Origin of the sequence: Leptothermofonsia sp. ETS-13 (assembly GCF_049200465.1) — a bacterium.
GTDB lineage: Bacteria > Cyanobacteriota > Cyanobacteriia > Leptolyngbyales > Leptolyngbyaceae > Leptothermofonsia.
Genome location: NZ_CP120836.1, coordinates 575,233 through 690,575, shown reverse-complemented (window position 1 = coordinate 690,575; position 115,343 = coordinate 575,233). Strand labels below are relative to the sequence as shown.

The 115,343-nt window shown below is 50.6% G+C and carries 99 protein-coding genes, 1 tRNA gene and 3 pseudogenes (2 of these 103 only partly in view); 49 read left to right on the top strand and 54 right to left on the bottom strand.

Translation table 11 applies throughout. The features are described from left to right. Nucleotides 1-2,280, top strand: the 3' portion of a protein-coding gene (locus P4D80_RS03200; RefSeq protein ID WP_421657407.1) for a PAS domain S-box protein. It extends 1,737 nt beyond the left edge of the window; the window shows 2,280 of its 4,017 coding nt (coding positions 1,738-4,017); the start codon falls outside the window, past its left edge; its stop codon occupies nucleotides 2,278-2,280. Between the two features lie 81 nt (nucleotides 2,281-2,361). Here the strand turns inward: P4D80_RS03200 and P4D80_RS03195 are convergent, their stop codons facing one another. After that, nucleotides 2,362-3,171, bottom strand: coding sequence for a prohibitin family protein (locus tag P4D80_RS03195; RefSeq protein ID WP_421657406.1), 810 nt, complete (start codon nucleotides 3,169-3,171; stop codon nucleotides 2,362-2,364). A 71-nt stretch (nucleotides 3,172-3,242) separates the two neighbouring features. Next, a complete protein-coding gene (locus tag P4D80_RS03190; protein WP_421657405.1) occupies nucleotides 3,243-3,728 on the bottom strand; it encodes a hypothetical protein in 486 nt (161 codons plus the stop codon). A 315-nt stretch (nucleotides 3,729-4,043) separates the two neighbouring features. Between P4D80_RS03190 and P4D80_RS03185 the strand changes: the two genes are divergently transcribed. Both P4D80_RS03185 and accD read left to right on the top strand, forming a co-directional pair. Next, nucleotides 4,044-4,277, top strand: a complete 234-nt coding sequence (locus P4D80_RS03185; protein ID WP_421657404.1) for a hypothetical protein — start codon at nucleotides 4,044-4,046, stop codon at nucleotides 4,275-4,277. A 144-nt stretch (nucleotides 4,278-4,421) separates the two neighbouring features. After that, complete coding sequence (accD, locus tag P4D80_RS03180; RefSeq protein ID WP_421657403.1) at nucleotides 4,422-5,351, top strand: acetyl-CoA carboxylase, carboxyltransferase subunit beta; 930 nt, start codon at nucleotides 4,422-4,424, stop codon at nucleotides 5,349-5,351. Nucleotides 5,352-5,484: 133 nt separating this feature from the next. Here accD and P4D80_RS03175 read toward each other — a convergent pair whose 3' ends face one another. The 3 genes from P4D80_RS03175 to P4D80_RS03165 are packed head-to-tail and all read right to left on the bottom strand — an operon-like array spanning nucleotide 5,485 to nucleotide 6,852. Then, on the bottom strand, nucleotides 5,485-5,865 hold the full coding sequence (locus P4D80_RS03175) for a hypothetical protein (RefSeq protein ID WP_421657401.1): 381 nt from the start codon (nucleotides 5,863-5,865) through the stop codon (nucleotides 5,485-5,487). Between the two features lie 59 nt (nucleotides 5,866-5,924). Further along, entirely contained in the window at nucleotides 5,925-6,602 is a 678-nt protein-coding gene (locus P4D80_RS03170; RefSeq protein WP_421657400.1) for a glutathione S-transferase family protein, read from the bottom strand. A 55-nt stretch (nucleotides 6,603-6,657) separates the two neighbouring features. Further along, nucleotides 6,658-6,852 carry a hypothetical protein gene (locus P4D80_RS03165; protein WP_421657399.1) on the bottom strand — a complete coding sequence of 65 codons (195 nt, stop codon included), beginning with the start codon at nucleotides 6,850-6,852 and terminating at the stop codon, nucleotides 6,658-6,660. A gap of 448 nt (nucleotides 6,853-7,300) precedes the next feature. Here P4D80_RS03165 and P4D80_RS03160 point away from each other — a divergent pair, with 448 nt between their 5' ends. The 6 genes from P4D80_RS03160 (at nucleotide 7,301) to P4D80_RS03135 (ending at nucleotide 17,693) form a co-directional block, all read left to right on the top strand. Further along, on the top strand, nucleotides 7,301-7,465 hold the full coding sequence (locus tag P4D80_RS03160; protein WP_421657398.1) for a hypothetical protein: 165 nt from the start codon (nucleotides 7,301-7,303) through the stop codon (nucleotides 7,463-7,465). A 407-nt stretch (nucleotides 7,466-7,872) separates the two neighbouring features. Beyond that, nucleotides 7,873-9,051 (top strand): transaldolase, encoded by a 1,179-nt coding sequence (locus tag P4D80_RS03155; RefSeq protein ID WP_421657397.1) that lies wholly within the window; start codon nucleotides 7,873-7,875, stop codon nucleotides 9,049-9,051. A gap of 318 nt (nucleotides 9,052-9,369) precedes the next feature. Then, a complete protein-coding gene (locus P4D80_RS03150) occupies nucleotides 9,370-11,907 on the top strand; it encodes a glycogen/starch/alpha-glucan phosphorylase (RefSeq protein ID WP_421657396.1) in 2,538 nt (845 codons plus the stop codon). Nucleotides 11,908-11,917: 10 nt separating this feature from the next. Continuing rightward, nucleotides 11,918-12,556: a histidine phosphatase family protein gene (locus P4D80_RS03145; RefSeq protein WP_421657395.1), complete on the top strand. Its 639-nt coding sequence runs from the start codon at nucleotides 11,918-11,920 to the stop codon at nucleotides 12,554-12,556. 15 nt (nucleotides 12,557-12,571) lie between these two features. Next, nucleotides 12,572-15,529: a CHAT domain-containing tetratricopeptide repeat protein gene (locus P4D80_RS03140; protein WP_421657394.1), complete on the top strand. Its 2,958-nt coding sequence runs from the start codon at nucleotides 12,572-12,574 to the stop codon at nucleotides 15,527-15,529. A 607-nt stretch (nucleotides 15,530-16,136) separates the two neighbouring features. After that, on the top strand, nucleotides 16,137-17,693 hold the full coding sequence (locus P4D80_RS03135; RefSeq protein ID WP_421657393.1) for a cation:proton antiporter: 1,557 nt from the start codon (nucleotides 16,137-16,139) through the stop codon (nucleotides 17,691-17,693). A 6-nt stretch (nucleotides 17,694-17,699) separates the two neighbouring features. On the opposite strand, the gene P4D80_RS03130 is transcribed toward P4D80_RS03135, so the two are convergent. From P4D80_RS03130 to P4D80_RS03100, 7 genes and pseudogenes are all read right to left on the bottom strand, one after another. Further along, on the bottom strand, nucleotides 17,700-17,900 hold the full coding sequence (locus P4D80_RS03130; protein WP_421657392.1) for a hypothetical protein: 201 nt from the start codon (nucleotides 17,898-17,900) through the stop codon (nucleotides 17,700-17,702). 157 nt (nucleotides 17,901-18,057) lie between these two features. Next, nucleotides 18,058-18,204, bottom strand: coding sequence for a hypothetical protein (locus P4D80_RS03125; protein ID WP_421657391.1), 147 nt, complete (start codon nucleotides 18,202-18,204; stop codon nucleotides 18,058-18,060). A 234-nt stretch (nucleotides 18,205-18,438) separates the two neighbouring features. Continuing rightward, entirely contained in the window at nucleotides 18,439-19,284 is an 846-nt protein-coding gene (locus P4D80_RS03120; protein WP_421657390.1) for a M20/M25/M40 family metallo-hydrolase, read from the bottom strand. A gap of 126 nt (nucleotides 19,285-19,410) precedes the next feature. Then, nucleotides 19,411-22,446, bottom strand: coding sequence for a beta-phosphoglucomutase (pgmB, locus tag P4D80_RS03115; protein WP_421657389.1), 3,036 nt, complete (start codon nucleotides 22,444-22,446; stop codon nucleotides 19,411-19,413). Between the two features lie 630 nt (nucleotides 22,447-23,076). After that, the gene (locus P4D80_RS03110) at nucleotides 23,077-23,955 is read right to left on the bottom strand and encodes a PhzF family phenazine biosynthesis protein (RefSeq protein WP_421657388.1); all 879 of its coding nucleotides are present in this window, start codon (nucleotides 23,953-23,955) and stop codon (nucleotides 23,077-23,079) included. A 13-nt stretch (nucleotides 23,956-23,968) separates the two neighbouring features. Beyond that, a pseudogene (locus tag P4D80_RS03105) lies at nucleotides 23,969-25,913 on the bottom strand (putative bifunctional diguanylate cyclase/phosphodiesterase). 271 nt (nucleotides 25,914-26,184) lie between these two features. Next, entirely contained in the window at nucleotides 26,185-26,550 is a 366-nt protein-coding gene (locus P4D80_RS03100; protein ID WP_421657386.1) for a hypothetical protein, read from the bottom strand. Nucleotides 26,551-26,754: 204 nt separating this feature from the next. On the opposite strand from P4D80_RS03100, the gene P4D80_RS03095 reads away from it, so the two are divergent. The 4 genes from P4D80_RS03095 to P4D80_RS03080 all read left to right on the top strand — a co-directional run bounded on the left by P4D80_RS03095 (nucleotide 26,755) and on the right by P4D80_RS03080 (nucleotide 30,753). Next, the gene (locus P4D80_RS03095; protein WP_421657385.1) at nucleotides 26,755-27,738 is read left to right on the top strand and encodes an alpha-ketoacid dehydrogenase subunit beta; all 984 of its coding nucleotides are present in this window, start codon (nucleotides 26,755-26,757) and stop codon (nucleotides 27,736-27,738) included. Nucleotides 27,739-27,935: 197 nt separating this feature from the next. After that, on the top strand, nucleotides 27,936-29,348 hold the full coding sequence (gene secD / locus P4D80_RS03090) for a protein translocase subunit SecD (RefSeq protein ID WP_421657384.1): 1,413 nt from the start codon (nucleotides 27,936-27,938) through the stop codon (nucleotides 29,346-29,348). After that, nucleotides 29,345-30,334 (top strand): protein translocase subunit SecF, encoded by a 990-nt coding sequence (gene secF, locus P4D80_RS03085; RefSeq protein ID WP_421657383.1) that lies wholly within the window; start codon nucleotides 29,345-29,347, stop codon nucleotides 30,332-30,334. Before secD ends, secF begins: the two co-directional genes overlap by 4 nt. A 32-nt stretch (nucleotides 30,335-30,366) precedes the next feature. Further along, nucleotides 30,367-30,753, top strand: coding sequence for a hypothetical protein (locus P4D80_RS03080; RefSeq protein WP_421657382.1), 387 nt, complete (start codon nucleotides 30,367-30,369; stop codon nucleotides 30,751-30,753). A gap of 147 nt (nucleotides 30,754-30,900) precedes the next feature. Here P4D80_RS03080 and P4D80_RS03075 read toward each other — a convergent pair whose 3' ends face one another. After that, complete coding sequence (locus P4D80_RS03075; protein WP_421657381.1) at nucleotides 30,901-31,662, bottom strand: sensor histidine kinase; 762 nt, start codon at nucleotides 31,660-31,662, stop codon at nucleotides 30,901-30,903. Nucleotides 31,663-31,674: 12 nt separating this feature from the next. Continuing rightward, entirely contained in the window at nucleotides 31,675-32,067 is a 393-nt protein-coding gene (locus P4D80_RS03070) for a PAS domain-containing protein (protein ID WP_421657380.1), read from the bottom strand. On the opposite strand from P4D80_RS03070, the gene P4D80_RS03065 reads away from it, so the two are divergent. The 8 genes from P4D80_RS03065 (at nucleotide 32,068) to P4D80_RS03030 (ending at nucleotide 39,618) form a co-directional block, all read left to right on the top strand. Further along, a complete protein-coding gene (locus P4D80_RS03065; RefSeq protein ID WP_421657379.1) occupies nucleotides 32,068-32,919 on the top strand; it encodes an ABC transporter substrate-binding protein in 852 nt (283 codons plus the stop codon). Between the two features lie 58 nt (nucleotides 32,920-32,977). After that, nucleotides 32,978-33,820, top strand: coding sequence for an ABC transporter permease (locus P4D80_RS03060; protein ID WP_421657378.1), 843 nt, complete (start codon nucleotides 32,978-32,980; stop codon nucleotides 33,818-33,820). 2 nt (nucleotides 33,821-33,822) lie between these two features. Further along, entirely contained in the window at nucleotides 33,823-34,395 is a 573-nt protein-coding gene (locus P4D80_RS03055; RefSeq protein ID WP_421657377.1) for an ABC transporter ATP-binding protein, read from the top strand. After that, nucleotides 34,388-34,714 (top strand): hypothetical protein, encoded by a 327-nt coding sequence (locus P4D80_RS03050; RefSeq protein WP_421657376.1) that lies wholly within the window; start codon nucleotides 34,388-34,390, stop codon nucleotides 34,712-34,714. Before P4D80_RS03055 ends, P4D80_RS03050 begins: the two co-directional genes overlap by 8 nt. Before the next feature lie 28 nt (nucleotides 34,715-34,742). Further along, nucleotides 34,743-35,192 carry a cyanase gene (gene cynS / locus P4D80_RS03045; RefSeq protein ID WP_421657375.1) on the top strand — a complete coding sequence of 150 codons (450 nt, stop codon included), beginning with the start codon at nucleotides 34,743-34,745 and terminating at the stop codon, nucleotides 35,190-35,192. A 129-nt stretch (nucleotides 35,193-35,321) separates the two neighbouring features. Further along, a complete protein-coding gene (locus P4D80_RS03040; RefSeq protein WP_421657374.1) occupies nucleotides 35,322-35,987 on the top strand; it encodes a cation diffusion facilitator family transporter in 666 nt (221 codons plus the stop codon). Between the two features lie 260 nt (nucleotides 35,988-36,247). Further along, complete coding sequence (locus P4D80_RS03035) at nucleotides 36,248-38,533, top strand: adenylate/guanylate cyclase domain-containing protein (RefSeq protein WP_421657373.1); 2,286 nt, start codon at nucleotides 36,248-36,250, stop codon at nucleotides 38,531-38,533. An 89-nt stretch (nucleotides 38,534-38,622) separates the two neighbouring features. Beyond that, nucleotides 38,623-39,618 carry a pentapeptide repeat-containing protein gene (locus P4D80_RS03030; RefSeq protein WP_421657372.1) on the top strand — a complete coding sequence of 332 codons (996 nt, stop codon included), beginning with the start codon at nucleotides 38,623-38,625 and terminating at the stop codon, nucleotides 39,616-39,618. A 209-nt stretch (nucleotides 39,619-39,827) separates the two neighbouring features. On the opposite strand, the gene ispF is transcribed toward P4D80_RS03030, so the two are convergent. The 4 genes from ispF to trmD form a co-directional block, all read right to left on the bottom strand. Continuing rightward, nucleotides 39,828-40,349 (bottom strand): 2-C-methyl-D-erythritol 2,4-cyclodiphosphate synthase, encoded by a 522-nt coding sequence (ispF, locus tag P4D80_RS03025; RefSeq protein ID WP_421657371.1) that lies wholly within the window; start codon nucleotides 40,347-40,349, stop codon nucleotides 39,828-39,830. 137 nt (nucleotides 40,350-40,486) lie between these two features. Further along, nucleotides 40,487-41,092: a DUF1517 domain-containing protein gene (locus P4D80_RS03020; protein ID WP_421657370.1), complete on the bottom strand. Its 606-nt coding sequence runs from the start codon at nucleotides 41,090-41,092 to the stop codon at nucleotides 40,487-40,489. 323 nt (nucleotides 41,093-41,415) lie between these two features. Then, nucleotides 41,416-42,552: a DUF1517 domain-containing protein gene (locus P4D80_RS03015; protein WP_421657369.1), complete on the bottom strand. Its 1,137-nt coding sequence runs from the start codon at nucleotides 42,550-42,552 to the stop codon at nucleotides 41,416-41,418. Nucleotides 42,553-42,727: 175 nt separating this feature from the next. After that, complete coding sequence (gene trmD / locus P4D80_RS03010; RefSeq protein ID WP_421657368.1) at nucleotides 42,728-43,471, bottom strand: tRNA (guanosine(37)-N1)-methyltransferase TrmD; 744 nt, start codon at nucleotides 43,469-43,471, stop codon at nucleotides 42,728-42,730. A gap of 185 nt (nucleotides 43,472-43,656) precedes the next feature. Here trmD and P4D80_RS03005 point away from each other — a divergent pair, with 185 nt between their 5' ends. Both P4D80_RS03005 and cphA read left to right on the top strand, forming a co-directional pair. Beyond that, a complete protein-coding gene (locus tag P4D80_RS03005) occupies nucleotides 43,657-44,481 on the top strand; it encodes a cyanophycinase (RefSeq protein ID WP_421657367.1) in 825 nt (274 codons plus the stop codon). A 243-nt stretch (nucleotides 44,482-44,724) separates the two neighbouring features. Next, entirely contained in the window at nucleotides 44,725-47,499 is a 2,775-nt protein-coding gene (gene cphA / locus P4D80_RS03000) for a cyanophycin synthetase (protein WP_421657366.1), read from the top strand. A gap of 17 nt (nucleotides 47,500-47,516) precedes the next feature. Here cphA and P4D80_RS02995 read toward each other — a convergent pair whose 3' ends face one another. From P4D80_RS02995 to P4D80_RS02975, 5 genes are all read right to left on the bottom strand, one after another. After that, nucleotides 47,517-49,829 (bottom strand): GAF domain-containing protein, encoded by a 2,313-nt coding sequence (locus tag P4D80_RS02995; protein WP_421657365.1) that lies wholly within the window; start codon nucleotides 49,827-49,829, stop codon nucleotides 47,517-47,519. Nucleotides 49,830-49,859: 30 nt separating this feature from the next. Continuing rightward, nucleotides 49,860-50,303 carry a response regulator gene (locus P4D80_RS02990; RefSeq protein ID WP_421657364.1) on the bottom strand — a complete coding sequence of 148 codons (444 nt, stop codon included), beginning with the start codon at nucleotides 50,301-50,303 and terminating at the stop codon, nucleotides 49,860-49,862. A gap of 20 nt (nucleotides 50,304-50,323) precedes the next feature. Further along, on the bottom strand, nucleotides 50,324-53,071 hold the full coding sequence (locus tag P4D80_RS02985; protein ID WP_421657362.1) for a PAS domain S-box protein: 2,748 nt from the start codon (nucleotides 53,069-53,071) through the stop codon (nucleotides 50,324-50,326). A gap of 374 nt (nucleotides 53,072-53,445) precedes the next feature. Then, on the bottom strand, nucleotides 53,446-54,738 hold the full coding sequence (locus P4D80_RS02980; protein ID WP_421657361.1) for a HetZ-related protein: 1,293 nt from the start codon (nucleotides 54,736-54,738) through the stop codon (nucleotides 53,446-53,448). A gap of 368 nt (nucleotides 54,739-55,106) precedes the next feature. Continuing rightward, nucleotides 55,107-55,778: an L-threonylcarbamoyladenylate synthase gene (locus tag P4D80_RS02975; protein ID WP_421657360.1), complete on the bottom strand. Its 672-nt coding sequence runs from the start codon at nucleotides 55,776-55,778 to the stop codon at nucleotides 55,107-55,109. A gap of 274 nt (nucleotides 55,779-56,052) precedes the next feature. Here P4D80_RS02975 and larC point away from each other — a divergent pair, with 274 nt between their 5' ends. Next, complete coding sequence (gene larC, locus P4D80_RS02970) at nucleotides 56,053-57,684, top strand: nickel pincer cofactor biosynthesis protein LarC (protein WP_421657359.1); 1,632 nt, start codon at nucleotides 56,053-56,055, stop codon at nucleotides 57,682-57,684. 88 nt (nucleotides 57,685-57,772) lie between these two features. Here larC and pyrE read toward each other — a convergent pair whose 3' ends face one another. Then, nucleotides 57,773-58,390, bottom strand: a complete 618-nt coding sequence (gene pyrE, locus P4D80_RS02965) for an orotate phosphoribosyltransferase (protein ID WP_421657358.1) — start codon at nucleotides 58,388-58,390, stop codon at nucleotides 57,773-57,775. Between the two features lie 142 nt (nucleotides 58,391-58,532). Between pyrE and P4D80_RS02960 the strand changes: the two genes are divergently transcribed. The 10 genes from P4D80_RS02960 to P4D80_RS02915 all read left to right on the top strand — a co-directional run bounded on the left by P4D80_RS02960 (nucleotide 58,533) and on the right by P4D80_RS02915 (nucleotide 64,397). After that, nucleotides 58,533-59,084 carry a hypothetical protein gene (locus P4D80_RS02960; RefSeq protein ID WP_421657357.1) on the top strand — a complete coding sequence of 184 codons (552 nt, stop codon included), beginning with the start codon at nucleotides 58,533-58,535 and terminating at the stop codon, nucleotides 59,082-59,084. Nucleotides 59,085-59,376: 292 nt separating this feature from the next. Then, entirely contained in the window at nucleotides 59,377-59,802 is a 426-nt protein-coding gene (locus tag P4D80_RS02955; RefSeq protein ID WP_421659476.1) for a phosphomannose isomerase type II C-terminal cupin domain, read from the top strand. A gap of 125 nt (nucleotides 59,803-59,927) precedes the next feature. Further along, entirely contained in the window at nucleotides 59,928-60,425 is a 498-nt protein-coding gene (locus P4D80_RS02950; protein ID WP_421657356.1) for an HNH endonuclease, read from the top strand. A gap of 262 nt (nucleotides 60,426-60,687) precedes the next feature. Further along, complete coding sequence (locus tag P4D80_RS02945; RefSeq protein WP_421657355.1) at nucleotides 60,688-61,986, top strand: DHH family phosphoesterase; 1,299 nt, start codon at nucleotides 60,688-60,690, stop codon at nucleotides 61,984-61,986. A 61-nt stretch (nucleotides 61,987-62,047) separates the two neighbouring features. Beyond that, on the top strand, nucleotides 62,048-62,554 hold the full coding sequence (gene sixA, locus P4D80_RS02940) for a phosphohistidine phosphatase SixA (protein ID WP_421657354.1): 507 nt from the start codon (nucleotides 62,048-62,050) through the stop codon (nucleotides 62,552-62,554). A gap of 390 nt (nucleotides 62,555-62,944) precedes the next feature. Next, the gene (locus P4D80_RS02935; protein ID WP_421655398.1) at nucleotides 62,945-63,094 is read left to right on the top strand and encodes a hypothetical protein; all 150 of its coding nucleotides are present in this window, start codon (nucleotides 62,945-62,947) and stop codon (nucleotides 63,092-63,094) included. Nucleotides 63,095-63,160: 66 nt separating this feature from the next. Beyond that, nucleotides 63,161-63,607, top strand: coding sequence for an IS110 family transposase (locus P4D80_RS02930; RefSeq protein WP_421657353.1), 447 nt, complete (start codon nucleotides 63,161-63,163; stop codon nucleotides 63,605-63,607). 31 nt (nucleotides 63,608-63,638) lie between these two features. Further along, nucleotides 63,639-63,956, top strand: coding sequence for a hypothetical protein (locus P4D80_RS02925; RefSeq protein ID WP_421657352.1), 318 nt, complete (start codon nucleotides 63,639-63,641; stop codon nucleotides 63,954-63,956). 8 nt (nucleotides 63,957-63,964) lie between these two features. Next, complete coding sequence (locus P4D80_RS02920) at nucleotides 63,965-64,231, top strand: transposase (protein WP_421657351.1); 267 nt, start codon at nucleotides 63,965-63,967, stop codon at nucleotides 64,229-64,231. Beyond that, nucleotides 64,161-64,397 (top strand): hypothetical protein, encoded by a 237-nt coding sequence (locus tag P4D80_RS02915; RefSeq protein WP_421659622.1) that lies wholly within the window; start codon nucleotides 64,161-64,163, stop codon nucleotides 64,395-64,397. Before P4D80_RS02920 ends, P4D80_RS02915 begins: the two co-directional genes overlap by 71 nt. Nucleotides 64,398-64,652: 255 nt before the next feature. Here the strand turns inward: P4D80_RS02915 and P4D80_RS02910 are convergent, their stop codons facing one another. From P4D80_RS02910 to P4D80_RS02875, 8 genes are all read right to left on the bottom strand, one after another. Then, nucleotides 64,653-65,063, bottom strand: coding sequence for a hypothetical protein (locus tag P4D80_RS02910; RefSeq protein WP_421657350.1), 411 nt, complete (start codon nucleotides 65,061-65,063; stop codon nucleotides 64,653-64,655). Between the two features lie 15 nt (nucleotides 65,064-65,078). Then, nucleotides 65,079-65,444, bottom strand: a complete 366-nt coding sequence (locus tag P4D80_RS02905) for a type II toxin-antitoxin system RelE/ParE family toxin (RefSeq protein ID WP_421657349.1) — start codon at nucleotides 65,442-65,444, stop codon at nucleotides 65,079-65,081. Then, nucleotides 65,437-65,673: a hypothetical protein gene (locus tag P4D80_RS02900; protein WP_421657348.1), complete on the bottom strand. Its 237-nt coding sequence runs from the start codon at nucleotides 65,671-65,673 to the stop codon at nucleotides 65,437-65,439. Before P4D80_RS02900 ends, P4D80_RS02905 begins: the two co-directional genes overlap by 8 nt. Nucleotides 65,674-65,675: 2 nt before the next feature. After that, complete coding sequence (locus tag P4D80_RS02895; protein WP_421657347.1) at nucleotides 65,676-69,149, bottom strand: HEAT repeat domain-containing protein; 3,474 nt, start codon at nucleotides 69,147-69,149, stop codon at nucleotides 65,676-65,678. A 5-nt stretch (nucleotides 69,150-69,154) separates the two neighbouring features. Continuing rightward, nucleotides 69,155-69,415, bottom strand: a complete 261-nt coding sequence (locus P4D80_RS02890) for a trypco2 family protein (protein WP_421659475.1) — start codon at nucleotides 69,413-69,415, stop codon at nucleotides 69,155-69,157. A 554-nt stretch (nucleotides 69,416-69,969) separates the two neighbouring features. Beyond that, the gene (locus tag P4D80_RS02885; RefSeq protein WP_421657346.1) at nucleotides 69,970-70,584 is read right to left on the bottom strand and encodes a hypothetical protein; all 615 of its coding nucleotides are present in this window, start codon (nucleotides 70,582-70,584) and stop codon (nucleotides 69,970-69,972) included. A 201-nt stretch (nucleotides 70,585-70,785) separates the two neighbouring features. Then, a complete protein-coding gene (locus P4D80_RS02880; protein WP_421657345.1) occupies nucleotides 70,786-71,112 on the bottom strand; it encodes a DUF1810 domain-containing protein in 327 nt (108 codons plus the stop codon). Further along, nucleotides 71,037-71,285 carry a hypothetical protein gene (locus P4D80_RS02875; RefSeq protein ID WP_421659621.1) on the bottom strand — a complete coding sequence of 83 codons (249 nt, stop codon included), beginning with the start codon at nucleotides 71,283-71,285 and terminating at the stop codon, nucleotides 71,037-71,039. Before P4D80_RS02875 ends, P4D80_RS02880 begins: the two co-directional genes overlap by 76 nt. A 137-nt stretch (nucleotides 71,286-71,422) precedes the next feature. Between P4D80_RS02875 and P4D80_RS02870 the strand changes: the two genes are divergently transcribed. Both P4D80_RS02870 and P4D80_RS02865 read left to right on the top strand, forming a co-directional pair. Further along, complete coding sequence (locus P4D80_RS02870) at nucleotides 71,423-71,680, top strand: UPF0175 family protein (RefSeq protein ID WP_421657344.1); 258 nt, start codon at nucleotides 71,423-71,425, stop codon at nucleotides 71,678-71,680. 45 nt (nucleotides 71,681-71,725) lie between these two features. Further along, complete coding sequence (locus P4D80_RS02865) at nucleotides 71,726-72,148, top strand: DUF3368 domain-containing protein (RefSeq protein WP_421657343.1); 423 nt, start codon at nucleotides 71,726-71,728, stop codon at nucleotides 72,146-72,148. A 10-nt stretch (nucleotides 72,149-72,158) separates the two neighbouring features. Here P4D80_RS02865 and P4D80_RS02860 read toward each other — a convergent pair whose 3' ends face one another. From P4D80_RS02860 to P4D80_RS02835, 6 genes are all read right to left on the bottom strand, one after another. Beyond that, nucleotides 72,159-72,437: a hypothetical protein gene (locus P4D80_RS02860; protein WP_421657342.1), complete on the bottom strand. Its 279-nt coding sequence runs from the start codon at nucleotides 72,435-72,437 to the stop codon at nucleotides 72,159-72,161. 319 nt (nucleotides 72,438-72,756) lie between these two features. Then, entirely contained in the window at nucleotides 72,757-72,927 is a 171-nt protein-coding gene (locus P4D80_RS02855) for a hypothetical protein (protein ID WP_421657341.1), read from the bottom strand. A gap of 46 nt (nucleotides 72,928-72,973) precedes the next feature. Continuing rightward, complete coding sequence (locus P4D80_RS02850) at nucleotides 72,974-73,456, bottom strand: hypothetical protein (protein WP_421657340.1); 483 nt, start codon at nucleotides 73,454-73,456, stop codon at nucleotides 72,974-72,976. A 997-nt stretch (nucleotides 73,457-74,453) separates the two neighbouring features. Further along, a complete protein-coding gene (locus P4D80_RS02845) occupies nucleotides 74,454-74,741 on the bottom strand; it encodes a hypothetical protein (RefSeq protein ID WP_421657339.1) in 288 nt (95 codons plus the stop codon). Between the two features lie 147 nt (nucleotides 74,742-74,888). Beyond that, complete coding sequence (locus tag P4D80_RS02840; protein WP_421657338.1) at nucleotides 74,889-75,461, bottom strand: hypothetical protein; 573 nt, start codon at nucleotides 75,459-75,461, stop codon at nucleotides 74,889-74,891. Nucleotides 75,462-75,806: 345 nt separating this feature from the next. Then, a complete protein-coding gene (locus P4D80_RS02835; protein WP_421657337.1) occupies nucleotides 75,807-75,998 on the bottom strand; it encodes a hypothetical protein in 192 nt (63 codons plus the stop codon). A 69-nt stretch (nucleotides 75,999-76,067) separates the two neighbouring features. Between P4D80_RS02835 and P4D80_RS02830 the strand changes: the two genes are divergently transcribed. From P4D80_RS02830 to P4D80_RS02820, 3 genes are all read left to right on the top strand, one after another. Further along, nucleotides 76,068-76,322 (top strand): helix-turn-helix domain-containing protein, encoded by a 255-nt coding sequence (locus P4D80_RS02830; protein ID WP_421657336.1) that lies wholly within the window; start codon nucleotides 76,068-76,070, stop codon nucleotides 76,320-76,322. A 199-nt stretch (nucleotides 76,323-76,521) separates the two neighbouring features. Next, nucleotides 76,522-76,899, top strand: a complete 378-nt coding sequence (locus P4D80_RS02825; protein WP_421657335.1) for a DDE-type integrase/transposase/recombinase — start codon at nucleotides 76,522-76,524, stop codon at nucleotides 76,897-76,899. Nucleotides 76,900-76,963: 64 nt separating this feature from the next. Beyond that, nucleotides 76,964-77,218 carry a hypothetical protein gene (locus tag P4D80_RS02820; RefSeq protein WP_421657334.1) on the top strand — a complete coding sequence of 85 codons (255 nt, stop codon included), beginning with the start codon at nucleotides 76,964-76,966 and terminating at the stop codon, nucleotides 77,216-77,218. Nucleotides 77,219-77,298: 80 nt separating this feature from the next. Here P4D80_RS02820 and P4D80_RS02815 read toward each other — a convergent pair whose 3' ends face one another. The 6 genes from P4D80_RS02815 to P4D80_RS02790 all read right to left on the bottom strand — a co-directional run bounded on the left by P4D80_RS02815 (nucleotide 77,299) and on the right by P4D80_RS02790 (nucleotide 82,000). After that, complete coding sequence (locus P4D80_RS02815) at nucleotides 77,299-77,790, bottom strand: hypothetical protein (RefSeq protein ID WP_421657333.1); 492 nt, start codon at nucleotides 77,788-77,790, stop codon at nucleotides 77,299-77,301. After that, nucleotides 77,769-78,089, bottom strand: a complete 321-nt coding sequence (locus tag P4D80_RS02810) for a hypothetical protein (RefSeq protein WP_421657332.1) — start codon at nucleotides 78,087-78,089, stop codon at nucleotides 77,769-77,771. Before P4D80_RS02810 ends, P4D80_RS02815 begins: the two co-directional genes overlap by 22 nt. A gap of 2 nt (nucleotides 78,090-78,091) precedes the next feature. Next, on the bottom strand, nucleotides 78,092-78,520 hold the full coding sequence (locus P4D80_RS02805) for a hypothetical protein (RefSeq protein ID WP_421657331.1): 429 nt from the start codon (nucleotides 78,518-78,520) through the stop codon (nucleotides 78,092-78,094). A 436-nt stretch (nucleotides 78,521-78,956) separates the two neighbouring features. Next, the gene (locus P4D80_RS02800; protein WP_421657330.1) at nucleotides 78,957-79,979 is read right to left on the bottom strand and encodes a hypothetical protein; all 1,023 of its coding nucleotides are present in this window, start codon (nucleotides 79,977-79,979) and stop codon (nucleotides 78,957-78,959) included. A gap of 476 nt (nucleotides 79,980-80,455) precedes the next feature. Continuing rightward, nucleotides 80,456-80,965 (bottom strand): hypothetical protein, encoded by a 510-nt coding sequence (locus P4D80_RS02795; protein ID WP_421657329.1) that lies wholly within the window; start codon nucleotides 80,963-80,965, stop codon nucleotides 80,456-80,458. Nucleotides 80,966-80,989: 24 nt separating this feature from the next. Then, entirely contained in the window at nucleotides 80,990-82,000 is a 1,011-nt protein-coding gene (locus tag P4D80_RS02790; RefSeq protein WP_421657328.1) for a hypothetical protein, read from the bottom strand. Nucleotides 82,001-82,509: 509 nt separating this feature from the next. Between P4D80_RS02790 and P4D80_RS02785 the strand changes: the two genes are divergently transcribed. After that, nucleotides 82,510-83,472: an integron integrase gene (locus P4D80_RS02785; protein ID WP_421657327.1), complete on the top strand. Its 963-nt coding sequence runs from the start codon at nucleotides 82,510-82,512 to the stop codon at nucleotides 83,470-83,472. A gap of 28 nt (nucleotides 83,473-83,500) precedes the next feature. Here the strand turns inward: P4D80_RS02785 and P4D80_RS02780 are convergent, their stop codons facing one another. Both P4D80_RS02780 and P4D80_RS02775 read right to left on the bottom strand, forming a co-directional pair. Further along, entirely contained in the window at nucleotides 83,501-87,661 is a 4,161-nt protein-coding gene (locus tag P4D80_RS02780) for a pre-peptidase C-terminal domain-containing protein (protein ID WP_421657326.1), read from the bottom strand. Between the two features lie 689 nt (nucleotides 87,662-88,350). Continuing rightward, a pseudogene (locus P4D80_RS02775) lies at nucleotides 88,351-88,758 on the bottom strand (FKBP-type peptidyl-prolyl cis-trans isomerase); the annotation flags it as partial. Between the two features lie 572 nt (nucleotides 88,759-89,330). Here P4D80_RS02775 and P4D80_RS02770 point away from each other — a divergent pair. Continuing rightward, nucleotides 89,331-89,504 (top strand): annotated as a pseudogene (locus P4D80_RS02770) (hypothetical protein); the annotation flags it as partial. Between the two features lie 91 nt (nucleotides 89,505-89,595). Continuing rightward, nucleotides 89,596-90,075, top strand: coding sequence for a phosphoribosylformylglycinamidine synthase I (gene purQ, locus P4D80_RS02765; protein WP_421659474.1), 480 nt, complete (start codon nucleotides 89,596-89,598; stop codon nucleotides 90,073-90,075). 181 nt (nucleotides 90,076-90,256) lie between these two features. Here the strand turns inward: purQ and P4D80_RS02760 are convergent, their stop codons facing one another. The 3 genes from P4D80_RS02760 to P4D80_RS02750 all read right to left on the bottom strand — a co-directional run bounded on the left by P4D80_RS02760 (nucleotide 90,257) and on the right by P4D80_RS02750 (nucleotide 99,781). Beyond that, the gene (locus P4D80_RS02760) at nucleotides 90,257-91,018 is read right to left on the bottom strand and encodes a DUF928 domain-containing protein (protein ID WP_421657325.1); all 762 of its coding nucleotides are present in this window, start codon (nucleotides 91,016-91,018) and stop codon (nucleotides 90,257-90,259) included. A gap of 159 nt (nucleotides 91,019-91,177) precedes the next feature. Then, on the bottom strand, nucleotides 91,178-93,106 hold the full coding sequence (locus P4D80_RS02755; RefSeq protein WP_421657324.1) for a CHASE2 domain-containing protein: 1,929 nt from the start codon (nucleotides 93,104-93,106) through the stop codon (nucleotides 91,178-91,180). Nucleotides 93,107-93,616: 510 nt separating this feature from the next. Next, nucleotides 93,617-99,781 carry a filamentous hemagglutinin N-terminal domain-containing protein gene (locus tag P4D80_RS02750; RefSeq protein ID WP_421657323.1) on the bottom strand — a complete coding sequence of 2,055 codons (6,165 nt, stop codon included), beginning with the start codon at nucleotides 99,779-99,781 and terminating at the stop codon, nucleotides 93,617-93,619. A gap of 552 nt (nucleotides 99,782-100,333) precedes the next feature. Here P4D80_RS02750 and P4D80_RS02745 point away from each other — a divergent pair. The 4 genes from P4D80_RS02745 (at nucleotide 100,334) to P4D80_RS02730 (ending at nucleotide 104,889) form a co-directional block, all read left to right on the top strand. Beyond that, nucleotides 100,334-100,407, top strand: a tRNA-Met gene (locus P4D80_RS02745). A gap of 354 nt (nucleotides 100,408-100,761) precedes the next feature. Then, nucleotides 100,762-102,459: a slr1306 family protein gene (locus P4D80_RS02740; protein WP_421657322.1), complete on the top strand. Its 1,698-nt coding sequence runs from the start codon at nucleotides 100,762-100,764 to the stop codon at nucleotides 102,457-102,459. Continuing rightward, on the top strand, nucleotides 102,431-103,900 hold the full coding sequence (locus tag P4D80_RS02735) for a DUF697 domain-containing protein (protein ID WP_421657321.1): 1,470 nt from the start codon (nucleotides 102,431-102,433) through the stop codon (nucleotides 103,898-103,900). Before P4D80_RS02740 ends, P4D80_RS02735 begins: the two co-directional genes overlap by 29 nt. Nucleotides 103,901-104,007: 107 nt before the next feature. Beyond that, nucleotides 104,008-104,889: an SDR family oxidoreductase gene (locus P4D80_RS02730; protein ID WP_421657320.1), complete on the top strand. Its 882-nt coding sequence runs from the start codon at nucleotides 104,008-104,010 to the stop codon at nucleotides 104,887-104,889. 411 nt (nucleotides 104,890-105,300) lie between these two features. Here the strand turns inward: P4D80_RS02730 and P4D80_RS02725 are convergent, their stop codons facing one another. The 3 genes from P4D80_RS02725 to P4D80_RS02715 all read right to left on the bottom strand — a co-directional run bounded on the left by P4D80_RS02725 (nucleotide 105,301) and on the right by P4D80_RS02715 (nucleotide 108,761). After that, nucleotides 105,301-106,356, bottom strand: coding sequence for a potassium channel family protein (locus tag P4D80_RS02725; RefSeq protein ID WP_421657319.1), 1,056 nt, complete (start codon nucleotides 106,354-106,356; stop codon nucleotides 105,301-105,303). A gap of 361 nt (nucleotides 106,357-106,717) precedes the next feature. Beyond that, nucleotides 106,718-107,287 carry a PEP-CTERM sorting domain-containing protein gene (locus tag P4D80_RS02720; RefSeq protein ID WP_421657318.1) on the bottom strand — a complete coding sequence of 190 codons (570 nt, stop codon included), beginning with the start codon at nucleotides 107,285-107,287 and terminating at the stop codon, nucleotides 106,718-106,720. Nucleotides 107,288-107,579: 292 nt separating this feature from the next. Beyond that, nucleotides 107,580-108,761 carry a glycosyltransferase family 4 protein gene (locus tag P4D80_RS02715; RefSeq protein ID WP_421657317.1) on the bottom strand — a complete coding sequence of 394 codons (1,182 nt, stop codon included), beginning with the start codon at nucleotides 108,759-108,761 and terminating at the stop codon, nucleotides 107,580-107,582. Nucleotides 108,762-108,878: 117 nt separating this feature from the next. Between P4D80_RS02715 and P4D80_RS02710 the strand changes: the two genes are divergently transcribed. Then, a complete protein-coding gene (locus P4D80_RS02710; RefSeq protein ID WP_421657316.1) occupies nucleotides 108,879-109,841 on the top strand; it encodes a glycosyltransferase family 2 protein in 963 nt (320 codons plus the stop codon). A 222-nt stretch (nucleotides 109,842-110,063) separates the two neighbouring features. Here P4D80_RS02710 and P4D80_RS02705 read toward each other — a convergent pair whose 3' ends face one another. Continuing rightward, nucleotides 110,064-110,420, bottom strand: coding sequence for a cupin domain-containing protein (locus tag P4D80_RS02705; RefSeq protein WP_421657315.1), 357 nt, complete (start codon nucleotides 110,418-110,420; stop codon nucleotides 110,064-110,066). A gap of 5 nt (nucleotides 110,421-110,425) precedes the next feature. Between P4D80_RS02705 and P4D80_RS02700 the strand changes: the two genes are divergently transcribed. Further along, nucleotides 110,426-111,166 (top strand): type 1 glutamine amidotransferase, encoded by a 741-nt coding sequence (locus P4D80_RS02700; protein WP_421657314.1) that lies wholly within the window; start codon nucleotides 110,426-110,428, stop codon nucleotides 111,164-111,166. Between the two features lie 52 nt (nucleotides 111,167-111,218). On the opposite strand, the gene P4D80_RS02695 is transcribed toward P4D80_RS02700, so the two are convergent. Then, on the bottom strand, nucleotides 111,219-111,920 hold the full coding sequence (locus P4D80_RS02695; RefSeq protein WP_421657313.1) for a Crp/Fnr family transcriptional regulator: 702 nt from the start codon (nucleotides 111,918-111,920) through the stop codon (nucleotides 111,219-111,221). A gap of 866 nt (nucleotides 111,921-112,786) precedes the next feature. Here P4D80_RS02695 and P4D80_RS02690 point away from each other — a divergent pair. Continuing rightward, on the top strand, nucleotides 112,787-115,343 hold the 5' portion of the coding sequence (locus tag P4D80_RS02690; protein ID WP_421657312.1) for a hypothetical protein. It continues 1,031 nt past the right edge of the window; 2,557 of the gene's 3,588 nt are visible here — the first part of the coding sequence; it begins with the start codon at nucleotides 112,787-112,789; its stop codon lies beyond the right edge, outside the window.

Here is a 115,343-nt window from a genome sequence, read left to right as displayed (position 1 = left end):
CTGATTGGCCATCCCGTGCTGGATATCGTGATCCCCGAAGACCGGGAAATGGCAGCCGAAAATATCCGCCGCCGGATTCAGGGTGAAGTGGATGCCTTGAACTACACCCTGCGGGTGCTGCGCAAAGATGGGGTACAGCTTGAAGTTGAAGTTTTGGGCAGTCGAACTAACTTCAATGGCGAACCCGCCATCATGGGCACCCTGCTGGATGTGACCGAACGCAAACAGTCGGAAAAAGCCCTGCGCGAGTCAGAGGAGAAGTTTTCCAAAGCCTTCAGCTCCAGCCCGGCAGCCATGTCTCTGACGACGTTAAGCGAAGCTCGGATCCTGGATATCAACGACAGCTTTCTTAAGGCCACAGGCTACACCCGCAACGAAGTAATTGGAAAAACCATCCCCGAACTCAACATCTGGGTTAACCTGGCACACCGGGATGAAATGCGCCGAACACTCCTGGAATTTGGGGAAGTGCACAATCTGGAAACCCCATTCCGACGAAAGTCTGGCGAGATCGGCGTGATGTTATTCTCTGCCGATATCATCACCTTTAAAGGAGAACCCTGCGTACTTGGCGTCACCGTTGATATCACAGACCGCAAACGCGCCCAGGAAGCACTAGAACTCAGCGAAGCCCGCAATCAGGCATTCCTGAATGCCATTCCTGACCTGATGCTGCGCATTCACCGAGACGGCACCTACCTGGACTGCAAAGCCGACCAGGACTCGGACTTTGCCGTGCCCCCCGAAGAAATGATTGGCAAGACCGTTTATCAGGTTTTGCCGCCAGAGGTTGCCCAGGAGCGAATGTATTACATCGAGCAGACGTTGAAAACGGGGGAAACTCAAATTTTTGAATATCAACTGATGCACCACGGCGAGTTGCGGGACTATGAAGCCCGTCTGGTGGTCAGTGGTCAGGATGAAGTGCTGGCCATCATGCGCGATATTACCGAACGGAAACGGACAGAAGCCCAATTGCGAGCTAATGCTGAACGCGATCGCCTCCTGGGGCAGATTGCTCTGCGCATCCGGCGATCGCTCAACCTGGATCAGATTCTGACCACCACTGTGGAAGAAGTGCGCCAGTTCCTTGAAGTCGATCGCGTCTTCATCGGTCAAATTGATCTCAGCTGGCAGGGCAGAATTATGGCAGAATCCTTTGCTCCAGAGTGGGGCTCGATCCTCTCCTGGATTACTAATGACCTGCACTTGCGAGAAATCCGGGCTCTGTTTGCCCAGGGACATGTTCAGGCCATTGACAACACTGCTGAGGCCACTGTATCACCCATGCTGGCAGACTACTATGCCCAGTGCCAGATTCGAGCCAGCCTGGGAGTACCTATCCTGCTGGAAGACCAGTTTTTTGCCGTCCTGGTTGCTCAGCAGTGCAGCCATTCCCGCCACTGGACACCATTTGAGATTGAACTCATGTCTCAACTGGCAACTCAGGTGGCGATCGCCATCCAGCAGGCAGAGTTATACCAGCAGGTGCAAAACCTCAATATGAACCTAGAACAACTGAACGCCAGTCTGGAACAGCAAGTCCAGGAACGGACAGCCCAACTACAACAAAGCATGCTCGAACTCCAGGAGTTGAGCCGAGTCAAAGACGACTTCCTCCATGCTGTTTCCCACGACCTGCGTACTCCCGTTATGGGAATGCTGATGGTATTGAAAAATCTGCAAAATAAAGCTACAGATTCTGTCACTCTCTCTCGCTCGGTACTGGAGCGCATGGTGCAGAGCTGCGATCGCCAAGTCAACATGATCAACTCTTTGCTAGAAGCCCACTCTGCTGAAATGCAAGGAATTAGCCTCAATTATGAGTCCGTGAACCTGGGGGAGCTAGTGCGGGCAATCGTGGATGATCTCGATAGCTTGATTACGAGCAATCAAGCCACACTGGTAAACCACATCCTGGATGATTTACCGGCGATTCAAGCCGATCCCACTCAACTTCGACGAGTGTTTGAAAACTTGATTACCAATGCACTTAAACACAACCCACCGGGATTACAAGTCACCCTGTCGGCAACCCTTGAAGAAGATGCCATCCGCTGTTGTGTTCAAGACAACGGAGTCGGCATGACGTCAGAAGAATGTGAAACCCTGTTTGAACGGTACGCCCAGGGAAGCCGTTCTCGACGTTCAGCCGGAATTGGTCTAGGTCTGTACGTCTGCCGCCAAATCATTACAGCTCACGGAGGAGTCATCGGCGCAATCAGTACCCCCGGAGAGGGGGCAACCTTCTGGTTCACTCTGCCACTGCTAGGCGAATAGGGCCACAGCCTGACCTGGAAATAGAACCGACTCCCTTGACTCCCTTTTTTCATTCGTGGCGCTGTACGCAGTTCATTATGGCTACTTTCGTCCGCCTGCCTCATCAACCCTGATGTTGATAAACGGCAAAGCCCCGTTACTCCCCATCACCGTTGGAAAGCGGCCATCCCATTTTTCAATCGCCTGCTTCTGCAATAATTCCGCTGTCAACGTCTGCCGTTGTAGCCGCTGGGCTTCTGCCTGCCCACGGGCACGGTTGATCTCTGCCTCAGCTTCCTTCTTTGCCTTCAGCGCAATAAATTCCGCCTGCTTAGCCTCCTGCTCCGCAATCTGTTTTGCCTCGATCGCCTTATTAAACTCAGGCGAAAACCCAAAATTGACCAGCGAGACATCATCGACAATCAATCCATAGGCCGCCAGGCGAGTCTTTAACTGGGCATCAATTTCATCCTTCAGTTCTGTGCGCCTGATCAAAATTTCTTCTACATTCTTTTTCGCTGTGGCGGCTTTCAACACCTCAGAAACAGCAGGGGTAATAATCCCATTCACAATTTGCTCCTGGTCCCCAACTCGCTGGTAGACCTTGTTTGCCTGAGCCGGATCAATATGCCAGTTAATCGCAAGCTCCGTAGTCACATCTTGAAGATCCTTGGAAGCTGCCCTGGCATTGATATCGTTCTTCTGAACCCGCACATTTAACCGCTTAACCGAGGTCACAATCGGCAGGATGGGGTGAATCCCTTCGTCCAGAATCACATCCTGGACTTTCCCAAAACTCATTACGACACCCCGCTCCCCCGCATTCACGATTACAAACGGCTTGAACAAAATCGCCCCAATCAAAAGGGTTACCCCACCAACGATGTAGAGAGCACTATTCGTCGATTTCATATCCGATTCCTTTGTGGTTATTGCTGTGGTTGTTTACAAAGGCTACTACAAAACGGATCACCACCTTTTCCTTAAGTCTCACCCAGTCCAATGCGATCGCCCGCCTGCCGCTGGAACAAACTGAGGATCATTTCTGCCGCCCTGATTGCCTTGCTACTGATTTCCAGCAAAATTGACGGAACGGCAAACTCTTCCTCGCTCTGCAAACTCTGATAGAGAATTGTTGTTGCTGTTGGACGATGCTCCCGACGCACCTGAGATAGAAGCAGAGGTAGATCTCGCCTCACCTCTGCCCAGTAAACGGCGGGGAACTGAACATAGTCAAAGTTGCAGCTACGGAACACCCGTTCAATCCGGCGATAGCGATAAAAAGACCAGTCACGCCAGATGCGCCAGGAAGGATGTAAATCGTCTGCTGCCAGCAGTTTATCAACCTTTTGGTGGAAGGTCGGCAGATAATCATCCAGCCAGAACTGCATCATCCTGGCATAGTTCGGATTTTGACGGGCCAACAAGTTCAAAATCTCATCCCGGCTGACACCAAACCGGTCAAGCAATTCAGTGGATAGATAAAATAGTCTTTGCGAGCTGATATAAAATTTATTGAAATTTGGAACTGCCGGTATTGACCAGTTCATTTTCTGACAGGCGATCAACTAGCCAAATCCAGCTAATTTGCTCAACCCACTCATCTCGCATCTGGGTTCCAGCACCATATCTCAGGCAACATTGTCCTCATCCTTCAAGGAATCATCTGCCACCGCTTTATATTGGGAGGAACCCACTAGATCTGAGATTGTCAGTGTATCTATGAGCTTTGCTCATCCTTTGCTTAAATTCAAGGGTTCCCACCTTTTGGTAAAATTAACGTCGTGTCGTGGATCACACTAAGGACTACCCGCTTCCGCTGGGAGGCTGAACTCATGCAGCAACTGTTGGCATCCCATCAGATACCAGCACGAATTGTTGACCTGGGTTTACTGCCCTACATTGGTTCTGCAAGCCCTGCTGCGCTTCAGGTTTACCCTGAAGATCGTTGGACAGCGCTCATGCTGTTAAGTCCGCTTGAGGAGGAAATTAAGGCGGAAACAGAAGCGCAAGAGTAAATTAATATTTTGCTTTGAACTTTAAGAGAACCAACACGATGGTTAGGGGGCTGAACGGTCAAATTTAGCGATTCATTCCAGTTTCTTGTCTAGGCAATCTCGCAAGGGAGAATACTGGCTAGTTCATAAGGGATATCGGTACCCATGTCTTTATTTGATTGGTTTGCAAATCGGCGAAAATCGGGTCCAGTCAGTCAGGAACGGCAGGAACGAGAGATTGCCGATGGGCTGTGGTCTAAATGTGAAAAGTGTGGGGTTCTGGCTTATACAAAGGATCTGCGGGCCAATCAGATGGTCTGCCTGGAATGTGGGCATCATGCACGAGTTTACAGCGATGAGCGCATTCGCCAATTAATCGATCCAAATACCTGGAAGCCTTTGGATGAGAGACTGACTGCGGTTGACCCCTTGAAGTTCCGTGATCGCAAATCCTACAGCGATCGCCTACGAGAAATGCAGGAAAAGACCAAACTGGCTGATGCGGTACAGACAGGGATCGGACGGCTAGAAGGATTGCCCGTCGCCCTCGGAGTGATGGATTTTCGCTTTATGGGTGGCAGTATGGGCTCAGTAGTGGGTGAAAAGTTGACTCGTCTAATTGAGCGGGCTACACGGGAACGGCTCCCCGTAATCATTGTTTGTGCCTCTGGGGGTGCCCGTATGCAGGAGGGAATGCTGAGCCTGATGCAGATGGCAAAGATTTCGGCAGCGCTGGATCGTCATCGAGATGCTCACCTTCTCTATATTCCGGTTCTGACCCATCCCACAACGGGTGGGGTCACGGCCAGTTTTGCCATGCTGGGTGACATCATCCTGGCGGAACCCAGGGCAACGATTGGCTTTGCTGGACGTCGCGTTGTTGAACAGACTTTACGAGAGAAATTGCCAGACAACTTCCAGACGGCGGAATACTTGCTTGAACATGGTTTTGTGGATGCGATTGTACCCCGCACCCAATTGAAAAAAACGCTGGCCCAGCTGATTCGTTTGCACCAGCCCGTAGCAGCTCCCGCTTCACTTCCAGTTCACCACTTAGAAGACATCAGGCCCCTCAGTAAAACGACTTTAGAATAGCCCCAATGAATTGGGTATAGCTCGCCCATGGAATTGGGGAGTCAGGAGCCAGAGGCCAGAAGCGAAAGTAGAAAAGGATTCTGGTTTCTGGCTTCTGACTGCTATTTTTAAGTCAGCAGAGTAACAGCGGCTATTATCCCTCCATTTCCAGGGAATCGTGATCAATTAGAACTTCATCAACACAAAGTTCGTAAGGGGGTTCTGCTTCATTGGGAGGGTGAATCCGAATTCTGGCATTATTCAGGAAGCATGCGAGGTGATTGCCTAAGGGCACGAGGTTATTCAACACCCGCAGGTGCACCGAGGCATTGGGGCAAATGATGATCAGTGTCAGAGCTGCGGTATTTGTAGTGATATACCATTGACAGGACATCAGAATGGACTGGGTAACTCCATCGCAGGCTTCGTAAAGGCAGCGAGCAATCGCTGCTTCTAACTGCCGCTTTAGGTCTTCATCCATTGACGTGGTTCGAGTAGGCGGTAAGTCATCAGGAGAAAGGTTAAGTTCAGGCACGGCCAGGCTCCTTTTGTGTTGTAGCCATTGACAAGAGTGGGGAGGAAAAAGCAGAAGGATTAGTGAGAAGCGGGTTCAGTGAGCGCGAGATATTGGGGAGGGATAACTTCGGGTTCAGCGATCGCGGCGGTTATCCATTCCTGCATAGCAGGAAGGTTCCAGATAGCGTCGACGTAAGCCTGGGAAATCGGATCAACCGCGACATCATAGGTCACAAACCGAGAAATAACCGGAGCATACATCGCATCCGCAAGGGTGAAATTCCCAAACAAGAAATCACCCGTCGCCCCAAACCGTTGCCGACAATCGCGCCAGATGGCTGTCACACGAGCAATATCCGCCAGCACTTCGGGAGTCCTTCCTGCTCCCGGATAGCGAGAACGGCAGTCCAACGGCATGTAATGGCGCAAGCTGGAAAAGCCAGAATGCATTTCAGCACTGATGGAGTGGGCGATTGCGCGGGCCTCTCGATTTGGTGGATACCAGTATTGGTCTGAAAACTGCTCTGCCAGATATTCACAAATTGCAAGCGAATCCCATATAGTCAGACCCTGATGAATGAGAACTGGTACCCGTCCTGATGGAGAGTACTGCAAAATTTGCTGACGCGTTTCTGATGTATCGAGTGGAATTCGGATTTCCTCAAACTCAAGCCCTACCTGTTTCATGGCCAACCAGGGACGCAATGACCAGGACGAGTAATGTTTATTCCCAATAACTAAAGTCAGCGCTCCCATTCCATAACCTGCACAAATTGTTGGGTAATCACTACCTTTAAAGTTCAAAGTCTAACTAAGCAGGATGATGAGGGCGCTGTTCTACTTTTTCAATTAATATTTCCGCCATTTCAATGGCTGTTAGAACCAGCGTCTGTTCTTGCTGCCCTCTTACCTCTCCGTCCGCACCTGTGTAGATATGAGGGTTGGATAGCATTCCTGCCAGTAGTTGTGTTGCAATTTGTTTGAGTTCTTCTGATGATGAGTTCATAGCGGCCCCCTGTAGGGGTGTGTAAGTTGTTAGTTGTGGGTTGCTAGAGAAGGGTAAGGGATACCTCCTATCCTAACGACTGCTGTAGAAACTGAATTTGCTGTAGAAACTGAATTTAGGGTAATCCTCACTCCTGACGACGTAGATTGTGGCGATCGCCAATCTTTGCGATTGCCACAATGTTTTTACAAACTCTGATGAAATGACTTCTTACCCCCCAAGGTTTCCCTGACTCCCATTCAGAATTGGCCTCAAAAATTTAACGCACTCCGCATAGGATGCCCCCATCCCAGGTCCTTCTTACACGATACCTGACAGTCGAACCGAAGTGATTAGCGTCATCTGTAGATGTGATTTGAATCTCAGGGCTTTGGCTGGTACGTCACGTGTCAGACCAGAGAGAGATGACATAACTTAGTTAACCCCCTCTAGTTCCCCTGAAAACGCCATGTCTGACTCACTCTTGAATAAGAGCACTGTTATCCTGAACGCGATCGCCATTACCGCTGCTCTCGCAGTTATCTCTGGTCAACTGTCCTTAAATCCTTTATCACAACTCCCAGCTTCTCTGAGTTTCAACCATCAGCGTGGCCAACTGACTCCCCGGCCTTAATTCCATCACTCCCCCACCCATCTACCCTCTTCTTTGCTGACTCTAGTTGGTTATATGGCAGTCCTAAATCAGTCGTGAGATTGAGAAGTTTTTTGAGAAAGAATTCCTACAGTCTTAACACCTAAAGTCTTAACAGACTACTCGTTACTTATAGTAAGTGAGTGGGTCAAATTAAATTGAACATGGCGTCTCTTGCAAAACCCTCTTTAGTCCCCCTTGGCAAGGGGGATAAAGGGGGTATGGAATTTAACCACGCCTACCTACTTACAACGAAAAGAACAGTCTGTGGCTAACAAAACAACAGATTAAAGTTTTCCGATGGTAACCTGCTATCTGAAAAATCCCCAGTTACTATTCTGATTAGTTAAGTCTTGACAAACTCAAATGCAATCACCTGGGAGAAACTGATGGCTAAGAACCTGCTAGAGCAACTGCGCCAAATGACCATCGTAGTTGCTGACACGGGCGACATTCAGGCAATTGAGCAATATCAGCCACGTGATGCTACTACAAACCCCTCATTGATTACGGCTGCTGCCCAAATGCCTCAATATCAGGAGATTGTAGACGATACTCTGAAGCAGGCAAAAAAAGACAAAGGCTCCGGCGTAGCAGACCAGGAAATTCTGACTCTGGCGTTTGATCGCCTCGCCATTTCCTTTGGCAAAAAGATCTTAGAAATCATTCCTGGCCGAGTTTCTACTGAAGTGGATGCGCGGTTATCCTACGACACCGAAGCCACTATAGAAAAAGCCCGCTATTTAATCTCTGAATACGAAGCTGCCGGGATTTCCCGCGATCGCATTCTGATTAAAATTGCCTCCACCTGGGAAGGCATTAAGGCTGCCGAAGTCCTTGAAAAGGAAGGGATTCATTGCAATCTCACGCTGCTGTTTGGCATTCACCAGGCGATCGCCTGTGCTGAAGCAGGAGTTACCCTGATCTCTCCCTTCGTCGGGCGGATTTTGGATTGGTACAAAAAAGAAACCGGACGGGAAAGCTATCCCCCAGCCGAAGATCCGGGTGTATTATCAGTGACCAGCATCTACAACTACTACAAAAAGTTTGGCTACAAAACTGAAGTGATGGGAGCCAGCTTCCGCAACATGGGGGAAATTCTGGAACTGGCAGGTTGTGACTTGTTAACCATCTCTCCTAGCCTCCTGGGTGAACTCCAGTCCAGCAGCGGCGATCTACCTCGCAAGCTTGATCCAGCTAAAGCTGCTGCTATGGAGATCGAAAAGATCCCAATGGACAAGGAAACCTTTGATCAGATGCACCATCGTGATCGCATGGCATCCGAAAAACTGGCAGAGGGTATCCAGGGCTTTACCAAAGCCCTCATCGCTCTGGAAAAACTGCTGGCAAAGCGCCTGGCGTATCTGGAAGGAGAATCCACTATCAGCCATGCCGCCGAGGATCTCTTCCGCGTGTATGACCTGGATGGAGATGGGTTTATCACTCGCGAAGAATGGATGGGAGCCGATGCCGTATTTGATGCCCTCGACAGCAACAAGGATGGCAAAATCACTCCCGCCGAAATGGGAGCTGGACTGGGAGCCGCGTTTCACCTGGTAGAAGTTTAGGAGAAGAGGAAAGAAGAAAGAAGGGTTTGTCAAATTTTTTGTGGCAATCCTGGAAAAGGGCTCGAGGAAATCAGGGTTTCAAGGAGCCAGAGCCCCGTTTTTAAAGCGCCCCTGTAAAGAAACTGAAAGTCAACAGCCAGAGCTAACTCATCTCCTCATCCACCCCCCTGTCTCATCTCTCGCCTGACTAACAACACTCTTAAACCCTCGCCTGGTTTCTCTTTATCTTTTTTCTTTCCTCTTTCCTCTTTCCTCTTTTCTCTTCCCTACCCCTACTTCCCTCCAACCACCAGCCCTTCACTCTAAAGGAATCCAGTTATGCAGACCCTCCCAAATGTTCCACCCGGTTGCCCAACGGTTGCGGTGGAAGATGATCGCACTGGACTCAGTATTGATACCCTGAAGCGGGCTTTTCTGGATAATCTGTACTACATTCAGGGGAAGTTTCCGGCGATCGCAACGAAGAACGATTACTACATGGCGCTGGCGTATACTGTGCGCGATCGCCTCTTTCAACGCTGGATTGCAACCGCAGAGGCTTACAGTAAGACCGCTGCGCGTACCGTCTGCTATCTTTCTGCCGAATTTCTTTTGGGACCGCATCTGGGGAACAACCTGATCAACCTGGGGATCTATGACCAGGTAAAACAGGCGATCGAAGAATTGGGGCTGGATTTTAAGGAATTGCTGGAGCAGGAGGAAGAACCCGGTCTGGGCAATGGGGGTTTAGGGCGATTAGCGGCCTGCTATCTGGATTCGTTAGCAACGTTAGAAACTCCAGCGATCGGCTATGGCATCCGCTACGAATTCGGTATTTTCGATCAAGATATTCGCGACGGATGGCAGGTTGAAATCACGGATAAATGGCTGCGCTTCGGTAACCCCTGGGAAGTGGCTCGTCCCGAATGGGAGGTGGAAGTCAAATTTGGCGGCCACACCGAAACTTATACGGATGAGCACGGCCATTACCGAGTGCGCTGGGTTCCCTACAAAGTGGTGAAGGGCATTCCCTACGACACGCCAATTTTGGGCTACAAGGTTAATACCTGCAACACTCTTAGACTATGGACATCCGAAGCACCAGAGTCCTTCAACTTTGAAGCGTTTAACTCTGGCGACTACTCTGGTGCCGTCCACCAAAAGATGATTTCAGAAAATATTTCCAAGGTTCTCTACCCCAATGACAATCTGACTCAAGGCAAGCTTCTACGCCTGGAACAGCAATTCTTTTTTGTGTCCTGCTCTCTGCAAGACATGATCCGTATCCTGTTCCGTCAGAATCTGCCCCTGGAAACATTTCATGAAAAGTTTTCGATTCAACTAAATGATACCCATCCCTCCATTGCCGTTGCCGAATTGATGCGGTTGCTACTGGATGAATACGGGATGGAATGGGATAAAGCCTGGTACATCACCACCCATACCTTTGCTTACACGAACCACACTCTTCTCCCTGAAGCCCTGGAACGCTGGCCTCTAGCGCTATTCGGTGGACTTTTGCCACGTCATTTAGAAATCATTTACGAAATCAATCAGCGATTCCTGGACGATGTTCGTATTCGTTACCCCGACGAGCCCGATCGCGTCCGTCGTATGTCCCTGATTGATGAGTCCGGCGAAAAATACATCCGCATGGCAAATCTTGCCTGTGTTGGTAGCTTTGCCATTAACGGGGTTGCTGCGTTGCACACTGAACTGCTCAAGCGAGACGTCCTCCATGACTTCTATGAGATGTATCCGGAGAAGTTCAACAATAAGACCAATGGCGTCACTCCCCGTCGCTTCATGGTTTTAAGTAATCCCCGGCTTTGCGGCTTGATTACCCGCCACATTGGGGATGGCTGGATCAAAAACCTGGATGAACTGCATAAGCTGGAAGCATTTGTAGACAATCCAGACTTTTGTCGGGAATTTCGCGAGATCAAGCAGGCGATTAAGAAAGATCTGGCAGATTACATCTGGGAAAACTATAACCTTGAAATCAATCCCGAATCATTGTTTGACATTCAAGCAAAGCGCATTCATGAATACAAGCGACAACACCTGAACGCGCTGTACATTATTACCCTCTACAATCGCATCAAGGCCAATCCAGGTCTGGATATCACCCCTCGAACCTTTCTGTTTGGGGGCAAGGCAGCTCCCGGTTACTATATGGCGAAATTGATGATTAAGCTCATCAACTCGATCGCCGATGTCGTGAACCGAGATCCTGACATGAAAGGACGGCTCAAAGTCCTCTTCTTGAAGGACTACAACGTTAAGTTCGCTCAGCGAGTTTATCCGGCGGCTGACTTATCCGAACAAATCTCGACCGCGGGCAAGGAAGCCTCTGGTACGGGTAACATGAAATTTGCCATGAATGGTGCCCTCACAATTGGCACGCTGGATGGGGCAAACGTTGAAATTCGTGAGGAAGTCGGAGCTGAAAACTTCTTTCTATTTGGGTTGACAACGGAGGAAGTTTACGCCCTCAGAGCCAAAGGCTACAATCCACGCGACTACTACAACTCCAATCCTGAACTGAAGCTGGCGATTGACCGCATTGCCTCCGGTTTCTTTTCCCACGGCAACTCCAACCTGTTTAAACCCATGGTCGATAACTTACTCTACAAAGATGAATACTTGCTGCTAGCTGACTATGCTTCCTATGTTGAATGTCAGGACCGGGTAGGGCAGATGTACCGGGACTCAGAAGCCTGGACTCGGATGTCGATCCTGAACGTGGCACGCATGGGTAAGTTTTCTAGCGATCGCTCCATCCGCGACTACTGCAACGATATCTGGAAGGTAAAGTCTGTTCAGATTGAGCTGGAAGAGTACGCTCAGGTCAATGCAATTCAGTTGAGAGTATAAAACACCGATCATGAGCTTGCATTTATATTTCTTGCGCCACGGGGAAACGATTTACAGCCAAACGGGTGGTTACTGCGGTGAGCTTGACCCCGACCTGACTCCGGAAGGGCTGCAAATGGCAAAGGCATTTGCCAATGCTCACCAATCTGTTCCCTGGACAGCAGTTTACGTCAGCCCCATGAAACGGACGATCGCCACTGCTAAGCCCCTTTGTGAGGTCACTGGCATGGAGATGCAACTGCGAGATGGGCTAAAGGAGATCCGTTACGGCCAATGGGAAGGGAAAACCCAGGAGGACGTTAAGAAAGATTACCTGGAGGATTACATCAATTGGATGACAGAGCCCGCTTGGAATGCGCCCACAGGCGGTGAGACGGCGATCGAAATTGCCAGCCGTGCTTCTCTGGTGATTGCAGAAATCGAAAATAGGTACACCGATGGCAACGTTCTGGTGGTTTCCCATAAAGCAACGATTCGAATCATTCTTTGCAATTTGTTGGGGGTTGACCTGGGTCGCTATCGCGATCGCATTGATTGCCCTGCGGCTTCCCTCAGCGTTGTGAAATTTGATGTCCACGGGCCCCTGCTGCAACGGTTGGGCGATCGCTCCTATATGGATGAAACCCTGCGTTCCAGACCAGGGACCTAGTAAACCGATTGAATCATGCCTCGTTCTTCCATTGCACTAACAATCCTGGCTGCCCTGCTTTCCAACTTTATATTCCTTCCTTCCAGGGCTGCAATTTCAGACCAGCAAACCCAACCAACCGTTCCCCACCCCTTCCCCGTTCCTTCCTCTAACAACCAAAAACTAACAACAAGTAGCGCTTCCTCCCTCCCCAAGTCCTCTCAGCAAGCAGAAGCAGACCGTCTATTGGAGCAGGGCATTCAGCAGTGGCGAGCCAGTCAGTATCAAGAATCGCTTCAGTCATTGCAGCAGGCGTTGACCCTCTTTCGGAAATTGAATGATCAGCCGAAACAGGTGAAAATCTTACGCAATCTTGGAAACGTCTACTATCTTCAGTCCAACTACGACCAGGCCGTTTCCTACTATCAACAAAGCCTGGACCTGGCGAGAACAATTCAGGATCGGGCCGGAGAGGCAGGAGCCCTTGGCAATTTGGGCGTCGTGGCTGCGGGTTTGGGCGACTATCGCAAAGCGGGTAAATACTATGAACAGGCGCTTCCTATTTACCGCCAGGTTTACGATCGCCTGGGTGAGGGGCAAACACTGGGTAATCTGGGAGAAGTTGCTTACGGCCTTGGGGACTATCCCCAGGCGATCGCTTACCTCCAGCAAACCCTCACCATTGCCCGCGAACTTAAAGACCGTCAGCTAGAATCTAACACCCTCGGCACGTTGGGCATAGTCCACTACAGTTTGAGCGACTATTCCAAAGCGATTGAATACAACCAGCAGCAGTTGGCAACCGCCCGCGAACTCAAAGACCGCCGTAGCGAAGCGGCTGCGCTGAATAACATTGCCAATAGTTATCATGCTCAGGGAGATTATGGAACGGCGATCGCCTTCCATGAGCAGCGGTTGGTCATCTCTCGTGAAATTGGCGATCGCATTGGGGAAGCCCATTCCCTCAAAAACCTGAGCAGCATCTACTACGATTTGGGCAACTATTCCGAAGCTATCCAAAAGGCATTTGATAGTCTCGCTATCGCCCGCGCCATTAAAAACCGTGCTGCTGAAGCCTCAGTTATGACGAATATCGGGAATTTGTACCTGGTTTTGCAGGACTATCCCAAGGCAATTGAGTATCACCAGCAGCGGCTGGCGATCGCCCAGGAAATGGGAGATCTGAGTGGCACAGGAACAGCTTTGATTAACCTGGGCAATGCTCACAAGCGGCTGGGGCAAATCGAGAAATCAGTCGAGTTCTATCAGCAAGCATTGACAATTGCCCGCAAACTTCAAGACCGGGGCCAGGAAAGCTCCTGCCTGCTGAATTTAGGCATTGTCTATGATGATTTAGGGCAGTACGGGAAGGCAACCGAGTATCACCAGCAAGCATTGGCGATCGTTCGCCAGACGAAGGACCGCGCGACGGAAGCCTATATTCTGAACAACCTGGGTAACACCCAGTTCAAGGCAGGCAATCTAGCCGCCGCCGAAGCGACCTTAACCGCTGGGCTGCACATCTGGGAAAGCCTCCGTGCCAATTTGGGTACCAACGACTTCAACAAAATTTCCATTTTTGAACAGCAAGCCCGCACCTATCGCCTGTTGCAACGGGTTCTGGTGGCCCAAAACAAAACAACTGCGGCCTTAGAAATTGCCGAACGGGGGCGGGCAAGAGCCTTTGTAGAACTGCTATCCAGACGGTTAGCCTCCCCTTCTCAAACTGCTTCAGCCATCTCATCAACCGCAGCGGCCAGCCCATCCATTGCCCAGATGCAACAAATCGCCAGGACGCAAAATTCCACCCTGGTGCAGTACTCAATCACCTATGAAGACGTGATCGTCAATGGCAGAGCTGAGGCACGGGAAACTAAACTATATATCTGGGCGATCGCTCCCAACGGCACCATCAGTTTCCGCAAGGTTGATCTCAAACCCCTCTGGCAGCAGCAAAAAATTTCCCTCTCTGACCTGGTTGCCACCAGCCGGGAAACTCTAGGTCTGCGCGGTCGGGGTTTAGCCGTAGTCGCCAGTAGAGAGGGAGAACCCATCCGTCAGCAACATTCCCGGCTGTATGAGCTTTTGGTTCAGCCGATCGCCGATGTGTTGCCCAAAGACCCCAATGCGCGCGTTACCTTCATTCCCCAGGGGGTTTTATTCCTGGTCCCCTTCGCCGCCCTCAAGACCCCTTCTAATCGGTTTCTAATTGAACAGCACACGATTCTGACAGCTCCATCGATTCAGGTACTGGAATTAACCCAGCAATTAAGAAACCAGAAAAGAGGTCGATCTTCCTTTGTTTCTGCACTGGGGAGGAGGAATGAGCCCCCATCTACCCGTCCACCCATCCATCCTTCGCCCCTTACCCCTCACTCTGCTCTGGTTGTGGGCAATCCTACGATGCCGAAGGTTCCTGCTCTGTTCAACCGACCAGCCGAGCAATTAGAGTCGTTACCCGGTGCAGAACGGGAGGCAAATGCGATCGCCCCCTTGTTAGGTACTCAAGCACTGACGGGCGATTTAGCCACCAAGGCTGCCATTGTCAAACTCATGCCGCAGCAGCAAATCATTCACCTGGCAACCCATGGCTTACTCGACGACTTTAAGGGATTGGGCATTCCGGGCGCGATCGCCCTCGCCCCTTCCGGTAAAGACAATGGTTTACTGACCGCCGACGAAATTCTCAACCTCAAGCTGAAGGCTGAACTCGTCGTTCTGAGCGCCTGCAATACTGGGCGAGGACGCATTACCGGAGATGGCGTGATTGGTTTATCCCGCTCGTTCATTACCGCAGGTGTTCCCAGCATCATCGTTTCCCTCTGGGCTGTACCCGACTCCCCTACCGCATCTCTAATGACCGAGTTTTATCAAGTCCTGAAACGCAACCCAGATAAGGCCCAGGCACTGAGACAGGCAATGCTAACAACCATGCAACAGTATCCCAACCCACGAGATTGGGCCGCCTTCAGCCTGATTGGAGAAGCGGAGTAGTGCTCTACCTCATCACAAATCCACGCCTAATGCTTATGATTTAGCGGAGGAGCACGGTTAGAACTGATATAGCTATAGCCACCAAGCTTAGGACAGGGTGCAGGGGTTCCACCCCTGGCTGGGGGCGAAGCCCCCACTCCCTCTCTAATTCCAATGTCTTAACGCACCCGCATAGAGCTATAACACCTGAAGCAATAGCAACACTTAAAGCAATAGCAATAGAGTTGTCAACTGCAACAATAATCGATGTAGAGCAGTCTCAGTCGCTTTAGCCCAATCAATGAAACCCGATGCTGCTTGGAAAACAGCGAGGCAAACGTTACGCTCAAGGGTACAAATTCTTTCGGTTGCAAGCTCATCAGGATCATTCCATCAACGCTTTCCTGAGCTTGCTACCTTTTCCCTTGCTATGAATGACTAAGTCGAGCTCACAGCAGACCAGATTTTTGCCCCTGGTAAGGGAGAAAAATGAAACAACTTTATTTATCTCTACTTATCTCTACTTATCATAGACAGGGAGCGGTTCTCCTGACTTGCTAGTGAAAGAGTCACTTACGCTACTCTTTCATAATCTCAGGAGATCCTAAAGAACTAACTGAGGATATCTATGGTAGTGGCGTTGGGGATGATTGAGGGGGCGATCGAAGCCAACTTAAAGCCTTTTCTTCTGGTTCTTTGTGTGTCCCTGTCTGTGGCAACCTTGCCCAGTATTCTGGGCTGGTTCCGCCGCATTCCTTACACACTTCTGCTGGTAATTGTTGGGTTGGGTCTGGCCCTGGTGGACGTGCGATTGGTCGATCTCTCACCTGGTTTGATTCTGACCATCTTTCTGCCGCCGCTGCTTTTTGAGGCTGCCTGGAATCTAAAGTGGTCCAGCCTGAAACAGGAGTTTTTGCCGATCGCTTTGTTTGCAACCTTCGGGGTAGTCATCTCCATTGCGGGCATTACTTTTTGCCTGACTCAGTTTGCCGGGCTTTCCCTGGCAACAGCTCTGCTGGTGGGGGTTTGTCTGTCTGCCACCGATCCGGTTTCTGTGATTGCCCTGTTTCGTGAGTTGGGGGTTGGCAAACAACTGATGACGTTGATGGAGGGCGAAAGCCTGTTCAACGATGGAATGGCCGTGGTGGCCTTCAGCTTTCTGGTCGGGTTTTCTCTGGGAACGACCGACCTCTCTCCACAATTGATTTTGCTGGATGTATTTAGGGTTGTGGGTATTGGGGTAGCTGTAGGTGGATTGATTGGGTTTGCCATTTCCTACCTGACCCAGCGGTTTGATTTGCCCCTGGTGGAGCAGTCCCTTACTCTGGTTTCTGCTTATGGTACTTACCTGCTGGCGGAAGATTTAGGTGGGTCGGGGGTGATCGGGGTAGTGACGACAGGATTAATTCTGGGAAATTTTGGCTCCCGGATTGGCATGAATCCCCGGACTCGCGTGATTGTGACGGAGTTTTGGGACTTCCTGGCATTTTTTGTGAACTCGATTGTATTTTTGCTAATTGGCGACCAGATTCAGTTTTCAGTCCTGGGGCAGAATCTACCAACGATCGCCATTACAATCGCAGCCATGGTTTTGGTACGGGCGATCGCCATTTACAGTCTCAGTTTGGTTAGTAACCGCTTTTCTGAAACTCCCATTCCTCTGGCAGAACAAACCCTTCTATGGTGGGGCGGCCTGCGTGGCTCTGTTTCCATTGCGCTGGCGTTGAGTGTCCCTACCCTGTTGCAAGAACGGGAAACGGTGATTGCAACCGTTTTTGGAACGGTACTGTTTACTCTGCTGGTCCAGGGGCTATCCATCCGACCATTTTTGCAAAGACTCAATTTATTAGGAGAGGAAACCCTGCGGCAGCATTTCTCGGAATTGGTTGCCCGGCAGGTGGCTTTGAAACGGGTGAAGCAGTACCTGGAGCAGTTAGATTACCGTCCTGGCGTTGAACCTGAGTTTTACGATTATCAGAAAGCCCTCGTTCGGGGAGAGTTAAGCCGGATGGATAAAGAGATTGACAAAATTCAGGATGAACATCCAAACTTGCGCGAATTTGCCAAGGAACAATTACGGGATGAATTGTTGGCGATCGAAGCCAATACCTACGCAGAGTTTGTTCAAACTGGGCGGCTTAACAAAGAACTGGCTCCTCTGCTTGCAGGAGAGCTAGAGACCTGAACCTTATCAGTCTATCCGTTCTAATTGCCAGAGGATCTGGTTTCCTTCTCGCCGGACGCGGGAGACGACCCAATTGCGCCAGACCCAGTTATCGCCACGACTGGTGACAGCGCTAGCGTTAATATCCATCAGGTCGGCAAGTTCGGAGCTAGTAATCAAATATCCCTTGTTGGCAATCTCATCGGCAATATTAAGAGTGTCAATCAAGTCGCGTAGTTGACCAACTCTGATTTCACGAGGCAGGTTTTCCAGTGAATCAGAGGGTGAGGGAGGGTGAAAGTCCATAAAGACCCGATTTAGTGCTGTGATGACTCTGATGTTAACTTGAGTTCAACAGCACAGTGCATAACGGGTAACAGGCCAATTACTCCGCCGCCAGAATCTGATCCACTATTAGTTTCAACTTCAGGAAACGGAGTGAAGCAACTTCCCCTTCAACGTCTTCTGCCCTCTGGTCAATTCGATTCTTCAGGATTAGGGGGATGCGATGGGCATTCGTTGCTTTTCCCACTTTACCTACTTGGGTGTTCGGAAATCAATCTAGTAGTCCGTCAGGATAGATTTGAGGGATAACTCAAATCTACAAAACCCAATTCTCAGGTGTTTTGAGGGTTTTCAACCCATCAAAACAGTCTTGACAGACCACTAGTGTTGCAAACACTAAATTTTGCACCATAGGGGAGTGGGGCGAAGCCCTCAGAAGGGGGTTTCACTCCCCCACTCCCTTCAAAACTTTTGTTTTGATCTACTGGAGGTGGCGGAGCCCGATCGCAAGCCCCTGGCAAATGCCGGTGAGGAAGTCGAGGTTGAGAGTTTCGATGCGATCGCTCGGCTGGTGGTAGTGGGGGTTCCGCATAAAGGCCGTATCGGTGACCATAATTGCCTGGTAGCCTCGATCCCAGAAGGGCGCATGGTCACTCAAACGGGTTGCCTGCACAATCATGCCGCGCTTTCCGGCGGGTAACCAGCGGCTGGGAATACCTGCTTTGTGGATGGAACCGCAAAGGCGAATCATGTCAGGGATCGTTCCCAGGTTACCTATCAGTCCTATGAAGTTACCCTGGTTGGGATAAAAGTATTGAAGACCGGGTGGGTAGTTTTGGGAATTGGGCTCCTGGCTGCAATAGCCCAACATTTCCAGGGAAAGCATGAGGCGTACGGGTTCTTTTTGCCGCATTAATGCTTCGGCATAGTGGGCACTGCCCAGCAACCCATATTCTTCCAAATCAAAGGCAATCAACTGTACCGGGTAGCGAGCGGGTTGGGCTGAGAGCGATCGCGCCAGCTCCAGTAGCACCGCTACTCCACTGGCGTTATCATCGGCTCCCGGTGTTCCCGGCACTGCATCGTAGTGGGCACCGATCAAAATCGGCGGTTTATTTTCCCGTCCCGGTTGAGCCGGTAAATTCAAAATCAAGTTGGTATGAGTCCGTGCCTGAATTTTGAACTCATAGGTTTCGACCATGCCCCATTGCTGGAACTGGTGACGAATATATTGCTGCACATAAAAATGCCCTTCCGTTGCCAGATAGGGATCGCGCTCTCTAGCAATGTGGGTGAGGTGTTCTTCAAGTTGGCGTTTAAGATCCACGATTATCTGGAGGAGACAATGGACAACAGACAACAGGGAGAAGTCAGGGGTTGGGTACCAGAGGCCAGAGGCGAAGCCCACACCCCCCTATAGCCAGTTTCAAATGCATAAACCACTCTTCAGCCCCTAGCCTCTAGTAGTCTGCCAATTTTGCAGCGTCATCATCTGGAGTGCAGAAGAAGACTCAGGAATTGTCCTGGCGATGGTGGTCAGTTTATCTTGCAGGTCTGCCCAGTGGACTCCTTGTAAATTAGGGAGAACAACATGGGCAGCACCTACCCGGTCTGCGGGTCCCAGACCAATGGCCCACATCCTGGCTTGGAGGGCGGCTTCGATTCCTGATTCTGCGTCTTCAACCACTACACAGTAGGCGGGGTTGAGATGTAGCAGTTCTGCCGCATGCAGGAAGACATCGGGCGCGGGTTTAGAGTGGATAACGCTGAGACCGTCAGCGATCGCATCTATCCGGTTTGTAATTCCCAACCGCTCAATCACTTCCCTGGCATTTTTGCTGGCAGAACCTACTGCCACTTTAATTCCGCCTGCCCGCAATTCATCCAGTAGCTCAGAGACACCGGGGAGCAGGTGCCTGGGGGTAATCGTGCGGATGAAGTCCAGGTAGTAGCCGTTTTTGCGAGCCATCATCTCCTGAAGTTGTTCTTCGGTGGCTGGTCGCCCGTTTAGCAAAAATAGCAATGAGTCTCGTCGAGAAACTCCCCGTAAGGCTTCGTTGGCAGTGCGATTAAACGGAACGCCTTCCTCGTCAGCCAATCGTTTCCAGGCCAGGTAGTGAAATTCCGAGGTGTCAGTCAGAACGCCATCCAGATCGAAAATCACCCCTCGCAAACTTAGAGGTTGTAAAGGTTGTATCAATTTATCAACCCGATCAGAAGAGGGAACAGCGGAGGGAAAGATGCGGGGAGGAGAGAAAGCCAGTTCCGTATCTTCAAGCTTTCGACTACTAGTTTGCGACTTCCTCAAATCAAATTTATAAACCTGTCCCTGCCAGACAAATTGGAATTTGAGTCGAGTCCAGCTTTCTGGAAGACGGGGGGTTGCTACGGGTCCATTCTCGGTCAGATGGATACCTGCAAAGCCAAAGACAACGGCCTGCCAGGTGCCACCCGTCGAAGCGGCGTGGATGCCTTCGTGGGCATTGCCGCGCACGTCTGATAGATCAACTAGAGCGGCTCGCATAAAGTGCTCGTAAGCTTCAGCCGGTTTGTCAAGTTCGCACGCCATAATTGCATGGACTGCGGGACCTAAAGACGAACCGTAGGTATGGTCGGTGCGGGGAACGTAATAATCCCAGTTGGTTTGCAGCGTCTCACGGGAGTAGCTGTCTTCATGGGGTTGGGTGAAGATGCCCTGCCGCAGCAGGTAAAGCAACATCACCACATCCGGTTGTTTCAAAACCTGACGACTGTTGGCTCCTTCAATGCCCAGGATTGCTTGCATCGAGCGGGTACGAGGTTCGTAGTCGTCTAGATTCAGATCTTCCAGGTTGAAAAATCCTTCAAATTGCTCGATCAGTCCAGTAGCGTCCTGGGAAATCCAGATTTTCTGGATAATATCTTCCCAGTGTTGCAGGCGATCGCTCGTCAGGTTAAGTCTTTGTTGGAGTTCGTCTGCCCACTCGCGATCCGTTTTCTGGAGCCAGTCCCACACCTTGAGGGCAGTTCTCAGATGCCAGCGCATCATGATGTTGGTGAACGCATTATTGTTGACCCGCTCATGGTATTCATCGGGGCCAATGACATCATTAATTTCATAGCAGTGGCGATCGCTATTCCATTCTACCCGGCTGCCCCAGAATACTGCCGTATCCAGAATCATTTCCGCACCGCAGTCCCGCATCCAGGCATGGTCGCCCGTTGCCTGCCAGTAGTGCCAGGAAGCATAGGCCACATCCGTGCTGATATGTAATTCAATTTCGCCACACCAGATGCGCACCAGATTTTCTCCAGAAGGGGTTGGAACCCAGCTTGGCGTCACCTCATCGCCCGTATTGGCACTCTCCCAAACATACATGGCTCCCTCATATCCGTGGGCTTTCGCCTTACGGCGTGCCCCCTCCAGGGTGTGGTAGCGGTAAGTCAGCAGATTCCGCGCGAGCTCTGGCTGAGTGTAGGTCAGGCAGGGCAGAATGAAAATCTCCGTATCCCAGAAAATGTGCCCTCGATAGGCGAAGCCAGACAGAGTTTTGGCTGGAATACTCACCCGACTGTCGTTGCGAGGCGCAACTGAAAGCAGTTGGAACAGGTTGTAGCGCACGGCCAGTTGGGCATTCAGGTCGCCTTCAATGACAATGTCGCTGATTTCCCAAACCTTTGCCCAGGCTGCTTCGTGGTCAGCATACAGGGAATGAAAATCTGGCAAATTGGCCAGTTTGTCCTGCGCCATGAGAACTGGGTCCGGTACATCACGGGAGGTGTAGACCGTCACAATCTTTTCCAGATAAGCTGTTTGCTCTGGCTGAATGGAAAATTGTGTCACCAGAGTGGGATAGCCCTGGAAGCTAATCGGTGTGGTTTGTTCTGTGGCCACTCCTGAAATTGCCAGCCGTGCAGCCATCCCCAGGTCGATTTTGGTGTAACGAGTGCGGATGTGCAGCCAGACGGAATGGTCCTTTCCTCCCTGGTTGACGGCATCCCAATGCATATAACCCTGGTTATCAGAGTAGCCATTGAGGCTGGTATGCACTTCAATCGGCCCGGCATAATCGATGGAAGTGATCTGGCATTGCAGCGCGAGGACATGTTCATCGGCTAGGCTGGCAAAGCGGTCAAAGCGAAACTCAAAGGTATACCCCGCAGGGCTTTGCCAGCGGACGTAACGACTCAGCAAACCGTGCTGCATATCCAGCCAGCGTTTATAGGCCAGGACCCTGCCCTGGTCAAGGCGAAAGCAGATTCCCCCTACAATAATTGAGAGAGAGAGCCAGTTAGGAGCATTGGCCAACTCGGTGAAGACGGTTGGCACGTTATCGTAGACTCCGTGAATCAGAGTCGAGGGGCGATCGCCCGGATAGCCTTCTTCGAACGAACCGCGGGTTCCCAAATAGCCATTACTTAGGGTGAAGACGGTTTCTTTGTGGTGCTGTTGTGTGGGGTTAAAACTATCTTCTGTTGTCTCGGTAACAATCCAATCAGCCTGTTGCATTCGAACCTTTCTTACCAAACGAGTGAACTTTTTCTGGAAACCGGTCAGCGAGTGTGTGCGCGTCCTCACCCCTGTCTCTGCATGGGCGGCACGCACATTAGCCCTGCTATCCCTGCCTCTTTGAGGGCAAAGACTCACAAGAAAAATAATTCAAGGGACAGAAATTTCTAAGCTTTGAAAAGCAAAGGAACTCAAACCTTGCCGCTATCGCAGTCCCAAATGGTTGGAGAATTTGGGAAGAAACCTGAGAGATTGCCCTGGAGAACCTTTCACAATCCAAACAGGATCCGTATGTAGAGTTCCCGATATTAAACATCCTGATCACGGGTTTGGACCCCATTTATTTCGATCAGGTTAAAGAAAAAATTAACTACTTAATAAATCCAGCAGCTCTTTCCCGATCAATACTTCAAGCACGCTCAATTCAGTAACTCTTTCACTATTTGTTAAGTTTTAGAAATCAATTTCTGATGGCAAAAATTGATTTCTACAAGGAGCCTTTTTGAGGTGCAGAGCAGGTTTTTCGGGTACTGCCTCTATATAACTTCTTACACGAATGCAAAACCCTACTTGGAAGGCTCGTTCTCTTTCTATAAAAAAAACAATCCTTTGTAACCTTTTATTAAATCACTAAATAAACTCTCCCCGTGCAACCATGACCACTTTTCCACCCACCCAAACTTCAATTGTTTCTTCAACTTTTTCTGCCTTCAAAAGCAGAAGAGAGGGTCTGTTGATCTCATAACCCTGCTCTACCCGGACATCAATAGAGGAGCTGCCGAAATAGCGGTGTTGCGCCAGATATCCGGCAAAGCAGCCATTGGCGCTTCCCGTCGCCGGGTCTTCGGGGATACCAATCGCGTGGGCAAACATGCGGGCACTGAAATGGTTGGCCGCGTTTCGCGTTTCTGGGCAGAAGACGAAGAGCATTTTGGCCGCCAGTGGTTCAACCAGCGCCAGCATTTGATCCACATTGACCTTAATCCGTTGCAGGGCTGCCAGCCTTTTGAGTGGCACGATGACGAATGGCACTCCTGTCGAAACCTCCTGAATTGGAAAATGTGGGTCAATGTCATCAATCGCCAGTTGAAGAACGGAAGCTACAGCCTCCGCCGTGAGAACCTCTCCAAACACAGGTGGGTTCTGGCGCATCCACAGCACATCGGGTTGCTGGTTTCGGTAGAGAATCGTGACGGGAATAGAACCAATTTTAAGATTGAGAGTCACGGTTTCTATGGGTTGCTGAATCAATGCCTGTTGCAGGATATAAGCGGTTCCCAGGGTGGGATGTCCCGCAAAGGGAAGCTCTTGCCATGGGGTGAAGATTCGCACGTCGTAACCTCCCTCACGGGGGACTGGTGAGAGGATAAACGTGGTTTCCGAAAAGTTGGTTTCCCTGGCAATGCGCTGCATCTGCTCGGTCGAGAGCGTACCTGCATTGGTGAAGACAGCCAGCTGATTGCCAGCGTATTTCTCCTCTGCAAACACGTCCACAATGTAGAAATTCAAGGGGGATCATGGTTTATCGGTGAAGCATTTCGGGGTGGATCGGTGTGGCTGAACGAAGCCAGTTTACAACGTCTTCCCGCTTCAATGGCCTGGCAAACAGGTAACCCTGACCGTATTCGCCACAAAAGGCTTGCAGCATGAGTTGTTGCTCCGCCGTTTCAATGCTTTCGGCAACGACGTTCATTCCCAGGCTATGGGCAGTTGACGATCGCCTTGACAAACTCCCGATTCTGCTGGCGCTGTCCCATATTGTGGACGAAGGAACGATCGACTTTGATGGTGTGAACTGGCAGGCTCTGGAGACGGGAGAGGGAGGAGTGCCCGGTGCCAAAATCATCAATCGAGATCTGAACGCCGATCGCCTTAAGGGCGTTAAGTTTTTCGATCACAGTATTTAGATTTTCGGCGATCGCGCTTTCCGTCACTTCGATACACAGGTTTTCAGGTGGCAGATCGGCGGCTTGCAGAATTTGTTGAATCTGCTCCACCAGGTCATTTTGAGCAAACTGCCGCCCTGCCACGTTGACACTGATTTTTACATCCTCACTAATTACCTTCTCTAACTGCCACTGGCGCAGTTGCTGACAGGCCGTCTGAAGTACCCAGATGCCAATTGGTACAATCAACCCGGTTTCTTCGGCAATGGGAATGAAATCGCCTGGAGAGATAAATCCCTTGACGGGATGGGTCCATCGCAGGAGTGCCTCAAACCCTTTCAGCTTTCCAGATTGCAGGGAAAGGATGGGCTGGTAACAGAGGAACAGTTCTGAACGGTCAATTGCCCGGCGCAAATCCATTTCTAATGACAATCGGGTGAGAACAGTGTCATGCATGTGATTATCAAAGATGGCATAGCAGGCTTTACCCTGTTGCTTAGCCCGGTACATGGCAGTATCTGCATCCCGCAGCAGGTCTGTCAGGCTTGCGTAGGGTTGTCCAGTTGTCTGGTCATGCCTGAAAGCAATGCCGATGCTGGCACTGGTGACAAGCTCCTGCCCATGGAGTGAAAAGGGCTGACTTAGTTTTTCCTGAATCCGTTCAGCAACCGGAATGGCGCTTTCGGGGTGCTGAATGTTTTCCAGCAGCATGGCAAATTCGTCACCTCCCAGGCGGCCAACCGTGTCATGGCTCCGGATACACCGCCGCAGTTGCAGGCCAACCTGGGTCAGCAACTGATCTCCAGCCAGGTGCCCCAGGCTATTGTTCACAACCTTAAACTGATCCAGGTCAATAAAGAGGATGGCAAAGGGAGGCCCATCTTCTCGCTGGGCATGGTTTAATGCCGTTTGCAGGCGTTCCATGAAAAACGCCCGGTTGGGTAAGTCAGTAAGGGAGTCATAGAAGGCGCTATAGAGAAGCTGTTCTTTGGCTTGTTTGCGATCGCTGATGTCCCGTGCAAAGCCATAGCTTTTGCCTTCCGCCGGAATGGCTACCCAGTTCCACGACAACCAGTGGTAAGCCCCCGATGCCGATCGCCAACGATGCTCAAAATTGGCTGTGCGAAGTTCAGAGGCAAGCTGCTGGCGGTAGAGTTGGGTTAGCTCCTGGTCAACGGGATGCACAAAGTTGAGCAGATGCCGACCCTCCAGAACCTCCGAGCTATACCCCAAAACACTTTCCCAGGCTGGGTTGACCTGTTGAATCACCCCTTCGGAGTCAAAGATAGCCATCAGGTCGATGGAGTAGTTAAAGAAGCGATCGCGCTCAGTGCGGGTTTCCATCAACTGGCGTTCGCGCGTCTGAATATTGTCCACCATTTCCTGAAAGGCCCTTGCCAGGATGTTTGTTTCGTCTGGAAATAATGTCCGATTCAAAACCGACAGATCTGGCTCATAGTCTCCCTGTCCAATTCGCCTGGCGACAAGCTGAAGCTCGTTTAAAAGACGGGTGACGACTCCCGCAACCAGGTAAATCAACGTCGCCAGAGAACCGTAAACACAAACAAAGGAAATGACCATCACATTGCGAATGCTCTGCTGGATGGCGAGAACATAGTCTGTTTTGAAAGCAATCCCTAAACCACCTACTACCTTTCCATGGGAGTTTTTGATCGGGCCGAAGGCCGAAATCCAGGTTCCCCATGCATCGGTATAGGGGTTGGCAAGGACTGTAATCTCAGTCAGCCCCCGGTACAGATCGGTCTTTGCTGGGTCGGCGATGTAAGACTCTCGAAAGGCCGTTTTGGGACGGAATTGGAGGATACGGGATATATCGCCAATCCACAGTACCTCATAGGGTTTCTGCCCCCTTGATAAAGGTGAAGGAGTTGGCGCGGTTCTCGACCAGGGAAACTCGATACAACCAGTTCTGATGGGCAGTGTAGAGCGGGTTATCCAGGGGTTCATGCTGCCCTTGGGGCAGGGTTATCTGCGACAGGGTTTCAAACTGATCACCATCAATGCCTGCGATCGCCCCCTCCAGAGTGCTAACCAGATCTTCCCGGATGCGCTGCACTGCCCGGCTAACAGCAAATTGATAAAACCAGTGATAGGCGCTGGTATAAAAAATAGCAATAACAGCCGTAAAACCAACCAGAAGCTTGATTCGTAAACTAATAAATTTGGTTCCTTGTCCTGAATCGATGGATTGATTCATGTTCAGGATGCCTGCTCTTGTTATCATGCTGCATACAATATTCCTTTTAGCCAACAAGTTCACTCTGCCAGAAATGAAGATCTCCCAACCAGTTTGTTAAAAATCAGACCCGGTTTACGGAGACTTCACACGTAATCTTTACACTACTTTCCCCAGAATCACCCAGCCTATAAAATGGAGAACGGCTTAAATTGAGGAACCCCCATGGCAGAAACGCTGATGTTTAACGCCCTGCGCGAGGCGATCGATGAAGAAATGGCAAAAGACCCCACAGTACTCGTGATGGGGGAAGATGTGGGGCACTATGGCGGTTCCTACAAAGTCACAAAGGACTTGTATAAAAAGTACGGTGAACTGCGCCTGCTCGATACCCCGATCGCCGAAAACAGTTTCACCGGCATGGCGATAGGAGCCGCAATGACCGGGCTACGTCCGATCATCGAAGGCATGAACATGGGCTTTTTGCTGCTGGCCTTTAACCAAATTGCTAACAATGCTGGAATGCTGCGCTACACTTCCGGCGGCAACTTCAAGATTCCCATGGTGATTCGTGGTCCCGGTGGGGTGGGTCGCCAGCTAGGAGCGGAACATTCTCAGCGGCTGGAAGCTTATTTTCAAGCCGTTCCCGGGCTCAAAATTGTGGCCTGCTCCACCCCTTACAATGCCAAAGGGTTACTGAAATCCGCCATTCGAGACGATAACCCGGTTCTGTTCTTTGAACACGTTCTCCTTTACAACTTGAAAGAGAATTTGCCTGAAGGAGAATATTACCTGCCCCTGGACAAAGCCGAAGTGGTGCGCAAAGGCAAAGATGTGACGATTCTCACCTATTCCCGTATGAGACACCACGTGATGCAGGCGGTGAAAACCTTAGAGAAAGAGGGAATCGATCCCGAAGTGATTGACCTGATTTCTCTGAAACCGCTCGATTTTGAGACAATCGGAGCCTCGATTCGGAAAACGCATAAGGTCATCATTGTGGAAGAGTGTATGCGGACTGGCGGCATTGGAGCCGAGATCATCGCTTCAATTAACGATCGCCTCTTCGACGAACTCGATGCTCCCGTCATCCGACTTTCCTCACAGGACATCCCTACTCCCTACAACGGTACTCTGGAGAACCTGACAATCGTGCAGCCGCATCAGATTGTGGAAGCAACGAAGAAGATGGCCATGATGAAAGTTTAGATTTTGAGTTTTGATGGTTGTTGCAAGGTTTCTGAAGGGTACTTTGAGTTTTGGAGCTTGAGGATTGGTTTTCTTCTGTTTGTTTCCTGCAATTCCGCACTCCGTTTCTCTACCAATGCGAAATTCAAAACGCTTAACTCGAAACTTCTAACCATTCATCCAGGCGCTATCATAGCGTTTGTTACAGGGGTTACACCATGCAAAGACAGCGATCGCTCCTAGCCCTGATCCTGGTGTTACTAATTGCCGCCATCATGGTAATTGTCACAATGCCACCCCGGCTGGGATTAGACTTGCAGGGTGGGTCACAGCTCACCGTCCAGGTCAAGACAACGGAAGAAATCAAGGAAATCACGCCTAGAGAACTGGAAGCGGTTCAGAAGGTGATTGAGGGGCGGTTAAACCCCAAAGGCGTTTCTGAAATTGTGGTTCAAACAGTGGGCAATGACCAGATTTTGATCCAGTTACCAGGAGTTAATGATCCGCGAGAAGCAGAAGAATTGTTGGGGCGGGTTGCCAAACTGGACTTCCGGAAGCAGAAACCCGGTACCGAAGCCCAATTACAGGTGGAATACCAGGTGCTGCGAGAGTATCAGGCAGAGCAAGAAAAGCTAGAGCAGGGCAACGACCAGAAGGCGATTGATGAGAATAAGGCTGCGATTCAGCGTAGCAGTGAGGCGATCGCCAAATTGTTTGAACCCACGGGCCTGACTGGGGAAAATTTGAAAGATGCCTTTGCCCAACCCACAAATGTCCCAAATAACTGGGAAGTGGGGTTGAGATTTGATGCTAAAGGGGCTGAACTGTTTGCCGAACTGACCAAGAGCCTGGCAGGTACGGGGCGAACAATCGGGATCTTTCTGGACAATGAACTGATCAGCGCTCCTACCGTCGGCCCTGAGCACGCCCAAACAGGGATTACCGGGGGGAGCGCGGTGATTACCGGCAACTCTACCGCAGAGAGTGCAAATACCCTGGCAACCCAACTCTACGGTGGAGCCTTACCCGTTCCTGTAGAAGTGGTCGAAACCCGCACGGTTGGAGCCACCCTGGGACAGGACAGCATTCAGCGCAGTATTTATGCTGGGATCGTCGGATTGGTGCTGGTTTTGATCTTTATGGTGCTTTACTACCGCCTGCCTGGCCTGATTGCCGATATTGCCCTCCTGATCTACGCAATTCTGACCTTTGCCGCCTTCAATTTACTGGGAGCGACACTCACTCTACCTGGCATTGCGGGGTTTATCTTGAGTATTGGAATGGCAGTTGATGCAAATGTACTGATCTTTGAACGCACCCGTGAAGAGTTGAGGGCGGGTAAAACGCTCTATCGCTCCGTTGAAGCGGGCTTCTACCGGGCATTCTCCAGCATTCTAGATAGTAACGTGACCACGCTAATAGCCTGTGCCGCGTTGGGTTACCTGGGTACCAGCTTAGTTAGGGGCTTTGCCGTAACCCTATCGGTGGGGGTAATCATCAGCATGTTTACGGCCATCACCTGTAGCCGAACTCTGATGCTGTTTGTCTTGAGTTTTGCCAATCTGCGCAAGCCCGAATACTTTTGCCCTAATGTGTCACCTACCAAACCCCAACCGGAGGCAACCTCATGAAGCTTCAGGTCATTAAGCAACGCAACCTCTGGTGGGCTATTTCTGCTGGCCTGATCCTGGCTGGAATTGCTGCGATGGTAATTTCCTGGCAGCAGTTTGGGGCACCCCTGCGTCCCAGTCTGGATTTTGTAGGCGGCACCCGGCTTCAGTTTGAACTGGATTGCACCAAGAGCGACTGTAGCAAACCGATTGATATTGCAGCAGTACGCTCGGTTCTGGTCGATCAGGGGTTGGGGAATAGCAGTGTTCAGGAAGCAACCAGTCAGGGGCGGCGGGGTGTTTCCATTCGAACCTCTCCGTTGAGTCCGGAGCAGCGATCGCAGCTTCAATCGGCATTGAGCCAGAAGATTGGAGATTTCGATCCATCCAAAACCCAAATTGATACAGTCGGCCCCGTCCTCGGTCAACAGATTCTATCTTCGGGCTTGTTGGCCTTACTGGTGGCCTTTGTTGGGATCACCATCTATCTCAGTCTGCGATTCCAGTTGGATTACGCCATTTTTTCTCTAGTAGCCCTGGCTCATGATGTATTGATTACAGTGGGTAGCTTTTCCATTCTGGGTCTAGTACTGGGGGTTGAAGTAGACAGCCTGTTTATCGTAGCTCTGCTGACCATCGTGGGGTTCTCGGTGAATGATACGGTCGTTATTTATGACCGGGTGCGGGAAACTCTGGCACTCAACCCGAATCGCTCCATCGATGAGGTTGTCGATATGGCGGTCAATCAAACCCTGACTCGCTCTATTAATACCACTTTCACAACGCTGCTTTCTCTGGTTGCCATCTTTCTGTTTGGGGGAGAAACTCTGAAGTATTTTGCCCTGGCACTCATCATTGGATTCATTGCTGGAGCTTATTCCAGCATCTTCATTGCCAGTACATTGCTAGCCCTCTGGCGCGAACGGACCGAAAAGCTGACTTCTGATCTTGTTATCGATTCAAACGTAAGCGATTCATCCAGTAGCCCGCCTGATGCATCATCGTAACTATGGATCATCCAGAGGAGTCCTCCATCCCAATGAGTAATCCCGAGGTTTTAGACTCGACCTTTCAGCAGGAAGTGGAACGTCTGCACCAATTGATGGTCTGGGGACGGTGGGCGGTGGTTGGTGTGTTGTGGCTGACGGTGGGAGCTCTCAGTTTATGGGGATTGCGCTACCCTATTTCCCTGGTTTTGGATCACTTTACCTGGGCCGCCGTTCGCTATGGTCTGGCGTTTCACCGTTTAGCGGCGATCGGGCTGGCAATTTGCTTAGGTTCTACCCTGGGAGTCCTCATCTGGCAGAGTCGAAATATTTTGATGGGGTTACCCCAGCGAGAAAAGAGGCGCCTGGAACAACAGGTCTGCCGAATTCGCCAGCAGGGACCCAGTCATCCCCTCTGGAAATACATCTGTCAGCGATAAGTATAGCGATAGCCACCAAGCTTAGGACGGGGTGCAGGAGAGAACCTCCTGCCTGGGGGTGAAGCCCACACTCCCCCGTTAAAGCCAATGTCCTAAGCAACCTGGCGACAGATGTCCTTAGAAGGATGGATGGGGAATAGTCAATTGTTAAATGAATGGCAAACAAACTACAAATATTGCCCCCGAACCAATCTGGCTGTTTACTTCAATTTTGCCTTGCAACAGATCGACAAACTTTTTCACCACGCTCAACCCCAGGCCAGTACCAGGGATATTACTCACATTTCGACCCCGATGAAATGGCTCAAATAAATGGGGAATATCTTCCGGTGGAATTCCAATGCCCTGATCTTTGATCCGAAAGACGATCTGCTTTTGCTGAGTGAAAATCTTAAATTGAATCTTACTTTCTGCTAGAGAATAACGTACTGAATTTATCAAAATATTGGTCAGAATTGAGCGTAATAATTGCTCATCCACCTGTGCCCAAATGGATTGACCTGGAGTTTTCAAGTCTATTCTGTGCTGGGGAGCTGTTAGCCGCAGTTCTGCGACCAAACGCTGGCAGAACTCGACCAGATTCAGCATGGTAGGCTGAACTTCGATTTTTTTCGCTTCTACCTTACCGATAACCAGAATATCGTCGATCATGTGAGCCATTCGTTCCACATTGGCCTGGATATCTTCGAGGTATTGCATCTTTTGCTGCGCCGAAAGCTGTTCACTGTAGCGATCGAGATAGGAAACGGAAAGGGAAATGTTATTCAGCGGGTTACGAAACTCGTGGCATACCATTGAGACGACCCGTGATTTCAGGTCATTCAGTTCTTTCAATTGCTCATTTAACTGCTGTAACTCAGCCGTACGCTCCTGCACCTTCAGTTCCAGTTCTTCATTGGCTTGCTGCAAAACCGCTTCTGCTCACTTGCGCTGGGTGATGTCTCGAAAGGCAACCACTGCTCCCACCAGGTTGCCCTGTTCATCTCGCATGGGGGTACTGATGTATTCCACTGGGAAACTGGTGCCATCCTTGCGCCAGAAGACCTCGGTGGTGACCCGGTGGATAATGCCATCCTGAAAGGCGGCATAGATGGGGCATTGTTCAACCGGATAGGGAGAACCATCTGGGTGGGAGTGGTGCAACACTGTGTGCATACGTTGACCAATCAGATCTGCCACTTCCCAACCAATCATGGCGGCGGCAGCGGGATTGATAAAGGTGACCTTTCCTTCCCCATCAACGCCGTAAACCCCCTGCCCAACTGGGCGGCGGTGAGGGACTCGGCGATCGCGGGTGAACTGGATGCTTACCATATGCTCTCTCCCATGCCGATCGCTATCACCATGGGTCTGGGTTCTGCGGCATTCCCAATCAAGCTTGCCAGCATCGAAAACATCAACGGTCAGGCGATCACCGTTGCCATGAAACACAAGGACACGGTGAAAGAAGCCAGGGATTTCAAGGGCTTCAAAATTGGGGTTCCATTCCCCTTCTCCATGCACAACCTGCTGATCCGCTACTACCTGGCGGCGGGTGGACTCCCCAATAAGGACGTGCAGATTTTCCCCGTCCCGCCTCCAGACAGCGTCGCCAAAATGACCGCGGGAGAACTGGATGCCATGTTGATGCCTGCCCCCTTCAACCAGCGAGCTGTCTACGAAAAGGTTGGCTTCATCCACATGCTGACCAAAGACCTGTGGGATGGGCACCCTTGCTGTGCCTTTGCCGCCAGCCAACAGTGGATCGACGCCAATCCCAACACGTTCAGAGCCGTGAACAAGGCGATCGTGGATGCCGCAAACTATGCCAATGATCCAGCCAATCGGCAGAAGGTCGCGGAAGCTCTGATTGAGCGGAAGTATCTGAACCAGCCCTTACCTGTGGTGCAGGCGGTGCTGACGGGCAAATTTGAAGATGGACTGGGTAACACCCAGGAGGTTTCCGATCGCATCGGCTTTGACCCCTACCCCTGGAAGAGTTTCGCCAAGTGGATTTCTTCCCAACTGGTTCGCTGGGATTTGATGTCCAAAGACAAAGCCGACAATGACAGGATTGCCAGCGAGATCTTTCTGACCGATGTGGCAGCAGAACTCCAGAAGGAATTGGGGCAAACGCCCCCTTGCCGAAACGGAGAGAGTGGAAAAGCTGAAGTACGACACCTTTGACCCGAAAAATCCGACTGCCTATGTGGACAACCAGATTAAGAAGTTCAAGGTATGACCTATGACCAACAACGTGTTGCAGCCTACAACGACACGAGCGAGATCGCTGGCTTTGACGACGAATCAAAAATCTTTCCTGCTGTTTTTGCTCATTCTGATCATCTTCCTGGGATTTTGGGAATTGGGGGCCAGGATAGGGTGGTTTCTGCCCATCATGCCCTCTGCCAGCCAGACCATTAAAGATTTCTGGTTCTGGATCTCCAATCCGTTTTTTGACTACGATTTTGACTACGATCCGAATGATCAGGGCATTGGGTGGTTGTTGCTGACCAGTCTGCGACGGGTGTTGACCGGCTTTTTGATTGGATCGGCGATCGCCGTTCCCCTGGGGATTCTGCTTGGCTTATCCAGAGTGGCAGCGAGAGCGGTTGATCCCTTTATTCAGGTTCTGCGCCCAGTTTCGCCGCTGGCCTGGCTGCCCCTGGGGCTGGCGCTGATGAAGGATTCAGAAAAAACCGACCTGTTTGTCATTGCCATTACCAGCATCTGGCCGACTTTGAGCAATACGATATTTGGGGTAAGCAACGTCGATCCTGCTTATCTGAACATTGCCCGTACCCTGGGAGCTTCCCGCTGGCGCACCATTCGTAAGGTGATTCTGCCCGCTGCGGTACCCAGCATTGTGGCGGGTTTGCGCATTAGTCTGGGCATCGCCTGGCTGGTGATTGTGGCGGCAGAAATTTTGCTAAGCGGCGGAATTGGCTACTTCATCTGGAACGAGTGGAACAACCTGAAAATCACCAGCATCATCACAGCCATTCTCATCATCGGTCTGGTTGGTCTGGTGATGGATCGGTTATTCGGCCTGTTACAAACCAAAGTGTCCTTTGGACAGAGGTCATAGCCATGCATTTCCCGAATTCCAGCACCATGCCTCCTCCTCTCAACCCGGACTACACCGCAGCTCAACTCTCGATCCAGAATGTGTCCAAGGTCTATTACGGCAGGCAAACCTGGGTTGATAAGTTGCTGAAGCAGACCTCTCAAGATTTTGTGGCGATCGCCGACATTAATCTGGAAATTGAATCCAACACCTTCGTTTCCATCATTGGTCCCTCCGGCTGCGGCAAATCCACTCTGCTCAATATCATTGCCGGGCTTTTGCGCCCATCTACGGGTTCCATCATTCTGAATGAGGAGCCGATCAAGGGTCCTGGCCCTGATCGCGGTGTCGTTTTTCAAAACTATGCCCTCATGCCCTGGATGAATGTGGTAGAAAACCTGCGGTTTGTGATTGAAACCGTCTACCCCAGCATGCCCCTGGCACAACAAAAGAGAATTGTCCACGAATATATCGATCTGGTTGGCCTGAACGGGGCTGAACACAAGCATCCTCACGAACTCTCCGGCGACATGAAACAACGGGTCAGCATTGCCCGTGCCCCTGGCCATCAACCCCGAAATTTTATTAATGGATGAGCCATTTGGAGCCCTGGATGCGCTCACACGGGGTTTTTTGCAAGACGAAGTGGCTCGCATCTGGGAACAACAACGCAAGACGGTCATTCTCATTACCCACAGTATCGAGGAAGCCTTACTGCTATCTGACCAGATTGTAATGATGACACGCGGACCCGCCGCCAAAATTGCCGAAGTAATGAACGTGCCCTTTCCTCGCCCGCGCAAGCGAGAGGAACTCGATCAATACCCTCACTATCATGAGCTAAAGGCCGCACTGGAACAGCACCTCTCCCGCGAAACCCATGCGGTAGAAGAAGCCCGCATTCGAAGAAATTAATCCCCCAATGTGTGAAAAGGAGCGAACGATGTCAAACGTTGAGATTCCCGTCATTACCCAGAAACTATTGGATGCCAAGAAATCGAAAGGTATGACCTTTGCCGATCTGGAAAAAACTGTTGGACGGGATGAAGTCTGGATTGCATCGGTGTTTTACCGCCAGTCAACCGCATCTGAAGAGGAAGCGACCAAAATTCTGGAGGCGTTGGGATTACCGACCGACCTGGCATCCGAACTGACGGTCTACCCGACTAAGGGGCTGGGCCCGGTTGTCCCAACCGATCCGCTCATCTACCGCTTTTATGAAATCATGCAGGTCTACGGTATGCCGATGAAAGATGTGATTCAGGAAAAATTTGGTGATGGCATTATGAGCGCGATCGACTTCACCCTGGACATCGAAAAGGTTGAAGATCCAAAAGGCGATCGCGTTAAGGTCATTATGAACGGCAAATTCTTACCTTACAAGAAATGGTAGGACAGTAGTCAAAAGCTCAATAACGGGCACAATTAAATCGAACGCAACGTCAGCAGGGAGTAGAATTGTCCGAGGGCAATGGCTCCCTGTTTTCCGCTGTCCTGTCCATCGAACGAACATTTCCCTTCAATGCACCACCACTCTGCCGATTGCTATCATTCCCAGTTCACAAATGGCTCCATTGATCCAAAAGTCAAGCAGGCCCAACTGGCGATCGCGATCCTGTTAATCGGCACTTTTGCCCTGGCAGAGTTTGGCATGGGGTGGATGAGTCATAGTCTGGCCCTGATTGCAGAGTCAGGCCACATGGCATCCGATAGTCTGGCACTAGTCCTGGCTCTACTGGCAACCTGGATTGCCCAACTACCCAAATCACGGCTGAGTGGTAACCCCCATCTGGAAACTGCCGCTGCTCTCATTAACGGCATAGCACTGGTTGTGATGGCCACCTGGATCGGGTGGGAAGCGCTCCAGCATCTCCAGTTCCCCCCCAATGAAATCGCCAGTGTGCCCATGCTGCTCACCGCCTGTGCGGGCACCGCGGTCAACGGCGTAAATGTTGCCCTGTTGCATCGTGGCAGTGCCCACGACCTGAACTTAAAAGCTGCCTTTCTGCATGTTCTGGCAGATACCGTCAGTTCCATTGGAGTTGTAGTGGCGGCGATCGCGATCGCGACCCTCCACTGGCTCTGGGCTGATGGAGCCATTAGCCTCTTTGTCGCCGGACTCATTCTAATTAGTGCGGTCTCACTGATCATTGAAAGCACGAAAACCCTATTGCAGATTAGCAAATGAGGCGTGAAAGGAAGCTATTAGTTGCTAGTTGTTACTTTCCTCTTTCCTCCTTCCTCTTTCCTCTACCCAACCCTTCCCTCCTCCCCAATTTCCCTGAACCGTGCAAAACTTGACACATGAGGGAACCCTATTGGAAGAGTACCGCCCCCTTAAAGCTTTATCATTTGCACCTTTTATAAGCAGGAGAGAATGTGAGGGGGAAAAGGCCAAAGAGAAGCGCATCTCCAAGTGACGTGAACTCTGTTTGCCAGTAAAACCCAATGGAAAATGACCTACTGACATCAGAATTGAAGGGACACCGTACACTGGCAACAGTTGTGTTTACGGATTGCGTTGGCTTTAGTGCCAGGATGTCAGTGGATGAAGACCATACCTTAGACCTGATTCGGCGAGATCTGAAATTGATGAAACAGGTCTGCGATGAATACGAGGGTCGCGTACTCAAATCTACTGGAGATGGCTTGCTGATGTGCTTCATCAGCGCGGTCAAAGCCGTTGAATATGCCATTGAAATCCAGAAACGATTGATTGAAAAGGCTGCCAACCGTCCTCCGCAGGATTCACTCCAGCATCGCATTGGAATTCATCTGGCAGACATTTTTATTAATGAAACGGATGTGATGGGCAATGGCGTCAATATCGCCGCTCGACTGCAAACCCTGGCAGAACCGGGGGGAATCTGCATTTCCCAAACGGTTTACGATGTCGTGAAGGCTGGAATGCAGTTGGAGACTCGTTATCTCGGCCCCCAGGAACTGAAAAACATTCGTGAGGTCGTCCCAACCTATAAGATCATTCTGGATCCAACGGCGGAATCTGCCGATCCCTATATCGAAACCATTCGCAGTCTGGAACAAAACCGAAATTTCACCCGCATCAAGAAACTCCTGGTTTACGTCTGCAAGAACACTTGGGAAGGGGATGCAAATCAGCTAGCCAGGATTGATTTGAGAGAGTTGTTGAATGAATTGCTCCGGCTTGCTCCCACACCAGAGCGATTGCAGCAAGCTTTAGAAGCAGCAGTTAAAACGTTGAGTAAGCCTGCCGAGTATTCCCTGGTTGCCAGCATCGTTGTAGAAGAGCTTAGTAAGCTCTGCTTCAATCTCCAGCAGCAGGCGCAGTTTGGTCACTCTGCCTCGCAACCTGTTACGGATGCGATCGCCCCCCTCACTCCTGTTGCCAGCAACCCAAACCCCCTCTATGAGAGGGTCGCCCGTGAACTGGAACAGACGGGAAATTTGCTACGAATTAAAAAATTGATTTATTACGTCTGCCGTAAGCGTTGGGAAAACGACCCAAACCAGCTAGACAACCTCCATCTACCCGATCTGGTTGCCGAACTTCACCAACGGCTCCCCAGGCCCGAACTTTTGCGGACGACTCTGAACGAGTTCATTCAAACCCTCAGTAAACAGGGAGAATATACCCTGGTTGGCAACGCGATCGCCAGCAAATTCCAGCAACTTTACGCCACCTCTGCAACAGCAGATCAAACCCAGGCCAACCAACCTCCACCCACCTCCCTGGATGAAACCGCACTCCTTGCCACCGATGCGGCAACCGAATCGAGACCAGAATCGAGGGTAGACGACCCCTACCACCAAATTGCCGCCCAACTGGAACAGGACCCCAACTCCAGCCGGATGAAGAAACTCATTCTCTACGTCTGTCGGCGGCGGTGGGAAAGTGACTCGATCGCGCTTCAACGCGTTGACTTGAGGACTTTGCTGCAAGAACTCTACCAGCTAACCCACACACGGGAACAGCTAGAACTGGCCCTCAATGCCGTAGCCCAATCCCTCAACAAGCGGGAAGAGTATGCTGCGATCGCACGCACTATCGTCAGGCAAATGGGTAGACTCTACCCCGATTATCACGAACCAGAACCTGAGCCTGAAGCACCACCAGCATCCACCAGTTCTCAACCAGAAGTTGCCCCCACACCAGTTGCTGAAGTGGGAGCAACTTCTCATCCCAAAGAAACTGAAGACCTCGAAACGCCTGAAGATGCCACTCCTCCCATCGATCCTGCCACCATAGAAACCCCATTTGACAATCCCCAAAAGACCTTCACCAGCCTGTTTGACTATCGCCTGGGAATTATGAAGTATGCCAACCCGCTACGGGCAAAGATCCTCCTCTTCTCTGCCCTGCACGGTGACTTTGGCTATAGCAACCAGGATTGGCTCAACCTCAAAATGCACGAACTCGATGGGTTGATGCGGCAAGTCATCAAAAATTGCAAATTCTATACCGAACTGGAAGCCCTCCTGTATGGCACAGCCCGGCGGTTGAGAGAGCCAGAGGAAAATGTTGAAACTGCAACCGCTGTCATTCGCTGTCTCCGTTCCCTCTACCTGTACCGAAGTTCCAATCAGGAAATCGATAATCCCACGGAAGAAACCCGGATCAGCCTTGATGATTTTGAAGAAACTACTCTGGAAATTGCCCACGCCAGCGATGAGGATGAGCTTACGTGTCAGCTTCTGATCCAACCGCCAACTGAACAACATTCAGAAAAAGCAAACCAGGGAGCTACCGAGTAAACTTCTTGGAGGAAAGCGTTTTTGCCCCGCAAAAATCGATCATCCAAACCCAGACTCAGCATTATGCAGGCGGTTAATTGAGATAACGCATGGAAGCAAGTGAGTTATTGCAGCGCTACCAGGCAGGGGAAATCGATTTTCGAGGAGTCAACCTCAGCAGTGCCGACTTAAGCGGTGCAGACCTGATTGGGGCAGACCTGACAGGGGCAGACCTGGCGAATGCCAGCCTGATCTTTGCCTACCTCAATCGGGCAAACCTGAGCAAAGCCAACCTGATGGGTACCAGGCTATGCGGTGCAAACCTGAGTCAGGCAGATTTACTAAACGCCAATCTGCGGGATGCCGACCTGCATGGGGCAAACCTGTATGGCGCCGACCTGCGCGGGGCTGATATCACTCTGGCAAATCTGTTGGATGCCAACCTGATTACGGCTGATTTAAGAAGCGTGAACTTGAGCGGAGCTAACCTGCGCAGTGCCTGCTTACGCGGTGCCAACCTGCGCTTCGAAAAACGCTGCTACGATAGGGCAAACCTGCGCGGTACAGACCTGCGAAAAGCTGACCTGCGCGGTGCGAACCTGACTGGAGCCGACCTGACCAAAGCCGATCTGCGCGGTGCCAATTTGAGCGAAGCCAGCCTGCGAGAAGCGAATTTGACTGGTGCAAATCTGACCGGAGCTTTCATGAAAGGCGTTTTTCTGACTGACGCTGTACTAACTGAGGCCCACCTGAGACAGGCCCACCTGATTGATGCCAAACTAGAACGGGCAAACCTGACCGAAGCCAACCTGGCAGCCGCTACTCTCTCTGGGGCAAACCTGACCGCTGCCATTCTCAACAAAGCGACCCTGACCCAGGCAATCCTCAAACGGGTACGGCTGAATCGCTCAGACCTGAGCCGGGCAGACCTGCGGCAAACAGACCTGACGGGAGCTACACTGATTGACGCCTACCTGGGGCGAGCCGATTTACGCGAAGCCAACCTGGCCGAAGCTAACCTGGCAAAGGCAGAACTGAGTAGCGCCAATCTGGCTGGAGCAAACTTGCAGGGAGCCACAATGCCCGATGGGTCAATTCGGGACTGAGGATCCAGGATAATCCCCACACCCGTACACCCCGCTCCTGACTCCCTATTTCCCAACCAGTGGTTCACCCAAGGAACTCTGCCTGGTTATCTAAACTCAGAAAAACCAATTTACGGGGTTTTGAAGGATTGCAAATCCTTCAAAATCTGCTTGGCAGACTACTAGTATTGTCATAAATTTTGCAATATGGGGGAGTGGTGGCTTCGCCCTCAGAAGGGGCTTTCACCCCCTCCACCCCCTTCAAAACTTTTGTTTTGATCTACTAGCAAAACAACAGCATAGGCAGCAATTCCTTCTTCTCGTCCAATGGCATCTAATTTTTCATTCGTGGTTGCTTTGATGCCAATCTGGTTAAATTGGAGGTTGAGGATGGCAGAAAGGCGATCGCGCATGGCCGGGATGTGGGGCTTCAATTTGGGGCGCTCTGCCACAATCACTGAATCGATGTTGCCAATCTTCCAGCCCTTGTCTTGAATCAATTGATCTACCTGAGCTAGCAGCTTCAAGCTATCTGCGTCTTTCCACTGCGGATCTGAGGGGGGAAAGTAATGCCCGATATCCCCTAAACTGAGCGCACCCAACATCGCATCCATAATGGCATGGGTGAGAACATCAGCATCACTGTGGCCCAGTAATCCCAGCTCGTGATCAATTTTCACCCCACCTAAAATCAGTGGACGCTCTGGAACCAGACGGTGGATATCGTAACCGTTGCCAATGCGGATGTTCATTGGAAGGAGTTAGTTGTTGAGTGGTAGTGAGGTTTCAGTAACAGGCGACGGGGTAAAGGGATGGATAAGTGAACTCCTTTCCCCTTCTCACTCCTGAATACTATACTGCGAAGTGGCGTTCAAGAATGTGGCTGGCTTCAGGCGATCGCCACCATATCTCCATAAATCATGGCCAAATCTTCATCCTGTAGGCTTTCCATCGAACCCTGAGGGATCCAAAGTAACTCAAATGCCATCAGATAACTTTCTCGCATCATCGTAATTTCCTGCAATACATCACGCAGTAATGAAGCTGAGTAGATTTCTTCAAACAAGGGTTGATCATCGGCTGTACACAACAGGAGTGTAACGACTACATAAAAGTGGTTGTCGCCAAGACCAACGGGTGAGAGCTCCGCACCATTCAATTCAGCCTGGGATCTGGTGTTGCCCTTGCCTCGCTCATGCACAAAGAGATGATTGAATAATTCTGCCGCCGTCTCACGACTGGCAAACGTCTCTGAACTGGCAAGAACATGGGTCCAAAATTCTGAGTATTCGAGCAGCAAATAGGCTGTTTTCTGTAATAGCTCAAATAACCCTTCAATGCTTCTGGTGTCGGCGCTAACTGTTAACTGCTCAAGTTTACTTTGAAAGGTTCTTGCCCTTGCTCGTAGTGCCACCTGAAGCTTGCTGACCGTGACGATATCATTCGTTAACTCGGAATCATCAAAATTATCAATTTCATCCAATTCTTGGTTCATAACACCCTCAATCTGTATGATCCCCAAAGGGGCGGGTTTTTAGAATTTCAGTCCTTCCACTCAATGTACCCAGGCAATCCACTCCTCCAATCGCTAAACCTGGCAATTCGCCTGGCTTGCCAATGAGAGAGTAGCGTAAGCTACTCTCTCATCCCAAACAAAATCTTGCAATATTGATTTTGTTTTACCAATAAGCTTCACTTATCAGTAAACCCTCAAGAGAGCCAGTTTGACATTGCTGAACTGAGTATGAAGTAGATGTGATACGTTCAGAACTTCACTTTGAAGCTCTACTTCGATTCATACTGCTTTTCAGCAATGCCCTAAATCTGAACCATATCCGAGTACTCAGTCAGCAACTCATCATAGGTCAGGCTGTCAGTTGCCTCCTGGGGACTCCAGAGCAACTCAAACACCAGCAAGTACTCAGATGGCATTGATGCCAGCTTTTCCAACACCTCCTTTAAGGCTTCCGTTGTCCGAATTTCGTCAAATAGGGGATGGTCGTGAGCCGTTCCAACTAACAAGGTCACTACAATGTAGGAAGCAGGTCCCTCATTTGGATCGGGTTTAAACTCTTTGCGGCTTATTTGCCCTCCCACATTGGTCAGGGTTTCGACGCTAAATTTACTGCGCTCAGCGATCGCCAATTTGTTGAACAATGCCTCTGCCTGGGTCAAACTGTGAACGGTCTCTGAAGTGCCTAAAGTGTGAGACCAGTTTTCGGGCGATCGCAACAGCACCAGTGCCGATTCTTGAAGCAATTGCAGCAAACCCTCGGAAGTGCTGGTATCAATTTCCAGGCTGAGTTTGGTCAGCTCAGTCTGGATGTCACGTGCCTGAGCCAGCAGTGCTACCTGAATTTTGCTGACGGTCACTGTATTGTTAGCGAGCTCCTGCTCTGCGTTCTTGCCCAGGCCCCCCGTGCCACCGCTTCGTGTCCTCAGCATTGAGAAGATAACCATGATGACAGGTGCTGATAGACCCAGAAGTAAAAGCCCCACAATCAGCCAATCGCCATTATCAGAAGAACGATTAAGAGCAGCATTGGGAGGAATGGTGCGATCGTTTGAACCTCGATAGGAATCGCTGTAAACGGGAGGCCCAGCCGGTACAGGCAAAATCACAGGCCCCCGATTGTCGTAGTAAGGGTCGTAGTAGGAGTCACCCCGCCGCTGGTAGGGGCGATACTCCCAAGAGGGGTTGCGATTGGAAGAGGGAGGGGAGGAACCCCCACCGGAATAAGAACCAGAAGAGCGGCCAGAACCCGAAGAGCGAGAGGGAGCAGAACGAAACGATCCCCCTCCACTACGCCCCCCACTGCTACGAGCGTAAACTTCTGAACCAACATCCAGGTGCAGTCCTATCCTTTCTGGAGAAAAGTGGACATTGACAGAGCCTGCCACGAAAGCACCTGTAGCGATCGCGCAAAGGCGTTTTAATCGGCTAATAACTGCCATAAGTAGGATCTAGCCATAAGTAGGATCTAAATGTTGCCCAACAACTGAGTCCTAACACATGTGTCTCCTTGCTGCTCCCATTCTAGGCAGCGAAAAACAGACAGACTTGAAATCTAACAAATTTTTGGATAATAAAACTCCGCCAGGGAAGGGGGAGCAAAGTCAGCAACCGGGATCACACCGCTCCCCCCTCCCCTCTCATCCATTTCTCATACAAATCTGGGCGGCGATCGCGAGTTCGCTCAATTTGCTGTGCCTTTCGCCAGCGGGCAATCTCGGCATGATTCCCGGAGAGTAACACGTCGGGCACGGCCCAACCCCGGAAAATGGGTGGGCGGGTGTATTGGGGGTAGTCCAATAAGCCTTCCTCGAAACTTTCGGCTTTAAGAGATTCTTCTTTGCCCACGGTTCCTGGTAATAGCCGAATAACGCCATTGAGTAAGGTCAGAGCTGGAATTTCGCCGCAAGTGAGGACAAAATCTCCCAGGGATACTTCGCGGGTCACCAGATTGAGCACTCGCTCATCAACCCCTTCGTAGTGACCGCAGATGATAATTAACTGGTCCCGCTGAGTTGCAAATTCTTGAAACATTCGCTGGTTCATCGTTTCTCCCTGGGGGGTTGTCAAAATCACCTCCCGCCGGGGCAACACTGGCAGGGATTCTACGGCAGCAAAGATGGGTTCTGGTTTTATCAGCATGCCTGCACCCCCACCATAGGGTTCATCATCCACCCGATGGTGCCTGTCGGTTGTAAAGTCACGGGGATTGGTGAGATGGACTTCGGCAATCCCTTTTGCCAGCGCTTTCCCCAACAATCCTGAATGGAGGGGAGAGGTAAAGAAGTCAGGAAATAGCGTGACAATGTCAAATCGCATATTCATTGAAAACAAAATATTGAAGAAAAATTTCACAGTCATTTAAACTACGCTTCAATGATCTGGCATGATGCGTAATAGTGGGTAAAGCACGCAGCGATCAGGCAGCCACCATGAACAGGAGCAGTGTCCCTACTTCGGTTACGAAATTATTGGAGCGCTGGTTTCAGGGGACGTCTGGGCGTGTTTCTACGCCACAACTTGAGTTGCAATCGTTTGGAGAGAAAATGCCCCAGTCTACAAAAACAGCCATTATGGTGATTGGGGGAGCGGAAGATAAGGTCCACGGACGGGAGATACTACATAACTTTTTTAATCGCTCTGGTTCAACGGATGCCAGGATTGCGATTATTCCTTCTGCCTCCCGTGAACCGGCTATTATTGGCGATCGCTACCGCACCATTTTTGAAGAAATGGGGGCAAAAGGGATTGAAATTCTGGACATCCGCGATCGCGAGCAGTGCGACGATCCCCTGATGCAGAGCTATGTTGAAAACTGCACAGGAGTCTTTATGACAGGTGGGGATCAATTAAGGCTGTGTGGACTTCTGGCGGATACGCCCCTGATGAATATTGTGCGGCAGCGAGCTCAGCGGGGTGAAATTACGCTGGCAGGGACGAGTGCGGGTGCTGCCGTAATGGGTCATCATATGATTGCAGGGGGAGGGAGTGGGGAATCTCCCAACCGTTCTCTGGTTGATATGACAACTGGCTTAGGCATTATTCCGGAAGTGATTGTGGATCAGCACTTTCACAACCGTAACCGAATGGCGCGTTTGATGAGTGCGATCGCGGCTTATCCCAATCAATTAGGGATTGGGATTGACGAAGATACCTGTGCTGTTTTTGAGGGAGATGGATTGCTCCAGGTGATTGGCAAAGGCTGTGTCACCATCCTCGATCCAGTAGAGCTGTCCTACACCAACCATCCCTATATAGGAGCGACTGACCCAATCAGCATGGGCAATTTGCGGTTGCATGTGTTGAGCCATGGCGATCGCTTCGATCTGCGTAAGCGAAAGTCCATGTTCTCCGACTACAACTTCTCTTAGCTCCGCCACCTCCTGGATTTGAACTCCAGATTAATGGCTTCCTCCACCCTGATTGCTATCCTCCACCTGTCCCAGCCCAATTACCCATAGCTGCTTTGTTGTAAAACTGTCCACAGTGAACAGTGAGTGCTCTTTTCGCATCTGAAACTGGGATGTTGTTCTTCCTCATCCCGGCCTTAGCCAATCATTTTGCTCACCTACAACGAACCCACACCGAGATCGGAATCTTACTCATCATTAGCCATGAAGATACTCAAAGTCCAGACACTACGGGGTCCAAACTACTGGAGCATTCGACGCCAAAAGCTAATTGTGATGCGTCTGGATCTGGAGGATCTGGCCGATAGACCTTCCAATACCATTCCCGGATTCTATGAAGGTTTAACAGAAGCCTTGCCCAGTTTGGTAGAACACTTCTGCTCGCCGGGCTGCCGGGGGGGGTTCTTGAGCCGGGTGCGGGAAGGCACCATGATGGGGCACATCATTGAACACGTTGCCTTGGAACTCCAGGAACTGGCAGGGATGTCGGTAGGTTTTGGACGCACCCGCGAAACATCAACGCCAGGCGTCTACCAGGTCGTATTTGAGTATTTGGATGAGCAAGCCGGACGTTATGCTGGACGGGCTGCCGTTCGCCTTTGCCAGAGCATTATTGATACGGGGCACTATCCCCAGGAAGAACTGGAGCAAGACCTGAAAGACCTGCGGATGCTGTGGGCCGATGCGTCCCTGGGTCCCAGCACTGAAGTCCTGGTTAAGGAAGCTGAGGCCAGAGAGATTCCCTGGTTCCAGCTCAGTGCCCGCTCCATGATTCAATTGGGCTATGGAGTTCACCAGAAGCGGCTCCAGGCCACCCTGAGTAACCAGACAGGTATCCTGGCAGTCGAATTGGCCTGCGATAAAGAAGGGACGAAGAAAATTCTGTGGGATGCGGGCGTCCCGGTGCCCCGTGGTACAGTAATTGGCTATCTGGACGAACTGGAAGAGGCGATCGCCGCGGTCGGGGGGTTCCCTATTGTGATCAAGCCCTTAGACGGCAACCACGGACGCGGTATCACCATTGACATTAATTCCTGGGAAGCCGCTGAAGAAGCCTACGACGCCGCCAGAGAAGTGTCCCGGCAAGTTATCGTCGAGCGCTATTACCGGGGACGAGATCATCGCATTCTGGTGGTGAATGGCAAAGTAGTAGCAGTTGCTGAACGGGTTCCCGCCCACGTGAGGGGGGATGGGCAATCAACGATCGAAGAACTGATTGAGCAAACCAACCAGGACCCCCGACGGGGCGAAGGGCACGACAACGTGCTGACCAAAATTGAAGTAGACCGAACCAGCTGGCAATTGCTGGAAAAACAGGGCTATACCCTGGATACCGTTTTGCCCGAAGGCGAGATCTGTTATTTGCGAGCAACCGCAAACCTCAGCACAGGAGGTACCGCCGTTGATCGCACCGACGATATCCATCCCGAAAACGTTTGGCTGGCCCAACGAGTTGCCAAGATTATTGGCCTGGATATCGCAGGCATCGATGTGGTCACCCCTGACATTACCCGCCCCCTGCGTGAAGTGGATGGGGTCATTGTTGAAGTGAACGCCGCCCCCGGTTTCCGCATGCACGTGTCTCCCAGTGAAGGGATTCCTCGCAATGTGGCGGAACCCGTCTTGAATATGCTGTTCCCACCGGGTACCCCCAGTCGGATTCCCATCGTTGCCATTACAGGCACCAACGGAAAAACCACAACCACCCGTCTGATTGCCCATATCTTTAAACAAACGGGGCAGGTGGTGGGCTACACCACGACTGATGGCACCTACATCGGCGATTACCTGGTCGAACCTGGTGACAACACAGGACCTCAAAGTGCCCAACTGATTTTACAAGACCCCACGGTTGAAGTGGCCGTTCTGGAAAGCGCCAGGGGTGGAATTTTGCGATCAGGTCTGGCCTTTAGCACCTGCGATGTGGGTGTCGTTTTGAACGTTGCGGCTGACCACCTGGGCATTGCTGATATCGACACGCTTGAGCAGATGGCACAGGTCAAAAGTGTGGTTGCTGAAACAGTGATGCCAAATGGTTATGCCGTTCTAAACGCCGACGATCCGCTGGTGGCAGAGATGGCAAACCGGGTGAGGGGGCAAATTGCCTACTTCTCGATGACCCCCGATAATCCCTTAATTCGTTCCCACACCCAGCAGGGTGGATTGGCTGCTGTTTACGAAAATGGTTATCTGTCAATTCTGAAAGGAGACTGGACGCTGCGGATTGACCAGGCCGTGAATGTGCCCCTCACCCTGGCAGGGCGTGCCCCCTTCATGATTGCCAATGCTCTGGCGGCCAGCCTGGCAGCGTTTGTTCAAGGGGTGCGGATTGAAGACATCCGGGCGGCTTTGGCAACCTTCTCGGCCTCGACACAACAAACACCAGGACGGATGAATCTGGTAGACCTGGGCAAGTTCCACGCGCTGGTTGACTATGCCCATAACCCCCATAGTTACGAAGCGCTGGCAGGCTTTGTGAGGAACTGGCCAGGTGAGCGCATTGGAGTGGTGGGTGGACCAGGCGATCGCCGTGATGAAGACTTTATTACTCTAGGGCGACTGTCTGCCCAAATGTTTGACCGCATCATCATTAAGGAGGACGATGACAATCGCGGTAGATCCCGTGGAGATGCTGCCAGACTCATTTCCGAAGGGATTGAACAGGTCAAACCCGACGCCCGCTATGAAACCATTCTGGACGAGGCGACGGCCATTGAAACAGCATTAAATACGGCTTCTCTGAATGGGCTGGTGGTGATTTTGCCGGAGAGTGTCAAACGCGCCATTAACCTGATCAACGCCCGTCGCCCCCAATCCGAAGTAGAGGCGGCGATCGCCCCCACTCCAGTGCCTCAAACTCCAGTGTCTCAAACTCCAGTGCCTCAAAATGGTACTTCTCGCACCACCAATGGCAGTCCTGAGCAATCAGAATCGATTACCGCTGAGTCTGTTGAATATGTCTCAACGGAAGTGGTTTAGCACTCACCGTTTGCCTCCTACTCTCTGCTGTCCCCTGCCTCCTGGCCATCTTTTGGCAAATGCAGAGTAAAGCAACTGCCGGAGCCCAGTTCGGAAGTAACGCTAATGTCTCCGCCATGGAGTTGGGCAAGTTTGCGTGCCAGCACTAACCCCAACCCGGTTCCCTGATATTTCCGGTCTAATCCGCCATCAAGCTGCTGGAAGGGTTGAAACAAAAGCGAAAGTCCCTCTGGGGAGATGCCAATGCCGGTGTCAATCACATTGAAGGTGATGAAGGGGGAGTGGGGAGTGAGAATTGGGGAGCAGGATGTGGTCGATAGATGATCAGGAGGAGTACCGGAAGTTGGCTTTTTGCCATAGTCTATAGCCAGCGTAACGGAACCAGTTTCTGTAAATTTGACTGCATTGGAAAGCAGGTTGAATAGGATTTGCTTGAGGCGGCGGCGGTCGGCAACACAATAATCAACTTCAGGCGCGATCGCCATGGACACCTGTAATCCCTTGCTTTCTGCCTGCTCCTGGATTAAAGAAATACAGGTTTCGCCCAGTTCGCGCACATCCACGGACTCCAGGATCAGGTCTTCTCGCCCAGCTTCAATCTTGGAAAGATCGAGCAGGTCATTGATGAGCGACAGCAGGTGTTCTCCACAGGCAGCAATCTTCTCGATGTATTGCTGTTGCTTTTCGTTCAAGGAACCAAAGACTTGCTTAAGGAGTACGCTCGAAAATCCCAAAATACCTGTAAGCGGAGTCCTTAGCTCATGGCTCATGTTTGCCAGGAACTCGCTCTTGGCACGGTTGGCAGCATCGGACAAAAGTTTTTCTTCTTCCAACTCACGGGTGCGGGCCTGGATGATTTGTTCTAATCGTTCGTAGCTCTGAGCGTTGTAAAGGGCGATCGCCGCTTGATCCGCAATGCGTTGCAGCAGATCAATCTCATCCTGGGTAAAGCGGCGGTGAACGGTGGTGGTGTGGATTTCCAGCCCGCCAAAAAACTGGTCTCGAATAAAAATGGGAACACTCAGTACCGATAGCACATCTTTTTGATGGACTAACGTCAGCCGAGCTGGGGTCGGAGGTAACAGGGTATAATCGGGAGCATGGAACACAAAGTTCGTCTTAGCATCCTGCGGTGTTCGTTTGGGGCTATCAAACCATTCCGCCACAGAGGCATTAAAGTCGGTCATGGAAGGAATTTGTTGACTGATGAGCCATTCATTTTTGATGTGAATCCGTCCCGCCTCAATCGCAAACAGTAAGGCTCGATCCACCCCAAAGCACTCGCCCGTCAGGCGCACAATTTCTTGCAAGATATAGCCTGGATCCAGGCTAGAGTTCAGAGTATGCCCGATCTGGTTGAGAAATCGCTCTTGCTTTGCATGCTGCTGTACCTGGCTAAAGAGTTGGGCCTGGTGAATGGCGATCGCACATTGGTCTGCAATGGCCTGTATCATCGCTATCTCATCGCTGGTCCAGTTCCGTTCGCGATCGCACTGGTAAAGCGATAGCCCGCCCAGAAAATTCTGCTGATAGATGAGGGGAAGGGTTAAAAATGCATGAACTCGATACTGTGCTGCCAGTTCCTGCATAGCCAACTGCGAAAGGTCTTCAGTGCAGTTAACGACAATCAGTTCATCCCGATGCAACGCTTCAGCAAAATAGGAATAGGCTTCACAGGGTTGATTGAGTAACTGTTTCCATTCTTGGGAAGCCGCTTCATTCACATTGCAGACGACCATTTGATTCGTTGCATTGGGACGGATAATCAGGCAAGAACTGGGTTGAAGGGCATCGCTGACCATGTCTACCGTGGTTTGCAGTACCTCATCCAGCACCAGGGTTTTTCGCATGGCCTGCACAATGCGGTTGACGATAGTCTCCCGCTGCGCCTGCTGGTAAATTTGAGCCGTTGCCAGTCGCTGTTGCCGCTTGAGTTCAAATTCCTGGAGCGATCGCTTCAACACCATGGGCAGACGAAACAACCGATCCTTCAGCACATAATCCGTCATGCCAGCTTTGATGCAATCCACCGCTGCTTCTTCTCCCAGGCTACCCGTCACCAGAATTAACGGAACTTCCTGCCCCGACTGTTTTAGCAACTCCAGCACTTTGTAAGCATTAAACCCTTTCAGGCGAAAGTCCGCCAGAACCACATCCCACGATTTCTCCTGCAAAAGCTGCTGACAGGCATCTAACGTATCGACAACCTCGCAAATAGTGGCAATATTTGCAGTTTCTAGCGTTAGCAAAACCAGTTCAGCGTCTGCTGGCACATCTTCCACAATCAGTACGTGCAAACTCGATGGCAAAATCGACTTAGACTGTTGCATTGGTCGGGAACACCTGAACAGGGATCATGGTCAGGGGGAGAACAGCGGTGGTTTGTTGAGCAGCATCCAGTACAGACCAACTTGTTGAGCAACCTCAAGGAATTGTTGAAAATCTAAAGGCTTTACCACATAGCTACTAACTCCTAGATCGTAGCAGGCGTTTAAATCACTGTCCTCCTCAGAAGAAGTCATTACAACCACAACCAGGCGTCGAGTTCTGGGGTGGGCACGCAAAGTCTGTAAAACCCGAATACCATTAACCTTGGGGAGTTTCAGATCCAGTAATACTAGGCGCGGCAAAGGATGGGAAGGGGACTTACCATCTTGCCCAAGCAGGTAGTGCAATGCCTGTTCGCCATCGGAAGCCACATCCATTTGGCTTAAGAAGTTATAGCGACTTAAAGCAAGCTGGACTAACTCCACATCATTGGGATCATCCTCCACTAGTAAAATGCGAGTTGGTTCAATACTCAAAGCTGCTCACTCTCACTGAGTTAATTGGGATCCTGAAGTACTCCTATTTGAGGGGTGTCTCCAAGTGTGAAATAAAACACAGCACCGTTGTCAGGCTGGCTCTCTGCCCAGATCATACCCCCATGGCGATGGATAATGCGCTGGACGATCGCTAAACCAATGCCAGTTCCCTCAAATTCTGACTGGGAATGCAACCGCTGGAATGCACCGAACAACTGATCGGCATAGTCCATCTGAAACCCAACCCCATTATCACGAACAAAAAGGGTACCATCGGCTAATGCTCCAATCTCAATTCGGGCAGGACAACGGCCTCGGCTAAATTTAATCGCATTTTCAATTAAATTGGCAAAGACCTGTTGCAGTAAGGTCGCATCCCCCACTACAGTTGGGAGTTCACCAAGCACAAACTCAATGGAATGGGAAGAATCTTCCGTTGACATATCCGTTGGTACGTCCGTTGGTACGGTTCCTTCGGGCAGTTGAGTCAGCACCGACTGCACCAGGGCATTGAGATCCACTGGCAACTTTGCCATCTGTCGCCGCCCGACTCGAGAAAGGGTAAGCAACCCGTCGATCAACTGTCCCATCTTTGAACTGCTGTCTTGAATCACTTGTAAGTAGTGGGCGATTTTTGGGTCGTTCAGGTTATGGTTCTGTTCCAGGTGACTGGTCAAGGCGTTGACAAACCCACTGATATGCCGCAGGGGCGCGCGCAAGTCATGGGAGACTGAGTAGGAGAAAGAATTTAGCTCCCGGTTGGAGGCTTCCAGTTGAGCGGTACGCTCTGTCAAAGTGCGCTGGACTTCAATTAGTTCGGTGTAGTCACGAGACATTCCCAACAGCGCATAAACTTCGCCATTTGGCCGCCGCAGCGGAATTTTATAGGTTTCAAAGTGATGTGACCCATCGGTTAGGACAATTGTTTCTTGAGTATGCAAAGTTTGCCTGGATTCAAACACCTGTTGATTTTGCTGACGGAAATAAAGGGCATCTTTTTCAGGAAAACACTCGAAGATGGTCTTACCTTGAACTTGCTGGCGATCGCCCAACCCTACACCCTTCACAAACGCTTCATTACACAGGAGAATTCGCATCGTCTCACGCTCAATGACATAAATATAATCTGGCATCAGGTTGATCAGGCTTTCCAGTTTTTCGGTCCGCTGAGCCAGGGCTTCTTCCCATTGCTTACATTCTGTAATGTCATCCACAATTCCCAGAATATGTAGAACCTCTCCGTGATGATTGCGAATTGCCCGTGCTGTCAAATTGCCCCAGATAATTTGTCCATCCTTTCGGATATAGCGCTTGACCATCTGATACTCGGAAACATCTCCGGTCAATAACCGTTCAGCAAAGGCGATTTTGGCTTCCAGGTCATCTGGGTAGCTGATAGCGGGACAGGAGCCATGCAGCAGTTCTTGAGCGGAATATCCCAGCATCAAGCAAAAAGCTGGATTGACCATCGTAAAGTGATAATCCCTGGGGTCGGCAAGAGCAATCCCGATGGGGGCACTTTCAAAGATTTGCCGCAGGAGCTCTTCACTCTGTCGGAGCGCGAATTCGGCCCGTTGCCGTTCCTGAATTTCAACGTGTAACCGCTCGGTGATCTGATGCAGTTCCTGAATCCGGGCTTCGACCCTTTGCTCTAATTCTTCGTTTAACCGTTTCAAATCTTGCTCAGCCTGTTTGCGATCGTTGATATCAATCATCACACCAATCATCCGTACCGGCTGCCCAAATTCGTCATACAGTCCCCGCCCCTTAGCCAGCACCCAATGCAAGCTGCCATCAGGATAGATGACCCGGTATTCCATCTCATATTTGGTCTGGGTTTTCAGAGCATATGTAACCGCCTGTTCAATCTGCTGAATATCTTCGGGATGGACGCGATCGCGCCAAGTCTGATAGCTGGCTTCTCCGCCAGGATCTAGCCCCAGTAACCGAAAGTGATTGGGATTCCAGGTGACTTTATTCGTCGCCAGATCCCAGTCCCAACTGCCGATATGGGTAAAGTCCAGGGTTAACCTCAGGAGCGCTTCCACCTGGTTTCTTTTCTCAATTTCACCCACTAACTCCGTCTCTCGTCGTTGCTGTTCTTGCTGCACCTGTTCCCGATAGTTAGCAAAGAAATGGGCAAGAGATGGCTCTTCCTGCAGGAGTTGGGGCAGGTAAAGTTGGGCTCGCCGGTCTGCTTCGTAGGAAAGTTCAGGATAGTTTTCGACCCACTGATGGCAGGTGCGGATGTACCCCAAAAAGGCGGAGAGGTGAGTGTAGTTTTCTTCCCCCAGTAAACGGCGGAGAGCCTGACGTTGGGCAGATGCCTGCTGGGGGTTAAGAAAGAGGGCGATCGCCCACTCCAGCAGCAGCAGCTCAAAAGTACTTCCCTCTAAATACTCAGGGTCAAGCGGTTCTCCCTGTTCTAGAAAGGCATCCAGTTCTGGAGCCACAGTTGTTGGCAGTGGCTTTGAGATAAGCTCCAGGATGTTTCTGGCACTCATTCCCAGGGGGCGCAGGGCACAGCTATGGCAAACAATACAGTAGGGAATGGAGCAGTAGCGGGAGAGATAGGCGAATAATTTCTCTTTGAGAAGTGTAGATAGCGGGTTGTTGATATACGCAGAGAGGGTTTGCTGCCAAAGATTTTCTAGAATAGCTGGAGTCGCCTCAGCAGGGGTAAAAAAGGGTGGAAAGAAGCCAAATGTGGCCTCGATCTCCGCCCGAATCTGTTTGCTGGTTCGTTCAGATGAAGCCGGGCCAGGCATTGCGACAACTCCCTGAAAGAGGTTAAGAAAGGGGGGGAAGGTGGTGGGTAGATGGGTGGATAGGTAGATGGGTAGATGGGTAGATGGGTGGATGAGTGAATGAGGGGCTATTTCTCTAAACTCAGCATTCCCGATTCCATTGAATTACTCTACTCCACAAGATAATTCTGGCTCTTTTGAAGATTGGTGAACAGGCAGATGGTCGTCGGTAACAGGTGGTAGAGAATCCCTGTCGTCTGATGCCTGTCGCCTATCACCCAAATCACAGATATGGCCATAGCCCCCAGGCTGAGGACGGGGGGCAGGGGTACCCCTGGCTGGGGGCTTTGCTCCCACACCCTCTAAAACCAATGTTCTGAGCGACCTGGCGACAGCTATAGAAAAGAAACATTCTTTAGTTTTGGTTTCGCGTCTGGCGTGCCAGTTCTAGAACCTGCCCCCCAACGTTTTTGTAATTGCTTGGGCGTACATTTCAAAGCCTGGGCAATCTCCTGCTCAGTGGTATGGGCTTGCTTGAGCGCCAGGAGCCTTTGCTGCTCTGGGGAAAGCCGCTCCATAAAAATCTGCCACTGCTGGGTCGAAAGCCCCAGGTTCTGATCCAGATCGGCCCCCAGCCATTGATGAACCAGTTTCCAGTTTTGGGAAAGAGTAAATTTCTCAACGTGGTATTTGAACCGCTGTTGCAGGTAGTCGCGCTGACGGGCGGTAAGTCCTAAAATTTCATCGATCTCCGGAGCAGACAGATCCTGTAGTTTGAGAACCAGGTAGTCCACACAGTCTGACTGTCCCTGCGCACTTAAATAGCTAATCAGTTCGGCGATGACGCGATCGCGCAGGACCGCTTCTGAAGGGGCATCGATCGCATCCATCACCATTTGTTCTCGTAACTGCTGGGCCAGGGGCGATCGATTGTGGGTTTCGGCCTCTTCGCTCTTGGGCGATTCCAGTGCCTGCTCAATATCAACGGAAACTTCCAGAGGCTGCCGCTTGCCAAACCGCTGGGCCCGCAGGACGATCAATTGCTGGTTCTGCCCATTGGGCAGGGAGATGCGCCGCTTAGCATACTGCTCGGTAAAGGCCATGTACTCTGCTAACTCTAACCGGGTGCGGGGCTGGTAGCCATCGGATAGTTCGTTCTCTCGCCGAAAAGCCTTGAGCGACTCGCTGTAAAAACCTTGCAGAAAGTCTTCAATCAGGCTGTAACGGGCTTGAAAACCCAACTGCATCCAGGTTGGCGCAACGTAGCGGTAGACCATAGAGCCAAGGGTGCTGTGCAGTTCCAACCGTCCCCGTCTGGAGCCAAGCTGGTAGTAGGTGAGACACTTTTGCAGCCGATGTCGGGCCAGGGAGAGTTGCCAGGAGCGAACCTTGCCAGATGTCTGAATGCGTCCACTCTTATGGCAGATTCGATCAACCTCAGTAGCGATGCGGGTTGCCAGGGTTTCTACATCGTTGGCAGAGGCTTTAACTTCAGAGCGTAGTTCTCGTAAGAGAAGCTGGGTTAAGGTTTGTAAATCTAAAAATTCGGGTGAGCCATTCGCCAGAAAGGAGTCGGGTTCATCAGCGAATCTATCGGCTGCGAACGAATCTACGATCGCGGAGTCATCTATCAGGTCATTGCTGGGGTTCGCCGCCTTAGAGCGGAGGGAAGTCGATTTGATATTCATAGCTGGTAGTGCACTCAATGGAAAACCGTAGGATGCAGAACACCCTGAGTGAAAGTGATGAGTTGTAAGTTAAGAGCGAGGTGTTTTGCGTGGCTAACTCAGCACTCAAAACTTAGAACTCAACACCTTCTGACTGGTGTCTCTAGTGTCTACACGAAGAGATCGGTCCGCTACGGTCAACCCAATTCGTGCTATGTCACTTTTTTAGGTGGTTACATTGACGGTAGAGTACAGTTCCCTGAATTCAATTGCAGCCGCAGAGGCAATCCGGATAAAACCCAACGAATGACCCAGATCGGCAGGGGGCGATCGCAATTCCAGACGAGCAGCAACCTATCCCTCTAAGGGTAGACAGTTGGCCAACTGGTTCAACTAATTTCAGCAACCCAGGTAGATGCCTCTTCCCATCCTAGACCCCTCCGAACCACAATGGGTTCCTCATCCGTTAAATCCAGAATAGTGGAAACCTGAAACCCAGGCTCAGTACCGTTATCCACAATAATGTCTACCAGTTTCTCAAGACTGTCAAATAGTTCATAGCGGGTGGGGCTGTAATGCGGTTTTCCCGAATTTCCAGATGTAGCCTCCCCATCTACCAAAAGTGGGGCAGAGGTGGAAATAATCGGATTGTCTAAAACATCCAGCAATGCGAGACAGATAGGGTGGTCAGGAACCCGGATCCCGGTTGTTTTTCGTTTAGGGCTCATCACCAGCCGGGGGACCAGTTTAGTCGCTGGCAACAAAAACGTGTAGGGACCCGGAATCAACCGCCGCATAATTCGATAGGCGGTATTGCTGACCAGGGCATATTGAGCAATGTTAGACAAAGACTGACAGAGAAAGGTCAGTGGCTTGTCATTTGACAACTGCTTGATCTGACGTACTCGCTGCACCGCATTCTTAGCGTATAGATCACAACCAATCGCATATACCGTATCTGTGGGATACAGCATTACTGCCCCCGCCTGAAGTGCGGCCCCAATTTGCTCAATAGTTCGCGTTTGAGGATTGTCAGGGTGGAGGGTGTAGACGGTTGCCATAGCCAGAGGGAGAGGGAAGGGGGGATTAGGGATTGGGGGCCAGGGAGCAGAGGGTCAAGGGGGTGGGACTGGGGGCTAAGAAGAAGGAAGAAGGAAGGAAGAAGGAAGTCAGAAGTGGGAAGGGGAAAAAATGCAAGAGGAAAGGCGAAGGGGAGAAGTTAGGAAAACAAGCAGGGGAAGCAGAAAGAGTAAGGAGTGGCTGAGTAGAGAATAAATAGATCAAATCGCCTAAAGGGTGATAGATAGGAAGATATAGCATCAACCCCTTACGCCCATGACCAAAATTGCTTACTTGGAGTGTCCAACTGGAATTGCCGGAGATATGTGTTTAGGGGCACTTGTGGATGCAGGGGTTCCTTTGGATTATTTGGTTGAAACCCTGGGTTGCCTGGGCATTTCCAAGGAATATCGGTTACAGGCAGAGCGGGTACATCGCAACGGTCAACAGGCTACAAAAGTTCATGTTGATCTGGTGCTTCCTCTCAGTGAAGAGGAGTTTGAAACCCAGGAGGCAACCAGTGCCCCAACAGCCTACCATCCATGGGGCCATTATCACGCCCACGCTGCCTTAGAGCAGGAAGATTTTGAGCACGGTCCTGCCCCTGATTTGTTCCATTCCCACAGTCATCCTCATATCCACGATCGCACTCCGGGTTCTTCTACTAACAGCCACTCGCACTCTACAGCCAGCCGCCATCTGCCAGAAATTGAACGGATGATTTTGGCTGCCGGGTTGCCTTCCAAAGCCGAAGTTTGGAGCCTATCGATCTTTCGCCAACTGGCAGAGGCAGAAGGCGCAGTTCATGGAATTCCTCCTGACCAGGTTCATTTCCATGAGGTGGGGGCAACTGATGCGATCGTAGACATTGTGGGAACCTGTTTGGGGTTGGACTGGTTGGGCATTGACAAAATTTACTGTTCTGCGCTGCCGGTAGGAGGAGGCACAATTCGAGCTGCCCACGGTCGATTGCCCGTTCCCGCCCCTGCCGTGCTAAAGCTGTTTGAGTTGCGCCAGATTCCTCTCTACAGTAATGGCATTGAACGAGAACTGGTAACGCCGACGGGGGCCGCGATCGCAACCACCCTGGCAACGCAGTTTGGCCCGCCCCCTTCCATGACCCTACTTCGAGTTGGTTTAGGCGCAGGCTCGATTGAACTACCCATTCCCAACATTTTGCGGCTGTGGATTGGGGAAAGGGGAAAAGGGAAAGGGGTCTGGGACTGGGGACTAGAAGGGGAAAGACGAAAGGGGAAGGGCGAAAGGGAGAAGTCAGAAGCCAGAAGCCAGGAGCCAGGAGCCAGGGGTGGGGAATGGGAAGTAGGGAGGGGGAAAATGGAAACTCAAAACTCAGAACTCGTAACTCAAAACTTATCTCCCCATCCCCTCATCCCCCCATCCCCCCATCCTCCCCATTTTCCTACGTCCCACTCCCCACTCCTCACAGAAACGATCGCTGTGCTCGAAACTCAAATTGACGACCTCAACCCGCAAGCTATTGGCTATCTGTACGATGTGCTATTTGCAGCAGGAGCACTGGATGTGTTTACTCAGGCGATCGGGATGAAAAAGTCGCGGCCTGGAATCTTGTTAACCGTTATTTGCCATCCAGAAGCCGCGATCGCCTGCGAAACGATCCTGTTCCGAGAAACCACCACCTTGGGAATTCGGCGGTCAATTCAACACCGTCAAATTCTGCACCGCGAAATTCAGCAGGTGCAAACCAGTTACGGCTCTATCCGGGTAAAAGTTGCCTGGGCAGACGAAACCCATGAATCAACCATTAACGTGCAACCCGAATACGAAGACTGTGCCCAAATTGCCCGCCAGCGCAACCTTTCCTGGCGAGAGGTCCATCGGCTGGCACTACAGGCCTGGTACGGCAAGGGGGGAGGGGTGGGGGAGTGACGGAGTGATCGGGTGAAGGTCAGTTATCGATTGCTAAGAGAGGGGTGAGGTGAGAACTTACAACTCATCCACTCATCCACCCACCTCTCTACCCTATCTCCCTCCACCGCTGCTGAATGTCCTGAATTGAAAAGACGGATTGGAAAGGAATTCCAGCTTGTTGATAAAGTTTGGCTCCGCCCTGGTGGCGATCAACCAGAGCGATAATTCCATTGACACAATAACCCGCCTGCTGTAGGCGTTCAGCGGCTTTCAAGGCTGAACTTCCAGTCGTTACCACATCTTCCAGAACCGTGATGGTACTTCCTTCGGGCAGGAGGGGGCCTTCGATGTAGGCGCGGGTGCCGTGGCCTTTGGCTTCTTTGCGAATAATCAGGGCGGGGAGTGATCGCCCCTCATAGGCGGCAACCACATTAACTGCGGTCACAATCGGGTCTGCACCCAGTGTTAATCCAGCAACGGCCTGAGTTTCAGGTGTTAAGAGAGGCAACAAAATGCGTCCAACTGCCAGCCCACCCCAGGCATGAAGTGTCACTTGCTTACCGTTGATGTAATAGGAACTCCGCTGACCGGAAGAGAGGAAAAAATCTCCTTCCTGGTAAGCAACCTGACAGAATAGATCTAATAATTTCTGTCGCAAAGTCAGCCAATCTAAGGTTGCAATTGAGTCACTGAAATCAGTTAACGATTGACGAATTTCTGTCATTTTTTTGGGCAAACTCAGTAAAATTGATAAAGGCTAAATCTGTGGTTTGGGTAGACTCTAGAGGATAGCCAGATATTCTACCAGTCCCGATCTTAGTCTTAAAAAGAGACAACCCCCAATCCAAAAAATGAGGAGTGATCCCATGAGAATAATTCGTAGGAACGCAATCGCCGGGCTGACTGTTTCTTTCCTTTCTATCCTTGGAGTTTCATCTGTCACCGCCCAAGAGATTCTGATTAGTCCTGCCCCTGTACCCGTTAGAAGCCGCGCTCCCTTAGAGTTTCGCAACAGCATTGAAGAAGCCTTTGATGATGCTTTCTTCGATCACGATCGCGACTTTTTTAAAAACCGCAGTTTTCCCAGGCAGGTTGACTTGCTAATTGGTATTGGAGGGTTTCCTGAGAATGAAATCAGTCGGGATGGCAGATCGGTGAACAATTTGTATCGGGAAGTGCTCGCCCGTCAAATGGCGAGTGGTCCGATTATCCGGGTATTTGACCTGCCCAGCTCCTTCTGCCAGTCATTGCGAACCATTCCCGTTCCACCCAGCTGTCTCATCAATGGTTGTCCCTCGGTCGGCTGTCCAGTCGTTGCCCAGCCAGTTGTTCCTCCATCGTCCGTTCCATCCGTGATTGAAAGTGTTCCCCCCACTGAAACCCAACCCCCCCAACAGCAAATTCCTGCACTCTGGTAGAGAGTCGTCTGTAGATCCTGGCAATGGGAATGGGAAACAGGAAGAGGAAAGAAGAAAGAAGAAAGAAGAAAGAAGAAAGGGGAAAGAGAAAAGAAGGAGGAAAGACACCAAAATTTAGGAGCTAGAAGTTAGGAGTTGGGAATAGAGAGTGGGGAGGCAGAAATTCAAAACTCAAAACTCTCATACTCCCAGGTTGCCTTCTTCTTTCTTTTTTCTTCCCTCTCATCTCTGCCTCAGTCTTGGGCTGGCTTTGAAGATCCTGCATGATAGAGGAGTAGCGTTGGTAGATGAAATGATGGGCGACTTAATTGACAATCGCGACCTTCCTCACACCCAACCGCCGGATGCGGATACAGTGAGAGTTCGTCCCTGGGGTACAGTGACGCTCCTGGAAGAGAGCGATCACTATCGGATTAACCGGATTGAGCTTTTGCCTGGTCATCACATCAGCACCCAGATGCACTATCACCGCAGTGAACATTGGATCGTAGTATCGGGGACGGCCAAGGTCATTTGCGATGGCAAAGAAACCATCCTGGTTCAGAAGCAGTCTACCTATGTCCCCACCTGTACCCCCCATCGGGTCGAAAATCCAGGAGTCATTCCCCTCGTGATGATCGAAGTTCAAAATGGAGAGTACCTGGGTGAAGACGACATCACCCGGCTTGGCGACGCAGAAACGGAAAGTGAAAAGACAAAATTAAATGCTAAGGGCTGATTAGAAAATCAGGGTGTGGGAATACCGTTAGACTTTAAAAATATGGGGGGATCTTTCGCCTTTCTCGATCCTTTCCATACCACCTGTGTTACCATCTGTAAAACTCTTGTTTCAACTGAATCATAATGGGCAAGGTTCTGGTGCTCAATGCCTCTTACGAACCCCTCAACATTACGAGCTGGCGTAGGGCTGTCATCTTGCTAATTAAGGGCAAAGCAGAGCAGGTTGAACACAACGGCAAGTACGTTTACTCTGGCTTTCCACTTCCTACGGTTATTCGGCTGCGTCACTATGTCCGGGTACCCTACAAAGAAATTCCCCTGACGCGTCGTAACCTGCTGCATCGAGATAGCCACTCCTGCCAATATTGTGGCTATACAGGGGATGAACTCACACTTGATCATGTAGTGCCTAGATCACGAGGTGGCAACGATACCTGGGAAAATATTGTAACGGCTTGTGTGCGTTGTAATGTCAAGAAAGGGAACCGTACTCCCAAGGAAGCTGGTATGACCCTCCAGATTCCCCCTCGAAAACCTTACAGTGGGCTTTACTTCGAAGTGACGAAACATCTTAAAAACGGTGTCAATCAAGAATGGCGTAAATATGTGATTGGTGTGTAACTCTCTGTATGCGATCGCGGAGGGTTTTGTTTCGGTCTGCCCACTACCGCAGACTATTGATTGCAACCCTTGGCGTGCCTGCTCTCTGTTGTCTGACCCCGATTCCCCACTTCCTTTGAAGTACCTTTTTAGGCTTATGACGTTTTTGGTTTTTTTTGCGAAGATCAAAGAATCACTTTATCGCATCTAAGTGTTGGCTTTTACCAGATAATTAGGCTGCGATCAGGTAAAAATCTGCCGCACTTACCTTTTTAATACAAGTATGCAAAATTCGCTAACATCCCTTGATAGTTTGCTAACTGTCTCAGAGGCCAGCCAGGTCAGTAGTACCCATTCCTCCTCCATCACCCTTGACTCGACCGCAATTAAGCCAGTGGCAAAGTCCGTCCAACAGACAGAGAGCTTTCAAGCACAGCCGTTTGGTTATGAAGTTCCCCGTTCCCTGGAGCAGAGCCAAAAGGTAGAAGCGCTGCGCCAAACTTTGGATAAACACCGGGGAGAACGGCAGATTGTGGTTTTACAGGACTTTCCCGATCCCGATGCTCTGTCTTCAGGCTGGGCCTACAAACTCATTGCTCAAAAATTCGACATCCAGTGCGACATCGTCTACGCAGGCACCCTCAGCCACCAGGAAAATATTGCGCTTGTTAAGCTGATGAGCTTACCTGTGCAGCGTTGGGCCCTCCCTACTCTAAAGAGCCGTGACCTTTCGGTTTATCAGGGATGCGCATTAGTTGATAACCAGGGAACTACCTGTGGTCTCGTACCGCCCTTACTTCAGGCTGGAATTCCAATCACGGTTGTCATTGACCATCACAGTATGCAGGAAGGCATCAAAGCTGAGTTTGTGGACATTCGCCCCTATACTCGTGCCACAGCGACTATCCTGACCCAGTATTTGCAGGCGGGGTTGCTGAAGCTGGATAGCAATTCGAGTGAGCACGTGAAATGTGCTACCTCGCTTATGCATGGGTTACGGTCTGACACCAATGCCCTCAGGCAGGCACAGGAAGAAGACTTTCTGGCAGCGGCTTATCTGAGTCGCTATTACGATGCGCAGTTACTCAATGCGGTGCTTCAATCCTCCCGCTCCCGCCAGGTGATGGATGTGATTGAACGATCGCTCAAAAACCGCATCGTGCAAAACAACTTCTCCATTGCTGGGGTTGGTTATCTGCGCTACGATGATCGGGATGCTATCCCCCAGGCGGCTGATTTCCTGGTCACCGAAGAAAATGTCCACACGGCAGTGGTCTATGGCATTGTCCACGATGAAGACGAAGATCTGGAAGTAGTCGTCGGCTCCCTCCGAACCAACAAAATCACCCTTGATCCTGATGAATTTATCAAAGAAGCCTTCGGGCAAGACACTCAGGGCCGGTTCTTTGGTGGTGGGCGATCGCAAGCAGGTGGCTTTGAAATTCCCCTTGGCTTTCTCTCCGGCTTCACCGAAAGCTCCGAATACGCCAAGATGAAGTGGACCGTTTTTGACACCCAGGTGAAGCAAAAACTCCTCCGTCTGGTGAACCCAGAACAGCACTTTCCCAATGGAATGAATTAGCAGGCTATTCGCTGTTAGCTCCTGGCTTCTACCTCCTGACCCCTAACCCCCTACCCTTACAATGGCCACTCTCGACCTGTACATCATTCGTCATGGATTAGCCGGAGAGCGGGGTACCTATGCCAATGATGACGAACGCCCTTTGACGAGTGAAGGTAAGAAAAAGACCCGGCAAATTGCCAGACGGCTGGCTGAGCTTGACGTTCAGTTTGACCTGATCCTGACCAGTCCCCTGGTGCGAGCAAAGCAAACGGCAGAAATCTTGCTAGAAGCTGGATTGGCTCAATCCCTGGAAGAGGCGGGTTATCTTGCCCCCGGTGGTGATATCGATGCCTGGATAGACTGGTTGCAGACGTGGCGGCAGTCAGGAAAAAGCAACCTGGCTTTGGTTGGTCACGAACCTGACCTGAGCGAATGGGCAGAAACCCTCGTGTGGGGTAAACCCAAAGGTGCTTTTATCCTCAAAAAAGCAGGCGTGATTGGACTGACCCTGCCAGAGGCTGGCTCTCCAATTGCCAACAGTGAACTATTCTGGCTATCCCCGCCTCGATTTTTGCTGGGAAAGTGAACCAGGGAGGAAGGGGCAGCATTATACGAGGCAATTGGTGAGCATTAGTCAGTCAACATTCGGCAAATCAGTGAAAACTGGGCAGAACAGATGGATTATTACCGCTTTTAGACAATGAGCAAGTGAGCATTGGCGAGATCAAGCAAAGCTTGGCGAGTCATGTCATCAGCAAGTGGAGGGACTCCATTGGACTCCTTCCGCCTCAGAGGCGATTATGGGGAGACGGAACAGCGCAAGAGAGGAGACGACCATGCAGTGAGCGACCGGCAGATGTCTACTAACATATTGCTTCGCTCCTCTCATGCAGCTCGCTAAGAGCCAGAGAAATGGTAATTAGGAAAAGAGACTGGGCTAGGGATTGAGGACGACCATCCAACGTCAGACAGCCGGATGTCTACTAACATATTGCCTCGCCTCAACCCTGACCGGCTTCCTTTAACGAATTCTCAGGGATTGCGTGGTTTTCACACCTTCCATAATCTCTTCGCTCAGAAGCAGGCAGCCCAGTTCCTGACAACAAACTATCCCCAACTTAGCTGATGGAAAGAACCTTTGTCGCCTACATCGGCATCGACTGGTCAGATCGTAAACACGACATCTGTCTGTATGACCCCGAGCGCACAGCGAGAATACAGCGTGATCGGCACTCAACCGCAAGAGATTGCCAATTGGGTTGCGACCTTGCAACAGCGATACGGCAATGACCCAATCGCCATCTGTCTGGAGCAAAAGCGAGGACCCCTGATTTACGCACTGTGCCAGTACGAAAACCTAGTGCTGTTTCCCATCAATCCGCGCACAGTCTCCAACTATCGGCGAGCCTTTCAGCCCTCACGCGCAAAATCAGACCCCGTGGATGCTCAAATTCTAATTGAGCTGCTGCTCAAGCATCCTGACAAGATTCCTCCGTGGCAACCCGCATCTTGTGAACTGCGAGCCTTGCGGCAGTGGAGTGAATCTCGCCGCATGCTGGTGGGCGAGAAGGTGCGGTTGACCAATCGTATGACCGCTGCGCTGAAGAACTTCTACCCCCCAAGTGCTGGATTGGTTTGAGGATAAAGATACTCAAGTGTTTTGCGACTTTATGACTCAATACCCTGATCTCCACTGCGCCCAAGCTGCCTCGGCTGAGGAATTGACTCAGTTCTTCCAGTCTCATCGAGTCATTCGCCATAGCGCCATTGAACGGCGCATTCACCAGATTCAAACCGCTGGTACCCCGCTGACAGAAGACCCAGGCATCGTCAAACCGATGCAATGGCTGGTGCAAACGCTGGTGATTCAACTCAAGGCACTCTTGCATCGACTCGATGAGTTGAATCAAACGATTGAGCAGTTGTTTCAGTCTTTGCCAGATGCGGCGTTTTTCGAGGCTTTACCAGGAGCAGGCCCCCCCATTTAGCCCCTCGATTGCTGGTTGCCTTTGGTGATGACCGCAGTCGCTTCGGCAACGCCCAGGCGTTTATGAGCTATATCGGCATTGCACCGGTCAAAGAAGAGAGTGGCAAGAAACGCTGGACGCACTGGCGCTGGAGTTGTCCAAAGTTTCTGCGGCAGTCCTTTGTGGAGTGGGCTGACCAGTCGCGGCGACACTCATCGTGGGCCAATGCGTTCTATCAGCAGCAGCGGCGATCGGGCAAAAAGTCATCCCAAAGCGATTCGCGCTCTGGCGTATAAGTGGGGACGAATTCTCTGGCGCTGCTGGCAAGACCGAGTGCCCTATGACGAAGACCGCTATCTGGCAGCGCTCCAGCGGAAGAGGTCGCCGTTAGCGGCGATGCTAGTCCAAAGCCCAGTTGAAATGACTACTACAGCAGGTGAGTGCGGCAATTCTACGGCTTAAGTCACGCTAAAAGACACACGACAGTTCAACGAATGGAACGTATTTAGGAATGAAATATTGAATGCAATTTAGCCAGCTTTAGGATGGCTTATGGTCTGCTGCGTTTTGAGTCTGTGCATCAATTTACTCGGTATCTTTTCACAGTTGACTGTTGACTCCGTCTCCCTCAGGGCCTATGTTAGGCGGCTTTTTCTTGCTGAGTACTCTGGGTTGCATTTAAGTCTCAACAGATAAGGGAATGGTGCTTTGCATGATTTAGACTCCTTGATTGGGGGTTTCGCTCATTTTATCGAGATAGGTCAGGGTCGCTTTTGCCCATACGCTGTCTTCGAGGTAGTGCTTGACGACTTCGCCCAGGGTAGCTTTAATGGCTTGGGCGTGGCGTTCAGGATTGAGGATCTGTTGGCGCAGGGTTGCTAGCTTACTACTCGGGGATTGCTTGATTTCAGTGAATTCGGCATCAATGATGAGTAAGGCTTCGGCTTCGGTGGTGATCTGGGGATGTTGAGTCTGGAGTTGGATCAGGAGGGCTTGCAGGTCAGCAATAGCCCCTTCCACTTCAGGGTTCGTGGCGTAGCTGTTTTGGAGACCAATGACGGTGCCAGCATTATGCTCAATGATTTGGCTGGATTGGGTGTGGATGGTGTATTTAGAGGGTTCAGACATCAGGTTTGCTTGGGGTTAAGTGGCTTCTGTGTCAGCGTGGAATTTTTCGATAATGGTGCAAATTTCGTCTACAGTCACATCGTCTTGGTCTGATTTGGCGTAGAGGTAGAGGAGGACGACGCTAGTTGAGGTCAGGCTTTGGTAAATGACACGGTAACCACCACTTTTACCTTTGCGAATGTCGCTGTTTTTGACACGGACTTTGTAGACAACATAATCAGCAAAGCCAGGGATGCGATCGCCAGGAAGATCTCCACTTTGCAGTTGCTCGATCAGGGTTTGTAGGTCGGATTCAATGTTTCGATAGCGTTTTTTGAGAGTGCGGGCTTCCCGTTTGAATGCGTCGGCAATGAAAACCTGGATATATGGAGATTCAGTCATTGCTGTCATCGTCCCACAGAGTTTCTACAGGACTGATGCGTCCTGCTTTCACATCTGCGAGGGCGCGGTAGATCCCAGAGAGGACTTCGGCTTTGGGGGTGTCGTCGCGATCTGGAGCGACGATTTGCTGAAGAGACTGAAGGATGAAGGTTTCCAGAGGGACATTGAGTTGAGCCGCTAGTTGGGAAAGTTGCTGTTCAAGCTCTGGGGGAATTTGGATGGTTAACACGATCAATCTCCTTTTTCGTTCAAATTCAGTGGTTCTTTGCCAATGACCTTGCCAGCATTGTTTTCAACAACTTGAAAGACTTCGGCATTGACTTCGTAATGATGAGTGATATGAATTCCTTCATTCGTGGGATCAGCCATCACTCTTTCCTCTTCAGATTGCTGTCTTAGCTTTTCTCTTTGAATGGCAAAAATCTCATGATTGAAATATCCACAGCGATCGTTAATTGCTGCGATAGTCGATAATAGATTTAAATTGTTATTTCCCTTTTGCAATTGCCAAAGTTGAGATAAATTCTCTGGAGAGCCTATCCTCTCTAATGCCATAGCTGCAATTCGTCGCGCTTCACTATCTGAGTTGAAAGAGTTTATAAAGTCTGTATGCAAATCATCAATTGAACCAGATGATCGATAATAGCCAGAATTTTCTAAAGCGGTGATGCCTTCTCTTAGTATGTGAATTAGGATAGGTTCTGCTTTGTCAATGAGAATTCCCCAATCCTTTTCGATAGTAGAGCAACAGGTATCAGATCTATCAGGTGGAAAAAGCCCCTCGAAAGTTGAATCATCGATCGCTATTTCGGGTGGAGGTACATTGTTTCCCAATCTTTGCAAAGCATTACTTGCAGACTCACGACAAGACAAGTCAGGATCTTTTGAAGCGATCTGATGCAAAGTTGCTATAGCCTCTTCTGATCCAATATTTTCTAAGGCTTTAATAATAGCCCAACGGGCATATATGTCCTGATCTTGAAGTTCCCTAATCAGAATAGGTACATAAACTTCTGACGCAACTTCTCCCAATGCATGAATGGCAAACATCCGTGAAGGGTTACTCCGATCTTGAACCGCCTGGACTAGGAGGGCTAAAGCTGAGTCAGTACCAATTTTCTTTAAGGTGTCAACAGCGCGAGCATTAACGAATGACTCCTCGTCCTTTAGTAAATTATTCAGAACATTTATAGCTTGTTCAGATTTAAATTGACCTAATTCATGAGCAACACAACTCCGAATATCTTTGTCTGGGTGTTTCTCTAAATGAAGTAGTTTTTCAAATGCAGACTTAGATCCAATACTTGCAAGGGCTTCTACAATATCCTCATCGCCATAGCATTGCAGTGCTTCTTCCAGAACGGGTATGGTTGCTTCTGTTCCAATGAGTTTTAGCGCAGAAATCGCTGTCTTGACTGTTAACCGATCTCTTGTTTGCCAACTTCCACCTTTGAGAAATTTTTCCAAAACTGGAATGGCTGCATTAGAATGAGTCTCACCCAAAAGATTGGCAAGAACATGATCTGGTAAGCCCAAGTCTAGTAGAATCTCGACCGCCTGTGTTTGAAACCGATTCAGCACTTTCCCTGCCAAGATACTGCCCAAAATGGGGGATACCTCTAAGCCTAACTTCACGAAGCGCAATGCTTGAGCTTCATCGATTAGACCTAGCATGAGGGAAATGGATTCTTGCCACTTCAGGTAGTTAAGATAATCTTGCTTCAGTTGTTCATCAGTCAGGTTTGGCAAGATCTTGAGGATGTATTCTGCTGCGTAATATTCTTGAATCAGTTGGTGACAGAACTCAAGATGTTCTTCAAAGTTGGGTTGAATAACGGGTTGGATCAAGTGATATTTCAGTAGATCCTTGAGCCAGTGTTCGGCACACTCTCTAGAATTTGACCGATCTGTTTGCTGCAAATATGTTGTTAAACAGTCTTCTGCTTCCTCCCTGGGGATAGATAGCTGAAGATCGATCGAGCTTTTTCCCTGCATCATGACAAACGCCAGATGACGCAGCAGTTTATGCCACTGGTCTCTAGAATCAACGGGAGTATCGGATTGTATATTTTGATCATAGAGTCGGGCAAACTCCCGAAATGCGAGTCCTAGATTGTCAGGAACCTTGCCATTGTGAGCGAATACCCGACAGAGCATCCATAATAATAATGGTGTTTCGGCAAACTTGCGGAGTCTGTCTCCCTGAAGTTGCTGAAATAGCCGATCGCCTTCCTCTCCCAGATACCCCTGCACAAACTCGCGTATTTGTGGTTCCTTCAGGGGCAGCATGTTGAGCGTTTTCTCAATGCCCAAGGTGCCACCCCCACCCAAATCTCGCGTTGAAACGATCATTGGTGTGGTGAGACGATAGCGATCGCGGAAATTGGCAACCTCTGTCTCGAAGGTTTTTGGTAACTCGTTCAAGCCATCCAGCAATACCAGGAATCTACCCTGGCGCAACAATTCCTCAATCTGGGCAATCTCCAGGGTGACCTGGTGACCCACCAGGAAATCTTGAATCAGTCCTTCAATTGTTCCGGTACAGCGTCGCAACTTCACCAGCACGGGAATTCGAGCATCTGAATCGTGTAGCGCCTTCTCTGCCTCTTCCCAGAGCAACCGTTCCAACGAGGTTGACTTCCCCGATCCGGGTTTGCCGATCAGTACCACATGCTCCGCCGCATAGTTTCGTAGCCCTGCCAACACATCCCATTGCTCAACCCGCTCTTGCAGTTTCGGCACCCCATCGGGGCGATCGCCCTGCTCCCGCTTGTCGGGCTTCACCATCTCCGCTCGCAACTTCAAACGTGATGGAAACCGACGTTGGGAAATGGAAGCAATGTCATGTGCTGGCATTTGCCGCCGATCTTCCACCGTTATTGGGGTATAAAGGACTTGCCACTCCCGATAATCCTCATTGGCAAGGATGGCTTGTAAATAGGGTTGAAAATCAGTTTCAGCTTGCCCCTCAAGGGATACTAAATGGACGATCTCTGGCTCAGGATTAATGCCATACTCCTTGAGCAACTGCCGCCATTGCTCATCAGCGTAGACTGTCCCAACAGGAGTCGCCTCAACGTGGTTGGGCTGCATTGGTCGTGGGTGGCGCGTCTGCACCGCAACTACCAAACCATCGCAAATAACTGCTGCCCCGGACATCCCTCGCCATTCAGATTTGGGTTCTTGTGAATTCGCCTTGATTGCTTGGATAACCCTTGCCTCTGAATATTCAGATGCTAAATTCTCATAAATTCTCAGCACTAATAGACTATCTGGAGAGGTATCTGCCAGATAAATAGTGCCCTCAACTTGGAGTCCGCTTGCAGCAGAACCCTGTCCTCGTTGAGTCCATCCCCATCCAGGATAGCCATACATTTGAAATGCTATCTTTTCGCCTGTTTTGCCTTCCGGCAATTTGCCCAGTGTAATTGCCTCAACGCCTTCAACACCCTCTGGTAGTTCGATCAAAGCAAGGTCTAAGCATTTGGCTTTCCAAACAACCTGGGCTTTTTGTTTGCCAAAGCTTCTTCGTTTATCTCTTACCTGACAGTAAGAACCCACATTATCTAGCAAATGAGCCGCCGTGAGTACCAGCCGACCGCCGATGCGATAGCCAGAGCCGCAACTGTCTTTGGAGTTGTCCCTGGTGTCTCTGATGACAATAACCTCAACTGCCCGACTGGGTTGAAACTCGCGGATAGACATATGTATTACTCCGGCACTTCGTTACTCCCAGTGAAAATTGATCCAGGGTTGTCACTTCCACCGCGAATGTCAACGGGTTTAAGCGGAATCACTACTTTATGCACATTCTTATCTCTAGCCGTTCCACCTCCCCCCAACTCAACGACCCAGAACTTGATGCCCCCTTTCGCCTTGGCACTGCGTTCCACTTCGATCTGGAACTCCATCGTGATCTCTCCCACCTCAAACCGCAGGCGCTCTCCCTGCGAGGCGACAATCGATTCAATTAACTCTGTACTCTGTTCGCAATGCCGCGATCGCTTCCTGTAACCCGATCCGTTTTGGTTCCGCCATACCCCTCACCCTGGGTTTTGATAGAGTCTACAGTTCTATTTTCTCAGAAAACCCCTTAGCGGGAGAGGAGTCTAAAGGAATTTTGCGATCGCCTCTCAAGCCTCTCTAGTGATGCGTTAGCTGGAGCGCGTCACCGATTACCCTTCACCATTTTCACCATTTCCTACCTGCTTTGAGACATCACAGCCTACTCAAATAAATCACACAATTGACGGCTTCCTGGGAGATCTCGCACTCACCGATAACATTCAAGTACGAGTGCAACACCTTGGTGCGAAGCCAGCTAACAACCCCGTTCACCCGCTGCTAGCAATCTCTTGGACTCAACACAGAGACTCTGTACAGTCGGTGTGCAACGGGATTGTTAGACCTTGACTTCCTCGCAGAGTTTGACCGTATTAAGACTCTATGAGAATTTTGGAGATATCAGTCAATATCATCGGTTATGAAGAAAGGGTTAGGGGATGAAGGAAACCTCAATGAAAAACTAGTTATCGCAACTGGTTTCTAACCCATAGACAATCGATTTATAGCGCCCGTCTGCGGTGCGGATGACGGCACAGGAGTTTGTTCTAGTCTCGCGCCAATAGCCATACACGGAATCACCTGAAGGCTCCGACTTGACAAACTCATAGCCCCGCTGGATGACAACATCTTCTGCCTGTCCAGCTCTGGCTCCTACCAAATCCTGTAGTCCGGGTACTGGATCGCCAACTTGCACGTTACTGGCTTGGGCATTCTGAGGTTCTTCCTTGTAAGGGGTTGTATCCCAGTAAACGAAGATTGATTCAGTAGCGAGGCGGTAAATATGCCCCCCGTCGCCCATCCCAGACTGCCGATAAGCCGCACGACCGTTTTGATCGAGATAGTTTCCGGGTTGATCCCCTACAGGACTCAATTCATAGCGTCTACCATCTTGAAGTTCAATGCTAACGAATCCCTGACGCTGCGAAAAGGTACAAAGACCAGAAGAGGTGGCGCGGTCTTCTCCTCTTGGAAAAACATCACAGCGAGCAGTCACTGTATCTGCTTTGGCAGATACAGTGATCCCCAAAGAAGCAATTGCTAATGTTACTGCAAAAATCGTTTTCGAGTACTTCATTCTATAAATATCTTCTCAATTCAACACCAAGATTCTACATCAAAACCGATCGCTCCGATCGCTTTGAATGCGCGGTCTAACGCTTGTGGTCACCCGGCCCGCGCGGACGATTGTCCATCCCAAAGCGCTCGGCTCGCGGGCTCGGGTGCACCACTTGGTTCGCCATTCTTCGGCAGAACAGGTCGGCTGGCAGCGGTGTAATCAGTTTTGATTCAGTAACTCAAGAGTTCGTCGATCACTCTTTCCATCAAAGTACTTGTCAATGATCTTTTGGAATACGGAATTGGCATTTGAAACCTGAGCAAAAAGCGTCGCGCAAGATCGGAGCTTCATGTCATCCGGTGTGCCAAAAATCTCAGTTGCAGATCGTCCGTCGACGGCCAGCGCGGCATCGCAAATTGTGATCAGGCGTGGCCCAAGCACATCATGTGTGAGATAAGCATAGGCCTCATCTAAACCCGTGATGCCGTATTTCTTGGCCATCGAACTGTGACCCAGACCGCGAAGCTGAGGGAAGATGTACCACATCCAGTGTGACGCTTTAGCCCGCTCTTGATCTCCGACAATGCGGTATGAAAGGTACCGTCCTGGGCCAGAACGAAACGAGCGAGATCAAAATGGTCGTTAGTGTGTGTGTTGTGCATCAAAGGTTTCTGGCGAACGGTGAAGTTGTGCGGCGGCAGATAACTTGGAACTCTCACCGATAACCTCTGTACCGTCCGCACCAACGCAGTGTTATGCCGCGCCGCTGCAAGAGCTAGAAATGTCAAGAGCTTAACCTGTTTTTACTTTGGCTGCTACGATCTAAGCAGAAGATTTAATAGTTGGAGGAAAAAGCATGAGTTTGGTGATTTCAGACGACCTAGTAAGAGCCAGTGGCTTTTCAGAAAACGAGCTATTTCTGGAGATTGTGCTTATGTTGTTCCGACAAGACAAAATTAGTTTGGGAAAAGCGAGTGAGTTAGTAGGACTGCATCGGATGCAATTTCAAAATTGTTGGCAGATCGAGATATCTGTGTCCATTATGATGTCGCTGAGTTTCAAGATGACATTGATACTCTATAGGATGCGGATTAGCTGTGATCATAGTAAGTAATACCTCACCAATTTCAAACCTGGCAAAGTTGGACAATTAAGCCTAATGCAAAAAATTTATGGAAGAATTTTGATTCCATATGCGGTGCGTGAAGAATTGCTGGATGAAAGAGCCGGAGAAACTGTGGTTACAGCAGTTCAATCAGCAACTTGGCTGGAAATTCATTCAGTACAAAATCAACAATTGATTTCTGAGTTAAGAACCCGCGTTAATATCGGTGAAGCGGAGGCAATTGCACTTGCTGTTGAAGTGGAAGCAAGCCGATTATTAATCGACGAGCGTTTAGGTAGACAAGCGGCGAAAGATTTGGGTCTAAAGATCACTTGTGTTCTGGGAATTCTGCTGTTAGCAAAACGCCAAAATTTAATCGAGGCAGTTAAACCTATAATGGAGGATTTGACAAGTCAAGCAAATTTCCGAATCAGCAGCCAACTTTATGAAGATGTTTTGAATGAAGCAGACGAGTAAATCAGAAAAATCATACGATCAATTCAGGACTGATATTTTTCTCAACATAAACAATTCCTTTAGGAAGAAGTGTACAAGACCCATTTTCATAGTGAATTAAAGCCTTATCATCTAATAACTTTAAAATCTCAGTTCGGTATCTACTAGCGTTTGAATATTTAATCCATCTAATCAAGTCCGCATCACTAACTTTATCTGGCTGTTTGTAATACAGAATAAGTAAAGTCTTTTGATCGGCTTTGAGTTTTGTGTTTTGAACCCGTACAAATCTTCCTATTTCTGCTATCACAGGAATCTTGGTTTCATTAATGCTTTCAACTATTTTCTTGCTTCATCAATACTATTTGTATGATAGTTGCGAATAAGCTCAACAAAATCCAGTCTGTAGAATGAGAGACAAACAGAGAATCAGAATAATTAGGACTTACTTCTCCACCAACATGAGCAACATTTCTTTTGTTTCTGATATCAAGAAGAACTCTTGTGAGTTGAGGAATGAAAAACGAATACCCTCTGGTAAACCAGTATTGTTAGAAACACGATTTATGATATTTTGTGTATTTAATTGCTTCCCAAAGGAGTGTAGTTGCCTGTATCTAAGAACTCAATTAGACGCAAAACACATTCACTGAATCGGCAGCATTTAGCTCTGCTGGTTGAAACTTTCTCAGAAAAAACTGTTGCTTAATATGTTGATACTCATCAAGCAATGCGGTAAAAACTTCCTGTGGAAATTGTGTAGATAGGGCTGTCTCAAGCTGAGATCTTTGAACACTCATAATTCTTAAGAACTTTGTTCGTTATTCTGGTTGAGCCACCCTTCTGCTAGTTTCTCAGCTTCAGGGAGAGATAATATAGCCCTTCAGACGTTCGGCTAAAATATTTCCTGTAGTCTCTAGTATTAGTCAAAGATTTTGAAAAGCTATCTTTGCTAACTGAAATAGTTTTATATCGCTTAACAAGATATTCATAAGCTGTTCCTGGCTTCACAGCATCCTGTACTTTTAACTCTTTAGTAATATCATATAAAGCGAGTAAAGCGTATTTATAAGCAGTGCCCAAAGTTCTGACATCAAAATGCTCGAATTTAGACGGAAGTTGAATCCATTGATCAATTTTCTGAGTATCTTCCTTTGTTATACGAGATCCCCGGCTTGTATTCTTGCGAGTTGAGTTCCAATATTCAAGACCACTTAAATCCATATCTTGCATTTCACTTAAGATCTTATTTACTTCAGAGCGACCTCCTGGATTAAGTTTAAAGGTTCCATCAGACTTAATGAAAAAGCGCTTGACTACTTCAGTCAAATGTTTTGAGTAATTTTATCGTAAACTCCATTAATTCTAGCGGCTTGGTTTAAATGTCCTTATGAGGAACAGCCTCACCACAAATAGAGTTATAAGCCCACACATACAGTAAGCTAAATCTTTGTTGCTGAAGCTTCTTATTTTTCCTTTATAGTCGGGAGTAGTTGATACAAGAAAGCCTTGCTCATCTTTCTCAAAGTAGCTTGAAGGTGAGTTCCCATCTAAAACACTTTCTGATGCAGTTTCTATTGATTCTTCTATCAGTTCCTCCGATTGACCGAAGCGGTCATCATCTGTCGAGGCTGACGAGAAAGGCAAAGCAAGCTGCTGGGGACGTGCGATTGGCTTTGGACTTTTAGGGGATTAAACGGAACGTAGCCACCCAAGACAGATGCAACCTTATCGATTGCAGTATCGGTGAACGATAGATTTAGTTTTCTTGAGTAGTTACTTTCTGTTTGTTCTTCCTCCAATGAAAAATTGTTCATAGGAGCGGCAACAGTCTGGGACACACTTAAAGAAGTACCGCACTTAAGACACTTACTCTTATCCTTAATTAGGTAACTGCCGCATACCAAACACTTGACCTGCTGCTCACAACTAACGCAGAAATTATAAGCCTCGTCAATTAGAACATCACAGTATGAGCAATTTGGCATAGTTCAACTTTTAACGCCTTAAAGATTGATCGCTAGTATACTCGTACTTTTATACAGCGCCCACATATTCAAGTACGGTTTTCCCTACCGTCAGCATGGAAATACTAGCTAATTGAACACTGACGACAGCATAAAGCTTAACCCTAGCCAATGAGATAGCGGTCACGCCCCTACCGAGGACTAAGCGGCATAACGGTTCGCTTGAGCGGTTGCAAGTAACGTTTGCAATTCACTAAGATATCTCGGCAGTCCGCTCCAAGCGAATTGTTATACGGCAACCGCTTTGAATTACTTTTGAGAGGCAACGTAAGAACGCCAGATAAAAGTGAACAGGACACCTAATAAAAAGAGGTAATGAACAATAAGGAACGTCCAACAAAAACATCTGATATGTCACTCCTATCTTGAACTGCGAGTTCAAAAATTCTTTCTATCTTGGCAACAAGGAAGCCAGTTAGAAAAGTAGCAATTGCTTTACCGAATTCCGAAAATTTTGTCCTCTCAACATCTGAAGTTGGTGTTATGAGTATTCCTAAAATCCAGCCAAGCAATCCTCCACAGAAAAGAAAGAGAACATTAAGCTGCGGTATTGAACCGATAGAAAACATGACCAAAAAGTAGGACAATAGTTATAGATCCTAGAAAATAACCGATTATCGCACCGCTATTTCGCATGGATGCAGTTCTCCTTGATCAAAAATATGCGCCTCCTCTGTCCCTTTTCTTATGCTTCCGGAGGTTTGACAATTGTCAATGGTTCAAAACTATTTGACTTAATTCGACACCTCCTGCCAATATGGTTGTAAATACTTTATAAGTACCTGCTGAACTAGGATTGCCAGGTGCTGGAAGGCGATTTGGAGATTTGGAATTGTAAGATTTAGGTCTTCAGTAATTTGTTGACCTGGCAACAGATTAACTGATCGCGTATCATTTAATACTTCTTGAGTGCGAGTGTCATCAGGTAAGCTATTGAGAATTACCGGAGAAACATCTTCTAGGGTTAATGCTTTTACTTGGATTGAGACAGTGAGAGAGTTAATAGGAACTGAGCCTGAATTTCTTACGTTTGCAGTTCCAGTTATTGCACTTCCAGCGATCGCAGGATTTGGGGTAATGACAAGATTAGAAATCGATGCCGCAAGACCTCGAGCAATCGCGTTAATACATATAAAATACTCAACTTTGCCACCCATATCATATTTCCAGGCAACTTGAACATTTGCCGTGTTAGTTACGCCAGGAAGTTGAGGTGAGTTGATAATATTAGCCCTGCCACTTATGGCAACAACTCGAGCACTTGAGACTTCGAAACCTGAAGGAATTGCGAGCCTAACGGTATCCATACCTGAATCACCCAGAAAGGAACCATTATGCTTTTGAACTCTAGAACAGATTGATCGAGTTGATACAGTGATGCCGTCAGGAGTGCCTCATCAAATGCGCGAAATGTAAAATCAGCTTTTCCACCCGCTCCATATGACCACTTGATAAGGAATCGCAAATCGCCTGTAATATTTTGCTCTGACTCATATAACAGCCTTGCCTCCCTTGGCTAATATTCAACGTAGATCTGTCAAATCGCCTATTGTTTCCAGTAGTCACCTCGTACAAAAATGTTCCGCTTTCTCCAAACCATGCTCCATCTTTTCGGAAACGATGATTGATGATTCGCGCCATAGCCTTGACTCCTAAACAACTACCGTATTGCAGTGAATGAGTGCAAGAGAGTTACAGTTCCATAAGCGAAAAAGTATAGTACTTCGGTTCCGCGCCGTATAACGCTCCGGTTCAGCGGCGGCGGAACGCCGTCCGCTGCAACCGGTTGTTAGACGCCCCAGGTACGGTCCAGACACATAGGTAACACTTTCGTCCGGGGACATGGGTAACAGTCTCTATCACACTCACGGGCACCGCAAGGAGGTGCCCCATGCCCTGGAGAGGTCTCACCCATGGACCAACGTACCCAATTCATCGCCGACTATTTGCGCGAGACGCTGAACGTTACCGAGCTCTGCGAGCTATACGGCGTCTCACGCAAGACCGCCTACAAGTGGATCGATCGTTACCTGCATGAGGGCCCGGCCGGTCTCGATGAGCGTTCGCGCCGGCCCTGGCATTCGCCGAACACCACAGCTCCCGAGATCGTCTCGGCGTTTCTCGAGGTGCGCCGCCGCCATCCCTCCTGGGGCGGAAGAAGATATTGACTGTCGTACACAAGCGTCACCCGCGCTGGGCGCTGCCCGGGCGTTCCACGGTCTGCGAGATACTGAAGCGCCACGGGTTGGTGGCGAAGAAGCGCAACCGGCGCCGCATCGGCCACCCCGGCAAGCCCACCAGCGCGATCCTCGCCCCGAACGATGTCTGGAGCGCCGATTTCAGGGGCAATTCAAGACCGGCGACGGGGTGTATTGTTATCCGCTCACAGTCACCGATGGCTTCAGCCGCTACCTCCTGGGGTGCCAGGCGCTCTACACCACGGCAGTGAGGGAGGCGAAGCCGGTGTTCACGAGGCTGTTCAAGGAATACGGACTCCCCAAGCGCATCCGCACCGACAACGGGGTGCCGTTTGCCACCAACACGCTCGCCCGGCTCTCCAGCCTCTCGGCCTGGTGGGCACGCCTTGGGGTGTTGCCGGAGCTCATCGAACCCGGCAAGCCCCAGCAGAACGGCCGCCACGAACGCATGCACCGAACCCTCAAGGCCGAGGCCACAAGCCCCGGCCGGCAACCTGCCAGCGCAACAGAGGAAGTTCAACCGCTTTCGCGAGGAGTTCAATCATGAACGACCCCACGAAGCCCTCGAGCAGGAGACCCCGGCGAGTGTCTACACGGCCTCGGCGCGCGAGATGCCGAGCAGACTCCCGCCGCTCGAATACCCCGATCGCTTCGAGGTGCGCTACGTCAGCACCAACGGCGGGATACGCTGGAACTCGCAATGGGTCAACGTCTCGGTCGTCTGTGCCAGGGAATACGTGGGGCTCGAGGAGATCGACGACGGAATCTGGAACGTGTACTTCGGAGCGCTCAAGCTCGGGAGACTCCATGAGCGTCACATGCGCATCGAGGATGAATATGGCAGATTAAAGCGCCACAAGGTGTAACCCATGTCCCCGGACTAATCTGTTACCGATGTGTCCGACCGCTCACCATTTGATCTGCTGCTGGACGGAGTTTCATCGTGTTATTCGTCTTCTGCAGCTTCGGCACCCATATCAGCAAGAAACTGACTACGTGTGCGCAAGACCACAGCGTCCATAGGGTCGCCTGCGGCGCGGTAGGCTTTGAACACGTGCTCGCGGCCCGCCCTCGGATTCGGGACGTGGGTGATGGCAATCTCGTTCGTGCGCAGATCGAAGTTGTAAGCGACCACGACCTGATCGACTTCACGCCGTATGAGCGTACCGACCTCCACCAAGTCGGCATCAACTTCATGGCCTTCGGGAAGGATGAGTGTGCGGCGATGGGCGGTCCCTTCGGCCAGTGCGAAGGGCGTGGGCGCGACATACATCTTGCGGTCACGTACGAGAATGTCGCCGTAGCTGCCGAAGCCCCGGAAGCTCTTGTTCTTGTGAACGTAGGTGTTGTCGGCGTTCAGGAAGCTGCCGTGACACAATACGAGATCGAGAACGGGATAACGGTTGCCGTCTGGGTTCACCGGATAGCGTCCGAACACGTAGTAAACCTGCCGCCCGTTATGTTCGCCGCACGGGACCTGCGAGTTGCAGTCGTAATCCGCCTCCCGGCCCGGATAGGCCAGCCCTTGAGTTCGAAGCCTTCGGCGAAGCGCACGAGCCGGAAATCCGGATATGAGTTGCGGCCCGGCGAGTCGAAGTTCAGGCCCACCGTTTCCAGCCGCCGCTTGAACCAGTTCTGGAAGTGAAACTCCTTGTCGCTGCGACCCTCGCGCTCGATTAGTTCGCCGCGTTGTATCGCCTGCACACAGGCTTTGAAGATGGCAGAGGCATTCGACACGATCAGGTCCGCTTCGTTGAATGAGTCTTGTTCTTAAATGTTCCAACGCCCGCCGCATGGATGCGGTCGATCAGCGTTTCCGTCTCGCTGTTGGCAGTGTCCAGAAGGCGCAGCGCGGATTCCAGCGTTGGCGAACGTGAAATCTGCCGCAGGAGCTGCGCCATCACGATGATGCGCACGTCGTTCCGGCTGAGCCTGCGCCCCGAAGCGCGCAGCCGCTCGGCCTGCGCTCGCGCGGACGGCGCGATGGTTCCCCAAAGATCACCGTTCCAGCGGTACGTCTTCATACGCGACCGCTTGCGGCATACGAGGATGATGTCGAGGTCAATCGGCTCCTTGGCCTGGAGCTTGGGCATGGCGACCGACATTTCGGCCTTGATTGGATGCACGGCGCTGATTGCGAAGCCGGCTTCCATCAGCGCCTGCAACACGCAGCGCCACCCTCGGGTCGCGAGTGGTGGTAGGTGAAAGCAAGCAAGCCATCGTCCTTGAGGACGCGGTGCGCTTCGCGTAAGACGGCGGCAAGCCGGTCGGTAAATCCGCCTTCATCCGAGTTCTGAACTTCGCGGTCCGAGCGTGTCGTATCGGGTTCTCTGTATCCGGCCGCACCTAGGACGTGCCGCTGCCAGACGTGGAAGAAGTCAGCGAGCTGCGAGTAATGCACGTTGTCGAAGAACGGAGGATCGGTCAGGACCGCGTCCACTGATTGATCGGGCAAGTCGGTCGATCCCGAATCCCCGCAGGAAAGATAGACGCGCGCCCCTTCGCGAAAGCACCGTAGGTGTCGGCTAAGGGGCGCCGATTTTCTCACTGAGGCCATAGACCTTTTCTGTCCTTCCGCCCTGGTTCAAGCGCAGCTCGAAGGGATTATCGGCGTAATCGAGCGCCCGGCGGATGCGACCCTCGAACATGGTGGAGAACGATCCGAGCTCTTGGGTGTCCCCAGAGATTCGCTTCGATCGGTACGCGCTCGGGTTTCAGGATGTGGTGCGCAAACATATGGCGCACCGCCCCGGTTCCCTCGCCCTTGTAGGAGGCGAACATGTTGTTGAACTCCAGCGCGCCGGAGAACAGGCAGGTAAACAGGTCGCGCAGGAGCGGATCAGGAATGATGCGGATGCGGTCGGCCAAAATCGCAAGACAGAGAAGCTGGCGCGCGTTAAACATTTCATGCCAGTAACAATAGTTGTAGCCCAGCACCTGATTGGTGTTGTAACCAGGTTCAATGGCCACAACTGGATACGCGTTCTTGTGTTTGGCCAATGAGTGTTCTGCTTTCGCGTAGAGATTCTGGTCCTCATCGGTGATGGGGTGATAAGCCTTGCGGCCGTCCTGCAGCAAGACCAGCTTCGCGTACATTCGGTGCGCAGGCGGCTTGCCCGTCGCGCGGATTGTCTTGGCAATCGGGAAACTGTGATTGCAGGAGGGACAGGTTGCACTTTGACCCTTGGCCGGGCCGGCGTTGGGATCGAACGTCTTCTTGCAAGACGAACACCGCGCATCGCGGTCCTCGACGTGGACCTTGTTAATCCCACCGCAACGCGGGCAGACGGCATGCGCCTGCGGAACCTTCTTCGGATATGCGTGGCGCGCGAGAATCCTCGATCCGAACAAATCCACGGGCGCCGCGCAGGCCGGGCAATCAACCACCTTGACCCAGAAGAAGTAGAGCACGTCAGCCTGGGTGCCATCCGCCAATGTGGCGCGATAGTAGCTGCGGATTTCGTCGGCCACATCGCGTTCAATGGCGCGATAGGTTTCTAGGATGGCCTTGCGATCGTAAACGGATAGCGCGCATTTCACGAGGAAGTGGACAACCGGATTGATATCGCGACCAATAGCGTTCGCTCCCAACTTGACGGTCTCGACCAGCGTCGTGCCGCTGCCCATGAACGGATCAAAACCGTCACGTCCGGAATGCGGACCGGTTTGTAGAACAGGTCCAACACATCTGCGCCCGAGGGAGCGAACGCGCCGATGGTAAGCGCCCGGAAGACGGTCCCGAGACGCTGCGCCCACCATTTATGGATGTGGGTGGTCGGGCGGTTGATCTCCTTGCGCCAACTCTCGATCTCCGCGATGTCACTCAGTGCCTCGAACGGGAATGAATCGTCCTCGATTGCACGTGCGCCGGCCATAGGCTCAATACGGACGATGGGGCGCCCCATGTTCTCATCGCCGAATGGAAGTTGCGGCGCAAGGTCGGCGGCGAGAGCGCGCCAACGCACCGATACTGCCGAGCTCGTCCGCATACCTGGTGCTTTCAGCCTATTCATCCATCGTCCCGTGTCGCATGTGTGTCATGGCGTCTAACGGTTCTGGTCAGCGGTTGCCGAGATCTTTGCATCTCACCCAAGCGGCTTCGGTCAATCCGCTGCACCAGAATTGTTATGCTGCGCTGCTACTCTTTTCTTCTGCTTTGTTTCAGCGAGTTTTTCACGTCTCTTAACTCTTTTTAAATTGCGAGAAAAGTATTTATTTGGGATTTGAATTGTCTCCTCATCTAACTCAGATAAAACTCTGTTAGTTGCCTCAACAGCTTGTTCAAAATCTAACAAAGCATCATACGTAGGCTTGTTATCTATATCCCACATAAGCATATACAAGCTCTGCTGCAATCTGATAGCTAAGCGCAGAAGGTCTTTCTCTGCTTCATCTAAAGCGTGCTGCTTAGTCAATTCATCGATTTGACTCTTGCTTTTATCAGCATATTCGTTATATCTTTTCTCTAAATTTGAGAATTCGTTAGTGAGATCATTAGCAACTTTTCTATGATGCTCTGCTGATTGCCTATCTTTCTCACCGCTAGCATGAGTAACAAGAGCACCAACTGCCGCACCAACTGCCGCACCGACTAAAGGAAGCAGAAAAAACATAAGTATTCACCAATTCTGAAATTGTTAAGCCGAGGGCAAAGATTTTTGGGAACCGGGCAACTGTTTGTTACCGATTGGAGTAGCTCCCAACGATTTAGCAATTGCAGCAGACTCAAGATATCGCTTTAATGCACCTTCCACACCAGACTCAATAGGTCTGTGCGTAATCTCAGCATTTAATGCTTCAGACGCATTCAGAAACTCTAAATTCTTAGAGTGTTCATATAGAAGTTCATTCTCAATATCCTGGAGATATTGCAGATCCCTCTGCGTCAGAGATGCATAATACTCTTTAACTTGTTGCTTGTGGTCATCAAGAATCTTGAAAAACTCATAGACCATTCCGGCACGACCAGCGGCGAGTAAAACTGGCGACATAGCTCTTAGTGCAAGGGCAACAGGAGGACAAGCGGCTGCAACCGTTGTAACTGTGAACGCTGTCGCAGCTCCCACGCCCCCACCAATAGCGGTTTCTTTTACAGTTTCTAGAGCAGCGTCTTGAGCCGACATTTCACCTCGTACAACTCGCAGCGCATTTCTGAGCAGAGAGAAAGGAGCCGTCGTTACTGCACCAATTACCGCCCCTTTGGGTGCAGCTTCGATACCAGCTTTTAATGCTCCACATAGATTATCAATTTGTGCTTCGATATTGAGTTGTCTTTGCTCTTGGCGTGTCATGTGTTGATCGCCACGAGCGCGATTAGCAGTTTCACTTTCCCATTTGATATTGTCTGGATGACTTGAGCCACCTTTACTGTGGGGCTCTATATGACTAGCATCCTTATCAGCTAAATATTCTTTGACTTTAGCAGCAGCAGATTGACCATCAACTCCAGCCCTTTGAGAGGGTGGAATTTTGTCCAACATTTGTTGAGCTTGGGCTTCAGTTCGCCCCGCACCAGTACGTATACCACCTCTGTACAGATGTCCTAACTTTTCTGGTGTGTACTTGCCGATATCATCTAGTTGAGCGTGGTGAACTTTTGAACTCGCAGCAGCATTGAAAGCAGAATTACGCTGGGAATCTTCTGACATAAGCGCAAGGGTGAGGGTGTAAAAAATCACTTAGCAAGCCGAATTTTTCTTATTTTACAACATTGCGTTATGAAACGAAAACCGTGTGATACGGGAGCATTACAAACTAATGCATTAACCCCTCAATACTCATTGCTCAAACTGTGTTCTAGATAACACTAATGCTCAATGGCTGATACCCCTGAACAACCATCTTTAGCCTTGCACCACTAACCCTATAGTGCCCTATCCTCAACACCTCTAGAAAATCTTTCGGCTGTGTCCCAACCAAGGACTAAGCGGCATAACAATTTATTATACAAACTTTATCAGTATATCTCCCCCTATAGGGTAGATAAACAGATTGCCTACTGTATATTTCCCCAAAACTGGTAGATCAACAGCAACCTTGCTGGATATCTCCCCCAAATGGGCTGGATATACAGCAAAATTCTGTGTATCTATCTTAGTAACTCAGTAGAACAGGTATACTGTTGCTACACTTTTTATACTACGGTACTCTTCTGCCGATGGAATCACGTCCTCGAAAGCTGCTTGACCAAGTGCGCGATGCTCTGCGAGTTAAACATTATTCCTACAGTACTGAGAAGACTTACGTTCACTGGATTCGCCGCTTCATCCTATTTCACAACAAACGGCATCCCAGTGAGATGGGTACGCCAGAAGTAACCCAATTCCTAACCTACTTGGCAGTGAACGAATATGTCGCGGCATCCACGCAGAATCAAGCTCTCAGCGCAATCATCTTCCTTTACCGAGTTGTGTTGCAGCAGGAGCTAGCTGGGATTAATGCGGTGCGGGCAAAGCCATCGCGCTACTTGCCCACAGTGTTAACGCCGGAGGAAGTTCATCAAGTCATCTCTCATCTCTACGGGGTGTATAAGCTGCTGATACAACTGCTCTATGGCAGTGGTTTGCGTCTCAGCGAGGGATTGCAACTCCGAGTGAAGGATATTGATTTTGCCCAGCGTCAATTGTTGATTCGCGATACCAAAGGCAGGGAGAGTCGGGTGACAATGCTGTCAAGTCGCGTGATAGAACCACTGCAGGTGCATTTGCAGGGAGTGCGGCAGTTGCACAATCAAGACTTGGAAAGAGGGTATGGCTCGGTGTACTTGCCCTTCGCTTTAGAGCGAAAGTATCCCAATGCCGATCGTCAATGGATTTGGCAGTACATATTTCCTGCTGATCGCTTATCCCATGATCCGCGAAGTGGGGTAACAAGACGGCATCACCTACATGAAACCGGCATACAACGAGCCGTGCGAAGTGCTGTGAGGCAAGCCAAGATCCAGAAACGAGTGACGTGCCACACCTTTCGTCACAGTTTTGCAACCCATTTGTTACAAAATGGCTATGATATTCGCACGGTGCAGGAATTACTGGGTCACAAAGATGTGAAGACGACCATGATTTATACCCATGTCCTTAATCGAGGCGGGCGAGGAGTGCGAAGCCCCCTGGACCCGTGATGGTTAAATATGTCCAGGCTCTCTCTTACTATGCTACTGGTGCTGGAATCGCTGTATAAGACAGAGTTGCAAAGCTAATCGCCAATTCAGCTTCACTCAATTCCACAAGGCCAGGGCGGTTGCTACCTGAAAACAGATGGTCGCCGATACCCCAGGGGTTGAAGAGGGTGACTCTTTGAGTCGTGGGGTTGTAGTCAACCACCACATATTCATGACCCGGAACGATGTTTAGGGCAACATTTGTTGGGTTGGAATCAACAAACACCATTTGCCCTGCACTAAAGGCGTTGACTAATTCTGCAAAATTAATCGGTTTGGGTCCTGTGGTGTTGCGGTTGGTGATTTGGTTGAGTGCTATGGTTTCAGAACCTACAGCAATGCCTTGATAGGAGTTGATGTTGTCCTGCCCCAGCCAGCCCAATTCGCTGATCTGGGCGTAGGCTTTTTCGATCAGCGCAACCCAGAGTTCATTGCCAGGGCTGTTGTAGAAGGTATCAAAGCCAGCGTAGGCAAAGGTGCCCAGAGCCGTAGTTGGCAGGTAGCGGTCAACGGTGATATAGTCAGCAACGCCATTGTTGAAGAAACGAATAGTGTAGGTGCCATCGCCATTGTCAACGAACATGTTTTGAATGCTATCGGGCGATCGCAAAGCCGTTGCAGCCAACGCAGCCAGCAGATAGCAATCAGCCAGATCTCCCTGCTGCACATCGGTATAGCTGATGCCATTCTGGAACAACGCCCCACTGGCGAGACGGTAGGAATAGGTGGTTTGACCATCAGTGGATCGGGCCAGGGGGCGATCGCGACCAAGGAACCATTTGCCAATCAAAAGCTCCAGTTTGGTGGCTGAATCACCGCTATCCAACAGGCTCCCCAATCTTGCGCCTTGATAGAACTGATTGGCTGGATTGAGATTCACCACTCGATCGGCCAGGATGCGTACATAATCCGGCATTCCCAACAACTGACTATTGCTGACCAGTAGTCGTAAATCTGCCAGTTCAGTTGCAGTAATGACGCCTCCATCCTTGGTGGTTTGCAGGAGGGAGATGACTTCATTCCGGTTCAGTTGACCATCGGCCAGCGATGTCCTTGCCAGGTTGATCAAATCCAGGTCGCGCAGATTGAGTCCCAACCAGTCAATTGGGCTGGTACTAACCGTTATGGTGTAGTTGGCATCCCCTTCACCGGATACTATTCTGAGCCAGTAGGTACCAGCCGCAAGCGTTCGACTGAAGGAAATGACAGCGGTGCCTGTGGTTCCCTGAGCCTGTAATACTTCATTGCTGTCAACCACTCCATTGCCATTCAAATCCTGAATCAGTTGCACCCCAATGGATTGGTTAAAGGTGGTCAGCGCCAGGTTAAGCGTCTGGTCGGTAGCTAGCGTGAAGCGATAAAAATCGTCAGTATCGGTGCCTGTCGCACTTACAAAATCACTAAAACTACGGTTGGTTGCATCTACCGTAATATCCAAAGGCGTAGCCAATGTATTTCCCACTTGATCAAAGGCAAGGCTCAGGCTGTAGGAAGTGTTGGCATTTGAAGAGCCTTGCAGAACATAGATGAAATACGTGCCAGGAGTCAGGCTTTGGGTAATGGATTCTGCGATCGTCCCTGAATTGATGGAAGACTGTAAAAACTCATCTGAGTCAATGATTCCGTTATTATTGAGATCTTGAATCAGAAATAGATTGGCATCAGCAACCAGATTAGTTAATTGAACATTGAGTAAACCGGCTGCATCAACATTGAAACGGTAGAACTCTTCTCGATCGAAATTGCTAATAAAATCACTGAACGTTTGGTTGCCTCTGAGTGAACCCAAATCAAGAGCATTAGCCAGGGTATTTCCAGCGTTATCGACGGGAGGGGCATCCACCTGTAACCTGTAGTTGGTGTTGCCACCAAGAGATGAAATCTCAATCAGATAAGTCCCTGGTAATTCAATGCGGTTTAGCGATCGGGTACCGTCTTCAGCTCTAGTTGAATCTTGAATCAAACTTCCCGCACTGTCTAAAAGCCGGAAGTTTACATCTGTACTGAGCCCATTCAAAACTAAACTGAGATTTGTACTCGTGCTTAAACTAATCTGGTAATAATCAACGGTATCAGCAATACTTACCCAATCGCTAAGTATATTAGAAGTGCCATTGAGCTGGATGGGACGGGCTAAGTTAGGAGTATTGCCAGCCTGATCGAGCGACAAACTCAACGTATAGTCAGTGCTGATGTTAGGGGTAGTTCCCACAATCCTTACAAAGTAGGTACCTGCACTGAGAGGGCGGTTCAGGATTTTGGTAGATCCAGTGCCAACGGCAACATCCAGGATTTCGTTGCTATCCACCAATCCATCGCTGTTAAGGTCCTGAATCAGTTGCGCATTCGTATCAGCCGTCAATCCATCCAACAAAAGATTTAGCGTGCTGCCATCATTAGCGATATTGAAACGGTAATAATCTTCTAAATCACTATTACCAATTTGATCGGCAAAGGTGGTTGCCGCACCATTAAGGTTGACCAGACGGGCATCATTGAGGTTGTTTCCCGCCAGGTCCATGAGCGAAACCATTGATGCCGTAAGGCGATAATTGGTCGCTCCACTGGCTGGATAAACCCGGACGAAATAGGTGCCAGCCCCCAGCAGCGGGTTAATGATTTCGGGTGCGATGCCTGGGTTGGCTGAGGTTTGTAAGATTTCATTGCTGTCGATGATGCCATTCTCATTTAGGTCTTGAATTAATTGCAGATTGGCGTCGGCAATCAAAGAGTCCAGTGTCAGATTGACAGTACTGGTGTTGATTAGGGAAAAGCGGTAAAAGTCATTGGGGTCTGCTCCATCGACCCAATCAGTAAAGGAGGTGGCGATTGAAGAAAGCCCGATGTCACGTGGACTCAGCAGATCATTGCCTGCCTGGTCTGCTCCAGTTACAAGGATGTCTAATCGATAGTTAGTGGCACTGGCAGCCGGGGTAGATGGCAAAACACGGATGAAACAGGTGCCGATCGCCAGACTGCTGCCAAGCGTAGCAATTCTTGTTCCTACCAGATTGGCTGAGGTTGCCAAAATTTCTTCGGCTTCAACGATGCCATTCCCGTTGCCATCCCGGACTAATTGAATAGATGCCAGATCACTGAATCCTTCAACGAGCAAACTCAAGTTGCTTTCAGTGAATACCTCGAAGCGGTAAGCGTCTTCTGGATCTGCACTGTCCAAAAAGTCGTAAAAAGATTGGACCTCACTCAGGAAATCAAGACTCCGTGCTGAACTAAGGGCATTGCCTGCCTGATCAAAACTTAGAGTCAGCGTATAGTTGGTGCTGACACCAGCCCCCGGCAAAATTCGGACAAAATAGGTGCCTGGTGCCAGGCGGCGAGCGATCGCCTCCGCCGTTATACCTGGATTAGCCGATGCCTGCAAAATCTCGCTATCTTCAACAACCCGATTATTGTTCAGGTCTTGAACCAGTTGGACGTTGGCATCTGCCGTCAAGTTATCCAGTAGTAAAGTAAAGTCACTTTCTGTATCAACGCTAAAGCGGTAAAAATCTTCACCATCGTTAATGCTGATAGCATCTTGAAAGGATTGCCTGGCGGAGAGCGGACCCAGGTTGGCAGCAGTGGCCAGAGTATTACCCGCAAAGTCGGTTTCCAGGGTGAGGGTATAATCCAGAGCACCATTTGTGAAATAAACCACAACGTAATAGGTGCCAGGCCCATAGGGACGACGCACAGGGCTGGTACTGGAGCCTTCAAACGCTTCACCGGCATCGACTCTGCCATTATTGTTTCTGTCTTCTACCAGAACGACCAGGGCTTCCGAGGTAATAACATTAGTGCCCGTACCAGCCAGATTGACGCTGGTTAACCCGGTCGTTGTGGGAATATCGAATCGATAGACATCGTAAGGATTGCTGGCGTTGAGGCTACCGCTAAGCTGCCTTTGCCCAATCAGCGAGCCAAGATTTTGCGCCAGGGGCTGAATTTGAACCAGGGAACCATCGATGGGAGGTGGGGTTGCCGTCTCATTGAATGCAGTGAAGCGGCCAGAATGGGAGGATGAAGAGAGGCGGGCATCCAGTGGGTCAGTAGATAGGGGAGACAGGAGCGATCGCTTCGATCTTTCCAGGGGTCCAGTAACAACCGGATCGACGAAAGCGAATTGGGTGGATTTAGCAAAGGGTTCCATTGGTAAGCTCCTCAGGCACCACTGAAAATGGATCAAAACTTTAAGTCATCACCGCTACCCTTTATAACAGGTGACAGGTGTGAAGTGACAGGTATGATAAAAATCCGTTTGTAGAGTGGCGGCCTGTAGGGGCGAATGACGACATGCCCGAAGAAGAACAGCGCTACCTTCGGGCATACAGTTTTTTGAACTGGTGTTGTTTTTGAACTGGTGTTGCAAATACTAGTGGTCTTGACAGACCACTAGTATGGCAAAACAAAAGTTTTGCTGGGGGTGCAGGGTAGAACCCCTGCCTGGGGGCTTCGCCCCCAAACCCCATGTTGCAAAATTTAGTGTTTGCAACACTCGTAGCCTGCCAGGCGGATTTTGAAGGGTTGCAAACCCTTCAAAACCCCCTAAATTGGTCTTTACAGGTTTAGATAACTAGGCAAAATTCCTTTGGTGAACCACTAGCAGACGAAACAGTGAATCTTGCAACGCTTGTAATGACGACTTCAGTCGAACAGGCTAAAGCCTGAACTACAAACATTGTGAAACTTTTAAGTTGATCTACCAGATTTATGGCAAGGAAGGGTTCTAGAAACAGGGCTCTGACTCCTTGAAACCCTGATTCCCTCGACCCCCTTTCCAGGATTGCCACCAAAAAAATTGACAAACCCATGGCAAGCTGGGTAAAAAAAACTTTCCTTCTACCCAATCTCAACTAACTGAATATCAAACGTCAGATTCTCACCTGCTAGAGGATGGTTGGCATCCAGAGTAACGGTTGAGTCTGAAACATCCGTAACCATGACGGGAAGCAACTGCCCATCCGGTTGCTGAATGTGAAGCTGCTGACCCACTTCAGGTTCAATTTCAGCAGGCATTTGCTGGCGGTCAATTGTTACCACCATTTCTTCCATGTAAGGACCGTAAGCTTGCTCAGTGGGGATAACCTCCGTTTTAGATTCTCCCTGAGCCATACCCACTACGGCCTTTTCAAAACCGGGAATGATATTTCCTGCCCCAATCGTAAATTCCAGTGGCTCACGGTTGGCGGAAGAATCAAACACGGTGCCATCATCCAGCTTGCCCGTATAGTGCACCTTAACCGTATCACCGTGTTTTGCTTGTGCCATTCTTTATTCTCCTTCGAACTAGTTCTCGCGTTAAGTATGGGGCGATCGCGGATCAACTCCCCATTACTTAACTCTTTCTTTTGATTGCAGAGTGTTAAGCAAGTAAACAAAATAGTCCATCAGATAAGAGAAGGCATAGTCGTAGATGACTAACCCCCTAAACAGCATCAGGTCATGCTGTTATTAACCCATCTGATGGCAGCTTTATATTTATTTGTTCCACCAACTTAAGTGCTCTGTTTCATCTCCTAATGTTAATTCGTGATTCTCAGAATTCAAGCGATGGAGAATTCCTGAAATGCTTCAAGAAGCCAGAATTCAGACCATTTAGGAATTTCGTCAAAGCTGAAATCTTTCCAAAACTTAAATTATTAGAGAGGGAGAAGTCAGAAGGGGAAGAAGGAGGAGGGCGGGGAAGTGATGGAGTAAGGGAGTGATGGAGTGGAAGGGTGGATGAGTGGGTGAGTAGGAGTGTGGTGGAGTAGGGGCGTAGGAGTGTGATGGAGTAAGGGATATAAAGAGCAATCCCCCCATCCCCCCACCCCTGTCCTATGATCAAGATGGTCAACCAAGGGGAGAATCGGCCTGTGGCGGTAAAGTTTGGCGTAATTGTGTTTCCGGGGTCCAATTGCGATCGCGATGTTGCTTACGTAACTCAAACGCTGTTGAATCAGCCAACCCGGATGGTGTGGCATGAGGATAGCGACCTATCTGACCTGGATGTGGTCGTAATTCCGGGTGGATTTAGTTATGGGGATTATCTCAGGTGCGGTGCGATCGCCCGCTTTTCACCCGCGATGAAGTCCGCTATTGAACATGCGAATCAGGGGAAGGTTTCTGCTGGGAATTTGCAATGGATTTCAGGTACTGACGGAGGCAGGGTTACTGCCCGGAGCATTGGTGCGAAACCGAGATCTGCATTTTATTTGCGATCGCGTCCCGTTGCGTGTCGAGCGGAACGATTTACCCTGGACACAGAACTATCAGCCTGGCGAAGTAGTCACTATCCCCATCGCCCACGGTGAAGGCAGTTACTACGCCGATACCAACACCCTGGCAGAAATTGAAGCCAACGGTCAGGTAGTGTTTCGCTACTGCACAACTGAAGGAGAAGTAGCCCCTTCCAGCAATCCCAATGGCTCGCTGAACAACATTGCGGGAATCTGCAATCGTCAAGGCAACGTACTGGGCATGATGCCCCACCCGGAACGGGCCTCCGATCCGATACTGGGAGGTACAGATGGCATTCGTCTGTTCAAGGGACTGTTGCAACAGTTAGCCAAAAATTACGGCTAACGGATGAAATATGGCTGTCACCAGGTTACTTAGGGCATTGGTTTTAAGGGGGTGTGGGGGCGAAGCCCCCAGCCAGGGATGGAACCCCTGCACCCCGTCCTAAGCCTGGTGGCTATTGCTATAAATCAACAGCTAGCCGTTAGCTATCCTTTGATTTTAATTGGCTTTCTCAACAGATGATTTAGCGTAAATTGGCGGCCTGCTCATTCTTGCGAGCCTGCTTGGTGACATTAGATAAACCAACCTGGTCAAGCAGGGAAAGCATCTCGCTGCGAGCAATAGGATCTTTCTCGCTGGCGGTGGACAGGGCTGAGAGAGTGTCGTACCATAGGCCCGACTGGGCATAGATGCGAGCCCGCTCCAGGTCAGACTTTGCGTTTCCCAATTGTTTAATTAACTCAGGGGTGGAAGCCACCCGTTCAATGAAAGATTGAGTGTAGGATGCCACCTCAGATGGGCGGTTGGGATTACATAGTACTGTGACCGACCAGCGATATTCCTTGCCAACGGCAAGTTCCGGGGCATTTTCAGGCAGCTCAACCTGCATGATTCCTGCTCCTGATACCTGAAGGGTTTTCTCAAGCAGGGGCTTAGGAACTCCTGGCTCTACCAAAGTAAACTTGGCAACTTTGGCATTTTCCAGGTACCAGAAGAAACTGGGACGGGCTGAAACAGTTTGCCCAACGTGACGTTCAGGCACCAGAAGGCTGAGTTGAATCGGCTGATTTTTCTGATAACAGCCACGGGAGCCTGTTCCACTAGTCCGAATGAGGGGACGGGGGCGGAGAGGAGGTCGATAAACGGTTTGTGCAGCTAAGGCAGGAGCCGCCAACCCCAGATAATTGGAAGCCGAAGGGGTTTGAATTGGAGCGTTAAGGAAACTGAACGACTGCAACGCAAGAGCGACGGCGGTGGAGGTGATCAAAAAGCGGGGGGTAGCCATAGTGGTCCTTTGAATTTATACAGGTGGGGGAATTGAAAGCCGAGAACTGGGAACCCACTGGCAGCATGCACCCGTAAACTTACTCAAGGAAAGCTGAGAATTTCAGTACCCACTCTAAATTCTGACATTTCTATAATCTGATTTTAATCTAGTCTGATTTTAATCACCCTGTCTCAGTGTTTCTATCAAGACTTGATAAATTTTTGTTGGGCGTTCTCGCCCCCGAAGCCGTACATTTCCAATTAGTTTCGTTAGAAATTTATCTTGAATCAGCGTGTGGGTTTCTTCACTGATCAGGATGCGGCAGATACCACCACTCAAAGACTTATCGTAGCTTTCCAGGCGGGCGGCAACGTTAACGCTGTCGCCAATGGTAGTGTAATCCAATCGCTGCTGACCACCCAGCGTACCCGTTACGACCATACCTGTAGAAATACCGACTCGCATACTGGTGGTGGGTAGTCCCTGGCTCTGCCACTTCAGGTTGAGGGCATGCAGAGTAGAAGCCATTTCGACGGCGCATTTGACTGCTTTCTGGGCCTCTTCTGCGATCGCCTCCGGTGTATGATTCGAGAGCAGTACTCCAAACACTGCCATGATGGAGTCTCCAATGAACTTATCAACGATGCCGCCATAGTCCAACACTAGTTGACTCATTGCGGCCATGTATTCGTTGAGCCAGTCCATCAGGGTTTCAGGGTCGGTTCGTTCGGTGATGCCGCTAAAGTCTTTAATGTCGGTAAACAAAACGGTTGCTGTCATCTTCCGTCCTGGCAAGCGACCTTCCTTTAAGATTTGATCACGATCGCGCCAGATGGCTTCGGCAATCTCCGGATTAACGTGTCGCCCAAACAAACTCATCACTGTCCGCCGGTCTTCCCGTTCCTGGTAAGCCGCATAGCCAGTCAGAACAATGGCAGAACCCGCCAGAGCCAGGGCTGGAGGAACGACGGGAATCCACCACCCCGCCAGAAATGCCAGATAGCAGCCAATCACCAGGCTGCCTTCAAGACAGACCATTCCTGCGATAGCCTGTCGGGGCGATCGCACCCACCAGCCCAGTGTGGTGCCGATGATGGCCCACAGAACAATCCACCCTGCCTCCACCGGATCAGGCCAGACTTGAATCCCCTGCCGTCCATCAAGAACCGCACTTAAAATCTGGCTAGTAAGATTCGCCTGGATCTCCACACCCGACATGGGCTGGGGCACAATACCCGAAACCCCACTGTAAGGAGTGAGGAAAAAATCTTTCAAACTTTCGGCAGTGGGACCGATAAAAACGATGCGATCGCGGAACAGGTTAAGGGGAATTTTGCCCTGTAAAACATCGGCCATGGAAACCATTTCCATGGTACCTGCCTGCCCACGGAAGTTGAGCAAAACCTGGTATCCCCCCGCATCTGCTCGAACATAACTGCCATCATTTGCTTCAAAGATAGGGAAGACAGCCTCGCCTAGCTGCAAATAGTCAGGGTTGGCGGCAGCAGGTTTAGGAGTGATTCCCTCAGCCTCCAGGTAGATTAGCGCCAACCTTAACCCCAGACTCTCTAGAGCTTCTCCCGTATCCGGGTTGGTCCAGTAGAAAAACCCCCGCCGGATTTTGTTGTCGCTGTCTTCTAAAATGTCATTGGAAGCTACCTGCCCCTGCTTTGCCAGAGCCTGGGGCGGAAAGATTGGGATATCTTTTGCGCCTCCTTTTTTCTCAATTCCAATCAGGTTGGGGGTTGTTTCAAAAATGTGGACAAGCTCCTGGTGCCCTGGCTCAATGGGAAGATCGCGGTACAGGTCAAGCCCGATCGCCCGGGGTTTTTGCTCCTTCACTCGCTTCAGCAATTGAGCCAGTTCCGCATCTGTCATGGGCCAGCGCCCCAGGTTTTTAATGTCTTGCTCGTTAATCCCAATGATGACAATCCGCGGGTCAGCCGATTCTGCTGGACGGCGCAGAAAAAATTGGTCAAGCGCCATCCACTCAAAGGGTTGCAGCCATCCCAACAGTCGCAGGGTAATCACAATCCCTGCTGCACTAGGAGCCGTAACCCAAACAACAGGCCATTTCCAGATTTTGCTGCTCAACTTCGACCACATACAGGCAGGGGATCAAGGGGGGCTGGGGACGGGGGGAAAGAGGAAAGAAGAAGGAGAAGCCAGGAGTCAGAAGACAGAATGGGGAGTGGGGTTCTGTCCGATGGCGCTTTAGTTTTAGAAATAATTTTCCCTGATAAGAGAACCTATCCGGGAAATCGTTTTGATTAAAGTCTTCAGATTACCGCAGTTCTGGCTGATATTGCTTAATAGCAGGATGATTGAAGGTTCAATTTGCAGCAGTCCTATCTGGATTGTGGAAGGACTTTCACAACTCCCCTCGTTCACAAATGATTAAGGACTGCTATAGCGTTCACGAATAGTTTGTGAACAAGAGGTGTGTGGGCGAGGCCGCCACGCAGGGGTAAAACCCCTGTACCCTGTCCTAACTCTGGTGGCTATAGCTATAGTGTTGCAAACACTAAATTTTGCAACATGGGGGTTTGAGGGGCTCCGCCCCCAAGAAGGAGTGGAACCTCTGTACCCCGTTCTTAGCCTGGTGAAGCAAGCTCCTTAAAGGCGATTGGAGGAGACTTCGGGTTTAATTTCGCCACAAATGATTTCTTCAGCTTTGGCGATCGCGGTCAACTGGGAATCCGTTCCCAATACAATGCGCCCGTCAATGGTTTTCATCAATCCCTGCGCTTCCTGGATGGGATCGCCCGGCTTCCAGGCTTTGGGTGTAGGCAGGGGGATGAGCGTTTGAGCTGGTGCTGTTTGGCTGGAAGAGCCATTTCCATTAGTATTAATAGGTCTGACACCTACAACCCGGTATTGGCTCCTGATCAGGTTATAGGGATCGTTAGGAAGTCCACCTGTTCCAGAGACAACAAAGCTTCCCTGCTCCACATTGCGCCGCGCCAGGCAGCTTCCAGCAACAATCTGCTCTGTGCTGACAAAGGTTTCAGAAAGGGAGTCGAGGGAGTCCTGTAAGAAGCTGAAGTCAGGAATGCTGACGACACCGCTGACTCCAAACCGGGAGGAGGCCGAGATATCGACCTGTCCGTTGCCGCGGAAGCGGGAAAAGTCGCGTCCAGGGTTGGGGCCCACATTGGCAAACAGATCAGCGATGAAAACGGGCGATCGGATGGTAATTCGGCCACCATTGCCGTCCTCAGCGTTAGCCAGGATATCGCTATCTTCAAGGGCAATAAAGATATCCCTGGCAGTGATGTTGATGTTACCACCCCCCCCGCTGCCGCTCGACACGCGGGTGCTAATCAGGCTGCTATTTTTTAACTCAATATCCCTGGCAGTAACGGTGATATTGCCGCCGCCCCCCTGTTCTGAGGCGGCAGAGATTTCACCTCGATTGGTTTGCAGTAGATCACCCAATTGAATCGTAATCGAACCTGCATTGCCTGCCCCATCGCTACGGCTGGTGATTTTGCCGTCGTTGCTGAGGAACAGGGAATTTGCCTGGGCAACAATCTGCCCCGCGTTGCCTGCACCAGCTGTTGATGTTGAGATTTCTGATTCGTTTTGCACCGTCAACTGGCGGGTAGACAGGAGCAGGTTCCCCGCCGTTCCATCTCCCGTTCCGGTGGCACGGGCAAACAGTCCACTACGGTTGTTTAAGTTAATTGAGCGGGAAGCACTGATGCTCAGGGTTCCGCCCTGTCCGCTTTCAGTGGAAGCAGAGATCTGGCCGCCGTTGTCGAGTTGTAAGGTGTCCAGGTTACGCAACTGAATGTTGCCTCCCCCTCCTGAAACCGTTTCCGCTGCCAATTTACCGCTATTGTTTAAGCTGACAAAACGGGCGTTGACATCCAGGTTTCCGGCATTCCCCGTTCCTGTACTGCTGACGGTAGCCTGGGCCCCATTTTGCACCGTGAAGTTGGGGGTATTGATAGCCAGGCTACCGGCTTCTCCCTCCCCTTCAGACCGGGCAGCTAAACTCCCCCCCTGGTCTAAATTGACCGAATCAGAGGCATTGACCGTCAACACACCACCTTTTCCTGAACCTGTGGTCGAGGCAGAGATTCTCCCATCTGTCTGCACCTGTACTTGATTGGCATTGATACTTAACTGACCACCGTCTCCTGAACCTGTGGTCGAAGCGGAGATTTTCCCGTTTGTCTGCACCTGCACCTGATTGGCATTAATGCTTAACTGACCACCTACTCCGGTCCCAGCAGTTGAGGCAGAAATTTCGGCATCGGTTTGTACGCTCAACTGATTGGCATTGATAGTTAGCTGCCCACCCATACCGCTTCCCCGGCTGGCAACCGATACTTGAGCAGAATCCTGCATCAGCATTTGAGGTGTATTGACCGTTAAATTTCCCGCATCTCCGCTTCCTTCAGATTGTGCAAATAAGCCACTGGATGCTCCTTCATTAGGATTGGGGGAACCCGCAGCAAAGTTAGGGTTTTTGCCAGCAATGGTGACTCCCTGAGCGGCATTGACCGTGATGCTACCAGCTGCGCCCCTACCTCCGCTAGTAGCGGAAGTGATGAGTTGCCCACCCCCAAGCAGTTCCAGATTGTTGACAGTGATCTCAATGTTGCCGCCTGCAAAGTCACTCTGCGTCCGGGCACTTAAATAGCCACCATCGGCTATCCGCAATGTTCCCTGAGGCTGCCCAGGTGAATTGATGATGATGTTCCCTCCGGGACTACCGCTGCCCGCTTCAGAGGAGGTTTGGAGTCCGCTGTAAAGCCCGGCAATATCTGCTCCCGAAATATCAATGACTCCAGCAGCGGTAATCCTAATATCTCCGGCAGCTCCTATTCCCCGAGTCAAGGCTTCTAATCTGGAGCCAAGGATCAAAGAGACATTTTCCGCGATGACATCGATATTGCCTCCCTCACCTTGTGCGGTGAGGTTATCAACAGCCGTGCTGATATAGCTGCTGGCAGCCAGGAGGAGAGATCCACTGTCAGCGTTAATGAAAACACTACCGCCGTCGCCCTCTCCCTGGGTCAGGGCTGTGACTTGAACGCCATTAAATAGAGTGATTGAAGGGGCTGTCAGGCTGATGTTGCCACCGTTGCCACTACCACTGGTATCGCTGCTGATGGTGCTGCTATTGAGGAGGGCGATCGCACCACTATTTGCGGTAATCCCAACATTGCCGCTGTTACCAAACCCGCTGGTACCAGAGTTGATAGCCGAATTATCCAGGGAAACCTGTCCACCTGAAATGCTAACGTTACCCCCTGTACCCGCCGCTCCAGGCTGAACGGTTGTGTTAATCAGGCTGTTATTGGTGATGGACACCGCACCATTGTTAAGTGCCGTTACAGCGATATTGCCACCATTGCCACTGCCAGAGGTTGTGGTATCCAGGTTAACAGCATCTAGCAACACCGTTCCCCCAGAGATGATGATATTGCCGCCTGTACCGCTTGCCCCAGGTTCTACGGTTGAATCAATCTGAGTTCGGGCAATGGAGACAGTGCCACTGGCGCTGGTTTCAATCAAAATGTTGCCACCCCTGCCGATCCCAAAGGTGCTGCTGTTGAGAATCTGGTCAGAGATGTCAATGGTGCCGTTGCGATCGCTGACAATCCAGATATCGCCTCCCGACCCGTTCACTCCTCCATCCGACCGGATATCTCCAACGTATACGTCGTTAGCCGCACGCAAGCTAACCTCACCACCGCTGCCCCCATCAACAGTTGCCACAAAGGAAAGGAGTTCCCCTGCTGTGGTGTTAATTGACCCGTTGCTGCTGGTCAGTCGGATATTGCCACCATCAGCCGTGTTGGATGCGGCATCAATATTGCCGGTAAAAATATCTCTGTTGGCATTGACGGTAACATTACCCCCATTCCCCAGAATGGAATAGGAAAAAATATCCCCCGCTGTGGTGTTAATTGCGCCATTGCTGCTCGTGAGGTTGACGGCTCCTCCAACCGCACCCGCCGTTGCAAAGCCATCGACACCTGACGATGAATCAATTAATGCGGTTGTAATGTTCCCATGAGCCGACAGGGAAACCGCTCCTCCGTTGCCGAGGTAGGAATAGGAGAGCAAATCACCTGCTGTGGTATCAATTGCGCCATTGCTACTATTTAAGGTAGTGGTGCCACCGATGGTATTGGGCGTGGCAGACCCATCAATTCCGGTTGAGGAGTCAATGGTTGCCGTTGTGATGTTGCCTCTGGCAGAGAAGTTAACGTTACCCCCATTTCCCAGGATGGAGTAGGAAAAGACATCACCCGCTGAGGTGTCGATCGCTCCACCTCTACTGATCAGACTGATGTTGCCACCATTGGCATTATCAGAAGCCGCATCTAGAGTTCTCGTGGTAATTCTACTCAAGGCTTCCAGGGAAATGTTGCCCCCATTGCCAGTAATTGAGTAGGTGTCTAATCGGTCCAGGGCGGTAATTTCCCCGTTGCGGCTGGTGAGGCTAATGTGACCCCCATTGCCAGTGCTGGATGAGGAATCAATTGCCCCTGTAACGATATCATTCTGGGCATTGACAGAGACAATGCCGCCATTTCCGTCTACAGAAAACGCCTCCAGGATCCCCGCTGTAGTGTTGATGCCTCCTCCAAGGCTGGTCAGGTCAATGCTGCCGGCTGCACCGTTTAGGGAGGTGGCATTGATAGAACCTGTTGTGGTGATATCTCCCTGGGCAAGGGCAAAAATGCTGCCGCTGCTGCCAGTGAGAGAAGAAACATCAATGGTTCCAACTGTGATTCTTCCGACTGGAGTATCCAGTTTTACCACACCACCAAATCCTTCAATGGATGAGGTGTTGATGAAATCGGTAACAGTAATGTCGCCACCGAAGGATGTGAGTGTGACTAACCCTCCGTTTCCGATTGGGGCAGTCGAAAAGGTACTGATGGAACCGATCGTAATGTCCTGTCCTGCGGTCAGTTTGACTTCGCCGCCATTGGTTGTAGCCGAAGAGGTATCGATCGCCCCAATCGCAATTTCTCCTCCAGCCCTCAGGTGGAGGGAAGGTCCCGTATAGAACGGCAGCACGATATTACCACCCGAACCAATGGCAAGGGTGCCCCCGGCATTAAATCGTCCATTCGCCGCCACCGAGCGATCGCTCACCAGACTCAAATTGCCGCCGCTTTGCAACAGGCTGGTGGGATTGCTCAATGCAAAAATACTGACCCCCTGATTCCCCTGAATCAGCAGATTGCCGCCCGCATCGACAATAAACGGTGTCGTGACACTATCTTGAATCTGCACCGTGTTTTGAGCCAGCAGAGCCACATCACCCGGAGCATTGAGTGAACTCTCGGTCAGTTCCAGATTTGTACCGGCGGAGAAAGAGAGATTGGTACCGCTGGTAAAGCGGCCCCTGGCTGCGATCGCCCGGCTACTTTGCAGATTGAGATTGCTCCCACTCTGGAACAGGCTCGCTGGATTGCTGAGGGCCAGGATATTGATTCCCTGATCTCCTCGCAGGGTGAGGGCAGCCCCCGCATTGACGGTTAGCGGGTTGAGTAGATTGTCCTGAACCTGTAAAGTGTTCCGGGTTGTCAGTTCCAGGTTGCCTGTGGCCTGCAATTGGCTGCTCGTCACCAGCAAATTGTTGTCAGCGGACAGAGAGAAATTTGCCCCACTCGTTAACCGACCTTCAATCGCAATGTTGCCAGCACTTTCCAGATTGAGGTTGCCGCCAGTCTGAAGCAAGGAGGCTGGATTGGCCAATGTCTGCACACTGACTCCCCGAATCCCTACAATTCGCAGATTGCCACCAACCTGAGCTAGCAAGGGAGTGGTAGCGCTATCGCTAATGAAAACATGGTTCGATGCGCCAATGGAAAGGTCCCCGGAGATCGTCAACTGACTGCCATTGAGAAATAAATTGTCTCCAGCCGTCAAAGTTGCCGTATTAGAGGTCACATTCTGAACCACCAGGTCAAACCCCGCCGACAGGTTTGTTGCTTGCGCCGTGACCGTCTGCGCTTGCAAAGAAACCCCCGCCGACAGGAAAGCGGTTCCTGCATTCACAGTCTGAGCGGCGAGATTTTGGCTGGCAACCAAGCGAACAGTTGGAGCCGTTACCTCTGTCACAACGGCGCTACCTGCCCTGGCATCGACCAGTACTTCTCCCCCAGCCTGAAGCAAGCCGCTGCTGTTAACCGAGCCAGCAACCAGGGACAGGTTTTGTCCTGCCACCAAATTAGCCTGGTTGCTGATGCCCGACTGTTGACTAAGGGCATTGAGAAACAGAGCTCCTGGCTCAACAGCCAGCAGGGGAATGGGTCCCGGCTCAGCCGTATTGAGCGTATCCGTTCCAAACTCAACGGCACTGGCCGTCGAAGCAATGAAAGACCCCTGCACATCCAGGCTGGCACTCGGACCAAAGATGATGCCACTGGGGTTCAGGAGATACAGGTTCGCCTGCCCCAATACGCCCAGCCGACCCAAAATTTGCGAAGGACTTCCCCCGACGACACGAGCCAGAATGTTTTGAATCCCCGTCGGGTTAGAGAAGTACACCCCCCGGTTAGCCGCCACATTGAATTGAAGAAAGCTGTGAAACAGGTTACTCCCTCGGGTCGCTCCACCATCGATGCGATCGCTCAAGATCCCCTGGATCAATAGATTTTCAGTAATTTCAGAACTCTCTACCCCCAGGCTTGGGTCCGAACTGAGCTGAGCCGGGGTTCGATCGCCAATCGCCAGCACCCCACCAATCGTTAACGTCCCCGCCAGTCCCAATCTCCAGCACGACCAACCCCAGCGGTGAGTCATGGCAGCTTCTCCTTTCCGAGAGAATAATCTCTTCCCGTTTTACCATGGATGTAGATGCCGAGCTTTAAAAGTATCACTCGCGATCGCCCTGAATAGTGAAGATTACTGAGAAAATTAGAAAGCTGTGTGTTTAAACTGTAAATTTTTCTACAATCACAGCGAAAAAGATTAACCGCCTTAGTGGCTTAACTTTCGCTAAAAAGCGGAAACCACCATTGAGAGAGAATTCACAGACTCTAGCTTTCACTCCGGAAAAATCCATCAGCCCGAAGATGAAGTTTGCGTAAATTTACTGATAGGAGCTGGAGATAGAGGCTGGAGATAGGGGCTGGTTCCTAATAAACGCTGAGTTGATGGGTAATAGGGTGGATGAGTGGGACCACTCTTTCCCTCCTTTCCTCTTCTCCCTCCTACCTCCTGGCTCCTGGCTCCTGCCTCCTGTCTCTTGCCTCCTACCTCCTGCCTCCCACCTCCTGTCTTCTCCCCTTCCCCAATTTTTCCCAACTCAGATTGCAGCTTTGGTCAATTTGTCGTTATACTAGTCAGGCGCAACGCGGGGTAGAGCAGTCTGGTAGCTCGTCGGGCTCATAACCCGAAGGTCCATGGTTCAAATCCATGCCCCGCCACTTGATTCAACAGATGAGCCCTGTCATTGATGTGACAGGGCTTTGTTTATTGATAAGGCTTACGAAAACCTCGGAGGTTTTGAGCTATAGCGATAGCCACCAGGCTTAGAATGGGGTGCAGGGGTTCTACCTCCGGCTGGGGGCGAAGCCCCCACACCCCCTTTAAAGCCAATGTCCTGGGCAACCTGGCAACAGCTATAACACTGCACCTCATGCCCCATATCGACGCTTAAACCTCCGAAGTTTTTAGCAAAGTTTTTGGCAAATACGTAAGTCCTGATTTAGTGAGATTCACCCATCAAAACCAGCAAACCTCGGTAGAATGGGGATGCTTCTGCAATTCCGGTATCGGTTATGACTGAGAAACGAGGGTATCCCTTTTTGGTGGGTGGTGCGATTCTGGCAGGTTCAATTGGGCTGCTGGATGTCCTCAACCATACGTTAGGAGATTGGGGGCTGTGGGGAGTGCTGCTGGCTTCGGCGGGGGGAGCAGTTCTTCTGTTGTGGCGCAAACCTGAGCCTAAGGTAGCGCGATCGCCTCTGCCTCAAACCGTTGATACAGTTGCCGTCCGGCGGGCTCTGGCAGAAGCCGAAAAGGTCATTACCCAACTGGAGGTAGAGGTCAATGACCCGCAGGAAGCCGCTTTTGATGCCGTTAAACCTCAGGTCAACCAGTTTCAATCCCAGGTGAGTCAGATTGCTTCTGATATGAACCGGGATGACATTCGGTTACTAGTAATGGGAGCGAAGGGCTGCGGCAAAACAAGCTTGATCCAGGAAATGCAGGCCCACTGGACACCCAATTCCACCCGAACCCTCAGCTTTGTGGAGGCTCCCAGCCTGTTTGAGGCAGCAGCGAATAGCTTAGCTGCCGAAGCTCTGGCCCAGCAACAGGCGATCGCGGCTGATCTGGTGCTCTTCCTGGTCAATGGTGATATGACAGAATCTGAATTTGAAACGGTGAAGCGTCTGGCTGCCACCAAGCGGGTTCTATTGGTACTGAATAAACAAGACCAGTACCTGCCTGCAGAGCGTCAAACAATTGTGAACCATTTACAGCGGCGGGGGCGGGGAGTTTGGAGTTCTGAAGATGTGGTTGCGATCGCCGCAGCCCCAAACCCGATCAAAGTCCGCCAGCACCAGCCCGATGGCTCAGTTAATGAATGGCTGGAGGAACAGTCGCCTGATATTGCAGCTTTGACCCAACGGCTCGAACAGATTTTGCAGCAAGAAAGCCAGCAACTTGTGCTCAAAAGTTCCTTCACCAGTGCTCTGGCTCTGGGAGTTCAGGTCAAAACTGTGCTCAACGATGTGCGTCGAACCCGTGCCCTGCCTGTAGTTGAACAATTCCAATGGATTGCCGCTGGAACCGCGTTTGCCAGCCCGCTCCCGGCGATGGATCTGGTGGCAACCGTTGCCATCAATGCTCAGATGATTCATGACCTGGGCACTATTTACCGTCAAAAGTTTTCTTTGCAACAGGCCCAGAAGGTTGCAACCACTCTGGGTAGCCTGATGCTGAAATTGGGGTTAGTAGAGCTTTCCACCCAGGCGATCGCCAGCCTGCTGAAGAGCAATGCTCTCACCTACCTGGCCGGAGGCTGTATTCAAGGAATCAGCGCTGCCTACCTGACTCGGGTTGCCGGGTTGAGCCTGATTGAATATTTCAACACCCAGGAACCCAATCTAACGTTGAGTGAGGCGAGTCCGCTGGCGATTGAACGTTTCAGCCAGATTTTGCAGCGAGTCTTCCAGCAAAATCAGCAGCTTACTTTCCTGCAAACTCTTGCCAATCAGGCAATGGATCGCTTCTCCGCAGCATTACCCCAACCTCAGCTTACGGCAGCGTCTGATCCAACTCTCTTCACGGCATCCCAGGCTTCAGAGGCTTCCATGACTGATGAGTCCGTTTCCAGTGAGCCACTTAGATTACCCCTTTACTGCGCAGTTCCCCTTTCGGTTGCACCAGAAGTCGAGATTCCAGCGCAAAATGGAACTGGTATCCCTTTAGCTGCTTCCAGCCTTGACACCACCACTCTCTCTTCTAACTGACCCGCCTAAGCAGTCCATCCCCGATTCCCAGGAGACTCAGATAACCCGTGCCCGTGCCAGTCTACGGCAGGTGTTGAACCGCTATAGTGCCCTTTTTCGGCTAGCCAAAAATCGTCCCGGTGTGACCGTCAGGGAACCTCTGAGGCAGGATATGGAGCGGTTGTCTACCACGCTGAGCAAGCTGGAGAACCGGGTGATTCGAATTGCGGTTTTTGGGTTGGTCAGTCGTGGTAAGTCGGCAGTTTTGAATGCCCTCATCGGTCAAAACGTCTTGCCAACAGGCCCTCTGAATGGCGTCACGCGCACACCGCAGGTGGTTTCATGGTCTCCTTCCGGCAAGGGCGCAGTGACCAGCCCCTCGACATCCTTGAGCCCCCTCAGTTCCGGGGCTTCTCCCCTTCAGGTTGAATTGATTGATACTCCCGGATTGGATGAGATCGATGGGCAAGCACGGGCACAGATGGCTGAAGACGTTGCCCGTCAGTCGGATCTGATTCTATTCGTTGTTGCGGGGGACATTACCCGGACTGAGTACCAGGCTCTTTGTAATTTGCGCCAATCCCAGAAGCCGCTGCTGCTGGTGTTTAACAAGATCGACCTCTACCCAGAGCAAACCCGGCAAATGATTTATGAGAACCTGCAACGGCTGGCTGCCAGGAGCAGAGGCAGCGAACCTCTGCAAAATCTGTTGTCGGCGGATGAAATTGTGCTGGTGGCTGCCGATCCAGCTCCGCTCCAGGTGCGCGTAGAACAGTCCGATGGACGGGTATTTTACGAGTGGGAAACGCCTCCTGTGCAAATTGAGGCGTTGAAGCAAAAGATTCTGGAAATTATCCAACGGGAGGGTAAAACCTTACTGGCGCTCAATGCCCTAGTGCAGTCCAGGGAAGCAGAGTCCAGGCTGGCAAGTGAAATTTTGGAATTACGTCAACCCGAAGCCGAAGCTTTAATTTGGCGCTATGCCCGCTATAAGGCGATCGCGATTGCCCTCAACCCCATCGCCTTCTTTGACTTGGTGGGTGGAGCCTTTTCCGACTTGGCTATGATCCGGGCCCTGGCAGATCTCTACGGGCTGCCCATCACCCGCCACGAAGCCGGAAAAATCTGGAAAACGATCCTGCTCAGTTCTGGCAGCCTCCTCCTCAGCGAGCTGGGGAGCGGTATTGTTCTGGGAATAGGTAAAAGTGCAGCAGCCGGGCTGGATAGTTCAACCAGTTTTTCAGCTTATGCTGGAATCGCCCTCTTTCAGGGGGCGATCGCTGGCTATGGAGCCTATACTGTTGGTCGTGCCGCTCAAGTTTATCTGGAACAGGGCTGTAGCTGGGGACCCCAGGGAGCCAGCACAATCATTCAAGACATTCTTAGCCGACTTGACTCCAACACCATCATTTACCGTCTGCGGCAGGAGTTGAGTCAGGAGTTGGGGCTGCCAGGGATGTAGAACGGGAGAAGGGGGTGTTCATGGTTGGTTGTTCGTGGCTAGAGAAAAGGGTAGGGGCAGTACCTCTGTTCCTGGTCTGAATCTTGAGGCGTGAGGGATAGAGCAAAATGCAAACACTCCTCGTTACCGGAGCCAGCGGCTTTCTGGGGTGGAACCTATGCCAGGTTGCCGCGCCTGACTGGAAGGTGTATGGCACCTATCTTTCTCGCAACATAAGCATTCCTGGAATTACCCTGCTAAAGGTTGATTTGAGGGATTTTCAGGCACTCAAAGATCTGTTTCATACTGTCCAGCCCAATGCGGTCATTCATCTGGCTGCCCAGGCTAATATAAATCGCTGTCAGGATGAACCAAAAGCTTCCCATCTACTCAACGTTACGGTTGCCTGTAACGTTGTCGGGCTGTGTGCGGATCCTGGTATTCCTTGTGTGTTTACTTCCACCGATCAGGTGTTTGATGGCTTAAACCCGCCCTACCGGGAAACCGATCCCCCCTCTCCAATCAACCGCTATGGAGAGCAAAAAGCGATCGCAGAAGCTGCCATCCTGAACCGCTATCCCAGGGCTGCCATTTGCCGAATGCCGCTCATGTTTGGAGCGGCTCCCCCTGGTACCAATAGTTTTCTGCAACCCTTCATCCAAACCTTGAGGGAAGAGCGAGAATTGAAGCTGTTTGTGGACGAAATCCGAACTCCCATCAGCAGCACTACTGCCGCCAGAGGTCTACTTCTTGCCCTTGAAAAAGTACAGGGATTGATCCATCTGGGTGGCAAAGAGCGAATCTCACGCTATGACTTCGGGCGGTTGATGATAGACGTACTGAATTTGCCCGCTACAGGGTTGAGAGCCGCCTATCAACGGGATGTGAAGTTATCTGCCCCTCGCCCACCGAATGTCTCTTTAGACAGCTCAAACGCCTTTGCCTTAGGCTTTGACCCCCCTTCGATTCGGGAAGAGCTGGAACAGTTGAAAGACAGGCTGAGGGACTAAGTAGGTAGTCACAATTAATTTGTCAAGGTTGTCAAGGGGGAAAGTGGGAGCTGCGCCCTCAGGCAGGGAGTTTCATCCCCTCCATCCCCAAAATTATCCTTAATTTAATTGCGCCTAGCTACTTTAATTTAATTGCGCCTAGCTACTTAGAAGGAAGAAGGAAAAAGGAAGAAACCAGGAGTTGGGAATGGGGAGTGGATGGGTAGAGAAGTGAATGAGCAACCATCTACCCATCTACCCATCCACCCTTTAGCCTATTACCTTCATCCAAAAAATAGCTATAGCCACCAGGCTTAGGACGGGATGCAGGGGTTCCAACCCCTGGCTGGGGGCTTCGTCCCCACGCCCCCTTTAAAGCCAATGTCCTCAGCAACCTGGCGATAGCTATAACTAACAACTAACAACCAACAATTATTTCCGATGCCGTGCCCCGCGATATTGCATCTGTCGCTTCAGGGCATACTCTGCGGCAAAGCGGGGAGTATCGCCTTTGTGACCCATGACAATGACTGTATCGCCTTCATGGAGAAAAACATCGTGACTGGGATGAATGATGCTGCCATCGGCTCGTTGCAGGGCAACGATAATAAAGCTGCCTCGCCCCCGTACTTCAGCAGTGCCAACACTGGTACCAATGAGTTGGGACCCTGGCGGAATCACCAGTTCATCCATGTGGAGTTCGATCTGAGCCAGCATTTCGTTCAGGGTTTTGCGATCGTCGCTGTCTTCTAGAAAGTTGAGGGATGCGGGGTGGGTGATGAGGTGGGATATTCGCAACGCGCCAATCTCAGCAGGCAAAACAACGTGGTCAGCTCCTGCCTGGCGTAGTTTCTTCTCAGTTGAGGGAAATTCACCACGGGCCACAATCATCAGATCGGGATTGAGATCACGGGCCGTCAGGGTGATGAACACGTTGATGGCGTCATCGGGGAGAACGGTTGCCAGCACTTTTGCTCGCTGAATTCCAGCATTTTCCAGAATCACCTCATCGGCGGCATTGCCTAACTGCACCAGGTAGCCTCTGGCTTCGGCAGCGGCGATGCGATCAGGGTTGCTATCCAGAACAACGAACGGAATCCTGGCATCAATCAGTTTGCGTGCCAGAATTTGCCCAATCCGCCCAAAACCGCAGACGATAACGTGTTCTCTCAAATTTGCAATCTCCCGTGTCATGCGCCTTGCTCCCAGTGCTCTGTTGAATTCACCTTCGGTAATCATCTGAATGAAGCCACCCACGATGTAGACAACGGCAACGTAACCCGCCACAATGACAAGCATTGTAAAAGCCCGCAGTGCCGGAGTCATGGGTCCAATTTCACCAAAGCCCACACCAAAAATGGTGATGACCACCATATAAATGGAATCCAGAAAGCTCCAGCCGGAAAGAACATAGCCAGTGACTGCCACAACAACGATGAGCAGAAAGAAGGCTGTACCGAAGAGAATATTTCTGAGTGACTGCCTCATGGGTGCTGCGGAGCGTCCAAAATGGGGGCGATCGCAACTTGGCAATGGGCGATCGCATCCTAGCAATCTCTATAGAGGGCCGTTTCCATTAAAAGCACAGGTCACTGCAAGGTTTTGTATTGGTAAAGTCAATTACAATTTCCCAACCGCTTTGCGGCATTGCTGAATCTGGAGATGAAAAAGGTGCTGGATGCTTGAAACTTCGTTTCAATTTATCCCACTTTTCAGCAACGCCCCGCTTTGCCTCTGGCACAGAATCATTAAAAACCCCCATTACAAAACGCATGGGGGTTCATAACTTTCCTATCGATAGGGCTTACACAAACCTCGGAGGTTTTGGCCAGAGGAACTGACTCAGAGGTTACTGTTTGAACGTTTTTTGAGGTTTGCGCTTCTGATGACGACGGGCACAAACCATTCCCAAACCGGCAACTGTTAAACCAGCGATCGTGGTTGGTTCAGGAATAGCAGCGGTTGGAGTAAACGAGAGCGGCTCCTGGGAAAAGTAGCGACCGGCAATAGGACCGTCCTGAGAAAAGGTATAACCAACGACAGTATCTCCCAGTGAACTGTTGCTCCGCCAACCTCTGCCATCCAAAGCATTCGTGGCTGGGGCGGTCACCCAAAAGCTGTAATAATTCGGCGTTACAAAAAAGCTGAAAGGAGCTAGATTTGTCAGCCCCCACGAAACATTTTCAAACCCGGTTTCGCTTCCCTGAAATAGAGAGTTAAAGATTGTAAATTCATTCCCATCTAGCTGACCGTTACCGTTTGTATCGGTGCCAGAAAATTCTCCAGTCAATGTTCCACTGTTGCCAAAGGTTTGATTAAAAGAGAAGTCGAACGCCTGAGCAGAATTTATATGAATAACAGCAGTGCCTAAAGACACACTGGCAGTCGTGATAACGAATTTCTGAAATCGATTTAGCACAACTCTGAATCTCCTGGTATGGTATTTGGGTATACAGAACTACGTCCAGAGACATCACTACCCAATTCGCCAGCCAACCTGAAACGAGGGTGCCTCCAGACGTTGAACATGAAGCAAGCCACAAAAATCAGTGCAAGCACTGAACTAAACGCAGGGAAACTAACCTTCTATCCCTAGTCCCTGCTGTCTAATCCGTGTCACCTACTGCCTGCGTATCAATTTCACCAAATCTGTAGCAGGGATGTAAGTTTTGCTAATTACACGATCAGTTAAATTTAGGTAAAATCCACCGCTAATTCAATCCGGATTGGATGACGGCAAGGGTCTGTTCAATCATCCGCTCTTCTCGAAAGAGTTGCTCTGCCCGTTGTTTACAGGCTTGCCCTGCCTGTTTTCGTAAAGTCGCGTCGCCTGCCCAGGTTTGAAGTGTAGTGACCAATTCCTGGATAGTTGCCCGGGAATCGCCAAAGATGGGTGAACTGAGCAATTTTCCGGTATCTCCCAAACCCTCTGGAACACCACTTACAGCCGTAGCGGCCACCGGTAGTTCCTTTGCCATTGCCTCCATCATCGCCAGGGGTAGTCCTTCTGACTCAGACGGCAAAACAAAAATATCGCTGGCATCCAGCCAATCATGAATGGCTTCCAGTTCTCCTAAAAACTTGACATGATCGGCCACGCCTGCCTGTTTGATGGCTTGTTTGAACTGGTTTTCTAAGGTCCCGGTCCCTGCCCAGGCAAAGTAAAGATTTGACCAGACGGGAGTTTGCTTGAGTTGCTTAATGGCGGCGATCTGATACTGGTAGCCCTTAATGATGTCCATACGGGCTGCGGTAAAGCAAACAATACTATCGGCAGGAATCCCCCACTGTTGGCGCAGGCGCGATCGCACCGCCTCATTCCGCGGTTGAAAGTATACGGACGGGCGCCCACAGTAGATTACTTGGCCTTTGTCTTCCGGTAGGCCAAACAGTTTCCGCAATAGCAATAAGTTTTCTTGTGATACTGCAATTACCGCCTTTGCCTCGACGTACTGCTGCGCCAGTTCCGCATAGGCGGCGGGTACTTCCCTGGGTTTAACAGGATGGACCAGATGCTCCACAATCATATAGGGAATTCCCAGATTGATGGCGGCTCGCTTGGGAAAAAAGTTGGCGATCGGTCCCCCATTGCTCAAAATCAGCAAATCTGGTTTGTACTCTGCCACCACTCGTTCAGCATCAGCAGCGGTTGCAGACTCCAGCCATTGGTGCTGTTGAATGCCCTTCTGCTTTTGTTGATTGACAAACCAGGCTGCCCGCTGGCGAGTCCGCTCCATCCCTTCGGCCCCAAATAGCTTCACCAAACCATCAGGGATGTCTTGTACATAGGTCACCTGATAGCCTAAAGTAGCCAGGGCACACAATATTGAGTGGTTATATTGCAATACTCCCCCGATCGCCGGAGAGGTATACAACAAAATATGCTGAGTCACGATTTAGTTGTTCGCCGAGGAGTTATTCGTTGTTAGAATAGACCGCCTGATCGAACAACTAACACAGGCTGAATTGATCCCCCTGGCTGAGCCAATCACTACCAATTACGAACTGGCATGGGCAACGCTGTCTTTTTTAGTGTGGTCATCCCGACCTACAACCGTAAACCGATTCTAGAGAAGTGCCTGAAAGCCCTGGAGCATCAGCAATTCAATCCAGCTTACGTTAAGCAATACGAAGTGGTGGTGGTGGATGATGGCTCAACCGATGGCACGGTGGATTGGTTAAAAGCTTCTGCGGCAGATTTTCCCCACGTGCGCCTGTTTCAACAAGATCATCAAGGCCCGGCAGCGGCACGCAATTTAGGTGTAGAAAAAGCTCAGGGCGATACGATCATTTTCATCGACAGTGACCTGGTGGTGACTGAGAATTTTCTGCAAGCCCACGCCAGTGGACTGCGTCAGGGAGCGAGGGAACTGGGCAGCGATCGCCTCTTCACCTATGGTCGCGTCATCAACACCTGCAACTTTGACGATCCCACCTCAGAGCCATTCAAAGTGACAGATTTTTCCCAGGCTTTCTTTGCGACTGGCAATGTGGCGATCGATCGCCTCTGGTTAGAAAAAGCTGGACTATTTGACACCCGCTTCCAACTCTATGGGTGGGAAGACCTGGAACTGGGCGTGCGCCTCAAAAAATTGGGATTAAAACTGGTTAAATGCCCGCAAGCCGTCGGCTACCATTGGCATCCTCCCTTCGCCCTCAGTCAGATTCCTAATTTAATTGAGAAAGAATACCAGCGTGGCAGAATGGGCGTCTTGTTTTATCAAAAACATCCCACCTGGGAAGTGCGAATGATGATTCAGATGACCTGGCTCCATCGTTTGCTGTGGGGCATTCTCTCCCTGGGGGGGGTGTTGAACGAACGCACCATGGCCCCCTTCCTGCAATGGTTAATTGACCAGGGCAAACCCCAACTCGCCCTCGAAGTGGCCCGCATTTTTTTAAACTGGTACAACGTCAAGGGCGTTTATGCTGCGTATGCAGAGTTTACAAATTCTGACTCTTCTTCACGATAAGAAATGGCAGATTACACCCCTATGAAGTCAACTCTCCATACTTGTTTTAAGAGATTAATTCACTCAAAACTCTACCCATCTCATTCGAATAGTGTTTGCGTAATCGCCATCCGCCATCTGACAACCGACTACGCTTCTACCCGTGGGTGGTCTGCCAAGACTGGTTTTTGATGGGTTGAAAACCCTCAAAACACTCTGGAAATGGATTTTATAGATTCTGAGCTACCCCTCAAATCTATCCTGACGGACTAGAAATCCAAAATAGGTGAGAACCAAATGGGCGGAACCTGTGTTTATCACTTCATGTTCTTCCCCCGGTTCGACAGCAATGCAGATTCCAGGTTGGAGTGGGTAGGGTTTGCCATTGATATGAATTGTACCCTCCCCCGCTTCAACGAAAAAAACTTCACACATATCCTGATGGGCATGGGCGGCAGCACATTGTCCTGGTGCAAAACAGGCTTGAGAGAAATTGGTTAAATGAGGCAGATCACCCAGGCGCAGCATGACTTTTTTCTTAATTGCTGGATTGTGGGAAACTGCTTCTTCAGGCAGAGTGGATAAGGAAGTGAGTTTCATAAGGAATGGGAAAACATCGCTCTCAGCTTAAAATTCTTTTGCTTCAAATTCGGGATGACCAGGTGACCTGCCTGGAGGAGTTGAACGAGTTTGTTCGATTCAGTGGCTTAGGTGTGGAGCAGTTTGAACTTCTGAATGGATTTAAGACCCCTGAATTTGAGCCAACCTGTATCGAGGGTTATGATGCCCTGTTTATTGGTGGCTCTAGCGATGCATCAGTCACTCAACCTGATCGCTACCCCTTTGTTGAGGATAGCAAACGTCTGGTGTTGTATTGCCTGAAGGAAGAAATTCCGGTCTTCGCCTCCTGTTTTGGGTTTCAGGTCGCTGTTGAAGCCCTAGGCGGACGAGTGATTTTGGATAAGGAAAATATGGAAATGGGAACCTATCGCCTCACATTGACAGAAGCTGCTGCCAGCGATCGCCTGTTTCAGGATGTGCCAAAGGAGTTCTGGGCAGTATCGGGGCACAAGGAACGGGCGATTTCCTTACCCCAGGAAGCCATTCTGCTGGCGTTTTCAGAGCGTTGCCCCTATCACGCGTTCAAAATTGCCAATAAACCGTTTTACGGATTTCAGTTCCATCCAGAGGTGGACCCTCTTGATTTAACCGCACGCATCACTCGCTACCAGAGCCGTTATCTAGATAGCTCAGAGATGCTGGCCGAGATTTTGAAGGACCTAAAGGAAACCACGATCGCCAACCAACTCATCCAAAAGTTCGTTGATCGCATCCTGCTGTCCTAAAACACCCCTCACTCCTCACTTGCCCAACAGAGGTCGGAGGTCAGCGCTATCTTCAAATCATTAAGCGTTCTAACGCATGGATATCAGGAATTGTGAGGGTATCGCGATCGCGCACAATTAACGCTTTCTTCTCCAACTTGCTTAATACCCGCGTTACCGTTTCTCGCGCCAACCCGCTTAAACTGCTGAGTTCCCGATGGGGCAGGTTAGGAATCTCCGTTCCCTTCTGACTTTTCTTACCCTGACCATCCGCCAAAAACAGCAAAATGTCCGCAACCCGTGAGGTACTGTCCGATTCGCGCAGACGCAGACGGCGATTCACCTGGCGCAACCGCCGCGCCATCAACTGGGCCAGCCGAATACCCGATTGAGGCTCGGTGTTTAGCAGATTGACAAAATCCTGAGCTGGCATGTTGCCAATTACCGTCGGAGCCAAGGTGATGACATCAGTTGAGCGAGGCACCTCATCCAGGGGAGCCATCTCTCCAAACAACTCTCCCTTACCCAGGATATTCAGCGTAACTTCCTTGCCATCCAGGTTGTAGGTGCGGATTTTGACCCAGCCACTCAAAATAAAGTAAACCGAACTACCCCAGTCATTCTCTAGCAAAATGACCTGATTAGCCGGGTGGCTCCGCATCACCACATGAGCTGTTGCCTTTTCCACAGCTGCTTCTGGCAACCCCTGGAAAAAAGGTGCTGAGCGAATTGAAATATTGGCGTTACCATCTCTTGGGTTAAACCGATCTTCCATGGGGCAGTGGCATCGTGGAATCTGCAAACATGGTCATGATAATTCAATCACTTCAAATTGGCTGACTAATCGGGTACTCGGTGAGCAGTCCTCAGCTTTGCTACCATCTATACTGGAGGGGGCGTTGCTGAGCTTGGGTCTGAAACTAGGTGCTGTATGCTCGAAACTTCGTTTCGGTTCATACTACTTTTCAACAACGCACTAGAGGGGAAGAGGTTTTGAGTGGCACTGGCATTGCAACCAAGATCTGGGAGTGGGCAATCGCTCAATCCTACTACTCTATGCACAATCCATACACGATATCCATCAATATCCGTTGTTTGTACTCAATTTTACGCAACATAAGTAACAGTCATCATAACTTAAAGCCCTGCAAGCATCCGAAAAGGAGACGAGCCATTAGTCATTCCATAGTTTCCCTAAAACTTTGCGCCAGCCCATAGAACTTTCTAGAGGAAAATAATTTTTCCCGTGCTTGTTACTTTTTTGCGTTCCTGACGTAAACTTTGTCCAGCAGGATACTATAGAGTGTTCCAGCGTTTCTAGTAACTAGTGTTGCAAGCACTAAACTTTGCAACATGTATTTTGCAACATGGGGGTTTGGGGGCTCCGGCCCCAAGCGGAGGCTACAGCTTCACTAAAGCTCTCGTTTTGCTGTACTAGAATAATCCGTCTTCATAAATTCCAAAAAGTCGGCACGGGCTTAACTTGCAAAGCGAAGATTGGATAGCCAACAACCTGGAATAAACCTTGAGATTCGCATCAAAGTAAGTGGGCGATATTTCCTGGGAAACCTAATCTAAAGACGGGTTAGCAGAGCTACGTTCAAGCCCTTTTTGCCCAAGCACTAAATCAGAGGTTACATTGTGACTTCTCAGAAAGACCAAATTCAAGCACTAATTGCAGACATTGACGGAGTTTTACAGAAAACCACTCCTCGTTTGCCCTGGGTGATGTCTGGTGAAGTGACCCAGCAGCGCCAGACGCTGGAACGGGTGAGAAACTATCTGGTTTCGCTGCAACGGCGAATGGCCATTCAAGAGGGCTATGGGCAACCCGGAGCGAGACAGGATCTGTTGGCTCATGACGTTTATCCTCAACCAGGTCAGCCGCCTTTAGGAACCGTCCAGGGTGCCGAGCCATCAGAAATTTCGGCACAACAGATGTTGCAGGCAGTTGTGCAAGAGATGGGCTATTTGAGAGCCAACCTGATGCAACCCCTTCAGACAGACCTGGAAAACCTGCGTCAGCAGCGAGAAATGTTGATTCAGGAAATTCAGCAGCTAGAAGCTCAGCGGCAGGGCTATGGTGGACTCCCCCCTCAGGTCAATCAACAGCAAATCATTACCGATTTCTTGCAGGCACTCATGGTGCGGCTTCAGGAAACCTTACCCCAACAGGTTGCTCAGAGTTTGAAAGGAATCAATCATCCATCCTTCCTGCCGCAAGGCGCAAGTCCGGTCTTCCCAGGTTCAGCGTCAACAGTAGCAATGGGCCCAGACTCCCATTACTCGTCCTCCGAAGGGTTACAGGCAACCCAGGCAAAGGCCGATCAGCTCATTATCAACCTGGACTCGACCCTGAAAGTGATTTTTGAGTCTCTAGAGCGAAATGTGCGGGCGTACCAGGAGTCCCTGTCACAGGGGCTGGAGCGGATGCATGGGCTAGGGCAGCAGGGTGAGATGATGTTCACAGCGTTGATCAACCATCTGGCTCAGCAGCTTGGGCGAGAAGCTTCTTCCTACCTGCAATCTTCGAAACAAGTTGTGGAGTTGGAAAATTCCCCAGTCAGTGATTCAACCGCGATTGAGGCAGGGGCTGGAGAGACCATGTCCTCAACGGGGAAATTCACTCAAAGCGGGAAAGATACAACACCTTCTACACCGAAGGATCCATCCCTGCATGATACGCTGGCAAACCTGACATTACCCTATCCTGGTGCAGAGCTGCCACCAGCGGTAGGGGAAGCGGCAGTTCCAGCCGATCTATCGGTAGAGCCGCCGTTGGTTGAGACTTCGGTTGATGCGGCGATCGATGCCTGGTTGAAATCAGCCAGTGCGACAACTGGTGTTAGTCTGGAAAATCCGGACTTATCAAACCTGAATCTGCCGGGGTTGAACCTGGGTGAACTAGATCTGAATCAAATTGACACCCAGGAAATTGATGCAATTCTGGAAACAGAAACCGGATCCGATGCTGACTATTTAGCGGAGGAAGCAGCAACCCTGGCCGATTCCGATCTGCCCTTTGCAGGAGCTGCACCGGCAGGCGAGGAAGATACGGAGGATATTGACGCGGCTCTGAAATTGTTGGAGCAGTTAAGCGCTGAACTTAAGGATGAGCCAGTCATCACTTCCTTAGAGGATGCAGAAGCTGAAATTGACCGAATGTTGAATATTAGCGAATCTTCCGTCGATACCCCTGCGGCCTTTGAAAGTATTTCTGAAAGTATTTCTGAAGATGCCCAAAATGAGCTGGATGAATTTTATGAGAGCCTTTTTGGGGCAGGGGCAGAGGATACCTCGTCGGAAGAAAGCGCCACTTCCCAACCTCCTCTGGAAGAAGCTCCTGTAGAGCTTGTCGCAGACCCAACCCTAGGCTGGGAACTGCCTGCCCCGGAGCAGGTGAGTGAACCGGAAGGGCCAGAGTCATTATCCAGTGAAGAATTATCGAGCCTCCCAGAGGAGCCAGAATTCGAGACTTCTCTTGAAACTTCCCCGCCTGATCAGGGTCCTGCCGGGTTAGAGGAACCATTGATCGCGACTCTTAGCAATTTACCAGGGGGGGATAAAGCGGTCACCGCTACAACAGATGAATCAGAATCCCTTTCCCTATTTGCTGAATCGATAGAAGAACCACTCACCGCTGGCGAGAATGAGATTACCACATTGACTGATCTGTTTGAAGATGTCGTGCCACCGGGAGGCGTAAGGCCACAAGAACCCAGAGTAGCAGCCGGGACAGAGGCGATCGCAGCGATACCTGAGGATTTAACACCAGCGATCGATGCGCTTCAGGCCACATCCAAACCCGCTCCCGGTCAAAATGCCCGCCCAGAAGGGGCAGAGGATTGGTACGCACCTGCTTCCCCAGAAGAAGACCTCCTCCCCGTCGAAGAAACCCCCACTGAACCGACTCCCAGTTTGTGGGTGGATGACCTGACCTTAAGCAGCCTGAGTGAAGACCTGTCAAGCCTGGAAGGTGGGCCTGGACAGACTTCCCAGGTGCCCGAAAGCGAACTGATGACCCTGCAGGAGGAAGAACCCGTTCTGACCGACTGGAGCACAGAACCTTCCCCTGGGGTCGGTGATGAGCCTGTTTCCCAGGATTTTGCGATCGCCCGAACAGGAAACATTCCAGACCTGTCTTCCATTGATAAAGAGGTGCTGCTACCGTCTGAGCCAGCAACGAATACGTTCACTC

Excerpts from the sequence above, each read along its gene's own strand:
- P4D80_RS03195 (WP_421657406.1), bottom strand. The coding sequence starts at position 3,171 with ATGAAATCGACGAATAGTGCTCTCTACATCGTTGGTGGGGTAACCCTT.
- accD (WP_421657403.1), top strand. The coding sequence starts at position 4,422 with ATGTCTTTATTTGATTGGTTTGCAAATCGGCGAAAATCGGGTCCAGTC.
- P4D80_RS03170 (WP_421657400.1), bottom strand. The coding sequence starts at position 6,602 with ATGGGAGCGCTGACTTTAGTTATTGGGAATAAACATTACTCGTCCTGG.
- P4D80_RS03165 (WP_421657399.1), bottom strand. The coding sequence starts at position 6,852 with ATGAACTCATCATCAGAAGAACTCAAACAAATTGCAACACAACTACTG.
- P4D80_RS03160 (WP_421657398.1), top strand. The coding sequence starts at position 7,301 with ATGTCTGACTCACTCTTGAATAAGAGCACTGTTATCCTGAACGCGATC.
- P4D80_RS03155 (WP_421657397.1), top strand. The coding sequence starts at position 7,873 with ATGGCTAAGAACCTGCTAGAGCAACTGCGCCAAATGACCATCGTAGTT.
- P4D80_RS03150 (WP_421657396.1), top strand. The coding sequence starts at position 9,370 with ATGCAGACCCTCCCAAATGTTCCACCCGGTTGCCCAACGGTTGCGGTG.
- P4D80_RS03145 (WP_421657395.1), top strand. The coding sequence starts at position 11,918 with ATGAGCTTGCATTTATATTTCTTGCGCCACGGGGAAACGATTTACAGC.
- P4D80_RS03140 (WP_421657394.1), top strand. The coding sequence starts at position 12,572 with ATGCCTCGTTCTTCCATTGCACTAACAATCCTGGCTGCCCTGCTTTCC.
- P4D80_RS03135 (WP_421657393.1), top strand. The coding sequence starts at position 16,137 with ATGGTAGTGGCGTTGGGGATGATTGAGGGGGCGATCGAAGCCAACTTA.
- pgmB (WP_421657389.1), bottom strand. The coding sequence starts at position 22,446 with ATGCAACAGGCTGATTGGATTGTTACCGAGACAACAGAAGATAGTTTT.
- P4D80_RS03100 (WP_421657386.1), bottom strand. The coding sequence starts at position 26,550 with ATGAATCAATCCATCGATTCAGGACAAGGAACCAAATTTATTAGTTTA.
- P4D80_RS03095 (WP_421657385.1), top strand. The coding sequence starts at position 26,755 with ATGGCAGAAACGCTGATGTTTAACGCCCTGCGCGAGGCGATCGATGAA.
- secD (WP_421657384.1), top strand. The coding sequence starts at position 27,936 with ATGCAAAGACAGCGATCGCTCCTAGCCCTGATCCTGGTGTTACTAATT.
- secF (WP_421657383.1), top strand. The coding sequence starts at position 29,345 with ATGAAGCTTCAGGTCATTAAGCAACGCAACCTCTGGTGGGCTATTTCT.
- P4D80_RS03080 (WP_421657382.1), top strand. The coding sequence starts at position 30,367 with ATGAGTAATCCCGAGGTTTTAGACTCGACCTTTCAGCAGGAAGTGGAA.
- P4D80_RS03070 (WP_421657380.1), bottom strand. The coding sequence starts at position 32,067 with ATGGTAAGCATCCAGTTCACCCGCGATCGCCGAGTCCCTCACCGCCGC.
- P4D80_RS03065 (WP_421657379.1), top strand. The coding sequence starts at position 32,068 with ATGCTCTCTCCCATGCCGATCGCTATCACCATGGGTCTGGGTTCTGCG.
- P4D80_RS03060 (WP_421657378.1), top strand. The coding sequence starts at position 32,978 with ATGACCAACAACGTGTTGCAGCCTACAACGACACGAGCGAGATCGCTG.
- P4D80_RS03055 (WP_421657377.1), top strand. The coding sequence starts at position 33,823 with ATGCATTTCCCGAATTCCAGCACCATGCCTCCTCCTCTCAACCCGGAC.
- P4D80_RS03050 (WP_421657376.1), top strand. The coding sequence starts at position 34,388 with ATGGATGAGCCATTTGGAGCCCTGGATGCGCTCACACGGGGTTTTTTG.
- cynS (WP_421657375.1), top strand. The coding sequence starts at position 34,743 with ATGTCAAACGTTGAGATTCCCGTCATTACCCAGAAACTATTGGATGCC.
- P4D80_RS03040 (WP_421657374.1), top strand. The coding sequence starts at position 35,322 with ATGCACCACCACTCTGCCGATTGCTATCATTCCCAGTTCACAAATGGC.
- P4D80_RS03035 (WP_421657373.1), top strand. The coding sequence starts at position 36,248 with ATGGAAAATGACCTACTGACATCAGAATTGAAGGGACACCGTACACTG.
- P4D80_RS03030 (WP_421657372.1), top strand. The coding sequence starts at position 38,623 with ATGGAAGCAAGTGAGTTATTGCAGCGCTACCAGGCAGGGGAAATCGAT.
- ispF (WP_421657371.1), bottom strand. The coding sequence starts at position 40,349 with ATGAACATCCGCATTGGCAACGGTTACGATATCCACCGTCTGGTTCCA.
- P4D80_RS03020 (WP_421657370.1), bottom strand. The coding sequence starts at position 41,092 with ATGAACCAAGAATTGGATGAAATTGATAATTTTGATGATTCCGAGTTA.
- P4D80_RS03015 (WP_421657369.1), bottom strand. The coding sequence starts at position 42,552 with ATGGCAGTTATTAGCCGATTAAAACGCCTTTGCGCGATCGCTACAGGT.
- trmD (WP_421657368.1), bottom strand. The coding sequence starts at position 43,471 with ATGACTGTGAAATTTTTCTTCAATATTTTGTTTTCAATGAATATGCGA.
- P4D80_RS03005 (WP_421657367.1), top strand. The coding sequence starts at position 43,657 with ATGCCCCAGTCTACAAAAACAGCCATTATGGTGATTGGGGGAGCGGAA.
- cphA (WP_421657366.1), top strand. The coding sequence starts at position 44,725 with ATGAAGATACTCAAAGTCCAGACACTACGGGGTCCAAACTACTGGAGC.
- P4D80_RS02995 (WP_421657365.1), bottom strand. The coding sequence starts at position 49,829 with ATGCAACAGTCTAAGTCGATTTTGCCATCGAGTTTGCACGTACTGATT.
- P4D80_RS02985 (WP_421657362.1), bottom strand. The coding sequence starts at position 53,071 with ATGCCTGGCCCGGCTTCATCTGAACGAACCAGCAAACAGATTCGGGCG.
- P4D80_RS02980 (WP_421657361.1), bottom strand. The coding sequence starts at position 54,738 with ATGAATATCAAATCGACTTCCCTCCGCTCTAAGGCGGCGAACCCCAGC.
- P4D80_RS02975 (WP_421657360.1), bottom strand. The coding sequence starts at position 55,778 with ATGGCAACCGTCTACACCCTCCACCCTGACAATCCTCAAACGCGAACT.
- larC (WP_421657359.1), top strand. The coding sequence starts at position 56,053 with ATGACCAAAATTGCTTACTTGGAGTGTCCAACTGGAATTGCCGGAGAT.
- pyrE (WP_421657358.1), bottom strand. The coding sequence starts at position 58,390 with ATGACAGAAATTCGTCAATCGTTAACTGATTTCAGTGACTCAATTGCA.
- P4D80_RS02960 (WP_421657357.1), top strand. The coding sequence starts at position 58,533 with ATGAGAATAATTCGTAGGAACGCAATCGCCGGGCTGACTGTTTCTTTC.
- P4D80_RS02955 (WP_421659476.1), top strand. The coding sequence starts at position 59,377 with ATGATGGGCGACTTAATTGACAATCGCGACCTTCCTCACACCCAACCG.
- P4D80_RS02950 (WP_421657356.1), top strand. The coding sequence starts at position 59,928 with ATGGGCAAGGTTCTGGTGCTCAATGCCTCTTACGAACCCCTCAACATT.
- P4D80_RS02945 (WP_421657355.1), top strand. The coding sequence starts at position 60,688 with ATGCAAAATTCGCTAACATCCCTTGATAGTTTGCTAACTGTCTCAGAG.
- sixA (WP_421657354.1), top strand. The coding sequence starts at position 62,048 with ATGGCCACTCTCGACCTGTACATCATTCGTCATGGATTAGCCGGAGAG.
- P4D80_RS02935 (WP_421655398.1), top strand. The coding sequence starts at position 62,945 with ATGTCTACTAACATATTGCCTCGCCTCAACCCTGACCGGCTTCCTTTA.
- P4D80_RS02930 (WP_421657353.1), top strand. The coding sequence starts at position 63,161 with ATGACCCCGAGCGCACAGCGAGAATACAGCGTGATCGGCACTCAACCG.
- P4D80_RS02925 (WP_421657352.1), top strand. The coding sequence starts at position 63,639 with ATGACTCAATACCCTGATCTCCACTGCGCCCAAGCTGCCTCGGCTGAG.
- P4D80_RS02915 (WP_421659622.1), top strand. The coding sequence starts at position 64,161 with ATGCGTTCTATCAGCAGCAGCGGCGATCGGGCAAAAAGTCATCCCAAA.
- P4D80_RS02910 (WP_421657350.1), bottom strand. The coding sequence starts at position 65,063 with ATGTCTGAACCCTCTAAATACACCATCCACACCCAATCCAGCCAAATC.
- P4D80_RS02905 (WP_421657349.1), bottom strand. The coding sequence starts at position 65,444 with ATGACTGAATCTCCATATATCCAGGTTTTCATTGCCGACGCATTCAAA.
- P4D80_RS02895 (WP_421657347.1), bottom strand. The coding sequence starts at position 69,149 with ATGTCTATCCGCGAGTTTCAACCCAGTCGGGCAGTTGAGGTTATTGTC.
- P4D80_RS02885 (WP_421657346.1), bottom strand. The coding sequence starts at position 70,584 with ATGAAGTACTCGAAAACGATTTTTGCAGTAACATTAGCAATTGCTTCT.
- P4D80_RS02880 (WP_421657345.1), bottom strand. The coding sequence starts at position 71,112 with ATGTGGTACATCTTCCCTCAGCTTCGCGGTCTGGGTCACAGTTCGATG.
- P4D80_RS02870 (WP_421657344.1), top strand. The coding sequence starts at position 71,423 with ATGAGTTTGGTGATTTCAGACGACCTAGTAAGAGCCAGTGGCTTTTCA.
- P4D80_RS02865 (WP_421657343.1), top strand. The coding sequence starts at position 71,726 with ATGCAAAAAATTTATGGAAGAATTTTGATTCCATATGCGGTGCGTGAA.
- P4D80_RS02855 (WP_421657341.1), bottom strand. The coding sequence starts at position 72,927 with ATGAGTGTTCAAAGATCTCAGCTTGAGACAGCCCTATCTACACAATTT.
- P4D80_RS02840 (WP_421657338.1), bottom strand. The coding sequence starts at position 75,461 with ATGGATACCGTTAGGCTCGCAATTCCTTCAGGTTTCGAAGTCTCAAGT.
- P4D80_RS02835 (WP_421657337.1), bottom strand. The coding sequence starts at position 75,998 with ATGTCCCCGGACGAAAGTGTTACCTATGTGTCTGGACCGTACCTGGGG.
- P4D80_RS02830 (WP_421657336.1), top strand. The coding sequence starts at position 76,068 with ATGGACCAACGTACCCAATTCATCGCCGACTATTTGCGCGAGACGCTG.
- P4D80_RS02820 (WP_421657334.1), top strand. The coding sequence starts at position 76,964 with ATGCCGAGCAGACTCCCGCCGCTCGAATACCCCGATCGCTTCGAGGTG.
- P4D80_RS02800 (WP_421657330.1), bottom strand. The coding sequence starts at position 79,979 with ATGGGCAGCGGCACGACGCTGGTCGAGACCGTCAAGTTGGGAGCGAAC.
- P4D80_RS02795 (WP_421657329.1), bottom strand. The coding sequence starts at position 80,965 with ATGTTTTTTCTGCTTCCTTTAGTCGGTGCGGCAGTTGGTGCGGCAGTT.
- P4D80_RS02790 (WP_421657328.1), bottom strand. The coding sequence starts at position 82,000 with ATGTCAGAAGATTCCCAGCGTAATTCTGCTTTCAATGCTGCTGCGAGT.
- P4D80_RS02785 (WP_421657327.1), top strand. The coding sequence starts at position 82,510 with ATGGAATCACGTCCTCGAAAGCTGCTTGACCAAGTGCGCGATGCTCTG.
- P4D80_RS02780 (WP_421657326.1), bottom strand. The coding sequence starts at position 87,661 with ATGGAACCCTTTGCTAAATCCACCCAATTCGCTTTCGTCGATCCGGTT.
- purQ (WP_421659474.1), top strand. The coding sequence starts at position 89,596 with ATGCGAATCAGGGGAAGGTTTCTGCTGGGAATTTGCAATGGATTTCAG.
- P4D80_RS02760 (WP_421657325.1), bottom strand. The coding sequence starts at position 91,018 with ATGGCTACCCCCCGCTTTTTGATCACCTCCACCGCCGTCGCTCTTGCG.
- P4D80_RS02755 (WP_421657324.1), bottom strand. The coding sequence starts at position 93,106 with ATGTGGTCGAAGTTGAGCAGCAAAATCTGGAAATGGCCTGTTGTTTGG.
- P4D80_RS02750 (WP_421657323.1), bottom strand. The coding sequence starts at position 99,781 with ATGACTCACCGCTGGGGTTGGTCGTGCTGGAGATTGGGACTGGCGGGG.
- P4D80_RS02740 (WP_421657322.1), top strand. The coding sequence starts at position 100,762 with ATGACTGAGAAACGAGGGTATCCCTTTTTGGTGGGTGGTGCGATTCTG.
- P4D80_RS02730 (WP_421657320.1), top strand. The coding sequence starts at position 104,008 with ATGCAAACACTCCTCGTTACCGGAGCCAGCGGCTTTCTGGGGTGGAAC.
- P4D80_RS02725 (WP_421657319.1), bottom strand. The coding sequence starts at position 106,356 with ATGAGGCAGTCACTCAGAAATATTCTCTTCGGTACAGCCTTCTTTCTG.
- P4D80_RS02710 (WP_421657316.1), top strand. The coding sequence starts at position 108,879 with ATGGGCAACGCTGTCTTTTTTAGTGTGGTCATCCCGACCTACAACCGT.
- P4D80_RS02705 (WP_421657315.1), bottom strand. The coding sequence starts at position 110,420 with ATGAAACTCACTTCCTTATCCACTCTGCCTGAAGAAGCAGTTTCCCAC.
- P4D80_RS02700 (WP_421657314.1), top strand. The coding sequence starts at position 110,426 with ATGGGAAAACATCGCTCTCAGCTTAAAATTCTTTTGCTTCAAATTCGG.
- P4D80_RS02695 (WP_421657313.1), bottom strand. The coding sequence starts at position 111,920 with ATGGAAGATCGGTTTAACCCAAGAGATGGTAACGCCAATATTTCAATT.